This window comes from Desulfitibacter alkalitolerans DSM 16504, assembly GCF_000620305.1.
In the GTDB taxonomy this organism is placed as follows: Bacteria; Bacillota; DSM-16504; order Desulfitibacterales; family Desulfitibacteraceae; genus Desulfitibacter; species Desulfitibacter alkalitolerans.
The window spans coordinates 902,762-1,018,104 of sequence record NZ_KK211100.1 but is presented as its reverse complement, the minus strand read 5'-3'; the positions used below and the strand labels follow the sequence as shown (position 1 = coordinate 1,018,104).

Annotated in this window: 95 protein-coding genes, 1 other RNA gene, 1 pseudogene and 1 riboswitch (1 of these 98 cut by a window edge); of the genes and pseudogenes, 87 read left to right on the top strand and 10 right to left on the bottom strand. The window is 40.9% G+C overall.

What is annotated here, in order from left to right; genetic code table 11:
* The first annotated feature begins 72 nt into the window (after nt 1–72).
* From K364_RS0110660 to pyrE, 21 genes are all read left to right on the top strand, one after another.
* On the top strand, nt 73–1,266 hold the full coding sequence (locus tag K364_RS0110660) for a pyridoxal phosphate-dependent aminotransferase (protein WP_028308020.1): 1,194 nt from the start codon (nt 73–75) through the stop codon (nt 1,264–1,266).
* 363 nt (nt 1,267–1,629) lie between these two features.
* Nucleotides 1,630–2,628: a type I glyceraldehyde-3-phosphate dehydrogenase gene (gene gap, locus K364_RS0110655; RefSeq protein ID WP_028307077.1), complete on the top strand. Its 999-nt coding sequence runs from the start codon at nt 1,630–1,632 to the stop codon at nt 2,626–2,628.
* 149 nt (nt 2,629–2,777) lie between these two features.
* A complete protein-coding gene (locus tag K364_RS0110650; protein WP_028307076.1) occupies nt 2,778–3,959 on the top strand; it encodes a phosphoglycerate kinase in 1,182 nt (393 codons plus the stop codon).
* Between the two features lie 75 nt (nt 3,960–4,034).
* Nucleotides 4,035–4,784: a triose-phosphate isomerase gene (gene tpiA / locus K364_RS0110645; protein WP_028308019.1), complete on the top strand. Its 750-nt coding sequence runs from the start codon at nt 4,035–4,037 to the stop codon at nt 4,782–4,784.
* A gap of 117 nt (nt 4,785–4,901) precedes the next feature.
* Nucleotides 4,902–6,443 (top strand): 2,3-bisphosphoglycerate-independent phosphoglycerate mutase, encoded by a 1,542-nt coding sequence (gpmI, locus tag K364_RS0110640; RefSeq protein ID WP_028308018.1) that lies wholly within the window; start codon nt 4,902–4,904, stop codon nt 6,441–6,443.
* Nucleotides 6,444–6,571: 128 nt separating this feature from the next.
* Complete coding sequence (gene eno / locus K364_RS0110635; protein WP_028308017.1) at nt 6,572–7,858, top strand: phosphopyruvate hydratase; 1,287 nt, start codon at nt 6,572–6,574, stop codon at nt 7,856–7,858.
* A 251-nt stretch (nt 7,859–8,109) separates the two neighbouring features.
* Nucleotides 8,110–8,331: a preprotein translocase subunit SecG gene (gene secG, locus K364_RS0110630; protein ID WP_028308016.1), complete on the top strand. Its 222-nt coding sequence runs from the start codon at nt 8,110–8,112 to the stop codon at nt 8,329–8,331.
* Nucleotides 8,332–8,408: 77 nt separating this feature from the next.
* Entirely contained in the window at nt 8,409–10,409 is a 2,001-nt protein-coding gene (locus K364_RS0110625; RefSeq protein ID WP_035268549.1) for a sodium-translocating pyrophosphatase, read from the top strand.
* 40 nt (nt 10,410–10,449) lie between these two features.
* Nucleotides 10,450–11,286: an alpha/beta hydrolase gene (locus K364_RS0110620; protein ID WP_051533960.1), complete on the top strand. Its 837-nt coding sequence runs from the start codon at nt 10,450–10,452 to the stop codon at nt 11,284–11,286.
* Nucleotides 11,287–11,368: 82 nt separating this feature from the next.
* A complete protein-coding gene (locus tag K364_RS0110615; protein ID WP_028308013.1) occupies nt 11,369–11,920 on the top strand; it encodes an HDIG domain-containing metalloprotein in 552 nt (183 codons plus the stop codon).
* 103 nt (nt 11,921–12,023) lie between these two features.
* On the top strand, nt 12,024–14,144 hold the full coding sequence (gene rnr, locus K364_RS0110610) for a ribonuclease R (RefSeq protein ID WP_028308012.1): 2,121 nt from the start codon (nt 12,024–12,026) through the stop codon (nt 14,142–14,144).
* Between the two features lie 212 nt (nt 14,145–14,356).
* Nucleotides 14,357–14,554: a DUF2281 domain-containing protein gene (locus K364_RS0110605; protein WP_028308011.1), complete on the top strand. Its 198-nt coding sequence runs from the start codon at nt 14,357–14,359 to the stop codon at nt 14,552–14,554.
* Complete coding sequence (locus K364_RS0110600; protein ID WP_028308010.1) at nt 14,539–14,874, top strand: type II toxin-antitoxin system PemK/MazF family toxin; 336 nt, start codon at nt 14,539–14,541, stop codon at nt 14,872–14,874. Before K364_RS0110605 ends, K364_RS0110600 begins: the two co-directional genes overlap by 16 nt.
* A 491-nt stretch (nt 14,875–15,365) precedes the next feature.
* Nucleotides 15,366–16,304 carry an aspartate carbamoyltransferase catalytic subunit gene (locus tag K364_RS0110595; protein WP_028308009.1) on the top strand — a complete coding sequence of 313 codons (939 nt, stop codon included), beginning with the start codon at nt 15,366–15,368 and terminating at the stop codon, nt 16,302–16,304.
* Nucleotides 16,288–17,562, top strand: a complete 1,275-nt coding sequence (locus K364_RS0110590) for a dihydroorotase (RefSeq protein WP_028308008.1) — start codon at nt 16,288–16,290, stop codon at nt 17,560–17,562. The genes K364_RS0110595 and K364_RS0110590 overlap by 17 nt, the downstream gene beginning before the upstream one ends.
* 30 nt (nt 17,563–17,592) lie before the next feature.
* The gene (carA, locus tag K364_RS0110585; protein WP_028308007.1) at nt 17,593–18,681 is read left to right on the top strand and encodes a glutamine-hydrolyzing carbamoyl-phosphate synthase small subunit; all 1,089 of its coding nucleotides are present in this window, start codon (nt 17,593–17,595) and stop codon (nt 18,679–18,681) included.
* Entirely contained in the window at nt 18,674–21,895 is a 3,222-nt protein-coding gene (gene carB / locus K364_RS0110580) for a carbamoyl-phosphate synthase large subunit (RefSeq protein WP_028308006.1), read from the top strand. Before carA ends, carB (K364_RS0110580) begins: the two co-directional genes overlap by 8 nt.
* A gap of 100 nt (nt 21,896–21,995) precedes the next feature.
* Nucleotides 21,996–22,772 (top strand): dihydroorotate dehydrogenase electron transfer subunit, encoded by a 777-nt coding sequence (locus tag K364_RS0110575; protein ID WP_035268546.1) that lies wholly within the window; start codon nt 21,996–21,998, stop codon nt 22,770–22,772.
* The gene (locus K364_RS0110570; protein WP_035268543.1) at nt 22,772–23,683 is read left to right on the top strand and encodes a dihydroorotate dehydrogenase; all 912 of its coding nucleotides are present in this window, start codon (nt 22,772–22,774) and stop codon (nt 23,681–23,683) included. The genes K364_RS0110575 and K364_RS0110570 overlap by 1 nt, the downstream gene beginning before the upstream one ends.
* A 50-nt stretch (nt 23,684–23,733) precedes the next feature.
* Nucleotides 23,734–24,456, top strand: coding sequence for an orotidine-5'-phosphate decarboxylase (pyrF, locus tag K364_RS0110565; RefSeq protein WP_028308003.1), 723 nt, complete (start codon nt 23,734–23,736; stop codon nt 24,454–24,456).
* Complete coding sequence (gene pyrE / locus K364_RS0110560; RefSeq protein ID WP_028308002.1) at nt 24,450–25,022, top strand: orotate phosphoribosyltransferase; 573 nt, start codon at nt 24,450–24,452, stop codon at nt 25,020–25,022. The genes pyrF and pyrE overlap by 7 nt, the downstream gene beginning before the upstream one ends.
* A 112-nt stretch (nt 25,023–25,134) precedes the next feature.
* Here pyrE and K364_RS26680 read toward each other — a convergent pair whose 3' ends face one another.
* Nucleotides 25,135–25,302, bottom strand: a complete 168-nt coding sequence (locus K364_RS26680; protein WP_156946443.1) for a histidine kinase — start codon at nt 25,300–25,302, stop codon at nt 25,135–25,137.
* A 188-nt stretch (nt 25,303–25,490) separates the two neighbouring features.
* Here K364_RS26680 and smpB point away from each other — a divergent pair, with 188 nt between their 5' ends.
* The 25 genes from smpB to K364_RS0110430 all read left to right on the top strand — a co-directional run bounded on the left by smpB (nt 25,491) and on the right by K364_RS0110430 (nt 48,595).
* On the top strand, nt 25,491–25,955 hold the full coding sequence (gene smpB / locus K364_RS0110550) for an SsrA-binding protein SmpB (protein WP_028308001.1): 465 nt from the start codon (nt 25,491–25,493) through the stop codon (nt 25,953–25,955).
* A 178-nt stretch (nt 25,956–26,133) separates the two neighbouring features.
* Nucleotides 26,134–26,488, top strand: a transfer-messenger RNA (tmRNA) gene (gene ssrA, locus K364_RS26220).
* Nucleotides 26,489–26,834: 346 nt separating this feature from the next.
* Nucleotides 26,835–27,479 carry a SatD family protein gene (locus K364_RS23660; protein ID WP_051533959.1) on the top strand — a complete coding sequence of 215 codons (645 nt, stop codon included), beginning with the start codon at nt 26,835–26,837 and terminating at the stop codon, nt 27,477–27,479.
* A gap of 40 nt (nt 27,480–27,519) precedes the next feature.
* The gene (locus K364_RS0110535; RefSeq protein WP_028308000.1) at nt 27,520–28,347 is read left to right on the top strand and encodes a DUF3307 domain-containing protein; all 828 of its coding nucleotides are present in this window, start codon (nt 27,520–27,522) and stop codon (nt 28,345–28,347) included.
* A 488-nt stretch (nt 28,348–28,835) separates the two neighbouring features.
* The gene (locus tag K364_RS23655) at nt 28,836–29,300 is read left to right on the top strand and encodes a hypothetical protein (protein WP_051533958.1); all 465 of its coding nucleotides are present in this window, start codon (nt 28,836–28,838) and stop codon (nt 29,298–29,300) included.
* 137 nt (nt 29,301–29,437) lie between these two features.
* Entirely contained in the window at nt 29,438–30,220 is a 783-nt protein-coding gene (locus K364_RS23650) for a DUF6544 family protein (RefSeq protein WP_051533957.1), read from the top strand.
* Between the two features lie 35 nt (nt 30,221–30,255).
* Entirely contained in the window at nt 30,256–31,059 is an 804-nt protein-coding gene (locus tag K364_RS0110520) for an alpha/beta fold hydrolase (RefSeq protein WP_028307999.1), read from the top strand.
* Between the two features lie 186 nt (nt 31,060–31,245).
* Nucleotides 31,246–32,349: an ABC transporter permease gene (locus K364_RS0110515; RefSeq protein ID WP_169734753.1), complete on the top strand. Its 1,104-nt coding sequence runs from the start codon at nt 31,246–31,248 to the stop codon at nt 32,347–32,349.
* 4 nt (nt 32,350–32,353) lie between these two features.
* Entirely contained in the window at nt 32,354–33,532 is a 1,179-nt protein-coding gene (locus K364_RS0110510; protein ID WP_028307997.1) for an ABC transporter permease, read from the top strand.
* 1 nt (nt 33,533) lies between these two features.
* Nucleotides 33,534–34,199, top strand: a complete 666-nt coding sequence (locus tag K364_RS0110505) for an ABC transporter ATP-binding protein (protein WP_028307996.1) — start codon at nt 33,534–33,536, stop codon at nt 34,197–34,199.
* 735 nt (nt 34,200–34,934) lie between these two features.
* Nucleotides 34,935–35,618 carry a TetR/AcrR family transcriptional regulator gene (locus K364_RS23645; RefSeq protein WP_051533956.1) on the top strand — a complete coding sequence of 228 codons (684 nt, stop codon included), beginning with the start codon at nt 34,935–34,937 and terminating at the stop codon, nt 35,616–35,618.
* On the top strand, nt 35,605–36,123 hold the full coding sequence (locus K364_RS0110495; RefSeq protein ID WP_028307995.1) for a hypothetical protein: 519 nt from the start codon (nt 35,605–35,607) through the stop codon (nt 36,121–36,123). The genes K364_RS23645 and K364_RS0110495 overlap by 14 nt, the downstream gene beginning before the upstream one ends.
* Nucleotides 36,124–36,224: 101 nt before the next feature.
* On the top strand, nt 36,225–36,620 hold the full coding sequence (gene tnpA, locus K364_RS0110490) for an IS200/IS605 family transposase (protein ID WP_028307994.1): 396 nt from the start codon (nt 36,225–36,227) through the stop codon (nt 36,618–36,620).
* 34 nt (nt 36,621–36,654) lie between these two features.
* A complete protein-coding gene (locus tag K364_RS0110485; protein WP_028307993.1) occupies nt 36,655–38,106 on the top strand; it encodes a transposase in 1,452 nt (483 codons plus the stop codon).
* A 376-nt stretch (nt 38,107–38,482) separates the two neighbouring features.
* Nucleotides 38,483–38,884: an alpha/beta fold hydrolase gene (locus K364_RS23640; RefSeq protein WP_028307992.1), complete on the top strand. Its 402-nt coding sequence runs from the start codon at nt 38,483–38,485 to the stop codon at nt 38,882–38,884.
* 511 nt (nt 38,885–39,395) lie between these two features.
* Entirely contained in the window at nt 39,396–40,091 is a 696-nt protein-coding gene (locus K364_RS0110475; protein ID WP_028307991.1) for a DUF5058 family protein, read from the top strand.
* Between the two features lie 24 nt (nt 40,092–40,115).
* On the top strand, nt 40,116–40,808 hold the full coding sequence (locus K364_RS0110470; RefSeq protein ID WP_028307990.1) for a hypothetical protein: 693 nt from the start codon (nt 40,116–40,118) through the stop codon (nt 40,806–40,808).
* Between the two features lie 18 nt (nt 40,809–40,826).
* Nucleotides 40,827–42,224 (top strand): amidohydrolase, encoded by a 1,398-nt coding sequence (locus tag K364_RS0110465; RefSeq protein ID WP_242841679.1) that lies wholly within the window; start codon nt 40,827–40,829, stop codon nt 42,222–42,224.
* A gap of 151 nt (nt 42,225–42,375) precedes the next feature.
* Complete coding sequence (locus tag K364_RS0110460) at nt 42,376–43,998, top strand: PucR family transcriptional regulator (RefSeq protein ID WP_028307988.1); 1,623 nt, start codon at nt 42,376–42,378, stop codon at nt 43,996–43,998.
* 324 nt (nt 43,999–44,322) lie between these two features.
* Nucleotides 44,323–46,077, top strand: a complete 1,755-nt coding sequence (locus K364_RS0110455; protein ID WP_028307987.1) for a sensor histidine kinase — start codon at nt 44,323–44,325, stop codon at nt 46,075–46,077.
* Nucleotides 46,037–46,726 carry a response regulator transcription factor gene (locus tag K364_RS0110450; RefSeq protein WP_051533955.1) on the top strand — a complete coding sequence of 230 codons (690 nt, stop codon included), beginning with the start codon at nt 46,037–46,039 and terminating at the stop codon, nt 46,724–46,726. Before K364_RS0110455 ends, K364_RS0110450 begins: the two co-directional genes overlap by 41 nt.
* A 283-nt stretch (nt 46,727–47,009) precedes the next feature.
* Nucleotides 47,010–47,576, top strand: a complete 567-nt coding sequence (locus K364_RS0110445) for a sigma-70 family RNA polymerase sigma factor (RefSeq protein ID WP_035268534.1) — start codon at nt 47,010–47,012, stop codon at nt 47,574–47,576.
* Entirely contained in the window at nt 47,569–47,925 is a 357-nt protein-coding gene (locus tag K364_RS23630; RefSeq protein WP_051533954.1) for a hypothetical protein, read from the top strand. Before K364_RS0110445 ends, K364_RS23630 begins: the two co-directional genes overlap by 8 nt.
* Nucleotides 47,926–48,031: 106 nt before the next feature.
* A complete protein-coding gene (locus K364_RS0110435; protein ID WP_028307984.1) occupies nt 48,032–48,271 on the top strand; it encodes a Nif11-like leader peptide family natural product precursor in 240 nt (79 codons plus the stop codon).
* Nucleotides 48,272–48,355: 84 nt separating this feature from the next.
* Entirely contained in the window at nt 48,356–48,595 is a 240-nt protein-coding gene (locus K364_RS0110430) for a Nif11-like leader peptide family natural product precursor (protein ID WP_028307983.1), read from the top strand.
* A gap of 68 nt (nt 48,596–48,663) precedes the next feature.
* Here the strand turns inward: K364_RS0110430 and nlpM are convergent, their stop codons facing one another.
* The gene (gene nlpM, locus K364_RS0110425; protein WP_028307982.1) at nt 48,664–50,055 is read right to left on the bottom strand and encodes a nif11-like peptide radical SAM maturase; all 1,392 of its coding nucleotides are present in this window, start codon (nt 50,053–50,055) and stop codon (nt 48,664–48,666) included.
* Between the two features lie 150 nt (nt 50,056–50,205).
* Here nlpM and K364_RS0110420 point away from each other — a divergent pair, with 150 nt between their 5' ends.
* The 13 genes from K364_RS0110420 (at nt 50,206) to carB (K364_RS0110360) (ending at nt 70,447) form a co-directional block, all read left to right on the top strand.
* The gene (locus K364_RS0110420; RefSeq protein WP_028307981.1) at nt 50,206–51,330 is read left to right on the top strand and encodes an ABC transporter substrate-binding protein; all 1,125 of its coding nucleotides are present in this window, start codon (nt 50,206–50,208) and stop codon (nt 51,328–51,330) included.
* Between the two features lie 4 nt (nt 51,331–51,334).
* Nucleotides 51,335–52,297: an NHLP bacteriocin system secretion protein gene (locus K364_RS0110415; RefSeq protein ID WP_035268531.1), complete on the top strand. Its 963-nt coding sequence runs from the start codon at nt 51,335–51,337 to the stop codon at nt 52,295–52,297.
* Between the two features lie 18 nt (nt 52,298–52,315).
* Nucleotides 52,316–54,466: an NHLP family bacteriocin export ABC transporter peptidase/permease/ATPase subunit gene (locus tag K364_RS0110410; protein ID WP_028307979.1), complete on the top strand. Its 2,151-nt coding sequence runs from the start codon at nt 52,316–52,318 to the stop codon at nt 54,464–54,466.
* Between the two features lie 17 nt (nt 54,467–54,483).
* On the top strand, nt 54,484–57,195 hold the full coding sequence (locus K364_RS0110405) for an NHLP bacteriocin export ABC transporter permease/ATPase subunit (RefSeq protein ID WP_422857217.1): 2,712 nt from the start codon (nt 54,484–54,486) through the stop codon (nt 57,193–57,195).
* Between the two features lie 60 nt (nt 57,196–57,255).
* Entirely contained in the window at nt 57,256–57,603 is a 348-nt protein-coding gene (locus tag K364_RS23625; protein ID WP_035268528.1) for a nucleotidyltransferase domain-containing protein, read from the top strand.
* 251 nt (nt 57,604–57,854) lie between these two features.
* Entirely contained in the window at nt 57,855–58,430 is a 576-nt protein-coding gene (locus tag K364_RS0110395; RefSeq protein WP_207640843.1) for a hypothetical protein, read from the top strand.
* A 12-nt stretch (nt 58,431–58,442) separates the two neighbouring features.
* A complete protein-coding gene (locus tag K364_RS0110390; RefSeq protein ID WP_028307976.1) occupies nt 58,443–59,000 on the top strand; it encodes a hypothetical protein in 558 nt (185 codons plus the stop codon).
* Entirely contained in the window at nt 58,997–62,773 is a 3,777-nt protein-coding gene (locus K364_RS0110385) for a hypothetical protein (RefSeq protein WP_028307975.1), read from the top strand. Before K364_RS0110390 ends, K364_RS0110385 begins: the two co-directional genes overlap by 4 nt.
* A gap of 15 nt (nt 62,774–62,788) precedes the next feature.
* On the top strand, nt 62,789–63,619 hold the full coding sequence (locus K364_RS0110380) for a hypothetical protein (protein ID WP_028307974.1): 831 nt from the start codon (nt 62,789–62,791) through the stop codon (nt 63,617–63,619).
* The gene (locus tag K364_RS0110375) at nt 63,620–64,828 is read left to right on the top strand and encodes a zinc ribbon domain-containing protein (RefSeq protein ID WP_028307973.1); all 1,209 of its coding nucleotides are present in this window, start codon (nt 63,620–63,622) and stop codon (nt 64,826–64,828) included.
* Between the two features lie 311 nt (nt 64,829–65,139).
* Nucleotides 65,140–66,075 (top strand): cytidylate kinase family protein, encoded by a 936-nt coding sequence (locus K364_RS0110370; protein ID WP_028307972.1) that lies wholly within the window; start codon nt 65,140–65,142, stop codon nt 66,073–66,075.
* Between the two features lie 29 nt (nt 66,076–66,104).
* Complete coding sequence (hpt, locus tag K364_RS0110365) at nt 66,105–66,638, top strand: hypoxanthine phosphoribosyltransferase (RefSeq protein WP_028307971.1); 534 nt, start codon at nt 66,105–66,107, stop codon at nt 66,636–66,638.
* Nucleotides 66,639–67,204: 566 nt separating this feature from the next.
* Entirely contained in the window at nt 67,205–70,447 is a 3,243-nt protein-coding gene (carB, locus tag K364_RS0110360) for a carbamoyl-phosphate synthase large subunit (RefSeq protein WP_028307970.1), read from the top strand.
* A gap of 67 nt (nt 70,448–70,514) precedes the next feature.
* Here carB (K364_RS0110360) and K364_RS0110355 read toward each other — a convergent pair whose 3' ends face one another.
* Nucleotides 70,515–72,074: an ASKHA domain-containing protein gene (locus K364_RS0110355; protein ID WP_028307969.1), complete on the bottom strand. Its 1,560-nt coding sequence runs from the start codon at nt 72,072–72,074 to the stop codon at nt 70,515–70,517.
* Nucleotides 72,075–72,222: 148 nt separating this feature from the next.
* Between K364_RS0110355 and K364_RS0110350 the strand changes: the two genes are divergently transcribed.
* The 7 genes and pseudogenes from K364_RS0110350 to K364_RS27910 form a co-directional block, all read left to right on the top strand.
* Nucleotides 72,223–72,678 (top strand): CBS domain-containing protein, encoded by a 456-nt coding sequence (locus K364_RS0110350; RefSeq protein WP_028307968.1) that lies wholly within the window; start codon nt 72,223–72,225, stop codon nt 72,676–72,678.
* 194 nt (nt 72,679–72,872) lie between these two features.
* The gene (locus K364_RS0110345) at nt 72,873–73,385 is read left to right on the top strand and encodes an NADH-quinone oxidoreductase subunit NuoE family protein (RefSeq protein ID WP_028307967.1); all 513 of its coding nucleotides are present in this window, start codon (nt 72,873–72,875) and stop codon (nt 73,383–73,385) included.
* A 105-nt stretch (nt 73,386–73,490) separates the two neighbouring features.
* On the top strand, nt 73,491–75,302 hold the full coding sequence (locus K364_RS0110340) for an NADH-ubiquinone oxidoreductase-F iron-sulfur binding region domain-containing protein (protein ID WP_035268984.1): 1,812 nt from the start codon (nt 73,491–73,493) through the stop codon (nt 75,300–75,302).
* Between the two features lie 14 nt (nt 75,303–75,316).
* Nucleotides 75,317–77,125 (top strand): NADH-dependent [FeFe] hydrogenase, group A6, encoded by a 1,809-nt coding sequence (locus tag K364_RS0110335; protein ID WP_028307965.1) that lies wholly within the window; start codon nt 75,317–75,319, stop codon nt 77,123–77,125.
* A gap of 238 nt (nt 77,126–77,363) precedes the next feature.
* On the top strand, nt 77,364–77,858 hold the full coding sequence (locus tag K364_RS0110330) for a ferritin (RefSeq protein WP_028307964.1): 495 nt from the start codon (nt 77,364–77,366) through the stop codon (nt 77,856–77,858).
* Nucleotides 77,859–77,944: 86 nt separating this feature from the next.
* Nucleotides 77,945–78,319: a pyridoxamine 5'-phosphate oxidase family protein gene (locus tag K364_RS0110325; RefSeq protein WP_028307963.1), complete on the top strand. Its 375-nt coding sequence runs from the start codon at nt 77,945–77,947 to the stop codon at nt 78,317–78,319.
* Between the two features lie 141 nt (nt 78,320–78,460).
* Nucleotides 78,461–78,577: pseudogene (locus K364_RS27910) on the top strand (type II toxin-antitoxin system PemK/MazF family toxin); the annotation flags it as partial.
* A 6-nt stretch (nt 78,578–78,583) separates the two neighbouring features.
* Here the strand turns inward: K364_RS27910 and K364_RS0110320 are convergent.
* The 7 genes from K364_RS0110320 to K364_RS0110285 all read right to left on the bottom strand — a co-directional run bounded on the left by K364_RS0110320 (nt 78,584) and on the right by K364_RS0110285 (nt 85,927).
* The gene (locus K364_RS0110320; protein ID WP_028307962.1) at nt 78,584–80,503 is read right to left on the bottom strand and encodes a DUF2207 domain-containing protein; all 1,920 of its coding nucleotides are present in this window, start codon (nt 80,501–80,503) and stop codon (nt 78,584–78,586) included.
* Between the two features lie 42 nt (nt 80,504–80,545).
* On the bottom strand, nt 80,546–81,112 hold the full coding sequence (locus tag K364_RS0110315; protein WP_035268522.1) for a LemA family protein: 567 nt from the start codon (nt 81,110–81,112) through the stop codon (nt 80,546–80,548).
* 101 nt (nt 81,113–81,213) lie between these two features.
* Complete coding sequence (locus K364_RS25600; RefSeq protein ID WP_051533953.1) at nt 81,214–81,684, bottom strand: zinc ribbon domain-containing protein; 471 nt, start codon at nt 81,682–81,684, stop codon at nt 81,214–81,216.
* 49 nt (nt 81,685–81,733) lie between these two features.
* Nucleotides 81,734–82,585 (bottom strand): zinc ribbon domain-containing protein, encoded by an 852-nt coding sequence (locus K364_RS0110300; protein ID WP_028307960.1) that lies wholly within the window; start codon nt 82,583–82,585, stop codon nt 81,734–81,736.
* Nucleotides 82,586–82,612: 27 nt separating this feature from the next.
* Nucleotides 82,613–83,278, bottom strand: a complete 666-nt coding sequence (locus K364_RS23610; protein WP_156946442.1) for an ABC transporter ATP-binding protein — start codon at nt 83,276–83,278, stop codon at nt 82,613–82,615.
* Nucleotides 83,278–84,849, bottom strand: a complete 1,572-nt coding sequence (locus K364_RS0110290; protein ID WP_156946441.1) for an ABC transporter permease — start codon at nt 84,847–84,849, stop codon at nt 83,278–83,280. The genes K364_RS23610 and K364_RS0110290 overlap by 1 nt, the downstream gene beginning before the upstream one ends.
* Before the next feature lie 31 nt (nt 84,850–84,880).
* On the bottom strand, nt 84,881–85,927 hold the full coding sequence (locus tag K364_RS0110285; RefSeq protein WP_156946440.1) for an extracellular solute-binding protein: 1,047 nt from the start codon (nt 85,925–85,927) through the stop codon (nt 84,881–84,883).
* Nucleotides 85,928–86,247: 320 nt separating this feature from the next.
* Between K364_RS0110285 and K364_RS0110280 the strand changes: the two genes are divergently transcribed.
* The 21 genes from K364_RS0110280 to K364_RS26200 all read left to right on the top strand — a co-directional run.
* Complete coding sequence (locus tag K364_RS0110280) at nt 86,248–87,201, top strand: ligand-binding sensor domain-containing protein (protein ID WP_051533952.1); 954 nt, start codon at nt 86,248–86,250, stop codon at nt 87,199–87,201.
* Between the two features lie 50 nt (nt 87,202–87,251).
* Entirely contained in the window at nt 87,252–88,607 is a 1,356-nt protein-coding gene (locus K364_RS0110275; RefSeq protein WP_028307956.1) for a hypothetical protein, read from the top strand.
* Between the two features lie 115 nt (nt 88,608–88,722).
* Complete coding sequence (locus tag K364_RS0110270; protein WP_028307955.1) at nt 88,723–92,325, top strand: RHS repeat-associated core domain-containing protein; 3,603 nt, start codon at nt 88,723–88,725, stop codon at nt 92,323–92,325.
* Between the two features lie 31 nt (nt 92,326–92,356).
* The gene (locus K364_RS23605) at nt 92,357–92,725 is read left to right on the top strand and encodes a zinc ribbon domain-containing protein (protein WP_084295704.1); all 369 of its coding nucleotides are present in this window, start codon (nt 92,357–92,359) and stop codon (nt 92,723–92,725) included.
* A 57-nt stretch (nt 92,726–92,782) separates the two neighbouring features.
* On the top strand, nt 92,783–93,361 hold the full coding sequence (locus K364_RS0110260) for an RDD family protein (RefSeq protein WP_242841678.1): 579 nt from the start codon (nt 92,783–92,785) through the stop codon (nt 93,359–93,361).
* A gap of 48 nt (nt 93,362–93,409) precedes the next feature.
* A complete protein-coding gene (locus K364_RS0110255) occupies nt 93,410–94,030 on the top strand; it encodes a hypothetical protein (protein WP_028307953.1) in 621 nt (206 codons plus the stop codon).
* Nucleotides 94,031–94,414: 384 nt separating this feature from the next.
* Nucleotides 94,415–96,340 carry a 1,4-alpha-glucan branching protein GlgB gene (gene glgB / locus K364_RS23600; protein WP_051533951.1) on the top strand — a complete coding sequence of 642 codons (1,926 nt, stop codon included), beginning with the start codon at nt 94,415–94,417 and terminating at the stop codon, nt 96,338–96,340.
* 5 nt (nt 96,341–96,345) lie between these two features.
* The gene (locus tag K364_RS0110245) at nt 96,346–97,542 is read left to right on the top strand and encodes a glucose-1-phosphate adenylyltransferase (RefSeq protein WP_028307952.1); all 1,197 of its coding nucleotides are present in this window, start codon (nt 96,346–96,348) and stop codon (nt 97,540–97,542) included.
* 13 nt (nt 97,543–97,555) lie between these two features.
* Nucleotides 97,556–98,674: a glucose-1-phosphate adenylyltransferase subunit GlgD gene (gene glgD / locus K364_RS0110240; RefSeq protein ID WP_028307951.1), complete on the top strand. Its 1,119-nt coding sequence runs from the start codon at nt 97,556–97,558 to the stop codon at nt 98,672–98,674.
* A 19-nt stretch (nt 98,675–98,693) separates the two neighbouring features.
* Complete coding sequence (gene glgA, locus K364_RS0110235; protein WP_028307950.1) at nt 98,694–100,130, top strand: glycogen synthase GlgA; 1,437 nt, start codon at nt 98,694–98,696, stop codon at nt 100,128–100,130.
* 33 nt (nt 100,131–100,163) lie between these two features.
* A complete protein-coding gene (locus K364_RS0110230; RefSeq protein WP_028307949.1) occupies nt 100,164–102,593 on the top strand; it encodes a glycogen/starch/alpha-glucan phosphorylase in 2,430 nt (809 codons plus the stop codon).
* 110 nt (nt 102,594–102,703) lie between these two features.
* The gene (locus K364_RS0110225) at nt 102,704–103,801 is read left to right on the top strand and encodes a DUF3810 domain-containing protein (RefSeq protein ID WP_028307948.1); all 1,098 of its coding nucleotides are present in this window, start codon (nt 102,704–102,706) and stop codon (nt 103,799–103,801) included.
* Between the two features lie 83 nt (nt 103,802–103,884).
* Nucleotides 103,885–103,986: riboswitch (purine riboswitch) on the top strand.
* Between the two features lie 175 nt (nt 103,987–104,161).
* Nucleotides 104,162–105,010, top strand: a complete 849-nt coding sequence (locus tag K364_RS0110220; RefSeq protein WP_028307947.1) for an FAD binding domain-containing protein — start codon at nt 104,162–104,164, stop codon at nt 105,008–105,010.
* Nucleotides 105,001–105,450 (top strand): (2Fe-2S)-binding protein, encoded by a 450-nt coding sequence (locus K364_RS0110215; protein WP_028307946.1) that lies wholly within the window; start codon nt 105,001–105,003, stop codon nt 105,448–105,450. Before K364_RS0110220 ends, K364_RS0110215 begins: the two co-directional genes overlap by 10 nt.
* A 1-nt stretch (nt 105,451) precedes the next feature.
* Nucleotides 105,452–107,743: a xanthine dehydrogenase family protein molybdopterin-binding subunit gene (locus tag K364_RS0110210; RefSeq protein WP_028307945.1), complete on the top strand. Its 2,292-nt coding sequence runs from the start codon at nt 105,452–105,454 to the stop codon at nt 107,741–107,743.
* Nucleotides 107,744–107,816: 73 nt separating this feature from the next.
* Nucleotides 107,817–108,008, top strand: coding sequence for a tautomerase family protein (locus K364_RS0110205; protein WP_028307944.1), 192 nt, complete (start codon nt 107,817–107,819; stop codon nt 108,006–108,008).
* A gap of 262 nt (nt 108,009–108,270) precedes the next feature.
* Nucleotides 108,271–109,302 (top strand): spore germination protein, encoded by a 1,032-nt coding sequence (locus K364_RS23595; protein WP_084295700.1) that lies wholly within the window; start codon nt 108,271–108,273, stop codon nt 109,300–109,302.
* On the top strand, nt 109,295–110,407 hold the full coding sequence (locus tag K364_RS0110195) for a GerAB/ArcD/ProY family transporter (RefSeq protein WP_028307943.1): 1,113 nt from the start codon (nt 109,295–109,297) through the stop codon (nt 110,405–110,407). Before K364_RS23595 ends, K364_RS0110195 begins: the two co-directional genes overlap by 8 nt.
* Nucleotides 110,408–111,544 carry a Ger(x)C family spore germination protein gene (locus tag K364_RS0110190; protein WP_028307942.1) on the top strand — a complete coding sequence of 379 codons (1,137 nt, stop codon included), beginning with the start codon at nt 110,408–110,410 and terminating at the stop codon, nt 111,542–111,544. It abuts the gene before it with no gap.
* A 214-nt stretch (nt 111,545–111,758) separates the two neighbouring features.
* A complete protein-coding gene (locus K364_RS23590) occupies nt 111,759–114,626 on the top strand; it encodes a chemotaxis protein CheB (protein ID WP_051533950.1) in 2,868 nt (955 codons plus the stop codon).
* Nucleotides 114,623–115,343, top strand: partial view of a PAS domain S-box protein gene (locus K364_RS26200; protein WP_084295698.1) — the beginning only. Its footprint extends 1,619 nt past the window's final position; only the first 721 of its 2,340 coding nucleotides appear in the window; it begins with the start codon at nt 114,623–114,625; its stop codon lies off the right edge, out of view. Before K364_RS23590 ends, K364_RS26200 begins: the two co-directional genes overlap by 4 nt.

Genomic DNA, 115,343 nt, shown 5'->3' with positions numbered 1-115,343 from the left:
CAAAAAAGCAAAAAATACGCAGTACATGGTTGTTGTATAATTGGATATCTTATAAAAGGAAGGAAGATTATTATGTCTTTATCCCAAAGAGTTAAAAAAATTGAACCTTCACCAACACTAGGGCTGGTAGCGGTAGCCAAGAATCTAAAAGCTCAGGGACATGATGTCATTGAGTTTGGGGCTGGAGAACCAGATTTTAATACACCTGACAATATCAAAGCTGCAGGAATAAAGGCAATAGAGGACAACTTTACCCGGTACACACCTAACCTTGGCATCAAGGAGCTGAGAGATGCCATCTGTGAAAAGCTGGAGAAGGAAAATAATCTTAAGTATACACCAGATCAAGTAATAGTTTCCTCAGGAGCAAAGCACAGTCTATTTAACGCAATTATGGCATTATGTGATGTGGGTGACGAGGTAATCATTCCTGCTCCCTACTGGGTTACCTATCCCGAGCTGGTTAAAATGGCAGATGGTATTCCAGTTACTATTACAACTACAGGTGAAACCGGGTATAAAATGACCGCCCGGCAGCTTCAGGCTGCAGTAACCCCTAAGTCAAAAATAGTAATTATCAATAGTCCCAGCAACCCAACAGGTGCTGTTTATACAGAAGCTGAGTTAAGAGAAATTGCCCAGGTGTGTGTAGAAAATAATATCTATGTTATCTCAGATGAAATCTACGAAAAGCTAATCTACGATGATGAAAAGCATGTAAGTATAGCATCCTTTGGTGAGGACATTAAGAAACTGACCGTTACAATTAATGGGGTCTCTAAAGCATATGCAATGACAGGATGGAGGATTGGCTATGCTGCTGGAGGAAATGAAATTATTGAAGCCATGGATGCATTTCAAAGTCATGCAACATCTGCTCCAGCCTCAATGACCCAAAAGGCCAGCTATGAAGCAATAGCTGGAAACCAGGATGCAGTGGAAGAAATGAGAAAGGAATTTGATAAACGACGTAAATTCATAGTAGATGAATTAAACAAAATACCTGGAATAACCTGTCAAATCCCCAAGGGTGCTTTCTATGCATTTCCAGATATCAGTGGTCTATATGGAAAAACAATAGGAGGAGTTACCATAGAGGATGATAACGTATTTGCTAAACTGCTCTTGGAAAAGGTTTATGTGGCAGTTGTGCCTGGATCACCCTTTGGTTCTCCGGGAAACATACGACTTTCCTATGCTAACTCCATTGAGTACATGAAAAAGGGCCTTGACCGTATAAATGATTTAGTTGCAGGAAATATTTAGAGCACAAGGTTAGCAATAGCTAATAAAACGGTAAAGAATTTACAGAGTTCAATGGAATTCTGTAAATTTTTTTCGCCAAGGTGTGAAAAGTTTTAAATATACTTTTGACAATTATTACATATGGGTTTAAAATTATTATAATAATGCATATTTGCAATATTGTATTATTTGGATGGTAATCTTCCATTTCGTCTTATTTTTTATTTTTTCCATATTTAAGAGAGGATTTTCCTGGAAAATTGTTGTATTGTATTATAGTATTAATACAGTGTGGTTGCTGCTTCACTTAATCCCTTTCTTTTAGTTTAATAGATTAGAATAAAATGAGAATAATAAATTATATAAATTATAGGGGGTAAAATAATGACAATTAAAATCGGTATTAATGGATTTGGAAGAATAGGTAGACTTGTACACAGAATAGCAGAAAAAGATCCCATGGTAGAAGTAGTAGCAGTAAATGACCTAACAGACGCAGAAACCAATGCCCATCTGCTTAAGTACGATTCAGTACATGGAGTATGGGATGCAGAAGTAGAAGTAGGAGAAGGCTCATTTCTAGTAAACGGCAAGCCAGTTAAGGTCTATGCAGAAAAAGACCCCGCACAAATCCCCTGGGGAGAATTAGGAGTAGACGTGGTGGTAGAATCCACAGGAGTATTCACAGATGCCAAAAAAGCCAAGGCCCACCTGGACGGCGGAGCAAAAAAGGTTATCATCTCAGCACCGGCTAAAAACGAAGACGCAACCATAGTAATGGGAGTAAACGAAGGAATCTATGACCCTGACAACCATAAAATAGTATCCAACGCATCCTGCACAACAAACTGTTTGGCTCCGGTAGCCAAGGTGCTGCATGATAACTTCAAAATAAAATACGGAGTAATGACAACAGTACATGCCTACACCAATGACCAGAGAAACCTGGACCAGGCCCATAAAGACCTAAGAAGAGCAAGAGCCTGCGGATTATCCATAATACCAACCACAACAGGAGCAGCCAAGGCAGTAGGTTTAGTACTACCAGAACTAAAAGGAAAACTAAACGGCTTTGCCATGAGGGTACCAACAGCAAACGTATCAGTAGTAGACCTGGTAGTAGAAGTAGAAAAGCCAACAAACGTAGAAGAAGTAAACAAAGCCTTAGAAGAAGCAGCAAAGGGACCAATGAAGGGCATATTAGACTTCAACATGCTGCCCTTAGTATCAAAAGACTATAACGGCAGCCAACTATCCTCCATAATAGACGGCCTATCCACAATGGTCATGGAATCCACCCAGGTTAAAGTCCTTGCCTGGTACGACAATGAATGGGGATACTCCTGCAGAGTAGTAGACCTGGCCAAATACATGATGAAATAACAACCGGGGGGACGGTTCCGCTGGCTGGTATTTTAAAGAACAAGACGGTGTTTCCATTTACCAAAGACCATATGACCCTGTACCTAAACAGTAAGTTTTCGTACCTGGATAGTTGCAAAACCCAATTATCACTAGGAGGTAAAATATTAATGAACAAGGCAACTATAAAAGACATTGACCTAAAAGAAAAAAGCGTACTAGTAAGAGTTGACTTTAACGTGCCATTAGATTCCCAAAGAAACGTCACAGATGACACAAGAATCAGAGCAGCCCTGTCCACAATACAATACCTCATGGACCAGGGCTGTAGAATCATACTAATGTCCCACCTGGGAAGACCAGAAGGAAAATATGAAGCAAAATACAGCATGGAACCAGTAGCAAAAAGGCTATCTGAACTATTACATAAAGAAGTAAAACAAGCTAAGGATTGCACATCACAGGAAACAAAGCAAATGGCAAAAGAATTAAAAAGTGGAGAAATACTTCTGTTGGAAAACACACGCTTTTACCCAGGAGAAACGAAAAATGATAAGGAGCTATCAAAAGAATTAGCAGCCCTTGGAGAAGTATTTGTCAATGATGCCTTTGGAGCAGCCCACAGGGCCCACTCCTCCACAGTAGGAGTAGCAGAATACATACCGGCAGTAGCCGGACTACTCCTTGAAAAAGAATTGTCAGTTTTAACAGAAGCATTAGAAACCCCGGCCCGGCCCTTCACAGCAATAATAGGAGGAGCAAAAGTATCAGACAAAATAGCAGTCTTAGAAAACCTTGTAAACAAAGTAGATAACCTCATAATAGGAGGGGGCATGGCCAACACCTTCCTGAAGTCAAGAGGAGTTAATATGGCTGATTCCTTAGTAGAAGAAGACAAGCTGGAGCTGGCAAAGGCAATAGAAGAAAAAGCTAATACCCTTGGGGTTAACCTCCTGTTGCCAGTAGACATGGTCATAGCACAAGAAATGAACGAAGAAGCCCAAACCCAGGTAATACGGGGGGATGTGCCAGAAGGCTATAAAGCACTTGACATAGGTCCGGCATCAGCAGAAGCCTTTGCCCAGATCATAAGAAACTCAGCCCTTGTACTCTGGAATGGACCAATGGGAGTATTTGAAATAGATAAATTTGCAAGGGGAACAGAGGTGGTTGCAAAAGCCATGGCAGAATGTGAAGGTAAAACCATCATAGGTGGTGGAGACTCAGTAGCAGCTGTGGAAAAGGTTGGCGTTGCCCACTCTATTTATCATATTTCTACAGGTGGAGGAGCTTCATTAGAATTTTTAGAAGGAAAGGTGCTGCCTGGAGTGGCCGCCCTTAAGGATAAGTAACACAGTCTCACGGTTCCTCTGTCTTGTAAATTTAACTTTAAGGTGAGTAGATTTAAAGATAGGAGTTGTATAGCAATGAGAAGACCCGTTATAGCTGGCAACTGGAAAATGCATAAAACATCACATGAAGCCCAAGAATTCATAGAAAAATTGGCTGCTAACCTAAAGGGTGTAGAAGAAGCTGATGTAATTGTTGCTCCTGCCTTTACCTCTTTGGAAGCAGCTGTTAAAGCTGCCCAGGGGAGCCAGATAAAAATAGCTGCTCAAAATATGCACTGGGAAAATAAGGGTGCTTATACAGGTGAGATTTCACCAGCCATGCTAAGGGATCTGGGAGTTACCCATTGTATTATAGGCCATTCAGAAAGAAGACAGTATTTTGCAGAAACAGATCATACAGTTAACAAAAAGGTAAGGGCCGCTTTAGATAATGAAATAATTCCCATCGTATGTGTAGGTGAAATCCTTGAAGAAAGAGAAAAGGGAGATACCTTTAATGTAGTGGAAAAGCAAACCAAGGCTGCTCTGGAGGGTTTAACCAGCACTCAGGTGGCAGAGCTGATACTAGCTTATGAACCTGTTTGGGCTATTGGTACTGGAAAAACCTCTTCTGCAGACGACGCCCAGGAAGTCATAACTAAAATCAGAGAGATAATTGCCAATGACTTTGGTAGGGAAAGTGCAGGTAGAGTCAGGATACAATATGGAGGAAGTGTTAAGCCTGAAAACATCAAGGGCTTTATGGAACAGAGTGATATTGATGGAGCCCTGGTCGGGGGCGCTAGTTTGGAAGTAGATAGCTTTTTAAAACTCATTAACTACTAGGAAACAGAAGTCAGAAGACAGAAGTCAGAATAAAACGTAAAGAGATCTAAGGTTCCTATTCTGGCTCCTGAATCCTGTATTCTGAATTCTGGAGTTACAAGATTGGAACGGTGAACTATGGCAAAATACAAACCAGTAGTATTAACAATATTAGATGGATGGGGCATCTCTGAAAAAAAGCAGGGCAATGCTATTTTAAGTGCGGAAACTAAAAATATGGACAATTACCTTGCTAATTACCCAAACACCATTCTGGAGACTTCAGGAGAAGCAGTTGGACTGCCTGCAGGCCAGATGGGCAACAGTGAAGTAGGCCATCTAAATATTGGAGCAGGAAGAATAGTCTATCAGGATTTAACCAGAATCAGCAAAGCAATAAAAGACGGAGACTTTTTTGAAAACCCAGAGCTCATAAAAGCTTATAAGAACTGCTGCAAGGAATCTGGAAAATCGCTGCACTTAATGGGGCTTTTATCAGACGGAGGAGTCCACAGCCATATAGAGCATGTCTTTGCCCTAATAGAAATGGCCAAAAAAATGGAAGTAGAAAACCTTTATGTACACTGCTTTTTAGACGGAAGAGACGTACCACCAAAAAGCGCCCTAAAATACATAAACAGTCTTGAGGAAAAGCTAAAAGAAATAGGCATAGGTCAAATAGCCACAATATCAGGCCGCTACTATGCCATGGATAGAGACAAAAGATGGGATAGGGTAGAAAAGGCATATAGAGCCATGGCCATGGGAGAAGGCCAAAGGGCATCATCTGCAAAAGAAGCAGTAGAAAACTCCTATGCCCAGGGTATAACAGACGAATTTGTACAACCAACAGTCATCATTAAAGGCAACAACCCAGCAGCAACAATCAAAGAAGGAGATACATTAATCTTTTTCAACTTTAGAGGAGACAGGGCTAGAGAAATAACAAGGGCCTTTGTAGACAAGGATTTTGATGCCTTTGAAAGACCAACAGGTTGGCTTAACCTAAAATATCTCTGCATGACAGAATATGACGCAACCATAGAAGCCCCTGTAGCATTTCCGCCAGAAAGGTTTGTAAATACCCTGGGGGAAGTCCTTGCAAAAAACAAAATGAAGCAGCTTAGAATAGCAGAAACAGAAAAATATGCCCACGTAACCTTCTTCTTCAACGGAGGTGAGGAAGAACCAAACCCAGGTGAGGAAAGAATACTAATACCATCCTCAAAAGTAGCCACCTATGACCTGCAGCCAGAAATGAGCGCCCAAGAGCTTACAAAAACGGTAATAAATGAAATTAACAAGGACATCTATGACGTAATAATCATCAACTATGCCAACCCAGACATGGTAGGCCATACGGGAAATTTTGAAGCAGCAGTAAAAGCAGTAGAAGTAGTAGACGAATGCATTAAAAAAGTAGCAGACGCAGTACTGGAAAAGCAGGGAGTAATAATCATAACCTCTGACCATGGCAATGCAGAAGAGATGGTTGAAGAAGAAAAAGGCACACCCCATACAGCCCACACATCCAGTCCAGTACCAGTAATTATCCTTGGACTTAGAGAAGAAAAGACATTAAGAGATGGAGGCAGTCTAAGAGACCTGGCCCCAACCATGCTGGAACTGCTGGAAATAGAAAAACCAAAAGAAATGACAGGCCAAAGCCTAATAGATTAACACCTACCAAAACATTGACATAACTTGGTCCAAGCAAAGAAAGTCTTATTTAGTCATCTTGCAAAACTGAAAAACCAGCCAGCAGAACCGTCCCTGTGGTTGGTATTAAATAAAAGGAGGAAAACAAAATGACAATAATCACAGACCTATACGCAAGAGAAATACTAGACTCCAGGGGCAACCCCACAGTAGAAGTAGAAATATACCTGGAAAGCGGCATCATGGCAAGAGCAGCAGTACCCTCAGGAGCATCCACAGGAGCCTATGAAGCAGCAGAACTAAGAGACGAAGACAAAGACAGATACATGGGCAAAGGAGTACTAAAAGCAGTAGAAAACGTCAACGAAATAATAGCCCCAGAAATAATCGGCATGAACGTAATGGACCAAATAGGCATAGACAAGGTATTACTAGAACTAGACGGCACAGAAAACAAAGTCAAGCTGGGAGCAAACGCAATCCTAGGAGTATCACTAGCAGCAGCAAAAGCCGCAGCAGAAGAACTAGACCTGCCCCTGTACCAATACATAGGAGGAGTAAACGCCAAGCAATTACCCATACCCCTGATGAACATCCTAAACGGCGGAAAACACGCAGACAATAACGTAGACATCCAAGAATTCATGGTCATGCCAGTAGGAGCAGAATCCTTCTCCCATGCCTTAAGAATGGGAACAGAAATCTTCCACAGCCTCAAAAAAGTACTAAAAGGCAAAGGCCTGAACACAGCAGTAGGAGACGAAGGCGGCTTTGCCCCAGATTTAGCATCAAATGAAGAAGCCCTAAAAGTAATCATGGAAGCCATAGAAAAAGCAGGCTACAAAGCAGGAGAAGAAGTATACCTGGCCCTAGACGTTGCAGCAACAGAACTCTATAAAGACGGCAAATACAACCTGGAAGGAGAAGGCAAGGTCCTAACATCAGCAGAGCTGGTTGACTACTACGAAAACCTGGTCAACAAATACCCCATCCTATCCATAGAAGACGGCCTATCAGAAGACGACTGGGACGGCTGGAAGCTCATGACAGACAGGCTGGGAAATAAGATCCAGATAGTAGGCGATGACCTCTTTGTAACAAACGTCAAGAAGCTATCCCAGGGCATAGAAACCCAGACAGCCAACTCCATCCTAATCAAAGTAAACCAAATAGGCACCCTAACAGAAACCCTGGACACAATAGAGATGGCAAAAAGAGCAGGCTACACCTGCATCATCTCCCACCGATCAGGAGAAACAGAAGACAGCACCATAGCTGACATAGCAGTGGCCACAAATGCAGGACAGATTAAAACAGGAGCCCCCTCAAGGACAGACAGGGTTGCCAAGTACAACCAGCTTCTTAGAATTGAGGGGGAGCTGGATTACCTGGCACAATACCAGGGGATGAAGGTATTTTATAATCTTAAAAAATAAAAGCAATAATTAGGCAAGGGGTATTATGAAAGCTAGTTTAAGCCCCTTGCTTATTTTTTACCCTGGTAGGGCTTAACTTAAACAACCAAGTTTAACTAAATACTATTGAGTTAATAATAGTATAGAAAATAAAGAAATAAACAAAAATACCCATAAAGGGCACAAGTGCTTATTTGTTGTAATTTACCAAGGGTTATGCTAAAATATATTTGTTTGTTAAAAGGAAATATGATGAGGAGGTGACCGTTTAGATGAAGACATTCTTAATAATAATCCAATTAGTAGTTTCTCTGGGACTCATAGCCTCTGTATTATTGCAATCAGGAAAAAGTGCCGGGATTTCCGGTGCCATTGCAGGTGGTGCTGAAACCTTTTTTGGTAAAAAAAAGGGTTTGGATGAATTGCTTGGGAAGATAGCAACAGGTCTTGCTGCAGCTTTTTTAATAGTAACCTTATTAATATCCATTGTTTAATTATTTAAATTTATTAAGCTAACTATAAAAAAATAAAAATAAAATAAAATACTGTTGCGTTAAGGGAGGAATAAGATTTGTTTCCATTAGAATATTTAGCCCCCATTGCCGGGGTATTAGCGTTAGTCTTTGCATATGTACTTATTAATAGAATCAACAATGCTGATCCTGGTACAGATACCATGAAAGAAATTGCCGCAGCAATTCAAGAAGGTGCCATGGCCTTTTTGAAAAGACAGTACACTACATTGATAGTGTTTGTAATTATCCTGGCAGTACTAATTGTTGTAGCTGGATATATGACACCAGGTGCAGATAGTTTGCAGCCGGCAACTGCATTGGCCTTCATTATTGGAGCTTTGTGTTCCGGTGTTGCCGGATATATTGGCATGAGTGTTGCTACAAAAGCCAACGTAAGAACAGCCAATGCTGCACGAACAAGTGCAAATCAGGCTCTAGGAGTTGCTTTCTCCGGTGGAGCTGTAATGGGTATGGCTGTTGTTGGATTAGGCTTATTAGGATTAGGAATTGTAAATATTATCTTTGATAATCCACAAATTGTTAATGGATTTGCTTTAGGAGCCAGCTCCATTGCATTATTTGCCAGGGTTGGTGGCGGTATCTATACAAAAGCTGCCGATGTTGGTGCTGACCTTGTGGGTAAGGTAGAAGCTGGGATTCCAGAGGATGATCCAAGAAACCCAGCTGTTATAGCTGACAATGTTGGTGACAATGTTGGTGACGTTGCTGGTATGGGTGCTGACCTGTTTGAATCCTATGTAGGTTCAATTATTGCATCAATTGCTTTAGCTGCAGCCTTGGGAATACCAGGAGGCACCATACTTCCCTTAATGGTTGCAGGTGCAGGTATTGTTGCTTCTATAATTGGAACCTTCTTTGTAAGAACAAATGAAGGATCTAACGCTCAAAAGGCTTTAAATACAGGCTCGATGGTTGCTTACATTTTATCAGTAATCGCAATCTTTTTCCTTACAAGGGGCTTACTGCCTGCTGATTTAAGCATGGGAGTATTCATTGCCACTGTAGCAGGTCTACTGGCAGGTGGAGCCATTGGTAAGCTTACAGAGTACTATACTTCTGCTGATTACAATCCAACAAAAGAGATTGCCAAGGCTTCACAAACTGGTACTGCAACAAACATAATTCAAGGCGTTAGTACAGGTATGATGAGCACAATGATGCCCATATTTGTAATTGTAGTAGCTATTTTAACAGCCTACCATTTTGCAGGACTATATGGAATCGCTTTAGCAGCAGTAGGTATGCTTTCAACTACTGGCATGACTGTGGCCGTAGATGCTTATGGTCCAATTGCAGATAATGCAGGTGGTATTGCTGAGATGGCTCACCTTGATCCAAGTGTTAGAAAAATTACAGATTCATTAGACTCTGTTGGAAATACAACAGCTGCTATTGGTAAAGGCTTTGCCATTGGTTCAGCTGCTTTAACAGCATTAGCTTTGTTCTCAGCCTATACCCAGGCAGCAGGAATAGCTGCAATTGACCTCACAACTCCAAACGTTATTGCCGGTTTGTTCATTGGTGGTATGCTGCCCTTCCTGTTCTCTGCCCTTACAATGCAGGCAGTAGGACGAGCTGCCTTTGATATGATTGAGGAGGTTCGCAGACAGTTTAGAGAAATTCCAGGTGTCATGGAAGGTACAGGCAAACCAGACTATGCTAATTGTGTTAGTATTAGTACAAAGGCTGCATTAAGAGAAATGATTATTCCTGGTATACTAGCAGTTTCTGCCCCAATAGTTGTTGGCCTTTTCCCAGGTCTTGGTAAGGAAGCACTGGGTGGAATGCTGGCAGGTGCTTTAGTTTCTGGTTTCTTGCTGGCTATCATGATGGCCAATGCCGGCGGAGCATGGGATAATGCCAAGAAATTCATTGAAACAGGAGAATATGGAGGAAAAGGATCCCCAGCACATGCTGCCGCTGTAAACGGTGACACAGTAGGTGACCCATTCAAGGATACTTCTGGACCATCTATCAACATCTTGATCAAGCTTATGACAATTGTGTCCTTGGTTTTTGCTCCACTATTCATGTAATAGATAATGCATCAAAGGTAAAAAGGGAGTATTGCACGCCATGCTGCAATACTCTTTTTACTATTATCAAAGGACATTAAGGACCAGGATAGGCAACTGGGCAAGGTATGTTTTATATGGGGGTATACGTAAAATGATAATCAAGGGAGCAGAACCCTTCTTTATGGAAGGAAATCATATCGGTTGTGTTTTGATACACGGCCTTTCCAGCAGTCCGTCAGAGATGAGGCTCCTGGGAGAATATTTGAATAACAGAGGCTACTCGGTTATGGCCCCCCTGCTGCCAGGCCATGGAACAAAGCCTGAGGATTTAATGAAATATGGCTGGCAGGACTGGTATGGGGAGGTTGAAAGGGCTCTCACCTTTATTAAAAGAAATTGTACAAAAACCTATCTTATTGGGTTATCCATGGGGGGGCTTCTTGCATTGTACGGTGCAGCAAATAGACTGCCTGTTTCAGGTGTTGTAGCCATGGCACCGCCCATACATCTTGGTAACAGACTTGCATATACTGCTCCAATACTTAAGTATTTTAGGAAAAGTGTTAAAAAAGAAGGTAATGCAAGTTTAATTCATGGCAATCACAGGGTGACCTATAATGAACAGGTCATGCATGGTGTTCATGAGCTATTAAAGCTAAGAAGAAGGGTCAAGTGGGCACTTTCTGGTATAAGAAAGCCAGTTTTAATAGTTCAATCAAAGGATGACAGGGTATGCCTGCCTAGTGGCGCCCAATATGTGCATGATAAGTTGGGCTCCCCGCTAAAAATATTAAAATGGCTGGCGAACTCAGGCCATATTGTCACCATGGGTCCTGAAAGAGAAGAGATGTTTACTCAAATCCACTGGTTTATACAAAATATCAGACAAGTATGACCTCTTGACATAACTAACAAAAATTAAAAAGATAAAAATTGGATTGTAAAATAAAGATATTTTTTAAAAGGAGTGATTACCCTTGCAAAGAGAAGAAGCTGTTAAGATAATGAAAAGGCATGTTACTAATAAAAATTTACAAAAGCACTGTCTTGCCACAGAAGTGGTGATGAAATATCTTGCCAGGCATTTTGGCGAGGATGAGGAGAAGTGGGCCTTGACAGGATTACTCCATGATATTGATTATGAGCAAACTGCAGATGACCCTAAAAGACATAGTCTGCTAGGTGCGGACATGCTGGAAGAAATGGGCCTGTCAGAGGATATAGTATACTCAGTCAAGGTACATAATGAAGAGCATGGTCTGCCCAGAATCAGCCTTATGGATAAAGCTTTATATGCCACAGATCCTTTAACAGGTTTAATAGTTGCAGGAGCCTTAATTAAGCCTGAGAAAAAATTATCAGCAATAGATGTATCCTTTTTAGTAAATAGGTTTGGGGAGAAATCCTTTGCTAGAGGTGCCAACAGGGAGCAGATCAAGTCTTGTTCAGAGCTTGGACTATCTCTAGAGGAGTTTATGGGCATTGGCTTAGAGGCCATGCAGTCCATTTCAAAGGATCTAGGCATCTAAAATCCATTCTAGACATACTAGAATTTGTCAAACATGGGGATAATAAAAGTATTTAAACGAGGTTATAAATTGGGAGTAATAAATTAAACAGGAGGAAAAATTTTTGAATAGAGAAGAAATACTAAATTACATGCGTGTGAGTACCTATAAACCCCTTACCGCGGAAGATCTGGTCTCCACACTAAATATTGAAAATGTTGGTGAATTCCTAAAACTTCTTAATGAGCTTGAACGAGAAGGGGAAATAATATTAACCAGAAAAAACAGGTACGGCATAACTGAAAAAATGGGCTTGTTTGTAGGCAGAATTGATGGACATGCCAAGGGTTTTGGTTTTCTGGTACCAGAAAGGTCACCAGATTTTCATAAGGGCGGAGATATCTTTATTTCCGCCAAGGATTTAAATGGTGCAATGCATAATGACAGGGTGATAGTGAGACTTATATCCCATATGGATATGAAGGGCAAGCCAGAGGGAGAGGTAATAAGAATTTTAACAAGAGAAAATGAGTTATGCGTGGGAACTGTAGAGAAAAGCCCTAATTTTGCCTTTGTAGTTCCTGATGATAAGAGGATTGGACAGGACATTTTCATTCCCTTTGAAAAAATGAAAGATGCCAGGGATAGGGACAAGGTAGTTGTAAGGATTACCCGTTGGCCGGAAGCACGAAGGAATCCAGAGGGTGAAATAATAGAAATACTTGGCAAAAAGAATGAGCCGGGAATTGATATTCTGTGCATTGTCAGAAAGCACAAGCTCCCAGAGGAATTTCCGCAGGAGGTAATTGCAGAAGCTCAAAGGGTTTCCCAGCTTCCCATTTCAGAGGAGGCACCAAATAGACTAGACTTAAGGGACTATCCCATGATAACCATGGATGGAGCAGATGCCAAGGACCTGGATGATGCTGTGTCCCTGGAAATACTAGATAACGGCAGCTACTATCTTGGTGTACATATTGCAGATGTTGGGTTTTATGTTAAGGAAGGAAGTGCCCTGGATAAGGAGGCTTTAGAAAGGGGCACCAGTGTATATCTGGTGGACAGGGTAATTCCCATGCTGCCCCCTGAGCTGAGTAATAATATTTGTTCCCTAAATCCCAGGGTGGACAGGCTTTCCATGACAGTTTTCATGGAAATAAATAAAAATGGCCATGTAAAGAGCTATGACATTAAACCGTCAATAATCAATATTAATCATAGAATGACTTATGATAAGGTTAATGAAATCCTGGATGGAGACAGGGAGGCAGCAGCACAGTATCAGGAATTTGTGGATACCTTTTTGGCAATGAAGAAGCTGTCTGAGATACTAAAAGAAAAAAGAACAAAAAGAGGAAGTATTGATTTTGACTTTCCTGAGAGCAAGGTTATCCTGGACAGGGATGGAAAAGCAGACAAGATAATCAAGCTGGAGAGGGGCATATCTGAAAAAATAATTGAGGAGTTCATGATTGTGGCAAATGAAACTGTTGCCCAGCATATGTACTGGTTGGAGGTGCCTTTTCTATATAGAGTACATGAAGAGCCTACTGAAGAGAAAATGTTGACACTAAACGAGTTCCTTCATGCCTTTGGTTATCACATCAGGACCGGGCTGGACAAAATGTCTCCCAAGAGTTTTCAGGAAATTGTAGAAAAAGTAAAGGGCAGACCAGAGGAAAAGGCTGTAAACACTGTTATATTACGTTCAATGAAGCATGCCTCTTATTCTGATGAGCCCCTTGGACATTTTGGGCTGGCTTCGGAGTTTTATTCTCACTTTACATCTCCAATACGCAGATATCCTGACCTTGTTATCCATAGAATAATTCGAGAAACCCTGTTAGAAGGACCACTTGATGAAAAACGTACCAAAAAGCTGGCCAAATTTATTCACAAGGCAGCTGCCCAGTCGTCTATGAGAGAACGGGTTGCTGAAGAGGCAGAGAGAGAATCAGTAGATCTTAAAAAGGTTGAATTTATGCTAAGGCATCTTGGTGAAGAATTCACAGGAATTATTAGCAGTGTCACCAACTTTGGCTTTTTTGTGGAGCTGGACAATTCAGTTGAGGGTCTGGTTCATGTATCTACCCTTACAGATGATTACTATTACTTTGATGATAAGCATCTGGTACTAATCGGCAAGCATACAGGGGAAACCTTCAGGATAGGCGATTCAGTAAAAGTTTTGGTGGCCAAGGTTAATGTTGAAGAAAGAAATATCGACTTTGAGCTAATCAAATAAAAGTGTCAAATCATTTAGCCATTCGTTTAGGTGGTCAGAGTAATATATTTTTATTATTTACATCCTGAACTCTTTTATGGGCTATGATACCAGCGGCTTGGGAAAGCGAAGAGAGTTACAACGCATTAGATGGTAAATGCGACATAAAAGTATTATAGATAACGGTGTAAACCATTTGTTTATTAGTGTATAATAATAAAGAGGTGGTTCAAATGATTAACAAAGAAACTTTAGTCAAAAAAATTGAAAACTTACCTTCCAATCTTTTAAAGGAAGTAGCAGACTTTATAGATTTTATAGAATATAAAGGAAAGAAAAGTAAAGTAAATAACATAACATTAGCAAGTGAAAAAAGTTTGGCGAAAGATTGGCTTAAACCAGAGGAGGAAGAGGCATGGAAAGATTTATAAAGGGAGATGTTTTGGTTGTACCTTTTCCCTTTTCGGATTTATCTCAATCTAAAAAAAGACCTGCATTGGTCGTAGCCAATATAGAAGAAGGTAATGACTTAATCTTATCTCAAATAACAAGTCAAAAAAATTACGATTCGTATGCAATTAAAATTGTCGATAATGATTTCACTGAGGGGTCGCTGAGACAGACTAGCAATATAAGACCTAACAAAATATTTACTGCTGATGAAGATATTGTATTATATAAAATTGGACATTTAAATAATGAAAAAATTAAAGAAGTTACTAATAAGGTTATTGAAATTTTTAAAAGATAAAAAAAGCAACCGATGTGGTTGCTAATGAGCCAGGAATTTAGCAGCCTAATAGTAGTGGATGTTATTAGTAATTAAGCCAAAAACTTCATAGCAATTGTCAAAAGGTGCCCGTTAGTTCGTTTGTGTTATTAAAAAAATATATAAAGGAAGCAATTTCGATATAAAAATATTTTTCAATACTACTTGACTGGGACAAGTATATAGACTACAATTTTAGAAAATACCTTTAAGTTAGTCCTGTGAGGCTGGCAAGGTAAGTCATGGTGTAAGTAGAGCCGCTTGCTGTGTGTCACAGTAAGGGGCTTTTTTGCTGGAATAACTGCTACAATTAAATATGCTACACCTTTAATTTAGTCCGGTGAGGCTAAAAAGGAATCTAACAGTGATCAAACCAGAGGGTTTTAAAAAGCAAGCTCCTTACCGCTAATGTAAGGAGTTTTTTTCATGGGCAAAGTGAATAATAAGTAACAAAACAAGAAGGGGGTAAAATTGTGGGTATTAAATCAAAGGATTTACTGGGTTTACAAGGTGTTTCAAGGGAAGAAATAGAGCTAGTCATAAATACAGCAGACTCACTAAAAGAAATCATGACCAGAGACATAAAAAAGGTGCCTACCTTGAGGGGAAGAGTTGTAATTAATCTTTTTTATGAGCCAAGTACCCGGACAAGAACATCCTTCGAATTGGCAGGCAAGTATATGAGTGCCGACATGTCTAACTTAAATGTGTCTACCAGCAGTGTTGTAAAGGGAGAGACACTTATTGATACAGGTAAAACCCTGGATGCCATGGCAACAGATATAGTAATAATCCGCCATAGTGCTGCAGGTGCCCCTGCTCTCCTCGGCAGGAGTATGAAGGCAAGAATTATCAATGCCGGAGATGGTTACCATGAGCATCCAACCCAGGCTCTTCTGGATATGCTGACCATTAAACAATACAAGGGCAAGATTGAGGGGTTAAAGGTTGCAATTATTGGAGATCTGGCACACAGCAGGGTTGCCCGCTCTAACTTCTGGGGCCTGACTACCATGGGAGCAGATGTGGTCCTTTGCGGACCCACCACCCTTATTCCCAGGGACCTGCAAAAGGCAGGAGCAAAGATAGTTACAAATATGGATGAGGCTGTTAAAGATGCAGATGTTGTAATGATGCTGAGGGTGCAGCTGGAAAGACAGCAAAAGGGCTTGTTCCCTTCAATTAGAGAATATGCCCAGTATTATGGATTAAACACAAAGAGATTAAGCCTTGCAAAGGCGGATGCCCTTGTAATGCACCCTGGTCCAATGAACAGGGGAGTGGAAATTTCCTCAGATGTGGCTGATGGTGTACAGTCAGTTATAGAAGAGCAGGTTACAAATGGTGTTGCAGTGAGAATGGCCCTATTATATCTAATGGGAGGAGGAGCTAGTGATGCAGTTACTGCTTAAAAATGGTCGGATAATGGATCCCGTAACAAAGACCGAACATGAAGGAGACATACTAATCATCAATGATAAAATTCGTGCTGTAAACCATGGTTTAAAGCCAGGTCCAGATACCAGGGTGATAGATCTGGAGGGTAGAGTGGTTTCCCCGGGCTTTATTGATATGCATGTACATTTGAGAGAGCCTGGCTATGAACATAAAGAGACAATTGCTTCAGGGACAAGAGCAGCTGCAGCTGGGGGTTTTACTACTGTAGTTGCAATGCCCAATACAAAGCCGGCTCTGGATAATGAAACAACTATAGAATATGTAAAGTGCAAAGCGCAAAGGGAAGGTGTCATAGAGGTCCTGCCCTGTGCAGCTATTACCAAGGGACGCAAGGGCGAAGAGATAGCAGAATATGGCATCTTAAAAAATGCCGGGGCAGTTGCTTTATCAGATGACGGTGAGCCAGTTGCAAATCCTGAGGTAATGAGAAGGGCAATGGAATACTCCCTGCTTTTTGACCTGCCCATTCTTTCCCACAGTGAGGACAAAAACTTAAGCGGCGGCTCCATGCATGAAGGCTATTTCAGCACCATCCTGGGACTTAAAGGAATACCAAGTGTTGCTGAGGATGTTGCAGTTGCAAGAGATATAGCCCTTGCAGAATATACAGGTGCCAGACTTCATATTTCCCATATTAGTACTGCAGGTGCAGTTGAGATGGTAAGGGCAGCCAAGAAAAAAGGTCTTAAGGTAACAGCAGAAGCAGCACCCCATCACTTTAGCCTTACTGATGCTGAGGTAGTTGGCTATAATACTGCTACCAAGGTGAATCCGCCCCTTCGCTCCCAGGAGCATGTGGAGGCAGTAATTGCCGGCCTTTTAGACGGAGCCATTGACGCAATAGCTTCTGACCATGCACCCCATACCTCTGAGGACAAAAATGTGGAATATGAATATGCTGCCTTTGGAATTTCAGGTGTAGAAACTTCAGTAGCCGCAGCACTACATTACTTGTACCACAAAAAACAAATGCCATTAATGGAACTGCTGTGCAAGTTTACAACAGGTCCTGCAGCCATACTGGGAATTAAATATGAAGGGTTGGTTCCAGGTGCGGCAGCCAATCTGACCATACTGGACATGGAATTGACGAAAAAAGTAGATGTCAACAGCTTTGTTTCAATGGGCAAATATAACCCTTATCATGGCAAAGAGCTAAAGGGTTGGCCCGTTATGACCATTTATAAGGGACAGATAATAACCACCAGTTAAGAAAATTAGTTTTAATGAAGGGGGACTCCTATGAAGGCGGTTTTAGTTTTAGAAGATGGGACGGTATTTCAAGGCATTTCATGCGGAATTAATGGAGAGGCTGGCGGGGAAGTTGTTTTTAGCACAGCAATGACTGGATATCAGGAGATTATTTCTGACCCGTCCTTTGCAGGGCAGCTTATTACTTTAACCTATCCTCTGGTAGGCAACTATGGCATGGCCAGTCGCTATCAAGAATCAGCTAACACGGCTGCCAGGGGTATTATTATTAAAGAAGAGACCATGTCTTACCAGAAGGGCTTAAAGGGTAAGACCCTGCAGCAGTATTTAGAAGAAAACCGGCTCATAGGAATAAAAGGCGTTGATACAAGAACATTAACCCGGCACATAAGAACCCATGGCTCAATGAGGGGAATAATCAGCACTAAAGAAACTCCAATTGAAGAATTGCTGCAAAAAGCCAATGAGATACTGCCAATTACAGAGCAGAACCTGGTTGACCAGGTAACGACCCCAAAGAAGTATACCATACCAGGGGGATGGCCTGCAGTGGCAGTGCTTGATTTTGGAGTCAAGAGCAACATTATCAGATCATTAAACAAGCTGGGCTGTACAGTTATTGTTTTTCCGGCTCATGCCACACCAGAAGAAATCAAAGCTGCGGAACCTGATGGACTTCTTTTATCCAATGGCCCCGGTGATCCCATGATGATACCCCATGCTATAGATACAGTTAAAAGCCTGTTAAATTCCATGCCAGTAATGGGCATATGCATGGGCCATCAGATACTTGGAACTGCCCTGGGCGCAAGGACATACAAAATGAAGTTCGGTCACAGGGGCGGCAATCAGCCAGTTAAGGATTTGCAAAAGGACAGGGTGTTTGTTACATCGCAAAACCATGGATTTTGCTTGAGCAAGGAGGACCTGCCTGATGATGTTGTAATTACCCATATTAATTTAAATGATGGGTCCATAGAAGGTATCAAGCATGGACACTTGCCTGTATTTTCAATACAATTTCATCCAGAAGGTGCCCCCGGACCAAAGGATACAGAATACCTCTTTAAAGAATTCATGAACATGATCTCACTCCAGGGAGGTGGCAGCCATGCCTAAAAAAGAGTCAATAAAAAAGGTTTTAGTTATAGGTTCAGGTCCAATTATCATAGGGCAGGCAGCCGAATTTGACTATGCCGGCACACAAGCCTGCAGGACTTTAAAAGAAGAGGGCATAGAGGTTGTCCTCATTAACAGCAATCCGGCTACCATTATGACTGATGCAGAAATAGCAGACAGGGTATATCTTGAACCATTAACCCTTGACTTTGTAGAAGAGGTCATCAAGGTTGAACGGCCTGATGGCCTGCTGCCAACCCTGGGAGGTCAAATAGGATTAAACATGGCCCAGAAGCTGTGGGAAGTGGGCATCCTGGAAAAATATAAGCTCAAGCTTCTGGGAACATCAGTTGAGGCAATTAAAAAGGCTGAGGATAGAAAGCTTTTCAAAAATATGATGGAAGAATTGGATGAACCAGTTCCTGAAAGTGCCATAGTCAATTCAGTTGAAGAAGCTCTAGACTTTGCACAAAACCTGGGCTTTCCGGTAATTGTGAGGCCCGCTTACACCCTGGGTGGAACAGGAGGCGGTGTGGCTGGCAATGCCCGGGAATTGGAGATAATTTCCTCAAAGGGTATAAAGCTCAGTCCCATTGGTCAGCTTTTAATTGAACGTTCTGTTGCCGGCTGGAAAGAGATTGAATATGAGGTTATCAGGGATGGAAAGGATAACTGTATCACCATCTGCAGCATGGAGAATATTGATCCGGTAGGTATTCATACTGGGGACAGTATAGTGGTGGCGCCTACCCAGACCTTGTCAGATGAAGAACATCAAACCCTTCGTTCAGCGTCTATAAAGATTATTAGAGCCCTGGGAATAGAAGGGGGATGCAATATTCAATATGCCCTTCATCCCAGAGAACTGAAATATTACGTAATAGAGGTTAATCCAAGGGTGAGCCGTTCAAGTGCTTTGGCTTCCAAGGCAACAGGCTATCCTATAGCCAGGGTGGCTACAAAAATAGCCATGGGTTACAGCCTGGATGAGATAACTAACCAGGTTACCGGCAGCACATCAGCCTGCTTTGAGCCTGCTTTAGACTACGTGGTGATAAAAATACCGCGCTGGCCCTTTGATAAATTTGAAAGTGCCCATAGAAGGCTTGGTTCACAAATGAAGGCTACTGGAGAAATAATGGCCCTGGGCAGAAGCTTTGAGTCAGCCCTGTTAAAAGGCATACGCTCTCTTGAACTGGACAGTGACACCCTTGTAATGGATTCCTTGAAAGAATGGTCACGGGAAGCTATAGTGCAGGGATTAAGACATGCTGATGACAGGCGCTTGTGGGTTGTGGCGGAAGCCTTTAGAAGAGGTTTTACAATTGATGAGGTTGAAGAAATTACAGCCATTACCAGGTTCTTTTTGGCAAAAATAAAGGAACTGGTTGACTGGGAAGAAAGGCTTGCAGCAGGACCAGACAAGGATCTGTTGATCCAGGCAAAAAGTCTTGGCTTTGCTGACAAGCAAATAGGTTCCTACTGGAACTTGTCAGCACAAGAGGTCAGGGAGATGAGAAAAGGGTACGGTATAGAAGCAAGCTATCGCATGGTGGATACCTGTGCAGGAGAATTCCCCGCAGCCACGCCTTATTATTATTCAACATATGGGGAAACAAATGAATTAGAAAAAAGCCAGGCTGAAAAAGTCCTTGTGCTGGGTTCAGGACCCATTCGTATCGGCCAGGGCATCGAATTTGATTACTGTTCAGTTCACTCCTCCTGGGCGCTGCAGGAAGCAGGAGTTGAATCAATAGTTATCAACAATAACCCTGAAACAGTAAGCACTGATTATGACACAAGCAATAGACTATACTTTGAACCTTTAAGTGAAGAAGAAGTACTCAATGTCATAGATCAGGAAAAGCCTGCCGGCGTCATAACCCAGTTTGGAGGACAAACTGCCATTAACCTGGCCAGGCCCCTGGCAAATGCTGGAGCTAAAATTCTTGGCACTAGTGTTAAAAACATGGATATAGCCGAGGACAGGGAAAAATTCCATGAATTGTTGAAGGAACTTGCTATTAAACACCCTGAAGGAAGAATTGCCTTATCCCTTGCAGAAGCAGAGGATATTGCATTGGAGTTAGGATTTCCAGTATTGGTTCGTCCATCCTATGTACTGGGAGGAAGAGCCATGGAAATTGTATATAACAGGGAAGAGCTGCATCAGTATCTGGAACAGGCAGTTAAAATATCTAAAAACAACCCAATACTTGTTGACCGCTACTTATTAGGCAGGGAGGTAGAAGTAGATGCAGTAAGTGACGGAACCCATGTATTAATTCCAGGGATAATGGAGCACGTTGAAAGGGCCGGGATTCACTCTGGGGACAGCAGTGCTGTATATCCATCACGCTCTCTAGCTCCAAGGGTAGTTGACACCCTTATAGAATACACAACAAAGCTTACCAGGGGGCTTCAGGTAATAGGCATGCTTAACATCCAATATGTAATACAGGATGACGAGGTTTATGTAATAGAAGCAAATCCGCGTTCAAGCAGAACAGTCCCCTTCATCTCCAAGGTAATTAACATTCCACTCATAAAAGTGGCAACCAAGATCATGATGGGCAAAAGCCTTGCAGAACAGGGACTAACACCAAACTACAATGAACACACTATCTTTGTAGAGCCGAAAAACCTAACTGCCGTAAAAATGCCTGTATTCTCCTTCTCCAAGCTTACAGAGGTTGAGACATCCCTTGGCCCCGAGATGAAGTCTACTGGAGAGGTCCTGGGTCTTGATGCCGATCCAACTAAAGCCATGTACAAGGCCCTGCTAGCTGCCGGCTATGATATACCACCCCAGGGAACAATCCTTGCCACCATAGCTGATAAGGATAAAAGTGAAGCGCTGCCAATTTTGCAGAGATTTCACAGTCTGGGCTATAATCTGGCTGCAACTCCAGGTACAGCACAAATGCTTGAAGGTGAGGGTATTTCAGTTGAAGTGGTAAATAAGCTTAGAGACGGCAGTCATAATGTGGTAGAATATATTAGAAAAGGCAGGGCTGACCTGATTATTAACACCCTTACCAGGGGCAAGGAACCGGCCAAGGATGGATTTAAAATAAGAAGGGCAGCTGTTGAATATGGCGTAGCCTGCACCACTTCCCTGGATACAGCCAAGGCTATTCTAAAGATCATGGAATCCATGGTCCGCGTAAAATCCCTCCAGGACTACAACCGGGGGGACGGTTCTCTTGGCTAATTTCACAAATGGTTATAGTTATGATAATGTAGTGCTAATTAATATTAGTAGTGCTAATTAGTACTAAAGGTATTAGATGAGAATACAATGAGGTGAACTAATGTTATTAGAAGACGGAAAAATACTTGTACATGAAAACTTGGGGCATAATCAATATTTAATGGAAGTTTTCAGTCCCCAGGTAGCTGCTTCTGCACTACCTGGGCAGTTTGTACATATAGCCTGCGGAGCAGAAGATGCATCAGATCCCCTGCTAAGACGGCCCATTAGTATCCACAAGATAAACAAGGGGAAGGGTACCATTGAACTTTACTACCTGGTTGTGGGTAAAGGTACCACAATGTTATCCAAAAGGTCCGCAGCTGATACCATATCAGTCATGGGACCTCTAGGCAGGGGCTTTGAATTAAAGGTGCAGGAGCAAAGGACTGTGCTGGTGGGCGGCGGCATGGGGATTGCCCCACTCCTTGCCCTTGCCGAAGAGCTAAAGCTTCTTGGAAAAGAAGTGGTATCATTACTGGGAGCAGCAGGGGCTCAAGGCCTGGTCAGGGCAAAGGCATTTAAAGAATTTGGCCAGGTCATAGAGGTAACAGAAGATGGGAGTCTGGGCAAAAAAGGTCTTGTTACAGAACACCTGGCACCCTTAATAGATATGGGCAATGCTGTTATTTATGCATGCGGCCCAGAAGGCATGTTAAGGGCTGTGGTGAAGGCCGCTTCAGGGTTGAATGTTCCATGTCAGATATCACTGGAAGCGTCAATGGCCTGCGGTGTTGGAGCATGCCTGGGCTGCACCTGTGTTTCAGGAACTAAGGGAGGCTATCCAAAGGTTTGCAAGGATGGCCCTGTATTCTGGTCTGGCGAGGTGAAATTCTAATGGTAAACTTAAAGGTAAAGCTAGGCGCCCTGGAATTGAATAACCCTGTAACTGTAGCCTCAGGAACCTATGGCTTTGGACTTGAATATGCTGATTTTTATGATCCGGGAAAACTTGGTGCAATTTTTACAAAGGGGATTACATTTAAACCAAGACATGGCAACCCGCCTCCAAGACTCTGGGAGACACCCTCGGGAATCTTAAATTCCATTGGGCTAGAAAATCCAGGTGTAGAAGCCTTCGTTAATGAATACCTGCCCAGGGTAAAGGGCCTGGGAACAGCAATCATACCTAATATTTCAGGAAGCACTGTGGAAGAATACTGTCAGGTTGCAGAGCATCTTAATGGCAAGGAAGGAATTGCTGCCCTGGAGGTAAACATTTCCTGCCCCAATGTAAAAGAAGGTGGCATGGCATTTGGAAGCTGCCCCAATGTGGCAGCTAATGTTGTTAAGGAAGTAAAAAAGGTCACGAACTTACCCCTAATAGTGAAACTAAGTCCAAATGTAACTGACATTGCAGCTGTAGCCAGGGCTGTGGAAGAGCAGGGGGCAGATGCCTTGTCGCTGATAAATACACTCCTTGGCATGGCAATTGATATTAGAACCCAAAGACCTGCCTTGGGCAACATAATGGGAGGCTTATCGGGGCCTGCAGTTAAACCTGTTGCTGTCAGAATGGTGTGGCAGGCAAGTCAGGCAGTTAAGATACCTATTGTGGGTATGGGTGGCATCAACTCGTGGCAGGATGCTGTGGAATTTATGCTGGCAGGAGCCCATGCAGTATGTATTGGGACGGGCAACTTTGCAAAACCTATGGTTGCTGTGGAGGTAATTGAAGGAATAGAAAGGTACTGCAAGGAAAGAAATATTAGTAATGTTACCGAGTTAACTGGCAGGGCGTGGAAATAGCAGCCCCTGTATTCTGGATGTGAATGATACTGAAACGAGGAGGAGTGCAAATGAAGGCAAAAGACAAGCTCATTGTAGCCCTTGATTTTGACACCAGGGAAAAGGCTGTTGATGCTATCCAAAGGCTGGAGGCTGATGTTGAAATCTTTAAAGTAGGACTGGAGCTATATCTGGCATCTAGAGGGAAGATAGTAGAATACCTGCAGGAAAAAGGCAAGAAGGTATTCCTTGATTTAAAGTTTATGGATATCCCTAATACTGTGGCAGGAGCAGCCAGGGAAGCAGCAAAAATGGGGGTTTTCATGTTTAATGTACATGTGCCTGGCGGAAAGCAAATGATGGCAAGTGCTAGAGAGGCCGTGGAACAGGTTGCAGCAGGTGGCTTGCAAAAACCCCTGTTAATAGGTGTTACTGTATTAACCAGCCTTGACCAAAATGACCTGCTGCAGTTGGGCATTACCCAGGATGTAAAGGAGCTGGTAATAGCCAGGGCAAGGCTTGCCAAGGAGGCTGGCCTGGACGGTGTAGTTGCATCGCCCAAGGAAGCTGCAGAAATCAAAAGTGCGTGCGGTGATGAGTTTGTGTCTGTCTGTCCAGGTGTAAGACCAACCTGGTCTGCAGCAGGTGACCAAAAACGCATCATGACACCCAAGGATGCCATTAACCAGGGAGCCAGCTATTTAGTGGTTGGCAGACCCATTACTGGCGCAGAAAACCCCGCAGAAGCAGCCAAGCTAGTTCTAGAAGAAATGGAGGAGGGCTTTGAATGTTAACTAGAGACGAAATAATTGAAATACTGGAAAAAACCAATTCCCTAAAAACTGGCCATTTTCTTTTAAGTTCGGGATTACATAGTGACAAATATGTGCAATGTGCACTAGTGTTAAGCTATCCATGGGAGGCAGAAAAGCTGTGCAAAGCATTGGCTCAAAAGCTGGAAGGTATTGATATTGAAATTGTAGTGGGACCAGCCCTTGGGGGCATTGTTATAGCCTATGAATTAGCCAGGGCGTTAAATGTACCGGGAATATTTGCCGAAAGAACCGATGGAGAAATGGCTTTAAGAAGAGGATTTGAAATTAAACCTGGGCAGAAGGTGCTGGTGGTAGAGGACGTTGTAACAACAGGTGGTTCAGCCAAGGAAGTAATTAAGCTTATAAAAGAGATGGGCGGAGAGGTGGCTGCCGTTTCCTCTTTAATAGATAGAAGTGGTGGAAAGGCTGATTTTGGAGTGCCTTTCAAAGCCCTGCTTGAGCTGGACATTCCTGCATACAAGCCCGAAGACTGCACAATGTGCAAGGATGGCAGTAGTGCAGAAAAGCCAGGCAGCAGGAAGTAATTGAAACTGTAAAAAGGTAAGATAAGCCAGGCTTAGGGCCTGGCTTTATACTTGCAATACCAGAAGTATAAGTTTCACAAGGTAGATATTATTTGCAAAAGACAAGTTGTATTTAACCTATAATTCTCTCCTCGAGCTCTCCCAGAGTTTGTCTGAGCAGGGCCACTACATCTAATTCTTCCATATAAAGTTCAATATTTCCGCTGCTTGCCTTGCTTGCCTCGAATAAGTCATCGATGAGGGCTTTCAGCCTCTGCCCCTTTTTATCATCATGTGACACATTAGAAATAAGCTCACAAATGCCACAACTGTAACAATTGCTAGACAATGATGCTTGACATTTGTAATCAAATGATTATATAATACATGTTACCTACATCTGACCCTGTATGGAAAATTCCATTGACGGGGTTAACTTTTGATAAGATAATTATAGTAGTGTTTGTACTCACAATGGGGTGTTAAGAGATGGGTATTAGAAAGGTAATTACCGATAACAGAAAAGCTCGTCATGATTACTTTATTGAAGAAACCTATGAGGCAGGTATTGCCCTGCAGGGAACTGAAGTAAAATCCATGCGCCTTGGCAGGGTTAACTTAAAAGATAGCTATGCTCATATTCAAAATGGGCAGCTGGTGCTATCTAATATGCATATCAGCCCCTATGAAAAGGCAAGCCATTTTAACCATGACCCTTTGCGGGATAGAAAGCTGCTAATGCATAAAAGAGAGATTATGCGTTTATGGGGCAAGACAAGGGAAAAGGGTTTGACCCTTGTTCCACTTAAATTATACTTTAATGAGAAAAATAGAGTTAAAGTAGAGATTGGTTTAGCCAAGGGCAAAAAATTATATGATAAAAGGGAAGATCTGGCTAAAAAGGATGCAGAACGTCAGATAAAAAGGGCACTAAGTGACAAGCAAAAGTACTAGAATGGCATTGGGTATAATTTCTAACTATGGATCTTAATCCTTGTTGTGATGGAAAGCTTGCTGCAAGCTTGTTCAACTATATTCCTATATATTCCTAGCAATTTATGTCCTGGCATCTTTATAATTTGCACATTTTGTGATATAATATAGTATATATAAAACTAAATATTATTTTCATGGGGGCGTACTGGTTTCGACGGGGGATGTATGAGCAGGAGTAGCGAGTCGAGATCCCACTTGATCTCGTTAAACAGTGGAAAGCCAATTAACTGGCAAAGAAAATTACGCTTTAGCTGCTTAATAGCAGCTCATCCAGCTTTCCTAAGCCTGTGGGGAAATGTCTGGGTGTCAAATTAACAGGCTACCTGCAGACCACCTCCTGATAATCTAGCGGGGAATTTAATTGGGATAGCTGACTGCTTAGCCTGACTGTAGGCGCAGCAAGAGGCGAAACACCAAACTACAGTCTACACTCGTAGAAGCTCTTGTGGGTACTCTTTCGGACAGGAGTTCGACTCTCCTCGCCTCCACCAAAAAAACTTAACTTTGATACAATGAAAAGTCCTTTGCATAAGGGCTTTTTGGCGTTTTAGGCCACAGTGCTTTTCTTGCCTGGGGATCCAGGCCCAGGGTTGGTTCTATAAGGCAGGACAGTATTTTAATGACGGTTGTTTTTCCAGCATCGTTAGGTCCAAGCACAGGAAAACAATTCCCCTTTTTTGATCGATAGGTTATTGAGCTTACTGCAGTGCGGTGGTCGTATTATTTGAAAGCTAAACATGTTAATCCAATGAAGTATTATTAATAGCCATTTTACTTATAATGGTAATGTATGATATAGTAAATTTAAATAATCGAAATAGAAGAAGGAGGAAGAAAGTGGAGAAAATTACTGTACTTACAGCTGATATAGTAGATTCTAGAAGAAACCTACAGCAAAAGGAAAAGTTAAAAGAAAAACTTAAAAATTATACAAGAGATTTTATAATTAGTTCTTTTTCCATGTCACGTGGAGATGAAATTCAAGCAATAATAAAAGGTTGGTTACAGCATCCAAATACGATTAGAAATCTTAGGTATTTGGCATACCCACTAAAATTAAGAATCGGCATTGGTATTGGTTATCTTGAAGAATATGTAATTAATAAACCCTTAAAAGACCCATGGTCAATGGAAGGTACAGCTTTTTATTCAGCGAGAAACGCAGTAGAAAATTTAAAGGAAATAAAAACTACTATGACTTTATTTAATTGCTCAAATTCCTATGTAAACAAATATATTAACACGATACTCATGCTCATGGATACTATCCAAGACAGGTGGACCAAAGAACAATGGGAGGCGATTCATAAGTATGAAGAACTTGGTACTTATAGTGAAGCAGCTAAAATTCTAAATATATCTTATCAAAATGTCGAAAAACGGTGTAAAGCAGCAAACTGGAAGCAGTTTTATTTAGCTGAAGAAACTTTGGCTGAATTTGATAAAGTTTTTAGTTCTTTTCACCTTATTGATGGTGAATAAGGTAGTTTCACCTAATAAAGGGTGAAAGGGGAGATTGGAATTGGATTTACTTTTATTGACATTAATTGCTCATGTATTAAGTGATTTTGTTTTACAGTCTGATATTATTGCTGAAAATAAAAGAAACCAACTAAAAAGGGGTTATTATATTCATATTGGTACTGTTTTTCTATGCACCTATTTGCTTACACATTTCTTTGGATTAATAACCTTTTTGCTTTACTCAATCCTAATAGCTTTTCTACATTTAATAATAGATTTTATAAAAGCACCGATATCTAATTGTATAAAAGGGGTCTTTAAAAATAAGTTATCTCAGGAATATCCTTATGCAAATAATTATTTATCATTATTTGGGTTAATAATAGACCAGGCAGTTCATCTAATAACAATACTTTATATTTGGGTCATATTTAATCCATTAATTACTGTAAATGTATTACAGATTTACAAATCAATATTGCCAGCAACTGAGATGCTCGAACCTTTAATACTACAGATAAAGGATATGTTGAGCATTACTGTAATTTTGCTAACATTGTTAATATATATTGTTGTTACTTTTGGAGGTGCTATTTTAACCAGAAAAGTTTTAGAATGCTTTAATGTTAAACTAGAAAAAAATAACGAACAAATAAAAACTGGAAAATATATAGGTATATTAGAAAGGTTTATAATTTTAACTTTATTTCTTTATGGTTCTCTTTCTTCAATAGCATTTGTTTTAACTGCCAAATCAATTGCAAGGTTTAAGGAACTTGATAATAGAGAATTTGCAGAATATTACTTACTAGGAACTTTTACGAGTTCTTCGATAGCTATATTATTTGGAATTCTGTTAGTGAAACTAACACAGTTATTTATCTAAGTTATTATAATGGGAAAACATATACTTTGCTTTTTTCATCCCCTTTACGTGTGACCACCTGCAGTATTTTATTTATATCTATACTCAATTTAGCGTAGATGTAAAAAAAGAGTTGTCTGGAAGGCGTTTCATTCGGCGGCAGCACCTATTTGGTTAACGGGAATACGGTCGACATTGCCCATGCCGTAACATGGGCCAAAGAAAATGCGATGTTTTTGCCGCCAGTCAGATGATGTTTCTAGAAGAATTGAGCTAAGAGTAAATAAGTATAATGATTTAATACAAGATTAGTAAAACCAACGGATATGGAATAGTTTTGCGACTCCATTTTAACAAAAGATTAATCCTTAATTTATCTATCTTTAATATTTAATTGGTATTATAAAATAAAATTCATTAATTAATCTATTGTACTTTAATTGAAGATTTGGCATATAAGGTGGAATTTTCTTTTCAGAGATTAAAAAGGCTATAGGACAATCTTCTATTTGCTTAATTTCTTTTTTATCGAAACCTCCTTAGCATTAGGCACCGGGTTTTGGCCTGTTTTTTCCAAAAAAAAGAAGCACTATGCCTGGATGATATCCCAGGTGCTCGTGGGTGGTTATCTCTTCTTTGGATTGGGCCTGGGCCTGATTTATTTATCTTTTGGGGTTATAGTTCCGGAGAACATGCAGATTGAAGGGTTCTGGATGTGGCTGTTGTCCGGAACTTTTGCTGGGTCCGTGCTGCACTACCTGATTGTTAAAATATTTGGCCCATTAATTTTTAACCGGGGTTGTTGTGCTTGGGTGTGCTGGACAGCAGCAGTGCTTGACCTTCTCCCCTGGAAACAAAGCTCCGGCCCGTGCAGGCAAAGAATGGGAATATCTTCGTTATGTATACTTTGTGCTGAGTATGGGGCTGGTATTCGTAATAAAGCTCGGATTAAGGGCTTCTCTCCTGAAAATTAAGGTTCAGGATGAAAAGTGTACTTTTTGTGGTGTCCCCAACAGGTGCTCTATGCGTCATTCGGCCTGGATAGTGGGGTTAAGGATAATTTGTGTCGCAAAGCATGAAAGAGTTCCATCATTTGATTGGAGGTACATCGATGAAAGAGCTTTATTTGTCCGAAGTCAGACGGGAACTGGCAAAGTATTCTAGCTATCCGAATGAGGTTATCACTGAAGATGACATCTCCTTGCTGCCGGAACCGGTACAAAAGTATTTTCGTTATTGCCGCCATATTGGACAAGAAAAGATGGTTAATGCCAAGGTGGAATGGAAAGATGTCTTTTTAAAGATGGCACCGGATAAAAAATGGATGGACTTGAAGTGCTATCAGTTTAATTCAGTTCCTGAACCAACCCGAATCGCTTATATGAGAAATAGACTTTTCGGTATCTTGCCTTTTGAAGGAATGGACAAATACCAGGTTGGATATGGAAATATGCGCATCAAGCTCTTGAAAATTTTCCAAGTGGCCGACGCTAAAGGTAAAGAAATGGACGCAAGCGCTTTAGTAACAGTTCTGGCGGAGTCTCTGTTAGTTCCAACTTATGCCTTGCAACCCTATATTAACTGGACTGCTATCGATTCGAATACTGCCAAGGCTGTCATTAAATATAATCAATGTGAAGTGAGTGGATTCTTCTTCTTTAATGACCGAGGGGAGTATATTCGATTTGAAACCAATGACAGATACTTTTCAGAAAAAGGTAGTGAGTATAAACGGGTGAAATGGTCAGGAGTTGTGGAGAATTATCGTGAGAAGAATGGGATGAAATTTCCGTCTCACTTCAAGGCTGTGTGGCATCTGGATGAAGGAGATTATGAATACTTTAAAGGGACTATCACTGATATTAAGTTTAATATCAGTAAAACCTTCGTCTAATATTGTAGTAAGAGTATAGGAAAAGGTGGAGTTTCATGGAGAAGAGATATATACAGTCAGAACATGGAATAATATATTATTGGATTGGTGGAAATCAGAGTAAAAATGCAAATTGTATTGTATTCACACATGGAATGACTGCAGACCATACTATGTTTGATAAGCAAGTGGAGTGTTTCAGCGAGGAATATAGAATAATTACTTGGGATGTTCCATTGCATGGAGAGTCCCGTCCATATGATGAATTTTCCTATTATAATGTGGCCTATGAACTAAAAAGAATTTTAGATAAAGAAAAAATAGATAAAGTAATTTTAGTAGGTCAATCTATGGGTGGGTATGTATGCCAAGAATTTGCTATACAATATCCCGAAAAAGTGAGCGCTTTTGTGGCTGTAGATACTAATCCATTTGGACATTGCTATTATTCCAAATGGGAAAGAAGCCTTTTGAGTAAAGTTAGTACAATAGCATCGTGGTTTCCGCATAGTATTCTTATTAGAAGTATTGCTAAAGGAGCCACAAAAACGAAATATGCATATGAAAATCTGTACGATTCAGTTTCTAAATTGGATAAAAAAGAAATTATATTTATTATGAATATGGCTTATGGAGGATTTTTAGAAAGAAAGGAAAATATTAGATTTGATTTTCCAGTTCTTTTAGTAGTAGGTGATAATGACAATACAGGATATGTCAAAAAATACAATCAAAAGTGGTCAAAGCATGATGGCTATCCTTTAAAATTCATTACCAATGCTGCTCATAACTCAAATGTAGATAATTATAAAGAATTTAATAAAATTACAATGGACTTTTTAAATAGTATAGGGTTATAAATATAGCAAAATCTATAATTACAATTAAGGCACATTTTTTATGCATTGGGAATTAAGAGAATTGTTGGAGATTCTATCGGCCATCAGCCATAACAGGCAAAGTCCAAAACTGATTTAGAAGGTAATATAACTTACTTTGCTAAGTTTCCCAAGATCTAACAATGTTCAAAATGTCATATGGAAGGAGTGATTCACATCAGACAGATTCTGCATAGAGCATTTTTGCTCATAGCTGTTTTTGCTGCCGTGGCGGCAATGGTTGCTCTCTGTTTTACCACGGTAGCCCAATTTTATATTATGGAAGCTGTGGAACCTGATTTCCTTTCCGACAACTCTGTTAAGGTTGAAATTCATCAAAGTAACGAGGGTGAGCCCTTAGTTCAAACAAAGGACTTGCTTGAGTACTTCTCTTTACAGGGCGGAAGTTTGATAGTTTATAGGAGTTATCCCATTGCAAACGGAAAGGCTGTTTTCCTTTCCGCCGATACTGGATTTAAGCCGAATATCATAGAGGGACGCAGTTTCTCTACGGATGACTTTGAGCAGCAGGCAGCAGTGGCACTTATCGATGCAAGAATCCGTGACAGAGGCATTGAGAGAGATGGGGAGCTTTATTTTCTGCATGAAGGTAATGAATACAAGGTCATCGGTATCTATAAAACCCCAACTGCCAGACAATACGGAGGGTGGGGCGATACTTCCGGTGCCTTATACTATGTGAACATGGCTGCCGCCATAGGTAATAATCTTGACACGCCTCTGAGCGGCATTTATTCCATAGACGCAAAGGAGAAAAGCATGGATTCCTTTGACGGATTTACGACATATGCTAAAAAAATCAATCCGCAAATCAATATGCGAGCCGAAGTAACCACAGCTTCAACGTCAGAGCATCTTATGCAATCCATTCGCAACACGCAGGTCTTAATCATAGCGTTCGCATTAACGATTATTCTAGTTTTATTAAATGTTTTCAGTACGACATATTACTGGCTTGAGGGTAGATATAAGGAATTGGCAGTAAGAATCATGTCGGGTGCCGGAACACCCAGCCTTCGCGGGATGCTGCTTCGTGATTATCTCCTGATTGTCACCATCGGCTATGGTATCGGTTTGGCATTGGCAATGCTAATCATAAAAGCAGGCTGGTTCCCCTTTATTGGCGAAAGCGTTCATCTGTCTGCGGTTGCTGTGGGTTATCTGCTTTGTTTGGCAGTGGGAACCGTTACCGGGTTGATTGCCTTGGCGTTACGCCTGAAACAAGAAATCATCACGCAGATAAGGGGGTGAGGATTTGGAACAGCTCAGATACGCTTGGGAAGATATAAAAGATCAAAAAATACGGAATTTTGTTCTGTTTATACAGATAACCGCCGCTTTGGTACTGTTTAGTTTCATTGTTTCTGTCGCGCTGCATGTAAGCAGTTACCGGGAAAAATTGAATGGGATTATCGAAAGCCAAGAAATTTATTTAATTCGCGATTTAACCGACCAAAGCGGGTTGGACCAAATATGGACAAACCCAGATAGTTCGACGAAACTCAGGGAGCTCTATCAGTTTATGAAGCATAGCCCCTTATTTGATACCTATACAGCCGACGCTCAGCATTTCATGTGGCTGGCTGAGGACAAGTCCCACAATTCCTTAGCCGTTCGCTCCAACCCACCCCATAAGGGCTATAATCTCATAAAAATTGATGATAAGTTTATGGACGTATACGAACTGCAATGTGTAGAGGGATCGCTTTTCACTAGAGAGGATTTCTCAAGCACAAAAGAAACAATCCCGCTCTTGTTGGGTTATGATTTTCGTTCTTTTTATCAGTTGAATGACATTATCACCGACACCAGAGGCTTTCGTTACCATGTGGTTGGCTTTTTAGAGCAATCGTCTTATTTTATTCAACCCGGTAAAAGTGGTGAAATATACTCACTGGGCACATGGTTTGTCATTCCTGTTGGACCGGATCTCGATGGTTCTTATGATTCTGCTATTATGACAACCTATATCATCACGGATGACCCGTATCATTTGCAGAGGATACAACAGAAATCAACGGAGCTTGGGTTGTTTACTTTTGAGTTCAGAAGTTTTTCTGAACAGATGCGACGGATACAAGAGGATCATGATCTTCAAATCAAGATTCTTGCCTTAATATTTTCGGTTGTACTTATATTCAGCATGATTGGCCTCATCTCCAACCTTGTGCAGTTTATTGATACCCACACAAAAGAATTTGCCATTCACATGCTTTGCGGAGGCCAGGTATCATCAATCATCCGCCGGATTCTAACACAAATCATCTTAATGCTCATCCTGGCCAATGTGATTGTGTTTGCAATCCATGGAGCCAGCTCCATAACCCTTGTGACCATCGCCTTTGGTTTAGTGATTGGATCGCTCATCGTGCTTTACCCGGCAATAAAACTGTCGACAATGGGAATAAATGAACTGCTCAGAAGGAGTGAGTAACATGAGTATCATTAAAGTGGATAATCTTGTCAAAACATATGGTAGCGGCGAAGCAGAAGTAAAAGCGCTGCAAGGAGTGTCACTTACAATAGAAAAAGGTGAAATGATTGCTATCATGGGAGCATCTGGCTCAGGAAAGTCAACACTTCTGAATATCCTTGGCTGTTTGGATAAACCCACCAATGGCCAGTATTATCTTAAATCTCGGCCTATTATGACATTTAATTCAAAAGAAATGGCAGTACTTCGTAATCAGATTTTTGGTTTTATTGTACAGGACTTTGCTCTGGTAGACCGTTATAATGTCTACCGTAATGTGATGATTCCCCTTACTTATTCCCAAAAGCCGATTCATTCTAAGAAAAGTAAGATCGAAGATGTGCTATCCCAATTGGGAATTTTAGATAAAAAAAATATCTTGGCTTTAAAACTTTCAGGCGGTCAACGACAGCGAGTGGCTATCGCCAGAGCCATTGTTAATGATCCGGACATTATCTTGGCCGACGAGCCTACAGGCGCATTGGACAGCAAAACCGGCAATGAAGTCATGAGTATTTTTAAGAAACTAAACAATGCGGGAAAAACTATCATCATTGTCACCCATAATTCAGATGTAGCATCTTCCTGTCACCGAATAATTGAGATTCGAGACGGAAAAATTGCTTAATTATTTGGAAAAACTGAGAAAATCCTTAATCTGCACCCCCTTAAAAATAGATGCACACCCCTCCTTCTTAAATCGTTGAACATTAGGAAAGGGGTGTGCATTGTATCATTTGATAGTAGATTAGCCAAATAATCTACCATCTATTGATAAAAAGAATTTTATCAGCAGGTGGTTTTATTTTGTCCTGAAAAGGCGAGTAACAAGCGGTTTACGTGATGAGCGGAAGCCGCTTGTTACATTTTTTTGCATTATGAAGGAAAGATTTTTGGTAAAGGAGAGGGTAGTAATATTTCATTTATTTAATGAAGCGTGGGGCAATTGTTTGACATTAGGCAAGGGTGTGGATGGCTGAAAGTGCGGGTTTAAATGGTACATCGATGATGTAAAAAGCTCTTCTTTTTTCAGATTATTGAAAACGGAGTCGTGTTTACCGACTACTCTGGAGTTTGACCCAATTGTTCTAACCTTTATCAAGGGTATTGAATCATGCCCACTGGTCATGGAGGAATTTCATGATAAGCTGTGGGTGGCGGTTGGCACGATAAGATTAATGCTGGATAATAGAATGACGGTCAGTTCAAGGATGATATGGAGATAGAGTTTTTAGAGTCAGACAACCAAATAAACTAAGATACATATTATTATGGATTGACAAAACTAACAATTGATAGTATAAATAGCATAAAAGCAAACTGCAGTTAGTTTTGAAAATCAAAGGGAAAGGAGGAATTAAATATGGGACATAAAGAAAATATTGCCCCAAAACGTAAGAAAGGTATAGAAACACAAGAAAAGATATTTGAGGCTGCTGCTAATTTGTTTGCAAGAGATGGATACGATAATGTTTCTATCAGAAAAATAGCTTCAGCCATTGGAATAAAAGAAAGTTCCATATACAACCACTTTGATAGTAAAGGCTCAATCCTAGCTAATCTTTTTGAGTATTTTTCAAAAGAATTACTTAGAACTAGGCCTACTGACGATGAACTTGAAAAAATGATGGCATATCTCAGTGCTGAAGAAATATTAAAAAACGTTATTATTCGAATTGGCCATCAAAATAAAAACGTCCTAGATCACATTGCAACTATTATTTTTATTGAAAGGTTCAGAAATGAGCAGGCTGCTAGATTGTATTTTGATCTGATTTTGGAAGAACAAAACGAATTTTATTCTAAGGTTTTTACACTGATGAAAAAAAGAGGACTTGTCGCATTGCCGGAGGATGATGTAGATAAAATTGCTGTTCAATATAACTATGTACTAGTAGCATTAGCAAACGAGTATGCTATGGCCAAGAATGGTTTTGCTGACCCCTTAACTATCATTAAAAAGATGATGGATACTACGAGTTTTTTTGTACAAAAACTAACAAAAAAAAACATATTGGAAGGAGAGGATAACAATGATAATAGGTAACTGCGTGAATAAAACTGATACAGCTCTGTTTATCGGCGGAGTAATATTTACCGTAGTAGTTATCTTATGGCCAATTCTTATGATTATGTCACAACCTGTAGGGGAAATGAATGAGCAGTTACTATTTATACAAGCAAAATCCGATATTTATACGATGAGCTTTGTTCTTGCGTCGTTAATTGCTCCATCGATCTCGTTCATTCTAATATGCATAGCCTTCTTTGTACCATCAAAAAAGGAAACGCCTATTCTTAATATGATGGGTGCTTTGTTGCTGGCTCCTTACATTACTCTCGTCAGTATAGCATATGCGTCTCAGTATACAATTCTGCAGAGTTTCCTTTCTTTAGGTGACTTATTTCAGGCGAGCTACTGGTATTTTGGCAATCAAAATTCCATCCCTTATTTTGTCAATCAATTAGGCTACATATTTTTTGCATTAAGTGGGTTGTTGATAGGGTACAGATTTCTATTTGAAGATGAACTTACGCCCGCATTCCTCTGAATTCATTCAGGGGTTAGGGCGTTTTCTTTACACAAAATTGCGCCAATGTTATTGTGTATATGTTATAATATATGCACAAGCAAAAGGCAGGTGATACTAAGGTGGAACTAAAGAGAAATCGTAATAGTGTGTATCAAATTGGCTACCATGTTGTTTGGTGTACTAAGTATAGAAAGTCTATCCTTCAGGGGAAGATAGTAGATTTCCTTAAAGAAATGTTTAGCAAAATAGCAAACGACAATAACTTTGTTATAGAAAAGATGGAGATAATGCCCGACCACGTTCATTTATTCGTTTCTGCTAGCCCCAATATATTAATTGCAGATATGCTAAAATCTTTAAAAGGTGTTTCAGCAAGATTATTATTTAAGAAGCACCCCGAGATAAAAAAGCAGCTATATGGCGGCCATTTATGGAACCCTTCATATTATGTGGGTACGGTAGGCCAAATTTCAGAAGATGCAGTTAAGCGTTACATCGAAGAGCAAAAAAAGTAAATCTGTACGAACAACTACAGGTAGGAGGTGAATTATGGGTACTGCAACCAAGACAGTTAAAATTAAAATTACAGACGCTAATAAAGGTAAGTTAGAGATGTTAGCTAAGACCAAAGAAGAAGCCAATAATCTACTTGCTTTCTATATAGGTGTATTAAACGATCATCCAGAAGTAATAAACAGTGAATCTTTCATCAAAGAAGTAGAAGCACTAACAAACAGAACTCTAAACAATCCAACGCCCAAGATACCAATAGAAGAACATTGCATAGAACCCCCATCTATACTTAAAAGAAGTATTATTGCGCATGCTGTCGGCAAGATGAAAGGCTATCAAGCTAACTACGAAAGATGGCTGGCATCTGGTAAAAAACAAGGAGAACCAAAACTGCCTAGTTATAAAATGAACCCTTCATTTTATTATTCTGACTGCAAGTTAGATATAGATGATATACAAGACCAATTTGTCAGGTTAAGAGTATTTGACGGTAATCAGTGGTCTATGGTTAATTATCCCGTTAAGCTAACAAAGCAGTTTAAAGATATGTACCAGGAACATGAAAAGCACCTGGAGCATAAAGAAAAACTAGATGCTTATGCAGAAATATTAACCACAAATGGCATTAGCAAAAAAGAAGCAAAACACTTAGCAGTAGAAATAATAGGCACTAACCCGCATTATAAAATGGGGTCACCAGTACTTAGCTTTAAAAGAGGTAACTGGTACCTGTGCTTTCCCTTTGAGAAGAAGATTCACATGAAAAAGCTGGATAATCACCTTAAAGACAAACAAGAACCAGTCACATTAGCAGTTGACCTTGGCATAAACCACTTAGCTGTAATTACTATCAAAAAAGGTGAGCAATTACTTAAAACTGAATTTATCTCAGGAAAGCAGATTAACGACTTAAGATACAGTGCACTGCAGCAAATAACAAAAAAGCAACGAATTAGCGGCAAGCCAGTCAAAGGTGAACACTCCAATAAAAACCTCTGGTCTTATGTATCGAACCTTAACGAAGATACAGCTCATAAAGTAAGTAGACAAATTGTTAATCTTGCTAAAGAGCATGGGGTAGATGTAATAGTATTTGAGCATCTAAAAAACTTCACTCAAAAAAAGGGTGTATCCAAAGCCAAGAGAATGAACCTAAAGCGTAACTATTGGCTGCATGGCAAGATTATTAACTATACCAGATACAAAGCTTATCATGAAAAGATATATACAGTAGAAAGAAATGCTTTTATGACCTCTCAAATTTGCTATAAAGACACTCAAGTAGGTGAAAGGTTTTCTCCAAAGAGTGTTAATGGCAAGAGTTTAATAGTATTTGAGGACAAAAGCATTTTAAACGCAGATTTTAACGCCAGCATGAATTTACATCGGAAGTTTTACAAAACATTTCCGAGGATCAACATCAAAGAAACTGAAGCTAAACAAAAAGAACTTAGTAATTATATAACCCAAAACCTTGTAGCGATATAAGGTGGCGTATCTTACTATATGTAGGCTATGCCTCATGCGGAGATTGTGGACCCGCTGTAGTTGGCTATCTAGGTGCTTTTTATTATTACTGGCGGCATACCTGGGATAAAAAGTTATCTTTATAGCGTTGCCCTTCTTTTAGATTATAGGTGTATGCTCTTATAATCCTTAAAGTAAGGGTGCGGCTAGAAGCCTTCGACTTCAGTCGAGGGTAGTTCACAAGGAAGGCAAAAGCCGATGAGAAATTAAATTTATAAAACAAAAGAATGTGAAAAGATAGTCAATGACCTTTATTATAAACAAGTTCAAAGTTTAGAAATTGATTATGAATACTTATATGTAGATACGGAGATTTGGAAAAACGCATTTATTAAAAGTGGGAAATCCAAAAGGAGTGCCGATTATATTTTTTCATGGTGGGAATAGTACTGCGCCCTACTCACTAAAAAAGAACTTAGACCTAATCAAAGAATGCTTAATATTTGTTCCGGATACTATTGGTCATCCTGGTAATAGCGACCAAAAAGTTTTGTCCTCAAACACATTAGAGTCTGGAGAGTGGGCATCTGATGTTATAGATGTTTTAGGTTTTGAAAAAATTGTGTGCATGGGGGAATCTTTCGGTGGTGGTGTTTTAGCTAAGCTTATGTGTGTTTCTCCTGGAAAAAAGTTCAAGAGAAATCTCTATAGTGTATCAAAAAGGATTGGGGATTCTCGTTGCTGTTCTAATTTCCAATTTTATCGGTCAGGAATACCAATGGCAAACATGGCAGCATAAATGGATGACTGGCAAGAACCGCATATTTATATATTTGTCAAAAGCGGCGCTTTCGTCGGTGGTATCCACTGCAATCTTCCTTGTCTTTCAAATAGTTGCGCTTCTAACTTCTGGACAGATACTTGAAATATTGACGCCTGTATATGCAGGCATGATGATAAGCGGGATTTTTATTTACGCCGCATTGGGATCGGTAATTTGTTTACTCTCGATGCTGGTTAAAAGCAGTACGTCAAACCCCATAAAGGAGACATGACTTTGTTTTGGAACGAGAACAACTGGCAACCCCTCTGTAAACCGTGCCATGATGCAAAAATAGACGAAGGTTTTTGTGTGGTTGAATTAAACAAATTTGTCAATTTGTCAAGCCTGACCCCATTTGTATTAGCGAAAATATTTTCATTATTCTGATTAAATTGTAAAAGTTTTTTCATTGAATCACATAAGCAAAAATAATACAGTAAATCATGAACCTATATTATAAAATATTAAAGGGACGAGGAGGAAAGGTATGGATTATTTACAAATTGCCAACAGCGCCCCCATGTGGCTGGCAGCAGGTGTTGCAGTTTCCCTGGTTTTATTCCAGGCTTTTATCTTTGCCAAAAAATCATATGCAACAGGTAAGGAAATCGGGTTAACAGAAGATCAAATGAAAAGTGCAATGAAGAGTAGTTTTATCACGTCTTTAGGACCATGCATTGTTATTCTGACAGGGTTGTTAGCACTTTTAGTTACCGTAGGAGGGCCAATGTCATGGATGAGGTTGTCCTTCATAGGCTCAGTAATGTTTGAATTAATGGCAGCTGGCTTTGGCACAGAAGCAGTAGGCGTCAAGATGGGTATTGACCCAATGACGAATGTAGCCTTTGCCAACGCAGTATGGACAATGACCCTTGGCTCCATAGGCTGGATTGTTTTTGCAACCCTGTCAGCAAGTCGAATGGACAAGGTACAACAAAAAGTTTCCAGGGGAGATAAAGGACTTATAAAAGTAATATCAATAGCTGCCATGCTGGGAGCATTTAGTTCCCTGGTATCAGGGCACATAGTCGCGCTGAATAATAATACCATAGCAGCACTGGCAGGGGGAGCCATTATGCTGGTACTATCCCCCCTGGCTGACAAGAATAATATTAAATGGTTAAAAGAATGGGCTTTGGCAATTGCCTTGTTTGGTGGTATGTTAGTTGCAGTGGTGCTTTAACTTGAAAATAAGGAGGTTACCGTAATGGATAAAAATAAAGATATCTTTGAAAGTGATTATTTACCTTATATCAACAAATGGGGTAAGCTCACCAACTGGCTGGGTGTGCTTGCTTCCTTTGGACCAGCCCTGGTTCTTTTAGTTGTATTTGATATTATGCCGCCTGCCAGTGCAATCCTTACCGCCTTAGTAGCAATAGCAAGTGTAGTTGGCATCATCTGGATCATAGAACCAATATCCTATTTCCCAATCATTGGTGTGCCAGGAACCTATATGGCATTTATCTCAGGGAATATTTCAAATCTAAGAATTCCTACTGCAGCAGTATCCCAAAAAGTAGCCGGAGTAGAACCAGGAAGCAAGGAAGGCGCCATTGTAGCAACCCTGGGCATGGCCGTATCAGTTATAGTTAATATTATCATTTTGACATTGGGAGTATTTGCAGGGACTGCCATCCTATCCAAATTGTCCCCAGAGGTGATAAATGCATTCAAATTCTTGCTGCCATCACTATTTGGAGCTGTTTTTGTTCAATTCGCCCTTATGAAGCTTAAGATTGCACCAATAGCCTTGGCCCTGGGAATTGGACTTACACTTGCTGTAAACGCTGGGATATTTAATTTCTTGCCAGGCAGGCCAACTTATGTTGTTACGTTAGGAGCAGTATTTGGTACAATAGCCATTGCTGCAGCCCTCTATAAAAAAAATAAATCTTAAGTAAGGGAGATGCAGCAGATGCAGCAGATGCAGCAGATGAAAAAAACAGATGTACTGAAATGTCTTAATAGCATAAATGACGAAATCCAGGATTTAAGCCTCAAAATATGGAGCAGCCCAGAAATTTCAGGTAAAGAAAAAGAATCGGCGAATTTACTCAGAAAAATACTAAAAGACAATGGCTTTGAAATCAAAGAAATCCATGGCATGGAGCATGCTTTCATAGCCGAGTATGGCAGCGGTTCACCTGTTATAGCCGTACTGGGTGAATATGATGCACTGCCTGGGTTATCCCAGAAGGTAGATACAAAATTTAATCCAGTTGAAGAAAATGGTCCGGGACATGGCTGCGGACACAATCTCCTGGGAGGAGCGGCACTGGGCGCAGTACTGGCCATTAAGAAATATCTGGAACAATGTGAGATGAGCGGAACAATCAGATTTTACGGTTGTCCCGAAGAGGAAACCCTGGCAGGCAAGGTGAAGATGATCAAAAAGGGTGCTTTCCATGGCTGTGACCTTGCTCTGAGCTGGCATCCAATGAGTGTCAACACAGCTCTAGAGAATGCATTTTTAGCTAATAACTCAATTAAATTCAGGTTCCACGGAATATCCTCCCATGCAGCACAATCACCTGAGGCTGGGAGAAGTGCACTTGATGCAGTTGAGCTAATGAATGTAGGGGCTAATTATCTAAGAGAGCATATCATTGACAAGGCTCGTATCCATTACACCATTACCAATGCAGGCGGAGCGCCAAACATTATCCCCAAGGAGGCAGAATCCTGGTACTATGTAAGAGCGCCTCACAGAAAAGACGTGGAAGAAATAACCGAGAGATTATTTAAGGTAGCAAAGGGAGCAGCAATGATGACAGAAACAACAGTGGACTGCGAGATCATCAGTGGCTGCTATGAGATGCTGCCCAATAAAGTACTATTTGATTTAACATATAAAAACATGGTGGAAATAGGTGCCCCGAGTTATACAGAGAATGAGCTGGCATTTGCCAAAGGACTCCAAGAAACCATAGATCCCAATATAGTGGAAGGTGAAATTAAGAAATACCTGTCACCCGACAGCAATGAAAAAACATATATTCACCAGGGAGTTCTGGAAAAAGAGAAAGCAGATACAGTTGTGATTGCAGGTTCCTCAGATAGTGGGGATGTATCCTGGATCATGCCCATGAACTTGTTCCTCACAGCTTGCTTTCCGCTGGGAGTAGCAATTCACTCCTGGCAAGCAACAGCCTCCACAGGCTCTTCCATTGGAATGAAGGGCATGATCTATGCAGCCCAGATTTTATCAGGAATGATGTATGATCTCCTGAACGAGCCAAGCATAATAGCAATTGCCAAAGAGGAATTCAACACAAGGACGGAAAAAAGAAAGTATATCAGCCCATTGAAGTAATTACAAAAGCACTAGGTTCGAAAGGACTTAGTGCCTTTGTGTTGTTCAATAAGTTTATATGGTTTCATCTATGATTCCGTCTATCTCTTAATATTATTTGTATGATGCAGTATAATTAGTTAAAAGCTATTAAAGAAGGCAGGTGAAACACATGGGTTTATCTCTAAGGGAGATTTTAAAAACAGAGTTTTTTAAAGACTTTAAGGTGCTGGCAGGCCATACAGGCTTGGACAAACAGGTGCAGGGCGTGGCCATACTGGATGCCCCAGATGGGTTTAACTGGACGAAGGGCAAAGAACTGGTCATCTCAACCGGCTATATATTTCATCAAAATCCAGGTTTATTTGAAAGCTACGTTAAGACAGACAAATTCAAGCAAATATCTGGAATGGGAATAAAGGTAGAAAGATTTCTTAAAAAAATACCAGAGAATATCATTGCAGCATTTAATGAGCATCACATACCTCTTATATATATCCCGTCAGAACCTTCTTGGATGGATTTAATGAATCAGCTTAATGTATGTGTTATGAACAAGAACATCAGGCAATTTAACATTGGCAATATCAACCCCAAGAGCTTTTCCGGTTTATCTTACCAGGTTAGAAAGATCAATAAAATATTATCTCAGATTGAAAAAGAAATGAATTTCCCAGCCATGCTCTATGATTTAACAAGTGAAAAGGCATATTATAGTTCTCCTGCATTTTTGAAATTGGCTGCTGACCTGAAAACAGAGGATTTTTGGGGACCTTCCTTTCAATTTACTGAAGAAGTACTGTGTGATAACCTGAAAATGATTAGGTATCGATTCTATGATGCCAGGTACGATAAACCCTATAGCTGGATTACTGTGCCAATTACAGTTGGAGATAAGATTAAGGCTTACTTCGTGGTAGTTGAAGCCACGGGGCTGATAGATTATTTTGACCAATTTGCCTTGCGCATTGGGTTTTTACTGCTGCAGTCCCTGTATGAGCAGATATTGGTGGCCCAGAGCATTGGAGATATTGGTTTTGCAAAGTTTGTGACAGAGATTTTGGACGGGAGTTTATTAAACCATGAAATGCTGGCCAAAAGAGCCAGCGACTTGGGATTAGACCTAAACGGGCATTATTATTTGCTTTTAATGAAGCAAATAAACAAGGATGTGCACCTGTCAAGCTATAGGGATATACTAAAAAAAGCTTATAGCAATAGTCTAGGGCAAATGAATAGCAGAATGGCTGGTATAGATGAAAATAGCTGTGTTTTTTTAGTCCAGCTGGATGAAAGACTTTCAAAAGAAAAAAACCTGGCACTAATCAGGGTAGCTGCTAAGAAATTACAGAAAAGATTAGAAGATGAAATATTGAGCATGGGCTTAGCCTTTGGCATATCAGATCTTAGCGACACAATTTATGAAATAAAAAGGAATTTTGATCGGTGTGAACGGGCCATAAGTATTGGCAGGCTTTTGTATCCCCGGGAGGATTATTTTACTTATTCAGAGCTGGGGGTTTTTGCCTGGATAGACATCAAGGAAGATGAAATTGCAATAATGTTAAGGGATATAAAGCAGCTGGTTAAAAGGGATGAGGATAAAGAGCTGGTGAAAACCTTGAAAACCTACTTGGAAAACCAAATGAACTACAGCCTGACAGCAAAACAGCTTTTTGTACACATCAATACTGTGAGAAAGCGATTAGACGAAATAAAAGACTTGATTAATTTTGACCTGGAGGATCCCATGCATAGATTGAAACTGGAAATTTTACTTAAGCTGATTAACTGACTTTACCCCTTCGCAGACGGCAACGGAAGAATCGGCAGAATCTCACGAATTACTATCTTATGATCTATGACCACCCGCCTCTTATCGCATATAACGAGGACAATATGAAATATTGAATAAGGCAGAATGCTATAGACCAAAGGAACTAAGGCTGACATTAAAGGAGGTGTTATAATATAAAGGAGGCAATATACTCATAACTAAATATGGTGAGATAGAGTATGCAGAAGGTAATTGGCATTATTTGTAGAAAAATATAAGATTATCTGATAAAGACGAAACCGAATACATTGTTAGAGGGTAACATTTGGTAGGGGGGAGAGCATGCATTATCAATATAATCCTTACATATGGCTTTTAATTGCTTCTGCATTAATCTCGCTCTTTCTTGGAATATATGCAGCTCTAAAGCGGCGAAAGGCAAAAGGCGTTAATAGCTTTATACTTAGTATGTTTGTTGTAACTATATGGTCTGCAGGCAACGCATTGGAAATGTCCAGTATTGATTTTTCTACTAAGCTTTTCTGGGCAAACATACAGTATATAGCTTACTGCTATTCTCCCGTAGCTCTGCTTGCATTGTGCATGGAGTTTACCGGATATGACAGATTAATCAAAACTAGAAAATTTTTATGGTTTGCGGTTATACCTACAATTATCATCATACTTGTCTGGACCGACAAACTCCATGGTTTGATAAGGTATGATATGTATCTGGATTATAATGGTTCCTTCCCGGTCATTGCAAAAAAATATGGGCCCGGTTTTTTTATACATGCCCTCTACTCGCACTTTCTGAATGCTTTTGCATTGGTTTTGGTTATAAAGGCAGTATTTTTTAAAATTACTATTTATAGAAGACAGGCAGCTGCCCTGCTTATGGGTATATCTCTAATTGTCTTATCTAATATCATGTACATTTCGGGTCTTAGCCCTGTGCAGAGATTTGATATTACCCCGGTTTTTTTCGGACCTGCCGGAGTTATAATTGCCTGGGGCATTTTTCGCTTCAAACTGTTTGATGTAATACCTGTAGCAAGGGCTACAGTAATTGAGACTATGGATGCAGGGGTTATGGTATTAGATTCGCAGAATCGTGTATTGGATATAAATCCAGCCTTTGAAAAGATTGTGAATATGACTGCCCCCAAGGCTTCTGCCAGGCCGGCAGAAGAGGTATGTGCTAGAATTCCGCAATTGTTAAATGCCTGTACAGATCCAAGTATTAATTATGATGAGTTTTCTGTTGATATACTAGGAACACCTAAGGCTTATGAGGTATTGCTTTCTCCTCTTTCCGACAATAAGGGTATGTTAGCAGGCAGGCTTGTGATTATTAATGATATAACAGAAAGGAAGCAAGCACAGCAAAAGTATATGAAACAGCAATGGAAGTTAGCTGTTACAGAAGAGAGGGAACGACTCGCCAGGGATATGCATGATAATCTAGGACAGATGCTGGGCTTTATCAACCTGCAGTCACAGGGCATCAGGCAGGAACTCAAGAATGCGGGAGTAGAAATTGCTTTAAGTAAACTTGATAAGCTGGTGGATGCTGCTAGATCTGCACATGATGACATGAGACAATATATCAGTAATGTCAGACATGCTAAATTCATGGACAAAGATTTTTTTACGGCCCTTTCCAAGGATATATATAATTTTAAGGAGCAGTCTGATGTTAATGTAAAACTGGATATTCCTTCTGACTTTACAGGGGTAGAACTTAAACCTAATGTGCAAATTAATATTTTGAACATTCTCAAAGAAGCTTTAAATAATGTCAGGAAGCATGCAGAAGCTGATAATGTAAGGGTGTCTTTATCGATTTCCAAGGAGTATCTGTGCGCTGCAGTAGAGGATGACGGCAAGGGCTTTGGCAGCGAACATCAAGATGACAGCGCTAAGGTTAAATATGGCCTTAGTATAATGCGGGAACGTGCTTCAGAGATTGGTGCACAAATCGAGATAGCGTCAATTGAAGGAAAGGGAAGCCGGGTAGTTTTATATGTACCTGTGAAAGGGCTGGAAAATGAAAATGAAAATGAAAATGAAAGTAAAAGTGATGTTGGTAGATGACCACTCTTTATTCATGGAGGGTCTTCAATATCTCCTTGAAACCCATGAAATTAATGTAGTGGATACAGCTAAAGATGGCAGGGAGGCTTTTACTAAAGCTATTGCATTGAAGCCGGATATAATTCTAATGGATATAAAGATGCCTGAGTGCAATGGTCTGGATGCTCTAAAGCTAATCAAGGCTGAAATGCCGGATATTAATATTGTAATGCTGACTACATCTGATGAAGATGAAGATCTTTTTGAAGCTATAAAGTTTGGGGCATCGGGATATCTTTTGAAAAATACAAACGCCAGGGAGCTTGTAGCCATGCTTTCCAATATAGAAAAGGGAGAGGTCCCTCTTTCGCCAGGACTTGCCATGAAAATTTTCAAAGAATTCAGGCACAATAACCATTGCGCTAATTTCCCACATCATGCAGTAAAGGATTCCATGGGGCTGCCCCTTACAGAGCGGCAGTTAGAGGTGCTTGAGATGGTAGCCAGGGGGAATACCTATAAGGAAACTGCAGCCACTCTAGGATTAACAGAAAGAACCATAAAGTATCATATGGGAAGAATCATAGAACTATTACATATGGAAAACAGAGCTCAATTGATAGCTCATGCAGGGCGTATAGGGCTGGTAGAGGGCAGAGAGAGCAGGTAATAAAGATTAAACAGCTTAATAGATGGCTTATTAAAAAGTGCAGTCCAGCAGTACAGGAGACTGTACTTTTTTGTTAGCAAGACTGTCCTTTGGCACATTGCAAAGAAAGATAAAAGCCGATACCATGTCAGATATAAGCTAATAACGGCACTTTTTGGTATTTTAAGACGAAAACTGTCAAAAAAACAATCAGAAAATTCTTTTTAATATTCTAACGCATGATTATAAAGATTTATTGGTTAACGGCATTTTTTAGAATACTAGCCTATGAAAGGGAAATGCAATGATTATGCTAACTCAGGCAGAGGAAAAATTAATAATAGCTCAGGATAATGATACTAATGCATTCGCTGAGCTTTACAAGAACTACTTTCCCAGGATTTACAATTATGTACAATATCGTGTAGCAGACTTCCATACCGCTGAAGATTTAACCAGCCAAATCTTTGAAAAAATGGTGGCAAAATTTAAATACTACCAGCCGGAAAAAGCTGCTTTTTCTGTTTGGTTATTTAGCATTGCACGTAATACCATAACGGATTATTATCGCTCCCAGATGCGTTCAAATTGTACTTCCCTTGAAATGACATTGGAAATAGCGACATCTGATCTTGACCCTTCTGATATTGCAGCTTTTAATGAAAAGAAGCAGTATTTGCTAAAGGCTTTGGCCTCTTTGAGTCATAGAGAGAGAGAAATTATAGCCCTTAAATTTTGGAGTGGATGTGCAAATAGAGATATTGCTAAAATTATTGACGTTAGTGAAAGTAATACTGGAGTAATATTATTTCGAGCCATGAAACGGTTACGATTAATTTTGGAAAGCCAGGGGATGAAGACTTGTGACTGATATGAAAAAGGCAGATATTTACTTGGACTACTTGGATAAAATACTAGCAGGTAAAGAAGTTATTGGTGCTGTTGAGGATGAAGAAATAGAAAAGCTTCTTCTCCTTGCAAAGGCCATGATAGCTGCTGATTTCAGTATTGGCAGCAAGATTAAAGAAAATTTGAAAAAACAACTTTTAGAGCAGCTGGCAGAAATGAATGATGATGAAGAGCTAGATGAAGAAGATTTAGAGCACGTGGTTGCTGCAGGTTCAGGTCAATATGGGGAGCAAAGGGATATTTGCCCTTACTGTGGATCTAAAGTGTTTGCTGGAAAATGTATTCTATGCAATCATGTGTTGGGAAAATAGTCTGGATTTTTAGGTTTCAATATGTAATACAATGAGCAGAGAAACGTATTAGCTTTTGAAAGGTTCAAGAATCTTGTTTTTTCAATATAATAAGGGGGTAATAGAATTGAGTATTGAATCAGCAAAAGCATTTATCGAAAAAATGAAGACAGATGAGGAGTTTAGTAAAAAGGTTCAGGAGTGCGTGGATGCAGAGGAACGTATGGCCTTTGTAAAGGAAGCAGGTTTTGATTTTACTAGCGAAGAACTTAAGGAAGTTTCGGAGAATTTAAGTGATGATGAGCTGGATGGGGTGGCTGGTGGCATTTGTTTGACGGATATATGCAGTAAAACCAAGTTTATATAGCTTCATTGTAATACATTGATGAAAAAAACGTATTAACTATTGAAAAAGTGCAAGGAAAGAAAATAATTAAAAGGAGGCAATTAAATGAGTGTTGAATCAGCAAAAAAGTTTCTGGAAAAAATGAAGACGGATGAAGATTTTAACCAAAAAGTTAAAGGGTGCGTGGATGCAGAGGAACGTATGGCCTTTGTAAAGGAAGCAGGTTTTGATTTTACAATGGAGGAGATTAAGGAAGTATCAGAGAACTTAAGTGACGATGATTTAGATGCAGTTGCCGGTGGAATGTGTTTAACAGATTGGTGCTCCCGTGGGGCTATATTATAAGAAATAGACCACAAAATATTAAATCCGGTCGTTCAAGTAACGGCCGGATTTAATATTTTAGGAGGAGGCTAAAAATCAAGGGGACAGGGCTTGGGAGTAAAAATGTTGTGTTCTAAAAGAAAGGACAGGTCTTTTGGCTCAAGACTACTGACGATACTTGCTGCCAGCTCAAACTCGCGGCATCTCAATCGGCACATATCTTCTGATGGTGCTGCCATAGACCCACAGGAACTGACGTTATCATGCCTGCATCCACCGGCACAGTAATACCTGGCAAAGCAGGCAGAACATACATCATTTTCTGCTGCAGGACTCTTTTGATATTCTTCCCGAAAAAGATTATCCTCGAAGACATTTCCCAATTTATATTCTTCCTTTCCCACGAAGCGGTGACATAAGTAGACTTCTCCTGAAACTGATATTCCCACTAGTCCCCGACCTGCACCACAGGCATGGTGTCTTTTGCTGTTATGAAGCAACAAAACCAAGGCCCTATCTAAAATACTCTTATTTTTAAGGATTTTTAATCCATCACTATCTTTGTTTTGGACAAGGGCCAGCCATGTATCAGCCTCTTGCTCTATTGCTTCCAGAAGAGCCTGGGTGTCTCGCACTGCTGTTTTTTTGTCCGTGTCTTGGCTAAATAGAGATCTGGATGCAGGCATAACGGATACCTCTGCAAAACCTACTTCTTGCATTGCGTCTTTTATTAATTTGGGATCATTATCTCCTACTAACACAGCATGACCGGATATATTGGGCAGAGCTGTCAGTAATTTTTTGATTTTAGGCACAACAATATCATATGACCCTTTCCCACTGGCATATGGCCTTTGTGCATCTTGAATTTCCCTGGGACCATCAAAACTTACCATAGTTGATATCTTGTATTCTTTAATAAAGGCAATTTTTTCATCGTCAAGCAAAGTAGCATTTGTAGTACAATGAAAGGCCACGTCCTTTTCCACCTCATGAGCTTTCATTTTTGCATACTCTGCAACTGATTTCATCAGGCCAAATTTTAAGAAGGGCTCCCCTCCAAAAAAGCCTATGTGTATTTTTTTCATTTTTCCCGATTGTTCTATCAGCCAATCCACAGACCGAAAGGCAGTTTTCTCTTCCATGCTTCCACCCGTGCCATATTCACCCCCATCTCCATAACAGTAAACACACTTAAGGTTGCAGGATTGTGTTAGAAAAAGTGCCATGCTGACAATGGGCACTGGTTCTTTTTTAAGTGGTTTTTTATTTTTCTCTGGGTATTCGCAAATCAACCCTAATTCTTTAAGGCGTTCTTCCATATGGAAGGGTAATAGTGTTTGTGGGTCAGTGATAAGCTTGGTAAGAGCCTGGGCTGTTGCTTCATCAACAGAGCTTGCTCGCATGCCGTCAATATTAATAACATAGTGGTGATCCCCATGGAGAAATAGATGAAAAGGCATAATGTGCTTTGCTTCCATAATAACAGTCCCTCATTTCATTGATTATACATTTAATACGCTTAATTAAGGATATCATTACAAAAAGATGTAATACTTTCTTAAATTTTTCGTATTAACAGTAAAGCCGTATCATAAGATTTTTTCAAATCAAGGAAAAGGTGTGGAGTTATGCTAAAAAATACCATGCTGTACCAGTATATGATTTTATGTGCAGTAATAATTTTTCTGGTCACAGGCTGTACACAATTGAGAGAACCTCAAGAGATAATCATAGGAGTAGCTTGGCCATTTGGAACAGACACCAGTTTATTTCACGAGGGAATTAATCTTGCAGTCAACGAGATTAATGATAGCGGGGGCATTAACGGTAAAAAATTAAAGTTATTTAAAGAGGACGATGGAGATAATCTTGTAAAAGGCATGGCCATAGCCCAGTCTTTTGCAGAAAACAAATCAATACAAGCTGTGATTGGCCACAGCAATTCATACATTTCTATTCCTGCCTCCGCCACTTATAATAATGCAGGGATTGTAATGTTATCACCAACCTCAACAGCAGCGGAGCTAACCCAAAATGGTTATAAACATGTCTTTCGTAATATACCTAATGACCATGAAATTGCAAGGCAATTAGCAATCTATCTAGCAGAACTAGGACATGGGCGGATGGTCATATATTACTCAGATGATTCCTACGGCAGGGGGTTGGCAAATTCCTTTGAAGACCATGCAGCTTCTCAGGGAATAATCATTGTTGATAGATTTAACTATTATAATGGTTTGGAAGATTTAAAGCATTTACATAACAGGTGGAAAGCCTTTGGCTTTGACGGAATTTTCCTTGCTAAAGGCTTGATTGGTGGTGCCAGATTTATAGCTGATGCTGGCCAAGCAGGTATCAAAGTGCAGTTTGCTGCAGGTGATGCTCTGGATTCTCCTTTGCTGTCAGAAATAGGTGGTACATCTGCAGAAGGGACAATTGTAGGCTCGGTATTTAATCCATATCAAGATCGTCCGGAAACACAGAAGTTTGTGGCGGATTTTTGGGAGGAGTATAATGTGATGCCTTGTGCCTACGCTGCGTTGGGCTATGATGCGGTAAAAATGCTGGCAGCTGCCATAGGAAATTCTGATTTGCTTGACCCCTCTACAGTTGGAAAAGAGTTAAGAAATTTAGGCAAATGGCCAGGTGCAGTCGGTGACCATGAATTTAACGAACAGGGAGACAACACGGGCAGATTGGTTGTACTTAAAAAGCTGCACGCAGGTAACTTTGAATATATTAAGAGGTGAGAATATGATCAAAGAAAAGGGATTATTTCGAGAAGTATCCCTGAAAAAACTTTCTTCACCGGAACAGTTGGATCAACTTATTAAAGTGACTTCCCCAAAAGCCTGGTTTGCCTTGATAGCCCTAAGCTGCATACTTCTTAGTGCCATTGCCTGGGGTTTTTTAGGCAGCATTCCTGTCAAAATAGGAGGGCAGGGTATCCTTCTCAATGATGGAGGGGTTTTATATATTAAACATCATACCTCCGGGCAGGTTATTGATAAAAGATTTAAGGCTGGGGATACAGTTAAGAAGGGTGATGTGTTAGCTAGAATAGAAGTACCACAGCTTGTTTCGGAAATTAATAACCTGCTGCAAGAACTTGCTGAAATGGAGGGCAAGGAAAATACCCAATCTGCCCAGTACAAATTATTGGAAAGTCAAATACTTCAACTTCGGTCAGAACTAGTTCGTAAATCTCAAATTGTGTCTCAAATTGACGGACGCATTATAGAGCTGCATATGAATAAGGGAAGCATTGTTCAACCAGGAGAGTCCCTTGTCACTCTGGAGCGATATGGTGAAACAGTAAAGATGGAAGCAATCATCTATGTTCCTGCTGAACAAGGGGGCATCATTCTGCCCGGTATGGAAGCCCAGATCTCGCCTGCAATAGTAAATAAAGAAGAGTATGGCTTTATGCTGGGGAGAGTTATTTCCGTTTCAGAGTATCCTGCTACCATGCAGAGTATGATGCAGACTCTTGATAATGAGCATCTAATTTCGCTCCTGGTGGGGCAAGGTGCACCTCTAGAGGTTCGTATTGACTTAATACCTGATTACAATACTGAAAGTGGATACAAGTGGTCTTCCCCAGAAGGGCCCCCCATGTCCATACATAGTGGTACCATTGTGCAGGGTGTGGTTATTACCGGCAGAGAAAAACCTATCCATAAGGTAATGCCTTTTCTTAAGAGAGTCAATCTTTAAAGTTGGGGAGGTGATAAGGTGAAATGGAAAAAAATAGCAAAGGTACCCACTGTATTTCAAATGGAGGCAGTGGAGTGTGGGGCGGCTTCCCTGGCCATGATTTTAGCATATTATGGGAAATACATACCATTAGAGGAATTAAGGGTAACCTGTGGTGTTTCTAGAGATGGCAGCAAAGCAAGCAATATACTGAAAGCTGCTAGAAAAAACGGCTTGGAGGCAAAAGGGTATCGTAAAGAAATTGAATCTTTAAAAATGATGCAAATGCCCGTAATTATTCATTGGGAGTTTGGCCATTTTCTGGTATTAGAAGGTTTTTACAAGGGCAAGGTTTTTTTAAACGACCCTAGCTCCGGCAGACGGACCATGAGCATAGAGGAGTTCAGTCAATCTTTTACGGGCATAGTCCTGAGCTTTGCACCCACACCGGAGTTTCAGAAAGATAAAAAAAAGCCTAGCATTATTAGTGCGTTAAAAAAACGTCTTAAGGGCTCCGAAATTCCTTTATTATATATAATCCTTGTGGGTTTAGCCTTGGTAATCCCAGGATTAGCTATTCCTGTATTTGCAAGAATTTTTGTGGATGATATTTTGCTGGATGGAAGAAGCTCCTGGATAATACCACTTATGATTGGTATGGGAATGACAGCAGTTTTGAGAGGAACATTAACATGGTTACAGCAGTATTACCTGCTAAGATTAGAGACTAAAATTGCTTTAGTAACATCCAGCCAATTTTTTTGGCATATTTTAAGGCTGCCTACAGAATTTTTCTTTCAGCGTTCTGCAGGGGATTTAACTTCTAGAATGCAGAGCAATGACAGGGTAGCAAAATTGCTATCAGGGCAGCTTGCAACCACAGCTCTAAACTTTGTAATGATTTTTTTCTATTTTGCCTTAATGCTTCAGTATAATATTATTTTAGCAGTAACAGGCTTGGTAATTGCAATTATAAATGTATTGTATTTAAAGCTAGTTTCCGCAAAAAGAGTAGATCTAAACAGCAGGCTCTTAAAAGAGAGAGGTAAATTAATTGGCACAGGCATGTCAGGTCTGCAAATAATAGAGACATTAAAAGCTACAGGTTCGGAATCAGATTTTTTTGCTAAATGGTCAGGATATCAGGCAAAAGCACTAAACTCTGAGCAGGAACTGGGTGTTTCTTCTCAATTTTTAACAGTATTTCCTGCATTTCTTACAGGAATAAATAATACAATAATACTTGCCCTGGGCGGATATTTAATTCTGGAGGGACAAATGACCATAGGGATGTTGGTGGCTTTTCAAAGTCTCATGGCAAGCTTTATGGCTCCTGTGACAGGAATTGTAGGATTAGGGGCTCAGCTTCAAGAAGTGATGGGAGAAATGAATAGATTAGATGATGTACTAAAATATCCTATTGAACAAGAAGCTGAAATAGAAGAAATAGATCTCAGTACAACAGACAAACTGGAGGGATATATAGAAATTAACCGGCTAACCTTTGGTTACAGTTCCCTGGAACCGCCATTAATTGAAGACTTTACTATATCTTTAAGACCAGGATCTCGAGTAGCACTTGTAGGGGGTTCCGGTAGTGGGAAATCCACAATAGCCAAAATAGTTGCAGGAATTCACAAACCCTGGTCCGGCGAAATACTCTTTGATGGTCTGCCACGAACATCCTTTCCAAGGGTAATAATAAATAATTCCTTGGCTATGATAGATCAGGAAATTAGTATTTTCCAGGGGACAATAAGAGAAAACATAACCTTATGGGATGAGACAATCTCTGAATTTGAGATGATTCGTGCAGCAAAGGATGCCTGTATTCACGATGATATTACTGCCAGGCCTGATGGATATGACCATTGGCTGGAGGAAGGTGGGAAAAACTTCAGCGGCGGGCAAAGGCAAAGGCTGGAGATAGCCAGAGCTCTGGTTCAAAACCCAAGGATCATCGTAATGGACGAGGCAACTAGTGCCCTTGACCCTCTAACAGAAAAAAAGGTTGATGAAAATATACGACGCCGTGGCTGTACCTGTATTATAGTGGCACACCGTCTGAGTACTATTCGAGACTGTGACGAAATTATAGTCCTTCAAAGAGGAAAAATCGCAGAACGTGGTACCCATGAGGAATTAAAGGATAGCGGCGGCATCTATGCAGGGCTAATTCAAGCTGGCTAATAATGATATTAAAGCAGGTGAGTAATTTGAAGGTTAGGGATCTTTTCGTTCAAGAGGGAACTAAAATATCCATTGTATGGAACAAGCCACAAATCCTGGATGACGATAAACACGTATGGATGGTTGAGCAGGGGAAGGTTTCTATTTTTTTAACAACCCTGCCAAAGGGGAATATGATTGGGAGAAAAAAATTCTTGTTTGACGTAGAACAGGGAGAACTGCTTTTTGGTGTTACTCCTGAAGGAGTACCCCCTAAAGGTTTCTTGGCCTCGGGATTAGTCGGAACCAATATTTTGCGTCTTGAGATAAACAAGCTTAGAGAGCTATTTGAAAAACAAGTATCTGAAGAAGCTGCATCTCTGGTGGCGAAATGGCTAGAAGCCCTAGCTAAAGTCAGCATTAAAGAAGAGGAGGCTCATGAAGAAACTGCTTCCGCTAAAGAGCGGTTTAATGAGCAAGAATATTTAAACGACCCAATGTACATGAAATATTATCACAGCCAGATCCTCCAGTCTGCCTATAAAATGTGGCAGGATAATTATACTATTGAAAAACAACGACTACAAGAAAAGGTGAGCTTCGATAGCAGGTTGATGGCAAACTCTATATCAAAGCTGGTAACTATAAATAGTAATGAAAAAACCATAAGCCTAAACGAGGTTAGTGGAGATAATCTGCTGGATGCCTGTCGATTAGTAGGCAGGGTCATGAATATGGACATTGAGCCTCCCCCGGCTAATAATGCTGTAAGTCAGAGTATTATACAAGTAGATGATATTGCTCGAGCATCTCGTATCAGAACCAGAGAAGTAGCTTTGACAGGACAGTGGTATAAACAGGATTGCGGACCTATCTTGGGTTACTTGGAGGAAGATGATAGACCTATTGCCTTAATACCTGCATCACCGAAAAAATACATAATGCATGACTTTGCCGCAGGAGAAAAAAAGGTTGTTGACAGGGAAACTGCTTTAAAGATTAAACGTTTTGGTTTTGTATTTTACCGACCTTTCAAAAATGAGAAGATTACCTTTAAAGAAATTATATCCTTTGGTTACCAAAGCTGTTGGAAAAGAGATCTAGTGATGATAGCTATTATGGGTATTCTTGGAGGCATACTTGGTACTGCTATTCCCCTGGCAACGGGAATTGTCTTTAGCAGCATCATTCCCGAAGGCCAAAGAGGTCAATTGCTGCAAATTGCTTTTTTTCTTGGAGCAAGTGCCCTAGCGGCTATGCTTTTCCAGCTGGTTCGATCCATAGCTGTGCTGCGCATGGAGGGCAAAATGGAGGGTTCCCTTCAGGCTGCTGTCTGGGACCGATTGCTTAGTCTGCCGGTACCCTTTTTTAAAGAGTTTTCCTCAGGAGAATTGGCTATGCGGGCTATGGGTATAACACGCATACGGATGATTCTCTCAGGAGTTACTCTAAATACAATACTCTCCAGTATCTTCTCAGTCTTCACCTTTGCCCTGCTTTTTTACTATGATATACGCCTGGCCTGGGTAGCGGCTATACTGGTGACAATGGCTATTGTTGTTATGATCTCTTTAGGATACTGGCAGGTACGTTACGAGCGTAAAGTACTAGAAATTTCTAATAATATATCAGGTATGATGCTGCAGCTCATTGGAGGAATCTCTAAATTTCGGGTATCTGGGGCAGAAAGAAGAGCCTTTTATCAATGGTCAAAGGATTTTGCGATACAACGTCAATTAACTTTTAAAAGAGAGACCCTGGCCAACTGGCTTGCAACATTTAACGCATTTTTCCCCATTATGGCCAGCATGGTTATCTTCTATACTTTGACTTCATCAAACAGCAATTTGTCACCAGGGCAGTTTATAGCTTTTAACTCAGCCTTTATTGCTTTTATGCTTTCCATGGTTTCTTTGTCGGAATCCTTAATTAGTGCAAACATAATTATCCCCTTATATCAAAGAGCCAGGCCTATCCTGGAAACCTTACCTGAATATGATGATACCAAAATCAACCCCAGACCTCTTACAGGTGCTGTAGAGGTTAGCCATGTGTCTTTTCGCTACAAAAAAGATGGGCCATTAATACTCCAGGATGTCTCCTTTCAAATTAATAAGGGAGATTATGTCGCCCTGGTAGGGACTTCGGGATGCGGCAAGTCAACTCTGCTTCGAGTATTGTTGGGCTTTGAAAAGCCGGAGACAGGGAAGGTCTATTATAATGGGCAGGATCTATCTAAAATAGATATTCGCGCTGTACGGCAGCAGCTGGGGGTTGTATTGCAAAATGGGCAGCTCATGTCGGGAAACATATTTAGCAATATTGCAGGTGCCAATCCGCATCTGACTATAGAGGATGCCTGGGAAGCTGCCAGGTTGGTTGGAATTGAAGATGATATCAGGGAAATGCCTATGGGTATGCATACATTCATAAGTGAAGGGGCAGGTACAATCTCTGGAGGTCAAAAGCAGCGTTTAATGATAGCCCGGGCCATCATTAATAAACCAAAAATTATTTTTTTTGATGAAGCCACCAGTGCGCTGGACAACCACAGTCAAGCCATAGTCAGCCAAAGTCTTGACCGGCTGCAGATTACCCGAGTGATTATTGCACATCGTCTCAGCACCATTATCAACTGCAATAAGATTATCGTTATGGATCAAGGAAAAATTGTAGAGATGGGTACTTATCAGGAGCTCATGAAGAATGGAGGTTTTTTTGCCAACTTGGCAAAAAGACAACTAGCTTAGAGTCAGGGTCCAAATGGGGTCAGGCTGAGCGTCCGAGATAGGTCATATAAAAGCAACTACGTGACTAGTTACTTTTTAAGTATAAGCAAAGCTACAATTGATAGTGATGTTGACCTGGCAGTTTTATTGGAAAAAGATTTTTTCCCAAGCAGCAACTTTGAAGCAGGAAAACTTAAAAGAAAGCTCATACGAGAAGTAACGGGGCTATTAGAATCATCCAAAATTGACTTGGTACTGCTTAACAAGGCTTCCCCTTTATTATGCTTTCAGGTAGCTAAAACCGGTAAGCTGCTTTACCAAAGAAATCCAGGTGATTTTGCTGGATTTGCTTCTCTAGCTTTACGTCGCCATAATTCCAGTTCCGGCACCAGGGACGATAGAGAAATGGTTGGTGAGGATAGACGGTGAAATCCGTAAAAAGTTAAATATTAAAGATGTTGATAATGAAATCCGCAAGGACAGTTGATGTTGACCTTGTGGTTTTTTTAGTTTTAAAAAAGCATTGGTAATATAATTTTATATACAAAATCACCCGAATGGGTGATTTACAATTTTTAGATAGCTGTATATTTTAGAAACATAATCAACAAAAATTGTAAATACAAACACGTCAGTTGTAGTGGAATGGACTGGTTCAGAGTTCAGGCAGGCCAACTGACATGAAAAGGGAGGAAGGGGCTTTGCAGCAGGAAAGGGTTTCACTTTTCAGAACAGTCATTGGAATGATGATTAGCCCGGCAGGGGCACTGAAGTCGGCACTTTCTGGAAAACGTTGGTATTTATCAATTGTTGTTTCAGTGCTGGCATTCGGGTTATTTTTTCTGCAAACAGGTTTAGACCTGTATAAGACCGGTCAAAAAGATTTTAGTTTTGTTTTTGTTGCGCTGGGAACAGGGGCAGCCTATGGGCTTGTTGTGATTCCACTTGTGGCGGTGTTTATCTGGATTATACTAAAAGCCGCGCGCATTGAGGAAACCATGTTTCAGGTGGTATCGGCTTTTTGTTTAAGCTACAGTGGTGCACTTATTTATGGGATTATAGGCACCATTGTTTCCTTGACCTTGGGCTGGAAGACGGCAGTTGCTTTTGGCGTGACAGGGGTTGTCTGGGCAGTTGGGCCGATGATGTATACCATCAGAGAGCTGACTAACGGCAAGACCTACTTGAGTATCTTTATTTCGGCAGTGGTGGGCCTTGCAGTCCTGGTTTCCTGGGGCTATTTAGGTAATTTGTAGGAGGTGTGGGCTGTGGGTGATATTTATGACGAGAAAAAAGCCCTGAGAAACTGGATACGGAGGTTTTCCTTCATGCTGCTGGGTGCCAGCGCCTTTGCCAATCCAGTTGATAAGCTAAATCCGTATAACCTTATAATTGGTATGATAATAGGGCTTTTGTTCAGCTGGCTGTTTAAGAGATTTATGTATGGGTTTCTTGGTATGGTAAATCGAGCAAAGGATAAATATCAGGCCAGGCGCCTGGTCCGGTATGCAGCGGATGTTGGGATGCTGTTTCTTGTACCCTTTGCATTGATGCTGGCAACTGCTGTGTTTATTATGAACTGGACTGTTACATCAGGACTGATCTCAGCTGGAATGATGGCGGTGGGCATAGCAGCTTCCATTGAGCTTGGAAAGTTAAAGGGCAAGCAGGAAATACGCAACACATTGACCACTTCTTTTGTTGCATTCTTGTTTTCCATGATCTGGATTGTTGGATTCCAGTATGTTTCAAGGGTACCTGTATGGGTCGAGGGGGCCGTGATTTTTATCGGTTCTTTAATGTCGGGGGGAGGGTTTCCTCTATGAAAAAACATCTGGCGCGTGGAGTGCTTCTTTTAATGCTATTTATGCACATGTTCAGCTTTGCATCTGGGGTTTCTGCAAACAGCGGCCGCATGGCAGAACCTGAAAAGCCCTATGAAAAGGTCGTGGCAAAAAAGGGCAGCTGGTATGCTGACAGGCTTAATTATGATGGAAAGTCAAATCTGGTGATTGGTTATACGGGAACCTATGAAAAGACAGTGCCTGCAAGTGAAATGAGTTTCAGTCTCTCAGAAAAGACTGTTCTTTCTGGCATTTATGTACCTTATGCAGGTCAGGATCCTGGTGTAATAGAGTTAATCATTGTAGACAGCAAGGGCAATGTCTTTCATGGTTTTAATGCTGTTCCTTCTTATATGGGAGGGTTAAAAGAGGAAATTTCCTCTGAAGTCGTACTTAGAGTTGAAAGCAACCTGCTGTATACCTTTGTCCCTGAATGGGGTGCCACCCTGCCAAAGGGAACCTATACCCTCTATCTAGAGGGCGGTTCACCACCTGTGGATGCATACCTGGTCAAGGGCTACAATGCTAGTGCCTATGAAAAATATTTGGATGAGCTAAACCAACTTGCCGCACCAGAGGAGTCTCCAAGACCACAGCCACAAGAGGAAGAGGTCTATATTTCAGAGGGTGATGAATCCCTATGGGAGCTCTGGCAGCAGTTTGTCACTGGGGAAGGAGAAAATTCCTTTGACGGGGACTGGTCCTTAGAACCTTCCCAGCGTTATGCACCCATGTTCGAGCTTGAAAGTGAAATGTCGCTGGATACCATTCTTCTAAGTATGTGGAATGATGGTATGGGTGCGCAGCCAGGCTCCATCATGCTCCTTGATGTCAGCGGGACAGCCATTGCAGAATTTAAAGCCCAGGGTGCCAGTATGGGAACGGTAGCTAATGCCCTCTGGACAGCGGAACCCAGGATGATACTGCCGGCTGGTGTTTATTATATCCAGATGTCGTCACCAGAAGCCCTTGCTTATGATGAAACTGGTGAACCGGTATTTTACGTTGGTCTCTCAGCACCCGTGGCGCCAATGACCAATTTTACCGGGACATATAAAATCTGGCTGGATATGCACAAAACCAGTACCCTCATGGGACCTGTAGCAGGTAAAGAGCGAAACTTTTACCTGGAGGATTATGAACTGACGGTTCTGGATAAGGGAGCTTTTATAGAACTGATAGGTATTTATGAAGGCATGACCTTTTCTCAAAACTGTGAAGTAATAGAGCGAAGTGAGCAGCAGGTGACAGCACGTTTTGATTTTAGAGCGGACCTGACAGGCCTGCCATACAGGGCAGAAATTGCCGCTGCAGCTGCCCTGACCCTTTCAAAACAGCCTGCAGGGCGTATTGACATTAACATGACAGGCACAGGCTACTATTCCAGAGCTGCAAGCAAGGATAAGGGGGCAGATGAAAACACCTATTCCCTGTCGCTGCGCGGCAACCGTGTTAAGACAGATCTGCCGCCATTTGTCATGGCAGCACTGTCTAAGGCGGGTGGCGTTGGAAACATCCCTGGTCCAGATAGTCCCTATGAAGCTGCTGCCGGGATCCTGTTTCCGCCCCTTGTGGGTGTGGTGGTCAGTGTACTGACCAATGCGCTAAGACCAAAGGCACTGCCTTCAAAATCCCAGGTGAAAACAGGTGAACGCAGCCCATGGGCAATCCTGGCAGAGGCCCTGGCCAATTCAGATGAGCCTGATGATGACCCATATTCTGTAGGCGATAATGAAGCATCATCGGGTTACAGCAGTGGCGAAACAGACTATGGTTCAACGGATGGTGATACAGGCTATGATGCTTATGAAACATCATCTGATACCCCAGATGAAGATCTATCCTTTGGCAAACCAGATGTGCCGGATGAATCAGCAGCACAAACCTCCACGAAGCAAACACAAATTCCGGAAGCGCCGGCAGCCACTGTGCCTGTTGAACCTGAAAGCATGGTGGTTACCACGTCAGTGGGCGGTGCCCAGACATTGATTGTCAAGGATCCCGCCACAGGCGGCTGGGTTAATTCAGAAACAGGAAACCCCTTTGACCTTGAAAAGCATGCCAGGGATTTCCCCCAGCAGGTCAAGGACTATGAAGGGTATAAGGCCAGGAATCTTGAACTGGAGGCAACGGGAAAAACTGCCATGCAGCAGAAGCTTGACCAGATTGCCAGGGCTGGCGAGGCGGACATTGCCGCCATCCAGAAGGAGATTGATGCACGGCGCAGGGAGCAGCTGGAACGGGAGCAGCGCTGGAAGGAAGCCGATATGGAAATGGCCCACAAGCTTTCTGGATACGGCAGAATCATTGGCGACACTGTGAGAAACATTGGAGACGAGCTTGTTGAGACTGGTAAAGACATCTATACTGCTGGGGTATATGTGGGCGGCAAGATGGCAGAAGGCGGCGTAAACGCCGCGAAGCTGATAGCAGATCCGAAACGTCTGGTCAATGAGCTTGGCGAGCTTCAGAAGATGAAGGATAAAATGATAAATCAGGCAATTAATGAGCTTGCTCAGATTGGCAAGGACATTTACAACAATCCAGAGATTATAACCAATACACTGAAAGGGTCACTGCTGACAGGTGCGCAGATTTCCGCCGGAATTGTCAGAAGCGTCAAAACCACCATCACCGATCCCAAGAAAGCCTGGGAGTGGGTCAAGGACAATGTGGGCATCCAGAATTTTGAAAACTCCCTGGATCCCAACAGAAAGCTGATTGACAGAATAACCCAGGTGGGCATAGGTACCATAAAGCTGGGAACGTCTCTGGCATCTGCAGGCAAGGCAGCTGCTGCCATTGGAAGCAAGCTGGGAGTCACAGGTGCTGGAACAGCAGCAGGCACTGCTGTAAAATCCACACTGGCCACGGGTAAAAACCTTGTTAATCCGCCAAAAGGCATTGCACCCAAGCTGCCGGTTTCCACAGGCAAGAATTTTGTGACCAGTGCTGATGCGCCAAATATGAAAGGTATTACTAATAATTCCCAAAAAATTATTCAGAACAAGGCGGATGATTTTGGCCTTCAGGTTCATACAAGGCCTGTTACAGAAAATGCTGCAAAATACATTGACGAGGGCAAGGCTATTGCCAAGAAAGTGGATATGAAGGCCAAAACCCTCAACAAGTATGATGAGCTTCTAAGTGGACCCAAAAACAGCGAAGGCCTGGTGGGATATTATAAGCCGAAATGGCCTCCAGAAAGCCAGCTCAAGGGTATGTCTGCTGATGAGATTAGTGAGCTTAAGAAGCAATTTACAAAACGAACAGAGGAATACTCAAAGCTTTCCAATCAGATGATTGATTATGAAATGCAGGGCAAGTATGTGGTCAAGAATGGCCTTGTAGTGGATGTCAAAACAGGCAAATATATTACCGGTGACGTGGATATCTATGACATTACCAACTTTGACGGGACACCAGTAAGCGATAAGGTTAAAAAGATGTTCATAGAATCTGTAATGAAGGAAAAGGGGTCCAATGTTTTGCATGAGGATCTGATCTCCTGGGCCAGTGATGATAAGGCATTTAATCTTGAGGCCAAGATCAAAATGATCAAGGAGGCGTCTCAAGGCGAAAAAGGCATTGTCACCTTCAATCCTTTAAACAATCCAACCAAGGGTTACAGTTCCCTTGATGCAAAAGACATAGATGCTGTGCTTAACCACTTGAGCAATAAGAGCTCCAAGCTGACACCTGACCAGCAAAAGCTGCTCATCAGTCTTGTGGTCCGCTCTAACAAACCGGTGTAAAAGGAGATGAACCTGATGAAACAAGTAGAACGAAAGGAACTCCTGGAGAGGATCTTTAAGCTGTCGGCACAGTATGACCAGGCAGCCATGGAAGAACATGACAGTCAAGAACAGCTTGAGCAACTATCTGCTGAAATGGCTGCCCTGGCACAGGATTATTTGGCCTTGGTCCCTATGCGTAAGCTTTCGCGCTGTCCTTTCACGGGGGAGGCCCTAACAATCCCAATTGACGATCAGGGATTGGATGGCCTCTGGTGGAATAATGAACGCCCCATGAGACCATCAGCAGCACTATCAAATACTTACTTTGCTCTGGATGGTGCTTTAAAGCTCCAGGGTGTAGTGGAGGTCTTTCCCTTTATCTGTGCACCTGGGCCCGATGTACCCTATGTAATACCCCGTTTACTTGGGGCATATGTCCAGGTAAAGGCAGTGATATCTAGTTTCAAGGTAGGGACGCATACAGCCTATGCCGTTACGTATTTTGCAGATCCTCCCCTTGACAGTGTGATGCGTGTCAATGACTGGGGAGCCAATTACTACTGGGAATCTGGCACGCCATTTCCGGAAATGCTTTCACCAGGCCAGCGCATACAGCTGACGCCGGATCCCCAGGAGTGGGATTTTGACCTTGCACCGTGGATCAAGGCAGGTAAGCTCTTGTGGATTGCACCGGAGGATGAGTTACTGGTGCTGAGGAGCACTATATATGATTGTCCCTATCTCAGCCTTCCGGGCAGCCGGAAGCCAAAGTACATTCAAAATGGGAAATTCTGGGAGTTAACTGAAGAGCATCTGGAAGTTGATATTCAGCCAGCAGATTATACAGGAAGGGGAGGGCATTAAATGGATAGCTTTAAGTTACCAATGACCTTTGAAATTAAAAAGACTGATATTCTCCGTCTGCTTATTGGAGAATTGAAGCATACAATCCAGGAGGGCTCTTTTTTCAAGGGCTTGAATGCCCCTGCAGAAGCAGGCGTTTCCAGCCAATATGGAGAAATCATGGAGAGTCTGGAACTTAAAAGGGCCGCAGCTTTAATTGCAGCTCCAGAAGCCTATGCTGTTTTGAGAAGCGGCGGAGGCAGTATGCCCCTGGAAGAGCTCTGGATTCATCTTGGCAGTGCTGAAAACACTCTTGCCACGGCAGCCGCAGTTGTGACTGAGACCCAGGAAAACTTCATGATTCAATACTATGAGCGTTACCAGGATTTCATTTTGTCCTGGTGCCAGGCCTTTGCCACAGATCCTGAAGAAACGGCGCCAAACTATATTCCGCCAAAGGTTGAGCTTGAAGCCTTTCTCTTTGTCCTGCACAGCATTGACGCTTTCAGGCGTGCCACCTTTAGAAATTTGCTTGATTATGCCCTGACAGAAGCGCCGGCAATAACTTTTTCTGAATTCACTTCCACCATGGGTGATGCCATTAGAAGCGGCGACATACGCTGGCTTCTGCCGGCATTTATGGTGGTGACACCGGGGCTGCATGAAGTCAATATTGACCTCAAGCCGTCTTATGCCTCTATACTCACAGACAAAAGCTTTCTTGTCCATGCCCAGACTGACAAACCAGATAATGACGTCCTGGTTTTTGGTGAGGCAGGCAGGGTGATGGGTGTTGAGTTTTACAGAACATGGCTGCAGTGCTTTGGCTTTGACCTCAAGGTCAAGGAAGGCTCAAAGGGAAATGATGCAAGGTTCAAAACAGCCGGGCGGCTTTTTGTGGCACCCACGGCCCTGGCCAACCACCTTGTCAGCCTTGAGATGACCGGGAACGGGCGTGCCATGGTTAATCACCAGGCTTACATGAAGGAGCAGCTGGTTCACAAGCTCAATGAGGTTTTCGAGGCTGCGTTAAAGGGCATCCCTGGAGAGACAGCTCAAGCTGGGCCTGAAGCAAGTGCTGAAGCAAGTGCTGAGTCAAATGCTGGGGCAGCTAAATCAACAGTTGTGGAAACAAAGGTAAAAACAAAACTGAAATTCTGTGGACAGTGCGGGAAGCCTTTTGCTGAGGCAGCACTTTTCTGTATACACTGCGGCGCCAAAAGAGTATAGAACAAGAGCATGAAAATACTAGACCTCCCATTTTCTCACTGGGAGGTTTTTATATGATATAAAATCAGCACATGGAAGGAAATAATAATCATTGTGGAGAATTGATAAACATAAATTAAAGAAACTGTCTATTTAAGCTTTTTTACACTAGTCAGAAAGTATAACTTTTAAATGCAGATAGTATAGGTGCCCCAAGGGACTGGTATTTCTACGCATTAAAAAATGCTTGAACTACTGGCGCAACTAAGGCTTTCGCTGGCGCCAAAAGGCTTGGCGAAAGCCAAGTTTTCTTTAGAAAGGGAGGCTGTACCTTGTCCGTAATAACAATTTCCAGACAGTTTGGAGCAGGTGGAGGAACTGTTGGAAAAGATGCAGCAAAAAAGCTTGGGTTTCTTCTAGTAACTCAAAATGTTATAAATGAAGGATTATCAAAACTGGGCTTATCACCGCAAGCCTTTTCCTTTGAAAAAAATGTCAGAAAAGACCCGGTACAGGAAAAAAAGCGAATCTTTTATAGAACTGCTCTCCATGATTTGATCATGGAACTGGCCGCCAAAGAATCCATTATTTTATTAGGTCGGGGTGGACAGTTTTTATTTAGGGACCACCCAGATGCTTTTCATGTGCGAATTCAGGCTCCCATAAATCAGCGTGTACAATGGGTACAAGAGATTTATCAATTAGATGAAAAAAAAGCTTTGCGCATGATCCAAGAAAAGGATCGTCTTAAGAAACGTTTTACCCAGGAGGTTTTCAAGCATTCCTGGATGGACATGGAGATGTTTGACCTGGTAATTAACACAGGTAAAATATCCCCGCAAAGGGCTGCAAAATTGGTTGTCCAGGGATTTAAACTTAGGAAAAAAGAGCTGTTATCTATGGAAAGTGAAGAAAAAATACAAAAAAACCTGCAAGAGAACAAAGAAAAAGTTAATTTTATGCACCCAAGTGAAAAAGAGTTTGCCAGGGTACTTGATTTTTATAAAATACCATGGGAATATGAGCCCCGGACATTTCCCCTGCAGAGGGATAGTGATGGAAAGATTACAGAAGCTTTTTCGCCGGATTTTTACCTTCCGGCTTCTAACCTTTTTGTTGAGCTCACTACTCAAAGGCAAAAGCTAGTGGGGAAAAAGAATAAGAAAATACGGAGATTAAAAGAATTGTATCCAGACGTTAATTTCAAAATAATTTATGGCAGGGATTACCATAATCTTTTGAAAAAGCTTGGTCTGGATAAAGGTTAAGAAAAGAATACTGTTTAGGGGTGAAAAAATTGAAGTATGGCTTAGACATAATCATAACACAGGAGAGAATTAAACAGAGAGTTAATGACCTGGGAAGGCAGATATCTGATGATTATCATGGTAAAAAAATGGTGCTTGTTTGTGTTTTGCGAGGAGCAGTTTACTTTACAGTAGACCTTACTAGAAGCTTAACAGTTCCCTTTGTTCTGGATTTTATAAGCATTTCCAGTTACGGGCGGGAAGCAAGCCCCCAGGGTATTGTAAGAATTACAAAGGATCTAGATATTTCAGTGAACGAAAAAGAAGTCCTGCTGGTAGAAGATATTGTTGATACAGGGCTGACCTTAAACTATCTGTTAAGAAATCTAAAAACCCGCAATCCCTCGGGAATACGGGTTTGTACACTGCTTAATGTACCTGCCAGGCGTATAGTCGAAGTTCCCATTGATTATGTTGGCTTTGAACTTCCGGATGTTTACGCAGTGGGTTATGGATTGGATTATCACGAACAATACCGTAACATGCTTGATATTGCAGCTCTAGTTGAGGAAGCTGGCAATTAGCTGTATTTTAAAAAATAAAAAAACGCAATAAAAAACCAGAGTTCCAACAGACCTTCCGTTCCCCGGTAGAATACTTCCCTTTATGCCACTTTCAGTCCACCGCTTATACAAACGGCTTTCTTCTCTGGCCAGGTACAGTATTTCTACTCCGCGTACCTAACTCCTTTCCTGGATTTCTCCAAAAAACTTGCTTCGATACGCTTATACCTTACCCTTACACACCGCATTGCTTTTCTCACAATTGTGATACTTAACCTTACACTGCTGCCGGGCTTGGTCCGGTTTCCTTTTTGCCTCTCGGAACCTGGTAACATCATTATTACATAAATAAGCATAACTTGTCAACAATATTTTTTAAAATATTCGCACTTTTTAAATTATCCAAAGTTTACCAATAGTCATCTTGTTAGTGCAAATCTTTGATACATTTTTATATTTGGGCAATATAACTCATACATCAGCATTTTTGTTATTCATAAGTTGAATTGTAAAAAAGGATTTTGCCCATAATATGGCTAATACTATAAAGAATTTACTTAAAATACTAGGAAACGGGGAATTGAACCATGCCAAAACGTACTGATATAAATAAAATTTTGATTATTGGCTCGGGGCCTATTATAATAGGACAGGCTGCTGAATTTGACTATGCAGGAACTCAAGCCTGCAAAGCCTTGAGGAATTTAGGCTATGAAATTGTCCTGGTAAACTCCAATCCAGCCACTATCATGACCGATCCGGTTATGGCTGATGCAACTTATATTGAACCGCTAAATGTAAAAAGACTAACTGAGATTATTGAAAAGGAGCGACCTGATGCACTGCTTCCAAACCTGGGAGGCCAATCTGCTCTAAATCTCTCCATTGAACTGGACAAGGCAGGTGTCCTTGATAAATATGGTGTTAAGGTAATGGGTGTGCAGCTGGACGCCATTGAAAGAGGAGAAGACCGTATTGCTTTTAAGGAAACCATGAAAAGGCTCAATATTGAAATGCCAAGAAGTGCACCAGCTTATAGTGTTGAAGAAGCTGAAGAAATTGCCATGGAGCTTGGCTTTCCTGTGGTTATTCGCCCTGCTTATACCATGGGCGGAACTGGAGGTGGCCTTGTATATAATATAGAAGAGTTGAGGCAGGTTGCCAAAAGAGGAATTACAGCAAGTATTGTAGGACAAATCCTTGTAGAGGAATCAGTACTGGGCTGGGAAGAATTAGAACTGGAAGTAGTTCGTGATGCCAAAAACCAGATGATCACAGTATGCTTTATAGAAAATGTAGATGCTATCGGTGTTCATACAGGTGATTCCTTTTGTACAGCACCAATGCTGACCATTAGCAATGAACTGCAGCAGCGTTTACAAAAATATGCCTATGACATTGTAGAGGCCATTGAAGTAATTGGAGGCACAAATGTTCAGTTTGCCCATGACCCAAAAACAGGGCGTGTAGTGGTTATTGAAATAAACCCCAGGACTTCAAGATCCTCTGCCCTAGCTTCAAAAGCTACAGGCTTCCCCATTGCACTAGTCTCTGCCATGTTGGCAGCCGGCCTGACCTTAGATGAGATTCCTTACTGGCGGGATGGTTCCCTGGACAAGTATACTCCATCAGGGGATTATGTTGTTGTTAAGTTTCCCCGCTGGAATTTTGAAAAATTCAAGGGCTCTATAGATAAGCTGGGGACCCAAATGAAGGCTGTTGGTGAAGTAATGAGTATAGGCAAGAACTATAAGGAAGCATTTCAAAAAGCCATTCGTTCCCTGGAAATAGGGCGTTACGGTCTGGGCTTTGCTAAAGATTTCAATAAAAAAACTTTGCCCGAGCTGCTGTCATTGCTAGTTGGACCTTCAAGTGAACGCCAGTTTATTATGTATGAAGCATTGCGCAAGGGAGCTGCCATAGAAGAATTACATAAACTTACCCACATCAAGGCATGGTTTATTGAGCAAATGCAGGAGCTGGTTTTATTGGAGGAGGAGCTGCTGCAGTATAGGGGCAAGTCTTTGCCTGATGATTTGCTGATTCGTGCCAAGAAAGACGGTTTCGCCGATAGATATTTAGCCATGCTGTTAAACCTGCCTGAGAAAGAGATTAGGGAGCATCGAATTGCCCTGGGCATAACAGAAGGATGGGAACCTGTGCCCGTAAGTGGAGTCCAGGATGCAGCTTATTATTATTCAACATATAATGCCCAGGATAAGACCATCTCAAGCAGCAATCCCAAGGTAATGATTTTAGGTGGAGGGCCAAATCGCATTGGCCAGGGTATAGAATTTGACTATTGTTGTGTTCATGCAGCCATTACTTTACGAAATTTAGGATATGAAACCATTATGGTTAACTGTAATCCTGAAACAGTATCTACAGATTATGACACATCTGATAAATTATACTTTGAACCACTCACTGTAGAGGATGTATTGAGTATTTATTGGAAAGAAAGGCCAATGGGGGTAATTGTCCAGTTTGGAGGGCAGACTCCATTAAATATTGCAGGAGAACTGGAAAGGGAAGGTGTCAAGATACTTGGCACATCTCTTGAAACAATCGACCTTGCAGAGGATCGTGATAGTTTTAGAGCTGCCATGGATAAACTGGGAATCCCCATGCCCAAGGCCGGCATTGCCAGCAGCCTGGATGAAGCCCTTGCTATAGCTCATGAGATTGGTTATCCAGTAATGGTCAGGCCCTCATATGTTTTAGGAGGGCGGGGCATGGAAATCGTTCATGATCAGGAAATGCTCAAGCATTATATAGATGAAGCAAGAGATGTTAACCCTGAGAAACCTATCCTTATAGATAGATTTCTTGACAATGCTGTTGAAGCCGAATCAGATGCCATTTCTGATGGGATAGATGTTTTTGTACCAGCAGTCATGGAACACATAGAGTATGCAGGAGTTCATTCAGGGGATTCGGCCTGTGTTATACCCCCAATTAGTATTTCAGATGAAAACCTGGAAACTATCCGCAGCTATACCAGATTGATAGCTCAAGAGCTAAAGGTAATAGGGTTGATGAACATCCAGTATGCCATTGCTGGGAACCAAGTTTATGTATTGGAAGCAAACCCAAGGGCATCCAGGACAGTCCCAATAGTATCAAAGATTTGCAATATTTCCATGGCCCGCATTGCTACTGAAATAATTATGACCACTGAAAAGGGAAGCAAATATAATATCAATGAGCTGGCGACAGGGGATATTCCCTACTTTGGTGTGAAAGAAGCCGTCTTTCCCTTTAATATGTTTCCAGAGGTAGATCCTCTTTTAGGTCCGGAAATGAGATCCACTGGAGAGGTTTTAGGAATGGGCGATTCCTTTGGAATAGCTTTCTTTAAAGCCCAGGAAGCTGTCCAGAGTCCCTTGCCCACTTCAGGAACTGTCTTGATCACTGTAAGAGAAGAGGATAAACAGGCAGTACTGCCTGCTGCACGCAAATTTGCTGAGCTGGGTTTTGCAATAAAGGCAACAGAAGGAACCCAGAAGTTTTTAGCTGATAACGGCATCCAATCTGCAGAAATCTATAAGCTGGGAGAAGGCAGGCCTGACATAATCGATAGTATAACCAATAGAGAAATTAATTTGATTATCAACACACCAATTGGTGAAGGCGGTAAAAAAGATGATTCTTATATAAGAAAGGCAGCTATCAAGCATAAAGTGCCTTATATAACCACAATTGCTGCTGCTGTTGCTACTGCCAGGGGGATAGAAGCTTATCTGGAAGCTAACATAACTGAAACCAAGGTGAAAAAATTACAGGAATATCACCTGCGAATAAAACAATCAACCCAGGGTCAGGCTTGACAAATTGACAAATTGACAAAATTGACATTTATATTGAAAAATATATTTAGCTTGAAAGGTTTAATTTTTAATTGCCCTTAAGCTTTTGTTTTACAGTAGGATACCAATCTAAATTGCTGTGAGGCATAAACAGGCCGGCAGTAAACTTACTCATAAATTTCCCATGGGTGCCTATTTCAAAATATGTTATATTTTTAACAATTTCTTCTAGCTCCTTGATTTTTTCCTTATCAAGAAGGGCAGCCCTGGCACCCTCAACTGAGCTATTACCAATAAGGTGGATTTTTTCTCTTGGCATGTCAGGGTACAAGCCAATGATTATGGCTGATTCTGGGTTGATGTAATTGCCAAAGGCCCCTGCAGCATAAAAATCTTGAATATCTGCTAGTGAACAGCCAACACTTTCCAAGAGCACCTCCAGTGAGGCATTTACTGCCGCCTTGGTTCTGAGAAGATTTCTTATATCAATCTGGGTAATTATTATATCCTGACCATGGGCAGTATCTTCAGCCTTTACTACAGTAAACTCCCTGCTGTCATCTTTAAAATGTCCAGAAGAATCAATGATCCTATTGATGAAGAGTTCAGCCACAGCGTCTACAAGACCAGATCCGCAAATACCCTTGGGTTTTTCATTACCAATTGTAGTATAACGAACCTTCCTTGTCCTGCCACCAATTTGTATGCTGTCAATTGCGCCTGCTTCAGCTCTGATCCCAGCTGAAACAACTCCTCCCTCCAGGGCAGGACCGGCAGCACCAGCGCAAGCTACCAACCACTGGTTATTTCCTAGTAATATTTCTCCATTTGTTCCGATGTCCACTATTATTGATATAGTATCCCTCTTATGCATTTCGCTTACAAGGATGCCTGCTACAGCATCACCTCCAACATAACTTCCTATGCTGGGGATACAGTAAATTATGCCAAAGGGATTAATAGCTATATTAAGCTCTCTGGCTTGCAAGAAACCAGGTTGGTTAACAGTTGGCAGATAAGGCTCCCTGCACAAATGAGTTGGGGAAAGACCAAGAAGCAGGTGTATCATGGTAGTATTTCCACCAATGACAGCCCCTGAAATGTGGTTATTAGTAATACCAGCATCCATGCACAGACTATTAATTAGAACATTTAGAGTTGACACTATGGCCTGTGTCAGCTGGGCAAGATTTTCTGGAGAACTGGCAAAATGTATTCTGGACAAGATATCCTCGCCATGGATTACCTGCTGGTTATAATCTGATTCTACTCCCAAAATATCACCGGAAGCTAAATCCACAAGATATACAACAACTGTGGTTGTGCCAATATCAATTGCCAACCCGTAATGCTTGTCTAATTGATTACCTTCTTCTACAGCAATAATTTTATGGCAGGGTGCTGTATCAGCAACAGTAACAGTAACCCGCCACTTACTGTTATGGCAGGCCCGGACAATGGCATCCATTAAAGGCAGGGGAACTGTAATATTTGGAAAATCCTTGTGCAATGCTTCCTTCAGGCGGTCAATTACTCCCTTGTTATTGTTTAAGCTTGGTGGTTTAAGCTCAAGGTAAACCTTTTTTGTGATTGGATTGGGATTAATAATTAGCTGTTTGCCTCTTATTAAAATAGTTTGGTTTTTCATAGGGTTCCTTTCCCATGTTAAATAATTAATTAACATTATACCATAATACTAAAATGAACACTTGCTGATGTAAATTAGCAAGCCAGCATAAAGGTAACTGGATTTCAATGTCGAATTATTATTTAAAAAACCTAGGAGGTGACTTTAAATGTTGGTTAAAGATATAATGACAACACAGGTAATTACTGTTAGCACTGAAGATACTGTGGAAATATGTGCCAATTTGCTCATGGAGCATAAATTTAGCGGTTTACCTGTTTTGAATTCAGAGGGAAACCTGGTGGGCATTGTTACCGAAGGTGATCTGATTCGACGTGCATCTCGTATCAAGGCACCGCCTGCCCTGGCTTTGTTAGGAGGTCTAATCTATTTAGGCAATCCTAAAAAATTTATTGATGAAATAAAACGGGCCATGTCCCAAAAAGCTGGTGAACTCATGAGCAAAAAAATTATCACGGTACGCCCAGATGATACCATAGAGCATGCTGCAACGCTCATGATGGATCATAAAATAAAAAGATTGCCTGTTGTCAATGAGGAAGGAAAACTAGCAGGCATTGTTTCCAGGCGGGACATCATGGCTTACTTGTACCCCGGTAAATAAAATTAATATGACCAGGATTGTAAAACAAGCCCAAGAAAGGTTAAAACTTTTTTGGGCTTGTTTTTTCATCTAACCAGAGCAACCAGAGCAACCAGAAGAACCGTCCCCCTGGTTAGATGAATATTTATTGTTTTGATTGAAAACAATAAACTGAATTAACAATTACCAGGAGACTTTTTCAAAAAGGGGTTTATATGGAAATATTAATCAGGGAAAATGATAAACAAAAATTTCAAAAGTTAGACAAGGTCATTGCCAGGTACAATGTTGAAGCGGGCATGTTGATTCGTATCCTGCAGGAAGCCCAGAACATTTTTGGTTATCTGCCTGCAGATGTACAATCCTACATAGCTAAGGAACTCAAGCTGCCCATATCAACCATAAATGGTGTAGTCAGCTTTTATTCTTTATTTTCGCAAGAACCCAGGGGCAAATATGTCATTGGGGTTTGTATGGGGACTGCATGTTATGTAAAGGGAGCTCAAGAAATATTAAATGCTATTAAAGAAGAACTGGCCATAGATGTGGGGGAAACATCTGTGGATAAAATGTTTACCTTAAAAGCAACTAGATGTATTGGTGCATGCGGCCTGGCACCTGTCATTACCATCAATGAAAATGTTCATGGAAGGCTGAGCCCTGCAGACATCCCAAGCATTCTATATCAATATACCAAGGAGTCCAGACAGACTGGGCTCAGGAATTAGGGTGGAGTGAATATGAAAAACATTAAAATAGAAAATAAAGAGAAGCTGCAGGAACTTAAGAAAAAAACCTATGAAGGTATTAAAATTCGTTTCAAGGAACACACCATGGGAAATGCTGCAGAAAAGGAAATTGGCAAGTATCACATGTTAGTCTGCTCGGGGACAGGCTGCATTGCCTCAAAAAGCTTACTGGTCCAAAAGAAACTTGAAAGAGAGATAAAGAAACGGCACTTACAGGATGATATAAAGCTGTTTAAAACAGGCTGCTTTGGATTTTGTGAGCTGGGACCCATTATTGTTGTTCACCCTGACCGAACCTTCTACTGCAAGGTTGATCCCGATGACGTGGATTACCTTTTGGAAGCCCATATTCAAAAAAAAGAGATTTATGACAAATTCCTTTGTACAACTCAAGATGGTAAGGTCCAAAGGACACTGGAAGAACTGGATTTTTTCAATCACCAGATGCGTATAGCTCTGAGAAATTGTGGGGTTATTAATCCCGAGGATATACATGAATACATAGCACTGGATGGATATTCTGTCCTGGCAGATATTTTAACAGAAAAAAGAGACCCCAAAGCCATTATAAATGAAGTAAAAAATTCCGGCCTTCGAGGACGCGGTGGCGGTGGATTTTTAACAGGCTTGAAATGGGAGTATACTGCAGGCTATAAAGGACAGAAATATGTTCTCTGCAATGCAGACGAGGGGGATCCAGGTGCCTTCATGGATCGCTCCATATTAGAAGGTGACCCCCATAGTGTTCTTGAAGCCATGATTATTGCAGGCTACTGCATAGGTGCCGATCAAGGATATGTATATATTCGGGCTGAATACCCTGTTGCCGTGGAACGGCTGGAAACAGCCATTACACAGGCCAAAAGGGCAGGTTTTCTTGGCAAAAATATTTTAAATTCAGGCTTTGACTTTAACCTGGATATTCGCCTTGGTGCAGGGGCCTTTGTATGTGGAGAGGAAACTGCACTGATTCAATCTGTCATGGGTTTAAGAGGAGAACCAAGGCCAAGGCCTCCCTTTCCTGTAGAATCAGGACTCTGGGAGAGGCCCACATTGAACAATAATGTGGAGACCTACGCCAACATTCCAATTATCCTGCAAAAGGGGGCAGATTGGTATGCCAGCATGGGAACAGAGGACAGCAAGGGAACAAAGGTTTTTGCTCTAGCCGGTCAAATTAACAACACTGGCCTTATTGAAGTTCCCATGGGAACCACCTTGAGAACTGTAATTTATGAAATTGGAATGGGCATACCAGATGGAAAAGCCTTTAAAGCTGTGCAAACAGGAGGACCATCTGGGGGCTGCATTCCTGAAGCACTGCTGGATACGAAAATTGACTTCAAGTCCTTAACAGACATAGGCTCCATGATGGGCTCCGGAGGACTGATTGTCATGGATGAAACTGACTGCATGGTGGACATTGCACGGTTTTACCTTGAATTTGCCCAGGATGAATCCTGCGGCAAATGTGTTCCCTGCAGTATAGGGACTAAAAGAATATTAGAGCTTCTAGAAAAGATTACCCAGGGAAAAGCTGATGAAAAGGACCTGCAGATACTAGAAGACCTTTGCCATGATGTGAAGGATTCCTCTCTGTGCGGTCTGGGACAAACAGCGCCCAACCCTGTTTTAAGTGCCCTTAAATATTTTAGAGAAGAATTCCAGGCACATATCAAGGAAAAGAGGTGTCCTGCAGGGGTCTGCAATGCCCTCCTGCAGGTGGTAATAAGCGATACAAAATGCATTGCCTGCAATATCTGTGCAAAAATTTGCCCGGTAAGTGCCATAACAGGGGAAAGAAAAAAACCTCCCTATCATATACATCAGGATATCTGCATTAAATGCGGGGCCTGTATATCCAAGTGCCCGACAGACGCAATTTACAAAAGATAAGAAGGGATAAATCCATGGAAAATATCAGAGAAAAGCAAGAACAACAGCTAAAGCACGAGGCTGTGACAATCAATATTGACGGCAAGGATTATCAGGTGCCAAAGGGAATGTCTGTGCTGGAAGCAGCCCGGCTGCACCACATTGATGTTCCAAGTATCTGCTACCTAAAAGACATAAATGAAATTGGCAGCTGCCGGCTCTGTGTGGTGGAGGTTGAGGGCGCAAGAAATCTGCAGCCTTCATGTGTGTATCCCGTAAGAGAAGGCTTGAAAGTTGCAACAAATACCCCAAGGGTAAGGCGCGCCAGAAAAACAGCAGTATCCCTGCTGTTGTCAAATCACCATAGAGAATGCACCACATGCCTTCGGAATTTAAACTGTGAACTGCAAAACCTTGCCGATACACTTTTAGTCAGGGATATTCCCTTTACAGGAGAAATGTATGACCAGGGGTTCCATGTTAATAATCCAGCCATTCAAAGGGATTACAACAAGTGTATTAAATGCAGAAGATGTGAAGCCATCTGCAATAAAATTCAAGAATGCTATGTTTATTCAGCCCTCAACCGCGGCCTGGATACTGTTATTGCCCCTGCCTTTAAAAAGGACTTAATTGAGGTAAGCTGTATCATGTGCGGCCAGTGTGTCATTGCCTGTCCAACTGCATCCCTGACCGAGAAGGAAAGCATCGGAGATGTATGGGATGCTCTATCTGCTCCAGATAAGCATGTAATGGTGCAGACGGCTCCCTCAATTCAGGTTACCCTGGGAGATGACTTTGGCATGCCTGTTGGAACCTTTGTAGGAGGAAAGATGGTGGCAGCCCTTAAACAGCTGGGCTTTCACAGGGTCTTTGCCACTGATGTCACTGCAGACCTGACAATTATTGAAGAGGGCAGTGAACTGGTAGAAAGAATCCTGCATGAGCCTGAGAAGCTTCCCCTGCTTTCATCATGCTGTCCAGGCTGGGTAAAATTTGCAGAGCACTTCTATCCGGAATTCCTGCCAAACCTCTCCTCCTGCAAATCACCCATGGAGATGTTTGGCTCCCTATCAAAGTCCTGGTATGCCCAAAAATATGGGATCAATCCTGATAAAATTATCAATGTGGCTATCATGCCCTGTACTGCAAAAAAATATGAAGCAGCAAGACCAGAAATGGGAACTGGAGAATACCAAAATGTTGATTTTGTATTAACCACCCGGGAGCTGGCAAGGATGATACGTAGTGTGGGCATTAACTTTGCCCAGCTTGACGACATGGAGTATGATGAGCCTTTTGATCAGCACAGCGGTGCAGGAGTTATCTTTGGAGCCACAGGAGGAGTCCTTGAGGCTGCAGTGCGTACTGCCCATTATTTCATTACCGGAGAAGAGATGAAGGTGCCAGACTACAATGATGCCAGGGGTCAAAGGGGATTAAAGTACGGAAGGGTTACTTTAGGAGAAAAGACCATTACCATTGCCATTGCCCATGGTACAGGAAATGCCAAAAAGGCCCTGGACATGCACAAAAAGGGCGAAAAGACATTTGACTACATGGAAGTAATGGCCTGTCCCGGCGGCTGTGTGGGAGGGGGCGGGCAGCCAATTCTAGGTGGAAGGGACCACAAGGCCATATCCCTGGATTATCGCCATAACCGGGCTGATGCCTTGTACAATATTGACAGGGGCAGTAAAATCCGCCAATCCCACCAAAACCCCCGAATCCAGCAGATTTATAATGAGTTTTTAGGAAAGCCTTTATCCGAGGCTGCCAAAAAATATCTTCACACCACCTATATCCCCAGGGGAGAATACCCATACCTGCACACAAGGGAGTAAAAATTATAAGGCAAGTTCAAATGCATAACATCTTGAACTTGCCTTTTGTTTTCAGCCAGGCTGCAGTAAAACTTCATAGAATCTTTAAATCTAAACCTTACTTAATATGGTAATCTATTTATAGAAATATCCTTGTACATATTTTACTTAAAATGTAATAATGGCTTTAAGATTAGGAAAGAATCATTTTGAACTGCAAAAAACTAAAAAAACTAAAAAAACAAGAAGGAGTGATTTCATGTTATCTGTAAGATTACTAGATGAATTTAACGAACAGATCAAGCTTGAACTCTATTCAGCAAATATTTATTTAGCAATGGCTGGCTACCTGTTTGACCAAAACCTTGACGGTTTTGCCAAGTTTTTCATGGTCCAGGCAGAGGAGGAAAGGCAGCATGCCCTAAAGTTTTTTAACTTTATCAACGACAAGGATGGCAGAATAGAGATAAGGGCAATGGACAAGCCGCAAAATGAATATGAATCAGTGCAGGCAGTATTTAAAACTGCCCATGAACATGAACAATTTGTGACCAGGCGTATCCACCTGCTCATGGATATTGCAGTGGAAGAAAAAAATTATTCAGCCATGACATTCCTCCAGTGGTTTATCGAAGAGCAGGTTGAAGAAGAAGCCACAATGAACAGTATAGTAAAGAAATTGGAAATGATTAAAGATAATATAAGTGCACTTTTGAATTTAGACAATCAATTGGGCAATAGGACCCTAGAATAACCATTCTAGAATCTTGCAAAGTATTAAATAAATATCCACTAAGAAAAGTTTAAAATCTTGAGATTAAATAAGGAGCGAAAGGGAACATGTCTTTAAAAGAATATTTCGAGGAAGCCAAGGGCGTTGGTATCTTATCCACTGCTGATGAAAATGGGGTGGTGGATGCTGCTGTTTATGCTACACCCCATGTTTTCGATGATGAAACAGTTGCCTTTATTATGAGGGATCGCTTGTCTTATCATAATGTTTCAAAGAATCCTAAAGCATGCTACCTTTTTTTGGAGAATTCTCCTGGTTATATGGGCAAGCGCCTATACTTAACCAAGATACGTGAAGAAAAAAATAGTGAGCAGCTATTCATGCTTCGCCGTAGAAATAATGCTTATGATGCCACAAAGGAAAACCTATTTTTGGTCACTTTTAATGTAGACGAGGTCCTGCCGATAATATGTAAAGAATAAAGGAAGTAGCAGACTTAATAGATTTTATTAGACTTTATAGAATATAAAGGAAAAAAATAATGATTTAAAAGCAAATGACATAACATTAGCAAGTGAAAAAAGTTTGGCGAAAGATTGGCTTAAACCCGAGGAGGAAGAGGCATGGAAAGATCTATAAAGGGAGATATTTTGGTTGTGCCTTTTCCCTTTTCGGATTTATCTCAATCTAAAAAAAGACCTGCACTAGTTATAGCCAATATAAAAGAAGGTAATGACTTACAGGTTTTAACTGGCACCCCGGCCACCGCCTCCGCCGCCTCCGCCGCCACCGCCGCCACCGCTGGAGAAGCCGCCGCCACCTCCAGAGGATGAAGAACTGCCGCTTGATTTCAAGGCACTATTAACTGTACTAAAGGCTGTATTCCAGGTCTTTTCCATGGAGGCTGCCATGGTAGCCATATTGTTAAGTGCTGCACCCGCCATAAATTGGCCTTGACTTGCTCCCAGATGTCCTCCAATCCCAGTGTAATACCAGTTGTAGCCAAATCTTGTCTGGGGATCATTTAATTCAGGATAAACAATAGGCAGCTGGGCTATGACTTCCTTTGCTACTCCAAGGATAACGGCATAAACCAGATAGTGCTCCCAGAGAATCAGGTGAGGCAGGGTGGCCCTATCCAGATTAGAGAAGTCTCTCAAAAACCTTCTAAACCCCTTCCATAAGGCTAACTGGTTTTCCCCATGCTGGCTGCGCCTTTTCATATTCATTCCGGCTATGATTGCACCAGCTAGACAGACAAGCATGCCAATGGCAGGATAAAAAAGATTGAGACCTATCATTATAAAGGCTCCTATGAAAAAAACAACAGCAAAAAGCACCATGGCTACTTGAGCCTTTCCAGAGCTGCTATCAAAGAAGTCCAGTCTCAAGGTTCGTTCATCAATTTTTGATTTCCACATGGACCAGAAACCCCTGGTAGCTTGGGGTCTTTTCCTGGCATAGGTATTTAACGCATTTAATGAAACAAGGGAGCTGCCGCCTCCTACCTGGTTGAACAGAAACTCAATGAGCACCTTTTCGTGGGGAAGAATGCCGTTGTCAATGCTTTTAAGCAGACGGATGTTTATATTCTCCTGACTCTTTCCAAAGAGCTTTCCAAGGCCCCTTTGATCCTGGATTGTGGGTTCAAGTCGCAAATAATCACGGCGCGCGAGATCCATTAGAGTTGCAGCTATGGCAGTAGTCTTGTATTTGTTAAAACTATAAAGAGCTTCTGCTTCTGCTGGAGAATAGTCTCCCGGCAGCTCTCGGTAATAATCTACAGCCAGCTCAGGCTTGAGCCTTTTACCCCATGTAGCATATATTCCAAGAATTATTGCCAGGCCTATTACACCTATTAAAAAGCCGCCAACAATCTCCAAAAGGCTCATCATGCGCTCTTTTTTGGCCTGCTCTGCCCATATCTTTTCTTCTGCAAGGATTGCAGCCAGGGCAGGACTGCCTGTTTTTACCCTGCCGTCAGGTATCAGCTCCAGGGGAAACACTACTCGGCCTTCAACAAAGGTTTCAGGCGGAAGATTTTTAACTGTAAATAAAATCCTTTCTGAGCTGACTATTTTTACATCTCCCTGGAGTGGTCCATGTCCCCATGCACGAATATCCTTTACGTCAGAACCTGGGGGCAGGGAAAGATTGATTGTGACGGATTTTGTCTTTACAGGGTTTTCATCACCGATGAACTTCCAGTAAAGCTCTGCTGCATCATCATGAAGCTTTACGCAATCCATTACCTGGTAGCTTAAATTAAAGGTGCGGGTTTCTTTCCTGGCTGAATAATACCATTCAATGTTGTACCTGTTATTATCAATCCAGTAGGCATAATGGTTAGCAGGCCTATGGGCTGCCCTTTCAGTGAGAGTATAAGGCGTGCCGGCCTCTGATACTTGAATGTTTTTTAGCTCAGTAAATCCATCTATGGGTATATCCAGATAGAGTCTTGTAAAGGTTCCATTAAAATTAACCACCCATTTTTCATTGACCATCATTGAACCATCCGGCAGAACTTCTGCGTCAATTACAAACTCTTCAAAGTAATAGCTGTCAGGAGCAAAAGATACTCGGCTGAGGTCAACTTCATATATAAAGCTTCCAATGGCAAACATCAAGATTAACACTATCACAATCTTATACAGTTTCCTTAACATTTTAAAGTCCTCCTTGCAATTTCATGCATCCATTATCATCAGTTAAAATTTTACCTGTATATTGTTTCGTGCTTGCTCCTCTGCCATAAAATAGGGAATGTACTGGAAGCCTAAAAGGGAGGAAAAAATGTTGGTTGGAAAAGTCTGTATTTTTGTATTATATTTCATGGTTGTGTCATTATAAAACTGTCTGGCAAAGGCTATTTTGCTTTCCAGATCACTCATTTCCCTCTGCAGTTGAGAAAAATTCTGGCTGGCCTGGAGCTGGGGATAAGCCTCAGCAACAGCAAATAAAGATTTTAATGCCCCTGAAAGCATGTTTTCTGCATTTTGCCTTTCCTCCATGGTACCGGCTTGAGCGGCCATGGCTCTTGCCCTGGTAACATTTTCAAAGACCTGCCTTTCATGGGAAGCATAGGCCTTGACTGTTTCAACAAGGTTAGGTATTAAATCATACCGCCTTTTAAGCTGGACATCAATCTGATACCAGGAATTGTGTACCATGTTGCGTATTTTTACCAGCCCATTATAGAGAATTATTAAATATGCTGCCATGAGTACTGCAAGGGCAAGTATTATTGATATAATTCCAATTATAAATGCTGTCATGTATAAAACCCCCCTTTACATTTAAAGAAACTAATTGCGTGCTTTATTCTAGAAATTTTAATGGTCTTAGGGTACCTAAAATACCCTAAGACCTATCTGCATTATTTCACTGGGGTGCCGCATCCGGCACAGAATTTTGCTCCTGGAGCAAGATTTTGCCCGCAGTTTTCGCAAGCCTTTGATCCAAGCTTTTGACCACAGCTGCTGCAAAAGGCTGTGCCCTCCTTTTCCTGGTTGCCGCAATTAGGACATGACACTAAAGGTGCTGCACCAGTGGCTGCCGCCTGGCTTTCCTCGGCTTTCATTTGGGTATCCAGGGCAGCAATCTGATTTTCTAGATCCTTGATTTCTACACATAATAATCCAACTGCCTCATGGATTGGCTCCTCATCTGCAAGATAGGCAGCATATATTAGATTTCCTATTTCAAGCTTCTTATCCTTAACCTTTCCTTCCAACTGCATTTTTTCCATTTTAAGCTTTCCTGTAGTCACCAGCTCAGCAGACTTAGCCCCAAGTGTGGTTGCGGTTGTTTTGGCAGTTTCCGTTAGCTTTTTAAAAAATGAACTCATAAGATTACCTCCTGTAATTTGATTTTTTGTTTTATTAACTCAGTATCTTTTACCATCCGTATATGGAAGTCCAGTCCACCTTCCACTTTCCATCCTCTTTTAACAATATTACATCTATAGTTTCGCCGGCTAATGAAGCTAGAACTCTGGCCCTATCACCACTTTCCTCAGTTAATTGATAGGTAATGCTTTTATGCCAATCCTTGCCATAATCTTCGACTCCATATGTATTTATCCAATACAGTCCATCTGCTACTTCCTGCTCAAGTGTAATGCTTGGATCCAGCATGTCTGCTTTTATAAACTCAATAGATTCCGCAGTAATTAAGGCAATGAAACCCTCCACATCCTCCTTGCCTATAGCTTCAAATAGTTCTTCTACTGTCTTTTCAGGGCTAGACTTCAGGCCAATACTGCCCAGTAAATCAGTGGAAGGCAGGCTGCCCTTGGTTAAATCTGCTGCAAAATACACATAGGCTAATCCAATAGCCGAGAGAATTATGATTAATAGAACAACTACTAATATACCTATCAGACACCCCTTGCTGGATTTTTGCTTCTGATTAAATTGAGGATTAAACTGCTGCCCGGGAAAGCCCTGACCAAGTCCTGGTCCGGTACCAGGTCCAGGACCATGATTGTACATCTGACCTGGTGGTGGATGACCAGGCATTGGTTGTTTCCCGGGAGCTGCCTGATGTGCCTGGGAATATGCTTCTTTGCCTTGCATCATGCCTGCTGCCTGTGGGGGCGGAGCCATTGGTGCCCTCGGTGGGGGCGGAGTTGGTGCGTGTGGAGTGCCAGATGCCCTATTTTCTGCTCCAGGTTCTGTTTTTTGCCCACAGCTGCCGCAAAATTTGCTGCCCGGGTTCAGTTTAGCACCGCAATTATGACAAAACATTTACATCTCCTCCAAAATATTAATTTTCTAGCATATTAACGTTCCTTGGGACAGATTAAGGATCTTTCCCTGTACTGCCATGGCTTCCCCCTGATCATGGGTAACAAATATTAGCGACAATTTATCCATGGTAAATATCTCATTAATTAATTCTAAAAGGGTAGATTTTAATTTATAATCCAGATTTGTTAAAGGCTCATCCATGAGAATACATTTGGGCCTGGGAGCCAGCGCCCTGGCCAGGGAAACCCTCCTTGCCTCACCTCCTGAAAGCTGGTCTGGATATCTTTCACTCAGGTGTTCCATTTTCATTCTTGACAGTAATTCTAAAACTTTGGTCCCATTATTCTTATCTGGTTCCATCCCAAAGGAAATATTTTCTTTAACTGTCATATGGGGCCAAAGGGCTGGGGTTTGGAAAACAAAGCCCAGGCGTCTGAGATGTGGAGGCATAATGAATCTTTCATCACTAGCCAGCCTATCACCTAGATAAATACTGCCTTGATCAGGAACCTCCAGTCCGGCTATCAAACGCAGGAGTGTGGTTTTTCCGCTTCCTGAAGGACCCATGATAACAACACAGCTTTCTTCCTCCACTTTAAGAGATAGATTTTGTAAAATCTGTGTCCTGCCATAGCTTTTTGAAATATTATCCACATGAACCAGGGGATTAGTTTGCATATTAGCCTCCATTATATCTGCCTCCTTAAACTGCCCCTGCCCATTACTATTCTATAGGCAGCAAAGCTAAAAATCATGGAAATAGCCAGCATAGCCAGACACAAGCCTGCAATGAGGTCTGAAGATCCGTAATGCATAAAGTTATATATACGCATGGTCAGCGTTGAATACCCAGGGGGTACAACAATCAGGGTTGCTCCAAGTTCTCCGGCGGTTAATACCAGGGTAATTATAAAGGCTGCTGCAAGACCGGGAAGGAGCAGGGGCAGCCTTACCCGAAAAGCACCCTGTAATGGGCTTCTCTGGAAAACCCTTGCTGCATCCAGCAGGTTGCTGTCAAATCTTTTAAATTGTACTGCCAGAACAATAGCAGCAATAGGCACAAACCTTACCAGGGCTGCCATTACAGGCATCAAAAGTGATCCGTAAAATACATTTAGCACTGGTTTGCTGTATAAAGCTGCCATACCTATACCCACAAGAGGTGCAGGTACTGCCAGGGGAAGGGCTGCAAGAGCCCACCAGATTTTTTTCCCTTTTGAGCCGGCCAGCTTAAGCCCTACACCTGCTGCCAGGACAATAGCAGCAGAGGCTGCCGCTGTTGAAAGAATTATGGTGAAAATTATTTCCCTGCCTGCAAGCTTAAGGGAGAGGAAAAAGCTTTCGAGACTTCCTACCTTAATTAATAGGCTCAATATGGGTACGGATACCTGTAAAAATATAACACCCAAAAAAACTAGCTGGAGAAGCTTAAACCATATTGGAAAAACAAGGGGTAAAGCTTCTTTGCTTTGTGCTCTAGTCAATCCGCCGGCAATGCTGGGGAAAACTGCTGCAATGTAATAAACTACCAGGAATGCAACCCCCATTAACGGCAGTGAAAGCAAGAGTGCTCTAACAGGCTGATTTGTTGCACTAAATTCGGCAAATATCTCTAAAGAATAAATGTTAATTAAAAAAAGTGAAGGAACGCTGTAATCCAGCACAGTTAAAAGAAAAGCAAAAACTCCTCCTGCTGCAGCAGTTGGCAGGGCAAGGGGCAGGATAATCTTGTGAAAAACAGTCATGTCATTTTTTAGGACACGCCCCCCTTCTACTAAACCATTGTCTATACACCGAAAACCAACCAGGGAGAAGCCTAATCCCACAGGAATTAATGCCATGAGCATTACCCACCAGCTTACAATTATGCCCTGCACCTGTAACATCCCAAGACCTGCTGATGCCAGCTTTGAAAAAATCCAGTAGATAGCCGATGACCACGCCAAGGCATGGATGTAAGGGGGAACCAGCAGCATTATCAAGCTGAGGCCAAAAAGCACCTTGACAAAACTAATAAAACCCTTTGATTTGTAAGACCAGATTATACTGCCGGACATAATCCCAACCAATACTGTGCCTATGCCTACAGCGCCAGCATAGCCTATGGTTCTTAAAAACAGTGTTAATCGCCGCCCCGTGGGTACTGCCAAGGTTAATAAATCCATCTTTTGAGCTGCTAAGGTTATTCCGTCAAAGAAAAGTACTGTTATGGGGAAATACACAATGGCTGCAAAAAGGACTATGACTGCTTTGTGCAGCAAACCTTCCCAATGAATATATGATCTATACATTTTATCTTACAAACATTTCTGCAAGATCCCTGTTTACCAGATCTCTTTGGTCAAATATTTGTTTAAAGGTTACATCCATATTTTTTACTTCTACAGGAGGGATGCAGCTGTTATCGCTAGTGATGGGACGAACGGGAATATGGCTCCAGCCATGGTCAATTAAAGTCTTTTCCATCTCTTTGGTCAATAACCAGTCTATAAGAACCTTACCCTCCTCTGGGTTTGGGCTTCCCTTTATAAGGGCAACTGTATTGGGAATCACCAGGGTCCCAATTCCATCCTGATCAGGTATTATTATCTCTACTGGGTCACCTCTGTTTACTGCAATACATGCGTCATCTGTATCTGTTAGTCCAATGTGCAGCTGTCCACTAACCACCATGTCACGGACTACTGAATTTCCGTCAACCACCTTTACCCCATTGTCTCGCAGCTTTTCAAAAAATTCCCGAGCCTTTTCCTCTCCATAGTAAGCGTAAATAGCTGCAGATTGGGTCAAGGTAGTACCAAAAATTGGATAAGCTATGCCCATTTTAGAACCATCTCTGTTAGGGTCAATCAAGTCAAATATAGAAGTGGGATATTCCTCGGGTTTGACCAGGTCTGTATTTACAAATAGAACCCTGGCCCTGCCGGCATAACCGGTCCAGTAGTTATCTGGATCCTTGTATTTATCAGGTATGTCACTAGCAGAGGGTGAAGCATATGGTTCTAATATACCTTCCTGGGCAAGTACTATTGTCATGATAAATTCACCACTCCAAAAAACATCACATTGGGGCCGGTCTTTTTCGGCAATGAGACGATTGGCAAGACCAACGCTCTTGGTAGCTTCCACATCAAAAACCGGGCGTACCTTAATTCCTGTTTCCTGTTCAAAATCCTTGAGAATATCCTCTGCAAAAATCTGGTCTACTGAGGTGTAGATTACAACCTCCTTCTGGGATGAAGATTGACATGCTGCAGTAACAAGTGTAAAAAGAACCATCATTAGAGCTAGAAATACAACTAACATAAGACGATTTTTGCAATAACCTGGATTTACCATTAAATTGCTCCTTTCTGAACCTTTATTTTCAAACTTTTTTAAATTATTATTTTTGCAGCCCAATTATATAAAAAAAGCTCAATAGTTAATATCACCCGAAAGGGTGATATTGTGCAAAATCACCCTTTCGGGTGATTGTAAAAATCCTTGATAAATGCAAACATGTTGTTATATTAAAGAGTTATGGAAAATGTTGTTTTTACAGGTGGTGAACCATTATTAATAACAAAAGAATTTCTGTAAAAAGCTGGATTTTTGTAAGTCTGCTGGTTCTAGGAGGATTTTTTCTGGTTTCTGCAGGAGGTGCTTTCCTGGCTGGAATGGAGCCTGAAAGGGACCTCCCAGAGGGCTGGAAGTTAATTCGTCCACCTGGTGAGACCTATGCAATGATAGAAAGTGGGGATTACATCTGGACCGGAGGTCAGGCAGGAGTGTATAAGATTGACAGAGGTAAATTCGAGCTCATAGAACATCTCTCCCTGCCCAGAGAGGTTGACTATGTTAAAGCTTTGTATATGGATAGGGAAGGAGCTTTGTGGATTGGACATTTCAATGGCCTGACAGTTCTTAAAGAGGACGGCAACCTTATTCTGGAGGTGAATGAGGGTCTGCCTGATAAGCGGGTTAACTGTATGTATGAGGACAGCCAGGGCAGGCTTTTAGTCGGAACCTGGGGAGGTGTGGCCATCTTTAACGGTCAAAGCTGGGAAGCAATTACCAGGGAGAATGGTCTCATGGAGGACATGGTAAATGTAATCATGGAAGACAGTCTTGGCGGATATTGGTTCGGACATTATGTTGCTCCCAGGGGAGGCATTAGCTATTTAAGAAATGGTAAGTGGCAGTACTTTTCAGTGGAAAAGGGGCTTCCCCACAACAATATTACTGCCTTTCATGAAGATACCCTTGGATATGTCTGGGCAGGCATGGGATTGTTTGAACGTGGAGGGGCCGTTAGATTTACATATAATGGAAATGAATGGGAGATTGCAGCTGCTCTGCACAAGGAACAGGGGTTAGCTGGTGAAAAGGTGCGGTTTATTTTCCAGGATCATAGAGATGTATACTGGTTTACTTCTGAATTTGATGGAGTTGCAGTTTTTACAAAGGAGGCCCTGCTTGGTGGGGGTGAGAGCCATATTTTAACAGAGGAGAGGGGTCTTGCAAACTATGAGGTGAAGGTAATACTTCAGGATGCAGACGGGGTGTTGTGGCTTGGAACCCATTATGGGGTTAACGCCATTGAGAAGGATGCTTTAAGTCGGCTTCCTTGACCTGGCATGAATATACTATATAAACTAAGCTTTAATAAGGGGGGAAAAAATTGGACTTTAAGAAGGCTACTGCGAGATACAAGGATTTGCAAAAGCAGCTTAAAAAGAAAAAAATAAATGAGGCACAGTTTGCAGCTGAAATAGCTAAACTGCAGCTCCAGGATGAGAATGGAAACTGGTGGCATATAAACCAGACTGACGGCAGCTGGCTCATGTGGGATGGAACCAATTGGGTACAAGAACAGATACCAAATAATGAAGCTTCCAGCAATAAAGAACGCTTCCAAACAGCACAAAGTCCCCAGACCTTACTGCAGTTTCTGGCATTAATAATAAGAGGCATAATAAAAAATATTCCTAAAATGCTTATTAGGGCTGCTGTAATTGGTTTTTTGGTATGGGCAGTTCATACCTATCTGCTTGTTGTAGTCAATAATGGCTATCTAAAAATCAGCAGCTGGGCGGCTGATATCCTTGCGTTAAAATGGCATAACCACAACAACGTGGGCAGGGCCACCTTTTTTTGGACAATAGCAGGATGGCTGGCATCTTACATAATCTTTGTTCGAATTCTAGGAAATGGTCCTGTAAAATTCCTCAAAGAAATAATCTCTACACCAGGGTGGGTTTTAAAGGGATTTAAACAATTGGGCAGCAGAAATATTGGTGTTTTTTTAATTACCATGGCCATAGTTCTAGTCGTGAACATTATGGTAAAGAACATTTATATTTCATTTATCCTGGTTGCTGCGTTCTTTTTACTGTTAACCTCTCGTTATGAAGGGCTTATGTATATTGCCATTAAGCTGGCTTACTTTGATTGGCAGCGCATTTTTATGAGTAAAAAGCCTGCAAGACCATTTAATGATGGGTATTTAATAGTCCTTTTAACAGCTGTAGTACTGGGAGGCCTGGCATTTATATTTTTACCCTTCAGGCCGCATAGTGCTTACCTGGCTGCTGCTTTGCTCTTGGGAGGAGGCATTTTCCTAATGGCAAAGACAAGAAATGCTGCCATAAACGTTTTTTTTACCATGTTTTTTGGAATTAATATTATCTGGTTTTTGACAACGGGAGCTTCAGCCCATGATGGGGGTTGGGATGAATATGGCAGGGATTTTGGAACATGGTGGGTAAGTCAGGGCAGAAACGAAGCCGTGGCTGCCGGTGCTGCACCATCCATAGGAGCAGCAGCCGGTGCAGCAGTGGGCGGGGCAGGTAGTTCGAGCATCCCAACAGCCGTTGCAGATATTCCTGGCTCAGATATTGGAGCTCCACCTCAAGATTCACAGGTTGATCAACAAATGCCAGGCCAGGATATTTCAATTCCCTCAGACAGCCTGGGTGGGCCTGGAGACAATCCCAATACAATATATAATGGATCTCAAGGAAATTGTGGCCCCTAATGGGAAGCTTATTTACAAACCCCAAAATATTAATCTTTTCAGTGGCAGCAAAGGGATAAGAATTTTAAGGTATATAAAGGTAAGAATTTAAAAGAAGGATGGGAGGGGCTTGGTTATGAGCACATTTGGTCTACCCAAATATATGATTAATACTGCTGCTCTAGGTCTTTATGTCACGGACAGGAAGTTTTACCATAAAGGTTTAGGGCCGGCCATAGATATTAGCTTTAATTATAATTCACAAGCTGGCAGCAACAGCAGCTTTGGATATAAATGGTCCTTTGCCTATGAGAGTTACATTGAACTAAGTGAAAATAGAGTTGTTTTGACTAGAGGATCTGGACAGAAATTGGAATTTACAATGCCAGAAATGAGCCAGCATCCAATAAAAACTATCCCGCCTGAGGGCAGATTTGATAAGCTGACTGATTATGGCGATTACTGGCTGTACCAGGAGAAGGGCAGCAAGGAGCTTTATCGCTATGACAAGGTTCCGGGCACTGTTTACAGTATGCTGACAGCACATATGGACACACATGGTAATGCAATAATGGTTCATTACAATAAGGATGGAACAATTAAAGCTATTACTGATGCTGCGGGCAGAGAAATAATTTTTACCTACAATGCTCAGGGATATTGTTCCTCATTTAGCCTGCCCGATGGTAGAAGGGCTGACTTTAGTTATAATGACAAGGGGTTCATGGTTAAATCCATTAACTTTGAAGGAATTGAAGCTGACTATCAATATGATGCTGATGGATATATGGTGCAAATGATTATTGGGAAAGGACGCAGAACAACCACCTTCAAGTATACAGAAAGGGGCAGCCACAAAACCATTAGTGCTGTTACTGATGCCCGGGGAAATACCACAACCTATGAGGTCACTTCTTTAAATCCTCGTATTGTGAAAATGGTTAATTCTGAAGGAGTGATAACCTTTTTTCAGAGTAAGGATGGTCTCACTGAAAGAATTACAGATGCAGAGGGCAGCTATTCTGCAACAAGCTATGAGAAGGGGCTTCCAGTCAGTTTTAGAGATAAAAGGGGGAATATAACCAGATACCAGTATGACCCTCGAGGTAATTTACTTAGTGTAACTGATCCACTTAATAATGTGACTAGATATGGCTATGATGAAAGGGATAATTTGATAACAGAGACAAATGCTCAGGGTCATAGCAAAACCTACATTTATGATGATAAAGATAACCTGGTAAAAATCATAACACCTTCAGGTAATGAATCCATATTTGAATATGATGAGAAGGGTCAACTAACCAGAGTAAAAGTAGAAGGCAGCAGAGAAGTGATCTTTATCCATGATAAATATGGAAATGTTGAAAAAATTACTAGTGCCCAGGGTGCAACCAGCACCTATAACTATCTTCCTGATGGTTACACCAGAAAATCCATAACAGACACTATGGGCAATGTCCATTTATATGAATATGATAAAAACAACAGGGAGAAAAAATATATTTTCCCAGATGGCGGCACCATTATCAACGAGTATGATTGCTGTGCAGGCATTCAAAATATAGATGAAAATGGAAATGTAAACTCCTTTGTAAGAGATGAGCTTTCTAATATTGTACGCATTGTGGATGCAATGGAGAATACTACCTATATGACATATAACGGAAGCAACATGCTTGTAAGGCTGGTGGATCCCCTTGGGAATGAAAGGATTATGATTTATGATGCAGTTGGCAGGCTGCAAAAAAGCACCGATCCAATGGGCAGCAATACGTCTATGAGCTTTGACCCAGAAGGCAATGTGCTGGAAATAAGGGATGCCCGTGGAAATACAATGAAATATGAATATGATGCAAACAATCAAGTAAGCAAAGTAATTAACTCTTTAGGTTATGAAACCTCGGTTATTAGGGATGGGCTTGGCAGGATGAAGTCTTTAATTAATGGGAGAGGTAATATAATTAGCTATATTTATGACCAGGACGGCAGGATTGGGAAAAAGCTGTATGATGACCAGGAAGCGGCCTCATACAATTATCTATATAAGGATGATATATTAAGGATCCATGATGTTTGGGGAACCAGGGAAATATCCGTAAATAAAAACTATCAGCCAGTAAAAATAACATATCCAAATAATCAGAAAGCTTCATTTAGTTACACACAGTTGGGCTATTTGGAAACGATGCAATATGGAAACGGCCTGGAGGTTAAATACTATTATGACAAACGAAGCAGGATAACCAGGGTTGAATTTAATGGATATTTTCTAGAGTATTCGTATGATGGAGTAGGTAATGTCCTGGCAGAGACAAGATCTAACGGAACTAAAACCCTTTATAAATATGATGCAGCTAATGTATTAGTTGAGGTAACACATAAACGGGGAGAGGATGTATTTTCACAGTTTATTGTAGAAAGGGATGGGTTAAATAATATAATAGCTGAAAAAATAATCAGCCCTATTGAACTGCAAAGCTTAGATGCTGAAATCAGCTATAAAATGAAATGTAACTCATTTAATCAACTAGTTGAGTTAAACGAAGCCTCCTTAAGCTACGATGCAGATGGGAATCTTACCGCTAGTTCAGATGGTAATTGGAAAGCAGCCTATGATTACGATAATAATATGACTGAGTTTATGTATGGTGGAGTTAAAAAAAGATTTCTCTATGATAGTGATGGAGACAGGGTGAGGGTTACAGATAAAAAAGGGACCAGGTATTACAACTATGATACAGAGGGCAGGCTGCTTTTTGAAACATATGAAAATGGGAGCATTCTAAATTATTGTATTTATGGCAGGGGGCGTATTATAGCTGCATTAAAGGAAGATGGAGCAGTACGGTTCTATCATTTTGACAGGTCGGGCAATACTACAGCAATTACAGATGAGACAGGAAAACTGGAAGCAGCCTATGTATATGAGCCTTATGGAAGTATAGTACAAAGTCTGGATGAAGCATTTGATAATACATTTACCTTTGCTGGAGCCTTTGGAGTTGTGGATGAGGGAAATGGTATATATTTTATGAAAAACAGATATTACAATGCTCAAGCAGGAAGGTTCCTTCAGGATGATCCCATAGGTGTCCTGGGTGGTATTAATCTATATGCATATGGAAACGGTAATCCATTAAAATATGTGGATCCCCACGGAACAAATGTTATCAGTACCACTCTCTTTATTGGGTCTCTTCTTACAGTAGGCTATGGTGTATATGAAGGAGTTCAAAAGCTTAGAGGCACTGCTGATGCAGTTAAAAAGGCTAATCAAACAGTTGAAAAGCATAATGCAGCTTTAGAACGATTGAAGAGAGGGGATGATTCCCCCCAGAATCTTGACAATGCCCGTAACACATATAATGCGTATAGGAGAAATGTCCACCAGGCATATGTTAAAGGGGGAGATGCTGCTTTTACTAATGTCAAAAATATAAATTCAATACTAATTAATCCTCCTAATCCCTATGATGCAATTGGTAATGCGGGTTCATTAGTCCAAGCTGGATTAGAAGAAGTAATTAATGCTGCTGGAAAACCTGGCAATGCAAGATCCCCCCAACCACAGCAGCCTTCTTCGGCAAAGAGACGCACTGCTGCAGACAGTAGACCCTGTACTCCTCCCAGCAGCCAAAGCAATATCCAAAAGCCATTTGAAATAGATTGGTCACTATTGGATGATGGTCTCAGTGATGAAGAAGCATCAAGACTGCTTGACTCTTTAGATAAATAATAAAAGTAATAATGGTTACCAGGAGGGAGAAATGATGAGCAAAAAATTTTCTTATTCAGTTTCATATACCTATGATAAGCTTAACCGTCTAACCTCGGCTGTATATAGTAATGGTATAGCCTTGAAGTACTCATATGACCAGGTGGGCAATTTGATATCTATTGATAAAAAAGCTCTGGGCTTTAGTGAAACAAAAGCAGTGGCTTCAGCTGCTAATAGCTGTAAAAATTGCAAGGCGGAGATTCTGCCTGGGACTAAATTCTGTGTAGAATGTGGAACTCCAGTACCAGCATCAATGGAAGCTAAAAGTGATAAGCAGGCTGCATACTGCACCAGCTGCGGCCAGGAAGCACCTTCGGGCAGCAAATTCTGCATCAACTGCGGCAGCCCGGTAAAATAAGGGCCAATATTCTTTGGCTCGAATAAACCAAAATACTTTGCATTGGGAGGGTTTATCATGTATTGTCCAAGTTGCGGAACAAATAATAAAGACCAGTTTAAATATTGTCAAGGTTGTGGGCATAATCTGCAGGACCAGACAGTAAGTGCTGCACCTAATAATGTTATCAGTCAAAGCTATGGACGGGATTATAGTCAAAATTACATCCAAGGTCACGGTCAAATGGGAGTGCATCCTGGTTATGGCACAGGTTATGCGCTGGAATATGCAGGCTTTCTTAGAAGGCTGGCAGCGTTGGCGGTGGATGGCATTCTTCTGTCAATTCTTTTCTCAATACTTAACTGGATTCTCGGTTCAAGTCTTGCTAACTTTATCTTCTTTTTTGCCGGAGCAGCCTATTTCATACTCCTTGAAAGCAGTCCCCAGCAGGGTACCATTGGGAAGAAGCTGATGAGGATAAAGGTAACTGATATTAACGGTCAGCAAATATCAACCACCCAGGCAGCCATCAGGTATTTTTCTAAAATTATCTCGGCAGTAATACTATATATTGGCTTTATCATGGCAGCCTTTACAAAACAAAAGCAGGGACTTCATGACATAATTGCCAAGACCCTGGTAATAAAAGGGGAGTAGCTCATAGGAGAATAATTTTATAGTTAAGGGGGAGGTTAAGAGTTTTTCATGGTTAGTCACAAGGGGTATTTTAGCAACCACAATTCTAACAACCATAAGCTAGAATGGGAGATTGCTGTTCCACTGCTGGCAAATAAGCATATATTAAAGCAGTTATTCTGGATTTTTCAAATTGCAGTAGGGTTTGTGCTGATACTTCTTTTTCTGATACAGGCTCTGGATCCCTTCACAAAAATTACTCTAGACTTTATAAAATTTTTAGGACAGCTTTACTTCATATTGATGGCTATACTATCTGTATGTCTTATTCTAGGCTATTTAATTATAATGGGAGCACGTTATGATTTCATTTTTACCCTGGATAGCAATGGAGTAATGGAAAGCCCTGGAAGAAAGCAGGGCAGGAAAAATGCCATAACTAATACAATGCTTATAATTGCAGGTTTGCTTTCCAGAAACCCAGGATTGGCTGGAGCGGGAATGATTGCCCAGTCACGACAGCAGAACTATATTAGCTGGCAGGACATTAATAAAATGGAGGTTGATCCCCGGTCAAGAACCATCATCTTAAAAAGAAATAGACGTCCCCTTATGATGGTGTTCTGCACAAAAGAAAATTTTGAAGAGGTAAAGGATAGAATAAAAAACCACCTTGAGGGTCAGGCTTGACAAATTGACATTTTACTTAGGCAACTCCTCCTAAATATAAAATTATGGCCCAGTTGCGCTATAAGAAGCAGCTGGGCCATAATTATTGCTGTTCCTATTATCTTGTCAATGATCTTAAGATCTTATTAGTCTAAATTTAACGAGAACTTAATTAAATAGTGTTACATTTTAATAATAAAACCTAAATTTTATGTTTCATGTTGCTGATGCATTAAAATGTTATAATTTAATTTCATATAATCTTACTAAAATTTGTTAGATTTTAATAAAAAATAACTTTAATTTTATTAATTGTAAAAAAAATATTATAAATAGAAGGATTATCCAGTTAAAAAATCTAATTATTATATATAAAGCTTTTGGTGAAAAGGGGGTTTTATAAAAATGAATACAGAAGCAGTTAATGAATATAATGTATATCTGTTTCATCAAGGTACCAACTATCAAAGTTATAAAATGTTTGGTGCACACCTTACGGAACTGAATGGGAAAAAGGGTGTTTTATTTAACCTTTGGGCACCAAAAGCAAGACTAGTAAATGTTGTGGGGGAGTTTAATAGTTGGTGTGGAAAGGACCATTATATGACAAGGGTGTCTGATTTGGGAATATGGTCTATTTTTATTCCTGGACTTGAGGAAGGCACTTGCTATAAATATGAAATTCACACCTATTCTGGTGATATTTATCTTAAGGCAGACCCCTTTGGGGTATATGCGGAAAGAAGACCCTGTTCTGCTTCCGTTGTATTTGATTTGGATGGGTTTACGTGGACTGATGGTGATTGGTTGGAGCGAAGGAGCAGGTCTAATGTTTACAATGAACCCCTTCTCATCTATGAGGTGCATCTTGGATCATGGAAGAGAAAGGAAAACAATAATTTTCTTACCTATAGAGAGCTGGCAGAAGAGCTTGTAGACTATGCAGCCGAAATGGGATACACCCACATTGAGTTAATGCCTGTAATGGAGCACCCCCATGATGGTTCATGGGGTTATCAGATAACAGGGTATTACTCTGTTACCAGTCGCTTTGGCTCACCTCATGATTTCATGTACTTTGTTAATAAATGTCATGAAAAGGGTATTGGAGTAATACTTGACTGGGTACCAGGACATTTTTGTAAAGACGGTCATGGACTGTTCAACTTTGACGGAACGCCAATGTATGAATACCATAACACCATAAAGAAAGAAAATGTTCAGTGGGGAACAGCTAACTTTGATTTGGGCAAGCCTGAAGTTAGGTCTTTTCTCATATCAAATGCACTATTTTGGATGGACATGTATCATATAGACGGTTTAAGAATTGATGCTGTGGCCAGCATGCTTTATCTAGATTATGCTAAAGAACCTGGCCAGTGGGAGCCAAACCAATTTGGCGGCAGGGAAAACCTGGAAGCAATAGAATTTATGAAAATGTTAAATCAAGCTGTTTTTGAAAAGTATCCTAATACCTTGATGATTGCAGAAGAATCCACGTCATGGCCCCTGGTAACCAAACCAACGTATATGGGAGGATTAGGCTATAACTATAAATGGAATATGGGCTGGATGAATGACATGCTAAAATACATGGAAATGGATCCCATATACAGAAAATGGCATCATAATCTAATTACCTTTTCATTTTTCTATGCTTTTTCCGAAAATTTTATTCTTCCCCTATCCCATGATGAAGTGGTCCATGGCAAGAAATCCTTGATTGATAAAATGCCTGGAGATTATTGGAGGAAGTTTGCAGGTCTTAGAACTTTATATGGTTATATGATGACCCACCCGGGTAAAAAGCTTCTTTTCATGTCAGGGGAATTTGGTCAGTTTATCGAATGGGATGAGAAAAAAAGCCTTGACTGGCATTTGCTGGAGTATGATATGCATCAAAAACTCCACAACTATGTAAAAGCCCTTAATCACCTGTATTTAAAGGAAAAGGCTTTATGGGAACAGGACCATGAATGGCAGGGATTTAAATGGATTGATCCCAACAATTATAATCAGAGCATTATAGTGTTTTTAAGGTACTCTAAAACTCCGGATGATTATTTAATTGTCATCTGTAATTTTACTCCAGTTGTATATGAAAACTACAGGATTGGAATCCCTGAGCTAGTTGAATATAATGAAATTTTCAATAGTGATAAGGACGTTTTTGGAGGTTCCAATCAGTTAAATAATGCAATTAACATGGCTGAACCTTTAAGGTGGCATAACCAACCTTACTCGCTCCAGATTAAGGTTCCTCCAATGGCTGTGGTTATTCTAAAACCTGTAATAAACAGTTGCCTTGAATACAAAGGAAAGGAGTGTTAGACCAAATGAGGAAAAAAGAATGTGTTGCCATGATACTGGCCGGTGGGCAGGGAAGCAGGCTGGGAGTCCTTACAAAAAACATAGCTAAACCAGCAGTTCCCTTTGGCGGAAAATATAGAATAATTGATTTTACTTTAAGCAATTGCAGCAACTCTGGGATAGATACTGTTGGAGTGCTGACCCAGTATCAGCCTTTAATCTTGAATTCTTATATAGGAATAGGCAGCTCCTGGGATCTAGACAGAAACATTGGCGGAGTAACTCTTTTACCACCTTTTGCCAAGGAGAGGACCAGGGAATGGTATTCTGGTACAGCTAATGCCATCTATCAAAATATTAATTTTATAGATTCATATGATCCTGAATTTGTTCTAATTCTTTCAGGAGATCACATTTATAAAATGGACTATTCATTAATGCTGGAATTCCATAAAAAGCATCAATCCCAGGCAACTATTGCTGTTAAAGAAGTACCCTGGAATGAAGCCAGTAGATTTGGAATCATGAATACAGACGTGAATTACAAGATTACTGAATTTGAGGAAAAGCCAGAACAACCAAAAAGCAATCTGGCATCCATGGGTATCTATATTTTTGACTGGAAGCTGTTAAAAGAATATCTTGAAAAAGATGAGAATAATCCTAACTCATCAAATGACTTTGGCAAGGATGTAATACCAATGATGCTCTCTGGGGGAGTTAACATCTTTGCTTATCCCTTTAGCGGTTACTGGAAAGATGTAGGTACCATTGAAAGCCTCTGGGAAGCAAACATGGAATTGATATCTGAAGAATCCCTGCTTAATCTGCGGGATGTAAAGTGGAAGATTTATTCGGCAAATGGATCCCATCCTCCCCATCTTGTTGGTCCAGACGCTAAAATAACCATGGCCCTTGTAAATGATGGATGTGCAATCTGGGGACATGTGGAGCATTCAGTGATTTTTACTGGTGTCCATATTGGACCAAACTCTTATGTAAAAGATTCAATAATCATGCCTCATGTTAAAATTGGTGCAAATGTAAGGATTAACAAGGCAATTATTGGAGAAGAAACAATTATTGAAGATAATAGCATCATTGGATTTTTTGACGATAAACAGTCTAAAGAGACTTCAATGGAAAATGATAGCAAGATTATTGTAATTGAAGAGCAAATGATTATCAAAAATGATACCATGATTAAAAAAAGTACTGCTTAGGAGATGGAGCATTATGAAAAATGTTATGGGAATTTTAAAGCTTACTGAAAGTGAAAAGTATTTAAGGGAAATAACAGCTCATCGTGGTGTTAGTTCAATTCCCTTTGGCAGCAGGTATCGGCTGATAGACTTTATTTTATCAAACATGGTTAATTCAGGGATTAGCAATGTGGGAGTCTTTACCCATGAAAAATCACGTTCCCTTGTGGACCATCTTCGTTCCGGCAAATGGTGGGATCTCCACAGGCTAAACAACGGGTTATTTATCTTGCCAACTGAGGCAATTAATCAACCTCGCATTCCCTTAAGGGGAGACCTGGAAATATTTCAAGCTCATATTGACTACATAAACAATAGTCCCCATGACTATGTGGTAATAGCAAACAGTAATATGATTTGCAATATTGATTTTAGAAGGGTATTTGACTTTTACAAAGAGCAGGATGCCGATGTGGTACTAGTCTATAAAAAAGACGGCCTTTACACAGATGACTTTTATCATTTGACCCTTCTGGATATTAATGAGAATCAAAGAGTTGTAGATATTGAATACTGTCCTTTGCAGCCGCGGTTTGACAATGTTTTCATGGACATGGCAATTATGAAAAAATCCCTGCTTTTAGATATTATTAACACGTGCTGCGCCAGGGGCGGAGCTGATCTTCTTAAAGACGGTCTTATTAAAAATATTGATAAGCTTAAAATTTTTGGTTTTCACCATGAAGGGTTTTTAGCTAGAATAACCACCATGGAGAGTTACTTCAAGTATAGCATGGAATTGCTTGAGCCTGGGGTATGGTATGAATTATTTAATAGTTCAAGGCCTATTTATACCAAGGTAAAAAACTCTCCCTCCACTGAATATCATAAGACGGCCATGGTAAAAAATTCGTTAATAGCAAGTGGGTGTTTAATCCAGGGAGTTGTTGAAAATAGTATTATCTTCAGGGGTGTTGACATACATCAAAATGCTGTAGTAAGAAACAGTATTGTTATTTCAAAAAGCAAGGTTGAAGAAAATGCTTATATTGAAAATGTTATATTGGACAAGGATGTTACCATATCTAGAAGTAAAGTACTCAAGGGTGACCTCAGGCATCCCATTTTCATTGGTAAAAAATTTGTAATCTAAAAAAGAAGGTGATTTAAAAATGAAAGTACTTTTTGTTGCTTCTGAAGCTACTCCCTTTATAAAAACCGGAGGACTTGCAGATGTGATAGGTTCATTACCACGTGAACTTAAAAATCATGGTATTGATGTACGGGTTATCATGCCAAAATATGGTGAAATACATGACACCATTAAAAAGAAAATGAAAGTAGTAAAAAGATTCACCGTACCCATAGGTTGGCAGAGCCAATATTGTGGAATTGAGACACTAACATATAAAGGCATAGTATTTTATTTTATAGATAATGAACAGTACTTTAAGAGGCCAGAGCTTTATGGCTACTGGGATGATGGTGAAAGGTTTGGTTTTTTCTGCAGGGCTGTAATAGATAGTCTTCCCTACTTAGATTTTAAACCTGAGATAATTCACAGCCATGACTGGCATGGAGCCCTGGTCAATACTTTGCTCCACATTCAATATAAAAATAGTGATTTCCACAGCAGCATAAAAACAGTCTTTACAATCCATAACCTGCATTATCAAGGCATATTTCCCAGGGATATTCTTGACCTGTTTGGAATAGATTATAGTCATTTTAACGTTAATGAGCTTGAATTTTATGGAAATGTAAATTTTATGAAGGGTGCACTGGTTCACTCTAATATATTAACTACTGTCAGTAAGAGTTATGCCGAGGAAATTCAAACACCTTATTATGGACATGGGTTAGATGGACTATTAAGAAAAAGAAGCAATGACTTGTACGGAATTATCAATGGAATAGACTATGACGAATATAATCCAGAAAGTGACCAGCACATTTTCAAGACCTATTCCAGCAGGTCTATCAGCAATAAAAGAATTAATAAATTAAAACTCCAGAAACTGCTGGGACTTCCTGTAACAAATTGTGTGCCAATCATGGCAATAATATCCAGGCTGGTGCCTCAAAAGGGTTTGGACCTTATAAGTCATGTTCTGGATGATATTTTAAATGAAGATATCCAGTTAATTGTTCTGGGAACTGGACTAAAGGAATATGAAGATCTGTTTAAAAAGGCGGCCAGTGAATATCCTGATAAAGTTTCTGCCAATTTCATGTTTGATGAAAAATTAGCCCGTAGAATTTATGCAGGCTCTGATTTCTTTTTAATGCCATCCATATTTGAACCTTGCGGCATAGGCCAGTTAATAGCCCTCCGCTACGGCACTATTCCCATTGTCAGAGAAACTGGTGGCTTAAAAGATACAGTAACTTCTTACGACGAATTGAATACACATGGTAATGGATTTACTTTTGCGAATATAAATGCCCTCGATATGTTATATACTATCAGACGGGCCATTTCATACTTCCAAAATAAGCCTGAATGGACAAAAATAAGAAAAAATGCAATGGAATGTGATAACAGCTGGAATAGTTCGGCTTTACAATATGTAAACCTATATACCAAGCTGCTTGGAGGGGAGATATAAAGGATATATAAATCTTAACTAGGGGGTACAATAGTGTTTACTAACAAACAAGTTTTTAAGGAGGCCTTCTTAAATAAGCTTGCCAGCATCAGGGGAAAAACCTTACAAGAGGCCTCACCCATGGATATTTATCTTGCCTTTGGAAAACTAATTATGGATTATACCAGCAAGAATTGGGCCCAGACAAATCTGGATTATAAAGAAAAAGAAGCAAGACAGGTTTATTATTTTTCCATGGAATTTTTACTGGGTAGACTCATGGGACAGTATCTGGTAAACCTTGGCATTAGGGAGGTTTGCCAGGAAGGCTTTAAGGACCTGGGAATAAATCTAGAAGAAGTAGAAAGTCTTGAACCAGACGCAGGGTTGGGTAACGGCGGCCTGGGCAGGTTGGCTGCTTGTTTCATGGATTCATTGGCTTCTTTAAATTATCCCGGCCATGGATGTGGTATCAGGTTTAAATATGGACATTTTGAGCAAAAAATAATTAATGGCTACCAGGTTGAGCTGCCTGAAAACTGGTTAAGAGAGGAAAATGTCTGGGAAATTAGAAGGGCAGACAAGGCAGTTGAGGTGAGATTTGGCGGCAACGTCCGCATGGAAGTAGTAGAAGGTAAAATGGTATTTCACCATGAAGATTATGAACCTGTTCTGGCTGTACCATATGATGTGCCCATTATTGGCTATGACAACAAGACTGTAAACACACTGCGTTTATGGAATGCTGAAATTGCTGATAATGACTTTGACTTTCCATCTTTTACCCACGGCGATTATTTAAGGGTCATTGAATACAAGCGGTCTGTGGAAGCAATATCTCAGCTTTTATATCCTGATGACAGTCACCACGAGGGCAGGGTGCTGCGGTTAAAGCAGGAATATTTTCTGGTGTCTGCCGGCCTGCAAAGTATTATCAGGACTTACAAGAAAAAATCCAGATCTCTAGCCTATCTCCATAAAAAAGTAGCCATCCACATTAATGATACTCATCCTGCCCTGGCTATACCTGAACTCATGAGAATCCTCATAGATGAAGAAGGAATGGGCTGGAATGAGGCCTGGTCAATAACCACTGAAACCATCTCTTATACTAATCATACTATCCTGGCTGAAGCGCTAGAAAAATGGCCGGTGGATATTTTCAAGTCACTTTTGCCAAGAATATACATGATCGTTAATGAAATAAATGAGCGTTTTTGCGGCCAGCTTTGGAACAAATATACTGGGGACTGGCAAAAAATCAGGGAAATGGCCATAATTGCTGATGGATATGTTAAAATGGCCCATCTTGCAATAATCGGCAGCTACAGTGTTAACGGTGTTGCCAAAATACACACTGATATATTGAAAAAATATGAGTTAAAAAACTTCTATGAATTTTATCCATATAAATTTAATAATAAAACTAATGGAATTACCCATAGAAGGTGGCTGTTAAAGGCTAACCCTGCATTATCGGATCTTATTATTGAATGCATTGGCACCCAATGGATTAAAGAGCCTGAAGGGTTAATTGATTTTTTGAAATACAGGTCAGATAGTAGTATTTTAGCCAGATTAGAGGAAATTAAAAGAAATAACAAAATAAAGCTGGCAGAAATAATAAAACAAAATAACTTAGTTAATGTGGATTGTGATGCCATTTTTGATATTCAGATAAAAAGACTCCATGCCTATAAAAGACAGCTTCTAAATGCTCTCCATATAATGCACTTATATAACAGGCTCATTGAAAATCCTGATTTGGATATAGTGCCAAGGGTATTTATTTTTGGTGCCAAGGCTTCTCCCAGCTACCATTATGCAAAAAACATTATCAAGCTAATTAATTCCATTGCCCTTAAAATCAACGATGATAAAAGGCTCAAAGATAAGCTCAAAGTAATCTTTTTGGAAAATTACAGGGTTTCTTTAGCAGAAGCTATCATACCAGGAGCTGATGTAAGTGAGCAAATATCCACAGCAAGCAAAGAAGCGTCTGGTACAGGCAATATGAAGTTTATGATGAATGGAGCAGTCACTATAGGTACATTAGATGGAGCAAATATAGAGATATTAGATGCTGTAGGCAGTGAAAATATTGTTACTTTTGGTTTGACTGACAGAGAGGTTTTAACCTTTTATCACCATGGTGGTTATAATTCCTGGGAGATTTATAATAGTGACGAAAGAATTAAAAATATTTTAGAACAATTTGTAAGTGATTTTCTCCCTGCCCCCCAGGGGGAATTTACCACTATATATAATTCTTTACTCCACAACAATGACGAATTTTTTGTGTTAAAGGATTTTGCTCCCTATGTGGATGCCCAGAACAGAATTGATAAGCTATACAAAAACAAACAAAAGTGGACTCAAATGTGTTTAGTAAACATAGCTCATTCAGGAAGGTTTTCTAGTGACAGAACAATTAATGAATATGCAAGGGAAATATGGAACATAAAGCCCTTTACTTCTAAGTAAACTTAAAAACTACTCAAGCCTTGAGTTAAGTGAATCAAAGATTAGTTGAGTCACCTGTAATGTGTTATAATTCACCTGTAAGGAATTATGACAATAGGAGTACTGCCGCTATGAAAGTTGCACAAATTAGGCTGCTAATTTATGTTTTTTTGTTTTGTGGAACAATCCTGTCCCTTTTTGCGCCACAATTTCCTAAGGTTATAGAAGCCCTTTATTCAACTGGAATATATTATTGGCTGGTACGGCCGTATAGTCTGTTAACAGGATTAATTCCCTTTTCCCTGGCTGAATTGGTTGTTGTAGCTCTTGCCATGTATATAGTTTATAAATTAGTGAAGGTATTTATAGTACTCTTTAGACAGCCCAGGATTTTTATAAAAGCTGTGCCTGGAAGGTTTATTAGAATAGGCCTTGTATTATTTGCCGTATATCTAGCTTTTAACCTCATATGGGGCTTAAATTACAGCCGCGCAACCTTTGCCGACATATCTGGTCTGCCTGTAGAATCTGCCTCTGTAGATGAGCTGGCAGAGCTTGCCCTGCATTTGACCCATAGGGCTAATGAACTCAGAGCAAAGGTAGATGAGGACCAACAGGGAGTTATGATCCTTTCCAATGGGATTAAAGATATGCTTAATCGAGCCCATATAGGATATGAGAGAGCCGGGGAAATTTATCCGGAATTAGCAGGGCGCTATGGCAGGCCTAAGGGGGTAATGCTGTCTCCCTATTGGTCTTATACTGGTATTGGTGGTGTATTCTTCCCCTTTACTGCTGAAGCCAATGTCAATATCCACATGCCTCATTTTATGCTTCCATCTACAACCACCCATGAGATGGCTCACCAGAGGGGTTTTGCTAGAGAAGATGAAGCAAATTATATAGCTTACTTAACCTGTATATTACATCCAGATCCTGATTTTCAATATTCGGGAGTTGTTTTAGCATTGACTTATGTAATGAGAGAGCTGCGCAAATCTGATTCGGAGGCATGGAAAGAGATAAGACTGAAGTATAGTGAAGGGGTTAACCGAGATTTTGAGGACTGGAAAAATTATTGGGCTCGTTACGAAGGGCCTGTTGATCAGATATCCACCAACATAAACAATACCTATCTTATGGCCAACAGGCAAACAGATGGAGTGAACAGCTATGGAAGGATGGTTGACCTGATGCTTGCTGAGTTTCGTGCTGCATCTTCAAATTAAAATCGAACATTCATCTGATTGGATCGTGGAACGTTCGATAATACCATTGACCTTTTCTCGAAACGTATTGTAAGATATACATGGTACAATTTTATAATATAGTTCATATAAACGCAGTAATATGGTCTGCAAGTTTCTACCAGACTACCGTAAATAGTCTGACTATGATCAAAAGTGTATTAAGAGACAGGGACCCCGGGGGTGCTGGTTTACTCACTTTGTTCAAGTGGAAACCACCTACCTGGGGTTTATTATCCTATGGGCATGCCTCTTTCGTGGTGAGGGATGCCTAGTAGATGGTTGAGACATCTTAAGCCTTGTTAGTAAGTTAACTTTTAATTCAGGGAGGGGCAACTAAAAATGCTTTCCATACAAGAGTTTGTACAGCCAAAAACAATTGAGGAGGCATATAGCATTCTAGTAAAACGGCAAAACAATGCAATTCTAGGGGGATGTGCTTTTTTAAGACTTGGCTCAAGGAAAATAGAAACAGCAGTAGACTTATCCTTGCTCGATCTAAATTACCTTAAGGCACAGGGTGAATATATAGAAATTGGAGCCCAGACAACCTTTAGAGAGCTGGAAACCAGTGCCTTGCTGGCAGATAATTTTAATAATATACTTGCTAGAGCAGTAGAAAGTATTATCGGGGTGCAGTTGAGAAATATAGTTACAGTGGGTGCTTCAGTCTATTCTAAATATGGATTTTCTAATCTAATAACTGCCTTATCAGTTTTAGAGACTGAGGTGGAGCTGCATAAGGCAGGAAGAATGTCATTAACAGAGTTTTTGGACATGCCCAATAACAACAGGGATATTTTGACCAGAATATTTATAAAAAAAGACGAGAGACGGGCCTCCTATCAGGATTTGAGGAAGTCAGCCAGTGACTTTGCTATTTTAAACGCTGCAGTTTCCAAATATAACAACCACTGGACAATTGCTGTGGGAGCCAGACCACAAAGGGCAGTCATTGCGCAGCAGGCTTCCAGGGAATTATCTGCCTGGTCAAGCGTAGCTGCTAACTTAAATGCCGTTTCAAAACCTGAGGTAAATCCTCAAGGAGATTTTAATATTGAGCAAGTGGCACAGCTAGCTGCCCGGGAAGTAGCCTTTGGAACCAATACCAGGGGCAGTGCCAGCTACCGACAGGAAATGTGCAGGGTGCTGGTCAAACGGGCCATAAGGGAGGTTTTAGCATGCTCATAGATGTTGTTCTTAACGGTAAAAACGTGTCTTTGGAAACAAAAATAGGTGAATGCCTGGCTGATACCCTTAGAAACAATGGGGTTAAAAGTGTGCGCAGGGGCTGTGATACCACATGCTGCGGACTCTGTACAGTATGGCTTGATGATAAACCGGTTCTATCCTGTGCAATTTTGTCTGTTAAGGCAGCGGGAAGGGAAATTACCACCATGGAAGGTGTTGAAATGCAGGCCAATGAATTTGCCAGGGTCCTTGTGGCAGAAGGTGCAGATCAATGCGGTTTTTGCAGCCCGGGTTTTATCATGACTGTACTGGCCATGAAAAAAGAACTGAAAAATCCCACAGAGGAAGAAATAAAACACTATTTAACCGGCAATTTATGCAGATGTACAGGCTACGTGGGCCAGCTCAGGGCAATAAAAAAGTATATGGGGGTGGCATAATATGAAGTATATAGGTAAGGCCATACCCAAAATAGATGGAATAGCCATTGCTACTGGCAAACCTGTTTATACAGAGGATTTAGCAGTACAAGGTGCTTTGGTTGTAAAAATCCTGCGAAGTCCCCATGCTTTTGCCAGGATAAAGTCAATAGACGCTTCAAAAGCCAGGGAGTTAAAGGGAGTGGAGTGTGTACTTACCCACAAGGATGTACCCAAGGTTAGATTTACCAAGGCAGGGCAATCCTATCCCGAACCGTCGCCTTATGACAGATTAATATTGGACGAAATAGTAAGATATGTAGGTGACGAGGTAGCAATTATAGCAGCAGTAGACGAGGAAACTGCAGAAAAGGCCATGGGATTAATTGAGGTTGATTACCAGATTTTTGAGCCTGTTTTAGACTTTGAAAAAGCCCAGGGCAATCCATCAGTTGTTCATCCTGAGGAGGATCTTCATTGTAATTTTGACATTGGCATGGACCTCAAGAGGAATGTTGTTTCCTCCCAGAAGGTTGAGGTGGGCAGTGTTGAGGAAGAAATACAAAAATGTGACGTGGTAGTTGAGGAAACCTGCTATACTCAAGCCCAATGCCATGCTATGATGGAAACCTACCGTGCCTTTAGCTATCTTGACCATACAGGAAGACTTGTAGTAGTAAGCTCAACCCAGATTCCCTTTCATGTCAGGCGACAGTTGGCCAGGGCATTAAATATCCCTGCAAGCAGAATAAGGGTCATCAAGCCAAGAATAGGTGGGGGATTTGGCGGCAAGCAGACAGGAATAGTGGAAGTCTTTACAGCAATTGTGACCCTGACTACAGGAAAACCAGCAAAGATTATCTATGACAGAAAAGAAACCTTTACCTGCACAACAAGCCGCCATGCCATGAGATTAAAGGTAAGGCTTGGGGCAGATAAAGAGGGCTTCATTAAAGTTGTAGATATTGAAGGGTTATCGGATACAGGGGCATATGGTGAGCATGCCAGCACCACCTTTAGTGTTGTAGGTGAAAAAACCTTACCCCTTTACAACAAGACAAAAGCTGTCAGATTCATGGGAAATGTGGTATATACAAATAAAATGCCTGGAGGGGCCTTTAGGGGTTACGGTGCAACCCAGGGCACCTTTGCCCTGGAAACTGCTGTTAACAAGCTGGCAGACACGCTAAAGATGGACCCAACTGAGATCAGGATGAAAAATCTAATTAGAGAAGGGGAAACCTCTCTAATCTATATTGAAAACGCCCTGGGCAGCTCTACCCTGCACAAATGCATAGAAAAGGGTAAAGAACTCATAGGCTGGAATGAAAAATACCCAAGAAGGGAACTGGATAATAACAAGGTCAGGGGAATTGGCATGGCAGTTACCATGCAGGGCTCCGGCATTGCGTTTATTGACACTGCCGCAGCTGAAATAAGGTTAAATGATGATGGAAACTATACCCTGCTCATTGGCTCTACTGACATGGGGACGGGAAGTGATACCATATTAACCCAGATGGCAGCTGAGGTGCTTGAGACATCCATGGAAAATATAATTGTCAATGCAGCTGATACTGACGTATCCCCATACGATCCCGGTTCATATGCTTCAAGCACAACCTATGTGACTGGCATGGCAGTAGTAAAGGCTGCAGAGGATTTGAAAAAGCTGATTATGGAGTGGGGGGCAAGGCTTATGGGCCTTGCTCCTGATGAAGTAGTTTTTGATGGCGTTAATATTTCATCCTTAACTGGAGAACATACAATTAGTATAAAAAGTATAGCCCAGGAAATGGCTCTGGCCCTTAGTGCTAATACCCGTCAGTTAATTGGTTACGGCAGCCACGGCAGCCCAATTTCTCCACCACCTTTTATAGCGGGATTTGCAGAGGTTGAGGTAGACAAAGATACTGGAAAGGTGGACCTGATAGACTATGTGGCTGTTATTGACTGTGGAAAGATCATGAATCCTAATCTTGCAAGGATTCAGGCAGAGGGCGGCCTTGTACAGGGTATAGGTATGACCCTTTATGAGGATGTAAGATATGATAATAAGGGAAGAATGACAACAGATTCCTTCATGCATTACAAAATTCCCAGCCGTAAGGATATAGGGGAGATCCGGGTAATTTTTGAGGAAAGCTATGAACCCTCAGGGCCCTTCGGTGCAAAATCCATTGGAGAGGTTGTAACAAATACACCAGCACCAGCAATTGTGCATGCTGTGTACAATGCAGTTGGAGTAAGGATTACAAATCTGCCAATAACACCTGAGAAGCTTTATATGGCCATGCAGGACGGGCAAAAATAATTGCACTATAATATAGATAGGCAGGGGTTTTTAATGAAGAGGCTTTATTTTATTAGTGAAATGAGGTGATCAAATGCCAACCATTACCTACGACGGCCCAGCCTTGTCCATAGAGAATAAGCGTATAGCTGCCAGGGAAATTACCGATACTATTTGCAGGGCAACTAATTTGCAGCCATCGGACATTGTAGTGGTTTTCAAGGAGAATGCTCCTGAAAACGTTGCTGTAGCCGGCAAGCTTATTGCCGACAGGAAAAAGATTTAATTTCTAATATTGTTTAGATACCGTTAGGGGATGATTAGAATAATAATCATCTCCTTTTCATTTCCCCCGTGAAGTATTTCCTCATGTATAGATTTGTCAGTTTATGCTTAATCTAATAAGAATACTAAATAGTGCACCTCCTCGCAGTGGCCCCTCGGTGTCAAACAAGCCCTGACATTGGTTAACAGGTCAAAACAAAGCATTAATTCTTTACAAAGGTGGTAAATTTTCATGTTTGAATTTTTCAAAATAAATAATAAACATGTCTTTAATAGCGGATCGAATACCTGACGACCAGCTAATCTTTGAACAGTTAACTGTAGGTACCAGGGGCAGGAAGAAAGTGGTAATAGCATATCTCAAAGATCTGGTAAATCCGCAAATTCTTTCTGAAGTGAAGGAAAGAATCAATAGCATTAAAGCTATAACTCTTCTGGATATCAGCTACCTGGAGCGCAATATAGAAAATTCAAATATAAGCCCCTTTCCCCAGGTGGAGGTATCCACCAGACCGGATATTGCAGAAGGTGCATTATTTCAAGGACGTATAGTTATTCTCCTGGAGGACTGTCCGGAGGTTCTATTGGCACCTGCCACGTTCTTTGACCTTATGGATACTACAGAAGATGCTTATACAAGGTGGTTTGCAGCAGCCACATTTTTTCGGATAGCCAGGTATATTATGTTTGTTTTATCTGCCTCACTGCCAGGCTTTTATATAGCACTAACATCCTTTAATCCAGAAATGCTGCCAACTACCCTGGCATTTTTAATAGCAGCAGGTGCAGAGGGTACGCCCTTTCCTGTATATTTTGAAGCTTTTGTTATGATGGGTGTTGTAGAAGCTGTAAGATTAATCTTAATCAGGATACCAACTCCAGTTGGAAATGCCATAGCAATTTTTTCAGGAATTGTCCTGGTAGCTGCCGGTCTGTTTGCTAATATTTTTGGGCCCGCAATAGTCATCATTGTTACACTTACAATTATTACTTCCTTTGCAATTCCAAATTATGACTTACGAACTTCTGTGCGAATTATCCAGTTTTTCACAATGATCATGACTACAATGTTTGGAATGTTTGGTTTTGCAGTTGCCTTTTTCTATATTGCAATTCATCTGGCAACACTAAAGTCCTTTGGCATCCCATATATGGCTCCCTTGGCACCCCTGGAAGCTAGTGGATGGGGACATACTATTTATCGCAAAAACAGTGTAGACATGCCTCAAAATGAAACCTATAAGCCATTACCAGGGGTCAATAGGGGTAAGGAAAAGGGTGAAGAAAATGAATGAACAGCAGTTAAAGGGAAAGTCCTTGGACAAGCTTGATGTTAGGCTGCTAACTATAGTGATTATACTGGCAGTTTTTGAATTTGAGCTATTTTCCTTTGCCAGGGGTTTGGTTGAATTAGCCGGCCAGGACGTATGGTTGTCTGTGCTGCTGGGCACCTTTGCTTTACTAATGGTCATTTATTTATTAGTTAAATTAACCGGCAGATTTCCCAGGGAGGATCTATTTCAGTACAGTAAAAGGGTGTGGGGAAAGCCCCTGGCTTTTATCATATCTGTGAGCTATCTTCTTTACTGGTTTGTTTTCTTAGCTGTGCTTTTTAACGATTTTAGTCTGGCAAACAGGTTATTATTCCTGCCTGAAACACCACTATTAATTCCCATGATGCTAATAGGAATTGGAGCCTTGTGGCTGGCTGCCTATGGATTTACTGCACTAGTGAAGTTTTTTCAATTAATGTTTCCCTTTATGGCAGTGTTATTGTTTATAGTGGTTGGATTAAGCTTAAAAGAAATAAGTTTTGATAATTTTCTTCCGGTGTTTAGTAACGGTTATGTACCAATTTTCAAAGGGGCACTTTTTTATTTAGGTCTTTTTCAAGGAGTTGAAGTTATACTTTTTTTGGCTCCCTTTTTGTTTAAACCTCAAAACGCTGTAAAACCTGCATTCCTGGGAATAGGGGTTTTGAGTATCTTTGCCTTTACAAGTGCTGGTGCAGCAGTTGGAACTTTAGGAGTTGAAAATGTAAAAACCACTGTGTGGCCTGGACTTGCCACCGTAAGTATTATTCATCTTCCGGGATTTCCTGTAGAAAGATTCGAGTTATTCCTGACATTACCATGGTTAATTGCTATTTTCACAACTATTTGCTTGTTCATTTATTTATTATCCCATGGGATCATGGAAATCTTTGGTATTTCCAATAAAAAATTAGTAATTTTCCTGGTTACTGCTTCTGCTATTGCTGCCAGCTATTTAATTCCTAATCAGGCATGGACAATGGTAATACGTGAATACTTTAGCTGGTTGACTATATTGTTTATAGCTGTAATTCCAATAAGCACTTTAATTATAGCAATAGTACGAGGTAAGGAAGGTGAAAGGTAAATGATTAGATTTGTTATTACAGTCATGTTGATATTATCCATAATATCAATGGGAATAGGCTGCTGGGACGTACAGGACATCACTGATAGGGCCTTTATCACAGCCATTGGCTTAGATGCTGGTGAAGCAGGCAATAGTCTTAAATATAAGGTTACATTTGAAATAGTAAGGCCCTTTGCCTTAAAGGCCCGAAATCAAGGCATTAGCCAGGAACATGAACCTGCTGCAATTGTTCAAACAATAGAAGCCGATAGTATTAATATGGCTTTTGAACAGCTTCAGGCAAGAATAGCCAGGCCGTTAACCTGGGCTCACTTAAGGCTGGTTCTTGTTGGAGAGGAGCTTGCACGACAAAGCTTTTTGGATATTGTTGATTTTTTTAATAGGCATCCGGAAACCCAAATGCGTATTCAACTATTATTTGTACAGGATGGACAAGCCAGGGATATGTTATACATCAAACCTTTATTAGAGCCGTATGCATCTGCAGAACTTGTTGCCATGGCACAAGTGGAGTTGGATTTTTCCCTTGTGAGGAGCAATCCCTTCTTTAATTTTGTGGAGGATCTGAGAAGAAGGGAAGGAAGAGGTTTTGTGCCCAGAGCTATTGTATCCGAAGAAGGAAACGCTGCAATTAAACATGGGGGAGCAGTATTTAATAATTGGAAGCTTGCGGGATGGCTTAGCAGCAGCGAAACCAGGGCTGCAAATTGGATTACTGGACGTGCTGCTGCCAATGTTGATGGTAATATGGAAGGAGGCACCTATACCTATTCTGTGGACAGAAGGTCTATAAGTATTATTCCCCACGCTGAAAAGGGAGACATAAGCTTTAATGTAAGACTAAAAACTGATGGAACAATGGTCCAACGCCAGGGGAAGCACCTGCATCTTTCTAATCCTGAGAATATTAGAAAGTTAGAGATTCTATTTTCCCAGATCATAAAAAACCAAATAGAAGAGGCAGTTTACAAGGCCCAAAGGGACTTTGGCGTGGACTATTTAGGATTTGACATGGCCATGAAAAAACGTATGCCTAGGATTTATGAAGGACTAGACTGGGAGGAGACCTTCCCAAACATTCCTATAAATGTGGAAGTCCAGGCCCACATTACTAGATTTGGACTGGCACCATGAGATTGCCTGCAGAAGCTACTTTATAAATCTTCACAAAAAATTCAGTTCTTATGATAAAAAAACTATGCTATTGTATATATTATAGTGGTGCTGCATAAAATACCCTTACCCTGCGGCCTGAATCACTGTAATTTTTTCATTTCCTGCATAAATAATGATTACTATTATTATTAACAAGGCTTGTAATTCAGTAAATAAAGGGGGTTAAAATTTCTTGATTAATTCAATTCCCCAATCCTCGGAAGCCAGGACAGAATCTACATATTATGTTGGCATAGGCGCATCTGCTGGCGGACTTGAAGCCCTTGTATCTTTTTTTAAAGAAATGCCTGAGGATACAGGCATGGTTTTTATAGTAATCCAGCACCTTTCTCCTGACTACAAAAGCTTGATGAATGAATTGCTCGCACGTCATACCAGGATGTCCATTGAAATTGCCCAGGACGGTATTGCTGCTCAGCCTAATACAATTTATCTAATCCCCCCCAGAAAGAATTTATCTATCTTTCATGGCAAGTTTTATCTAGAAGAGCAAAAGAGCAGAGGATTAAACCTGCCAATAGACATCTTTTTCCGTTCCCTGGCAGCTGACAAAAATAAAAATGCCATAGGAGTTATCCTGTCAGGTACTGGCAGTGATGGAACCCTGGGCATACGTGCAATCAAGGAAGCCGGCGGCATGGTTATGGTACAGGATGATCAGAGTGCCAAATTTGATGGCATGCCTCGCAGCTCAATTTCAACTGGGCTCGTTGATTACATTCTTCCTCCTGAAAAAATGCCGGAGGAGCTGCTAAATTACATTAAACACCCATTTATTAAGAAAAGTGCAACCCTGGATAATATTATGTCCAAGAACATAGACACCCTTACCAAAATAATCCTTATGCTGAGGGACCATAGTGGTATTGATTTTTCTTTTTACAAGGAGAACACCATTATCCGCCGTTTGGAGCGCAGGGTAAGCATCAACCGTTTCAATACCCTGGAAGAATATCTGGTGTTTTTATCAGAGTCAAGCAAAGAAAAAGACATCCTCTACCGGGAGCTGTTAATTGGGGTGACCAGGTTCTTCCGTGACCAGGAAGTTTTTAATAGTATCAATGAAAAGGTTTTACCAAAGCTGACATACGGTAAAAAGGCAATTCGTATTTGGTCTGCTGGCTGTTCTACAGGGGAGGAGGTTTATTCCCTGGCCATGCTCTTTAGTGAATACATAACCAAGAATAAGATTGATTGTGAGATAAAAATCTTTGCTACAGACATAGATCGTGATGCCGTTGAATTTGCTGGACAGGGGCTTTATCCAGAAAGCATTGTGGCAGATGTTGACCCGGTTCTCCTTACCAAATATTTTACTCGTAAAGAAAATGGATACCAGATAAATGATACAATTCGCAAAAAGGTTGTATTTGCCACCCATAACCTATTAAAGGATCCGCCCTTTTCCAAACTGGATTTGATTGTTTGCAGAAATCTCTTTATATATTTAAAGCCCGAGATGCAGCAAAGGCTGCTGGCAATGTTCTATTATTCCCTGAATTCAGATGGATTTTTAGTGATGGGCAGCAGTGAATCCATTGGAGAAATGAGTGAAGCTTTTCAAGCAGTTGATAGCAAATGGAAAATATATAAATACAAGGAAGGCTATAAATCACCTTTAATAAGGGACTTGCCAATTCCAAGGAATCATGCCTATGAAGGTTTGGGATATACCAGCCTTGCAAATTCCCCCAAGTTTAAAATGGAAAAATTAATGGAGAGTGCCATTTCTGCAGTATTACCCCCAGCAATTATAGTTGATGATGAGGATAATATAATTCATGTGGTTAATGATGTTAGCAAATTTTTTCAGATTAAGCCCGGGCGGTTTTCTCAAAACCTTTACTCTAATTTAAACAATGATTTATCAATAGTGGTGAATAACCTTCTAAGGCGTTTAAAAACAACAAACAACCAGGTTATTTTTGAAAAATACAACAGCTCTAATGGTCTTGAGAAATATAAGGTTATTATTGAAGGACGAGTCATATATCTGGACAAGAAGGCCTTCTATTTGTTGAGTTTTTCTTCTGAGGAAGTAAAACCCAACAAAGCAGAAGAGTTTACTGTAACTGTGGATATGGGTATTGAAAGCAGAGTGGAAGAATTAGAAAAGGAGCTGCAGATTACTAAAGAAAGTCTTCAGGCAACTGTTGAGGAGTTAGAAACCTCCAATGAGGAGCTGCAGTCCTCCAATGAAGAGCTCATAGCCTCCAATGAAGAATTACAAAGTACAAATGAAGAACTTCAATCTGTAAATGAGGAGCTCTACACAGTTAATTCTGAGCACCAGACCAAAATCGAAGAGCTGATTAGATTAAATAACGACCTGGACAACCTGTTGAAAAATACTGAAGTAGGTGCTCTGTATCTGGACCGTAATCTCTGCATACGCAAGATAACACCACTGGTCACCAGTATTACCAACATACTGCCTGGAGATATTGGCAGACCAATATCACACATATCTGTTATGAATCAATACAGTGATTTGCTCACTGACATATATAGTGTAGTAGAGGAGTTAAAAAGTGTAGATAAAGAGATTCGCGATGGAAAGGGTAATGTTTGGCTTGCCAGAATACGTCCTTATCGTACTGAATATAACTCAGTAGAAGGAATAATGATGACATTTTTTGATATCAGCAGGATAAAGGAGTTAGAAAGGGAGCTTAAGCACAACTGTGATTTGCTTGAAAAGGTTCTAGAGAATAGTCCAATAATCAAAATCATGACAAACTCTGAAGGATTTATTACCTATGCCAATAAAAAGGTTGAGGATATTTTTGGAAAATCTGCCCGAGATGTTGTTGGAGCCTTTTCCTTTCCAAAAGAATTTGCAATAGATTTGGAACAAGAAACCCCCTTTGCAGTCCTAAAAAGAACCTTACAGCCATTAAATGGATATAAGTATTATATGAAAGCTGCAGGAAACGAAAAGCTGCTATTAACAGTTAATGCAGTACCTGTAATGGGACACAATGAAGGGTTTGATGGAGGGGTCTTTACTATACATATTGAAAAGGGAGGCATATCATGAAAACCATAGACCACCGAAAAGTTGATCTGCATAAAAAAATTGATGAGATATTAAAAACAAGAAAAATTGACGCAGCTTTTTTAAGCAGTAAAACCATGGATGAGATTCTAGAAGAAATTTCAATATACCATCAAGAACTTGAGTATCAAAACAAAGAATTAATGCGCATACAAGAGGACCTGGAGAAATCACAAAAATACTATTACAGCCTCTTTAATGAGGCGCCTATAGGATATGTAACCTTTCATAAGGACTATATTATTCATATGACTAACCTGGCTTTTGAGAATATGGTTGGTCTGGATAAACTTGAATTGAGGGATATTTCCTTTGCAAGGCTTATTAAAGAAGACTATCAGGATGCTTTTTACTTTCATATTAGAAAGCTTCTTAAGCAGCAGTCCCCTCAAAGTGTTGAGCTGGTTTTGAAGACCAGCGGTCAGGATATATTTGTAAAAATCAAAAGCAACATCTTGAAAAAGGCTGATTCGTCTTTAATCAGGTGTGCCGTTTTAGACATTAGTATGGAAAAAGAAGCAGAAAGGAAGCTGCGGGAAAGTGAGGAAAAATTCAGAACCATTATTGAAAATTCCAATGACATAATCTATGCATTGTCATTACAAGGGGACTTGTTATATGTTTCACCTAACTGGAAGGGCCTCTTGGGACACGAGGTTAACGAGGTTGAAGGATACAATCTAGCTTTTTTTATCCACC

Coding starts and splice junctions, on each gene's coding strand:
- smpB (WP_028308001.1), top strand. CDS start 25,491: ATGGGTATTAGAAAGGTAATTACCGATAACAGAAAAGCTCGTCATGAT.
- K364_RS0110575 (WP_035268546.1), top strand. CDS start 21,996: ATGTTATTAGAAGACGGAAAAATACTTGTACATGAAAACTTGGGGCAT.
- K364_RS0110245 (WP_028307952.1), top strand. CDS start 96,346: ATGAGGAAAAAAGAATGTGTTGCCATGATACTGGCCGGTGGGCAGGGA.
- K364_RS25600 (WP_051533953.1), bottom strand. CDS start 81,684: ATGAGTTCATTTTTTAAAAAGCTAACGGAAACTGCCAAAACAACCGCA.
- K364_RS0110465 (WP_242841679.1), top strand. CDS start 40,827: ATGCAGCAGATGCAGCAGATGAAAAAAACAGATGTACTGAAATGTCTT.
- K364_RS0110330 (WP_028307964.1), top strand. CDS start 77,364: ATGTTATCTGTAAGATTACTAGATGAATTTAACGAACAGATCAAGCTT.
- glgA (WP_028307950.1), top strand. CDS start 98,694: ATGAAAGTACTTTTTGTTGCTTCTGAAGCTACTCCCTTTATAAAAACC.
- K364_RS0110270 (WP_028307955.1), top strand. CDS start 88,723: ATGAGCACATTTGGTCTACCCAAATATATGATTAATACTGCTGCTCTA.
- K364_RS0110385 (WP_028307975.1), top strand. CDS start 58,997: ATGAAAAAACATCTGGCGCGTGGAGTGCTTCTTTTAATGCTATTTATG.
- K364_RS0110415 (WP_035268531.1), top strand. CDS start 51,335: ATGATCAAAGAAAAGGGATTATTTCGAGAAGTATCCCTGAAAAAACTT.
- K364_RS0110320 (WP_028307962.1), bottom strand. CDS start 80,503: ATGTTAAGGAAACTGTATAAGATTGTGATAGTGTTAATCTTGATGTTT.
- K364_RS23595 (WP_084295700.1), top strand. CDS start 108,271: ATGTCTTTAATAGCGGATCGAATACCTGACGACCAGCTAATCTTTGAA.
- K364_RS0110190 (WP_028307942.1), top strand. CDS start 110,408: ATGATTAGATTTGTTATTACAGTCATGTTGATATTATCCATAATATCA.
- K364_RS0110255 (WP_028307953.1), top strand. CDS start 93,410: ATGGTTAGTCACAAGGGGTATTTTAGCAACCACAATTCTAACAACCAT.
- K364_RS0110350 (WP_028307968.1), top strand. CDS start 72,223: ATGTTGGTTAAAGATATAATGACAACACAGGTAATTACTGTTAGCACT.
- eno (WP_028308017.1), top strand. CDS start 6,572: ATGACAATAATCACAGACCTATACGCAAGAGAAATACTAGACTCCAGG.
- K364_RS0110195 (WP_028307943.1), top strand. CDS start 109,295: ATGAATGAACAGCAGTTAAAGGGAAAGTCCTTGGACAAGCTTGATGTT.
- K364_RS0110375 (WP_028307973.1), top strand. CDS start 63,620: ATGGATAGCTTTAAGTTACCAATGACCTTTGAAATTAAAAAGACTGAT.
- K364_RS0110325 (WP_028307963.1), top strand. CDS start 77,945: ATGTCTTTAAAAGAATATTTCGAGGAAGCCAAGGGCGTTGGTATCTTA.
- K364_RS0110455 (WP_028307987.1), top strand. CDS start 44,323: ATGCATTATCAATATAATCCTTACATATGGCTTTTAATTGCTTCTGCA.
- K364_RS0110520 (WP_028307999.1), top strand. CDS start 30,256: ATGGAGAAGAGATATATACAGTCAGAACATGGAATAATATATTATTGG.
- K364_RS23650 (WP_051533957.1), top strand. CDS start 29,438: ATGAAAGAGCTTTATTTGTCCGAAGTCAGACGGGAACTGGCAAAGTAT.
- K364_RS0110285 (WP_156946440.1), bottom strand. CDS start 85,927: ATGGTAAATCCAGGTTATTGCAAAAATCGTCTTATGTTAGTTGTATTT.
- K364_RS23605 (WP_084295704.1), top strand. CDS start 92,357: ATGATGAGCAAAAAATTTTCTTATTCAGTTTCATATACCTATGATAAG.
- K364_RS0110225 (WP_028307948.1), top strand. CDS start 102,704: ATGAAAGTTGCACAAATTAGGCTGCTAATTTATGTTTTTTTGTTTTGT.
- K364_RS0110475 (WP_028307991.1), top strand. CDS start 39,396: ATGGATTATTTACAAATTGCCAACAGCGCCCCCATGTGGCTGGCAGCA.
- gap (WP_028307077.1), top strand. CDS start 1,630: ATGACAATTAAAATCGGTATTAATGGATTTGGAAGAATAGGTAGACTT.
- K364_RS0110450 (WP_051533955.1), top strand. CDS start 46,037: ATGAAAATGAAAATGAAAGTAAAAGTGATGTTGGTAGATGACCACTCT.
- glgB (WP_051533951.1), top strand. CDS start 94,415: ATGAATACAGAAGCAGTTAATGAATATAATGTATATCTGTTTCATCAA.
- K364_RS0110600 (WP_028308010.1), top strand. CDS start 14,539: ATGGAAAGATTTATAAAGGGAGATGTTTTGGTTGTACCTTTTCCCTTT.
- K364_RS0110420 (WP_028307981.1), top strand. CDS start 50,206: ATGCTAAAAAATACCATGCTGTACCAGTATATGATTTTATGTGCAGTA.
- K364_RS0110280 (WP_051533952.1), top strand. CDS start 86,248: ATGGAGCCTGAAAGGGACCTCCCAGAGGGCTGGAAGTTAATTCGTCCA.
- tpiA (WP_028308019.1), top strand. CDS start 4,035: ATGAGAAGACCCGTTATAGCTGGCAACTGGAAAATGCATAAAACATCA.
- glgD (WP_028307951.1), top strand. CDS start 97,556: ATGAAAAATGTTATGGGAATTTTAAAGCTTACTGAAAGTGAAAAGTAT.
- pyrE (WP_028308002.1), top strand. CDS start 24,450: ATGTTAACTAGAGACGAAATAATTGAAATACTGGAAAAAACCAATTCC.
- K364_RS0110205 (WP_028307944.1), top strand. CDS start 107,817: ATGCCAACCATTACCTACGACGGCCCAGCCTTGTCCATAGAGAATAAG.
- K364_RS0110395 (WP_207640843.1), top strand. CDS start 57,855: ATGAAAAGGGAGGAAGGGGCTTTGCAGCAGGAAAGGGTTTCACTTTTC.
- K364_RS0110210 (WP_028307945.1), top strand. CDS start 105,452: ATGAAGTATATAGGTAAGGCCATACCCAAAATAGATGGAATAGCCATT.
- K364_RS0110505 (WP_028307996.1), top strand. CDS start 33,534: ATGAGTATCATTAAAGTGGATAATCTTGTCAAAACATATGGTAGCGGC.
- secG (WP_028308016.1), top strand. CDS start 8,110: ATGAAGACATTCTTAATAATAATCCAATTAGTAGTTTCTCTGGGACTC.
- carB (WP_028307970.1), top strand. CDS start 67,205: ATGCCAAAACGTACTGATATAAATAAAATTTTGATTATTGGCTCGGGG.
- K364_RS23610 (WP_156946442.1), bottom strand. CDS start 83,278: ATGGAGGCTAATATGCAAACTAATCCCCTGGTTCATGTGGATAATATT.
- K364_RS0110495 (WP_028307995.1), top strand. CDS start 35,605: ATGATAATAGGTAACTGCGTGAATAAAACTGATACAGCTCTGTTTATC.
- K364_RS0110220 (WP_028307947.1), top strand. CDS start 104,162: ATGCTTTCCATACAAGAGTTTGTACAGCCAAAAACAATTGAGGAGGCA.
- K364_RS0110345 (WP_028307967.1), top strand. CDS start 72,873: ATGGAAATATTAATCAGGGAAAATGATAAACAAAAATTTCAAAAGTTA.
- pyrF (WP_028308003.1), top strand. CDS start 23,734: ATGAAGGCAAAAGACAAGCTCATTGTAGCCCTTGATTTTGACACCAGG.
- K364_RS0110335 (WP_028307965.1), top strand. CDS start 75,317: ATGGAAAATATCAGAGAAAAGCAAGAACAACAGCTAAAGCACGAGGCT.
- K364_RS0110620 (WP_051533960.1), top strand. CDS start 10,450: ATGCTGCAATACTCTTTTTACTATTATCAAAGGACATTAAGGACCAGG.
- gpmI (WP_028308018.1), top strand. CDS start 4,902: ATGGCAAAATACAAACCAGTAGTATTAACAATATTAGATGGATGGGGC.
- K364_RS0110215 (WP_028307946.1), top strand. CDS start 105,001: ATGCTCATAGATGTTGTTCTTAACGGTAAAAACGTGTCTTTGGAAACA.
- K364_RS0110660 (WP_028308020.1), top strand. CDS start 73: ATGTCTTTATCCCAAAGAGTTAAAAAAATTGAACCTTCACCAACACTA.
- K364_RS0110570 (WP_035268543.1), top strand. CDS start 22,772: ATGGTAAACTTAAAGGTAAAGCTAGGCGCCCTGGAATTGAATAACCCT.
- carB (WP_028308006.1), top strand. CDS start 18,674: ATGCCTAAAAAAGAGTCAATAAAAAAGGTTTTAGTTATAGGTTCAGGT.
- K364_RS0110590 (WP_028308008.1), top strand. CDS start 16,288: ATGCAGTTACTGCTTAAAAATGGTCGGATAATGGATCCCGTAACAAAG.
- K364_RS0110485 (WP_028307993.1), top strand. CDS start 36,655: ATGGGTACTGCAACCAAGACAGTTAAAATTAAAATTACAGACGCTAAT.
- K364_RS0110300 (WP_028307960.1), bottom strand. CDS start 82,585: ATGTTTTGTCATAATTGCGGTGCTAAACTGAACCCGGGCAGCAAATTT.
- carA (WP_028308007.1), top strand. CDS start 17,593: ATGAAGGCGGTTTTAGTTTTAGAAGATGGGACGGTATTTCAAGGCATT.
- K364_RS0110460 (WP_028307988.1), top strand. CDS start 42,376: ATGGGTTTATCTCTAAGGGAGATTTTAAAAACAGAGTTTTTTAAAGAC.
- K364_RS0110605 (WP_028308011.1), top strand. CDS start 14,357: ATGATTAACAAAGAAACTTTAGTCAAAAAAATTGAAAACTTACCTTCC.
- K364_RS23645 (WP_051533956.1), top strand. CDS start 34,935: ATGGGACATAAAGAAAATATTGCCCCAAAACGTAAGAAAGGTATAGAA.
- K364_RS0110315 (WP_035268522.1), bottom strand. CDS start 81,112: ATGACAGCATTTATAATTGGAATTATATCAATAATACTTGCCCTTGCA.
- K364_RS0110650 (WP_028307076.1), top strand. CDS start 2,778: ATGAACAAGGCAACTATAAAAGACATTGACCTAAAAGAAAAAAGCGTA.
- nlpM (WP_028307982.1), bottom strand. CDS start 50,055: ATGGAAGCAAAGCACATTATGCCTTTTCATCTATTTCTCCATGGGGAT.
- K364_RS0110445 (WP_035268534.1), top strand. CDS start 47,010: ATGATTATGCTAACTCAGGCAGAGGAAAAATTAATAATAGCTCAGGAT.
- K364_RS0110470 (WP_028307990.1), top strand. CDS start 40,116: ATGGATAAAAATAAAGATATCTTTGAAAGTGATTATTTACCTTATATC.
- K364_RS0110430 (WP_028307983.1), top strand. CDS start 48,356: ATGAGTGTTGAATCAGCAAAAAAGTTTCTGGAAAAAATGAAGACGGAT.
- K364_RS0110380 (WP_028307974.1), top strand. CDS start 62,789: ATGAAACAAGTAGAACGAAAGGAACTCCTGGAGAGGATCTTTAAGCTG.
- K364_RS0110355 (WP_028307969.1), bottom strand. CDS start 72,074: ATGAAAAACCAAACTATTTTAATAAGAGGCAAACAGCTAATTATTAAT.
- K364_RS0110260 (WP_242841678.1), top strand. CDS start 92,783: ATGTATTGTCCAAGTTGCGGAACAAATAATAAAGACCAGTTTAAATAT.
- K364_RS0110340 (WP_035268984.1), top strand. CDS start 73,491: ATGGGAAATGCTGCAGAAAAGGAAATTGGCAAGTATCACATGTTAGTC.